This window comes from Noviherbaspirillum sp. FW303-A3 (assembly GCF_058788695.1).
This window is the reverse complement of sequence record NZ_JBYTAZ010000001.1, coordinates 4,651,291-4,760,510: the sequence shown is the minus strand read 5'-3', so window position 1 is coordinate 4,760,510 and position 109,220 is coordinate 4,651,291. Positions and strand designations below refer to the sequence as shown.

The following is a 109,220-nucleotide window of genomic DNA, read 5'->3' as shown; positions in this document are numbered from 1 at the left end:
GCATCTCGCGCCACTCGGCAAGCGTTCCGGCCCGACGCGCCAACAGTGCCAGCAGGATCAGTCCGACCGCTCCCTTGTCGAAATTCGCGTACTGGGTATAGGGCATGGCATCGGCGGAGAATTTGATATTCGCCGCGAGCACCGGGTTATTGAATCCCGGCAGCAAATGCAAGGCAAGCGCCAACGCCAGCAGCACGGTCAATGCGCCAAACAGGAGCCGTTGCAGGCGGTTTTCTTCTGAACGGCCGGCCATATAGGCGACAACGCCCAAAGCGCCGAGCCCGACGAGCGCCGCCCACGACAGATAGCCTTCGACAAGGCCTGCAGCGATGGCGCCGACAAATAGCAACAGCCATGGCGAGACGCTGAACCGCTTCCCGAACCGGACTGGTTCCAGCCATGTAGCGCAAATAGATAGGCCGAGCAGGCCGAATGTGATTAGCATTTATTCTCTCCAACTCATTTCAATGGCTGGCAGCGACGACAGGCTAAGGCTCGATCAGCCCATGCTTGACGGCCAGTCGGGTGATGTCGGCAGCCCGGTGGATGCCGAGCTTCTCCTTCACCGCCTGACTGGTGTTGCTGATGGTTTTCGGCGACAGGCCGAGTCTGTCCGCGATTTCCGCATTGGTCAGTCCTTGGGCCATCAACGTGAAGGTTTCCATCTCGCGCTCATCCAACCGGGATTGAGGCGAGGTGTCTCCCTGTATCGCCAAGTGCACCAAGCGCTCGGCAACTTCGGGCAGAAAATATGCCTCGCCTTCGTGTGCAGCCTTGATGGCGATGGCGAGTTGCTCGGGGCTGCATCCCTTGGTCAGGAATGCGCGCCCTCCAAGCCTGTATGCCTCTTTGATGAGCGTGTCTTGATCGAATTGGCTCAGAAACACGATATTGGCTTTGGGATATTTGTTGAGCACCTCTTTCGCCGCATTCAGTCCAGTCAGCTTTGTGCCGAACCGAATATCCAGGACCAAGACGTCCGGAACGAACTCCTGATATTTCTCCACTGCTTCTTCAGGCGTTCCCGCTTGTCCTACCACCTTCACCCCGTGTTCCGCCAAGGCCATGGCGAACCCGGTCATGATCAAGGGATGATCATCCGCAAGCAGCACGTTTATCGATTTCGTTGTATCCATTTTTTGTCAGCAACAAAACAGACTGTGGCAACCCACTTTTCAGGCATTCCTGCCTGCAGGTAGTGCATGCCTCTGACGACAAAGTGTCATGGAACTGGCAACGCTTCTCAGAAGCAGCACGCTATCGCTTTTTGCATATCAGAATTGTTGAGCTTGCAGGAATCACTGACTTGACAAAGCACAAACTTTTTGCGGTCGATCCAATTACTATTTCATAGCATCAGCTAGTAGCCCTATCGATACTCTTTCATGGCAGTCACTTTGTTAATCCATTTAATTTTTGAGGAGGATCGCTGAGAAATGTAGGCTCAAGCCACACATTTTTTAATCCAATAGCGGTGGGGTAATCAGTACGAACGAGACTCACAGGTTGTAACCAGCGTGTCGACGGCATGGATCGTTACCATGATCTAGCAAAGAAAGTGAATTTTATTTTTACGCTGAGAATGACTTGCTTCATGCCCTGAAAAACCATCCGGTATAGGAACCTTTGCTCGTGGCATTTGCTTTCCAATTGGTTTCACCAAATGTTTTTCATAACGATACTTTTAGGGTGGATAGTCGCAAGCAAAATCCTCTGCCGATAATCGGGGTTGTTCTTCATCGGTGCGTTGCCCGGCTTGCGTAAAACGATCGGATTGCTGTTGGACTTACTGTGAGGAATGGCTATGAGCAATGTTCAATTTTCCGAGGTACAACTTCTTAATCTGTCCGCATTAGTCACCGTACGGGACAGCATTCAGCATGACCTGATTTCTGCCTGCTGCACGTTTGGCTTATCTGCGGATCAAGCGCGCCTCTTCAGCGCGTTGTCGATCGATCGGATCCTATCCATCGTGGTCAATGTCGGCCAGGAGTGCCTGTTCTTGCCACGACCAGATCTCGCGTCGTTAGTCGAACTGCCGGCTCCACTTGCCGGTCCGATTACGTCGGTCCATCCGCCGCATAAAGCGGCGCCTTCAATGCCGCGGCAATCAGTATCCGAACGACAATCGCCGCGTTAAGCGCAAATGACCATGGCGGCCAATACCAACCACGCCGAGCGCCATATCCGTGCATTGGCACTGGCCAAGGAATGCGTCGCACTCGGCGCACGCATCCGTACCGTCGGCTACGTAACCGGCTTGCCGCACGGGCAGCTCACTCATTTGTTTTTCTCTGACTGCACTTTGGCGCAACGCGGCCGCGCTCCGGATTCACCGGAGTGGTATCACAGCGCCAATCTGCTCAACCGGACGGAAGCCTCGATCTTCCTCTCGATCTACCGGCGCATTCGGGAACTCGGCTTTGGTCCGACCGATGCGCTCGTGTCAGGCTACCGGCACTATCTGACGGTGTGCCGCAACCATCCCCGCATTCATTTCGATCGCGCCTTTGACCTGGCTTCGCATATGGATGGATTGTGGACCGTGCGGACGCCGAGCTTCTCGCTCGTCACATGCCCGGTATGCACCAGCCAATACGTCACCGCTGTCAGCGCCCATCCGACGACGAATCACGAGTGCCCGTTTTGCAAATTGGTCAAGCGTTACCGGCGCGATCCGCGGCTCCAGACCTCGTTTCCAGTCAACGCGCTGCCCGACATCACGGCCATTCAATCGAGCGTGCTCGCGCTATCGAAGCAAGTGAAGCCCATGACACAGGACTGATGTTGAAAAGGCCATCGCAAGCGGCCTATTTCTCGTGGACGCCTGATCTGCCCCGCGCAAGAATCGGACATCCCGTCAGGCTCCGGTATACGCATGCGCGGTTTCGATTTCCTTCTGGGCAGCCTCGGTCTGCAGCGCATGGCCGGGCCCGTTGCCAACACCAACCCACCGCCTTCCGCGGATAACCTCGCGCACGCGCGCGTTACCGCTTATCCGCCGGTCGATCCTGGCATTCCGGCTCAGCCAATCGATGAACTGCTCGGCGCGCATCAAGAGCTGATCGACCGTATCAAGGTGTGCTATGGGATGGACCGCGCCAGCTTTGAACAGGACCTGCTTGGCCTGATCCGCCGCTATGCGGCATTCGTTCACCTGCTTCCCGCCACGCCGGATAACTACTTCAATGCGCCCGGTGGACTGCTGCGCATGGGGTTGGAGGTGGCGTTCTTCAGCTTGCAGGGTACGGACGGCCATATCTTTTCCGGCCGCTCCACGATCACGACGTGCCGCCATCTGGAGCCGCGCTGGCGGCATGCCACCTTCATTGCCGGGCTTTGCTGCGAAATCCATCGGACCCTGTGCCACGTCATCGTCACCAATGAGCACGGCGATGAATGGCAGCCCTACCTGCTGCCTCTGTCGAATTGGCTGACCCGGCACCAGGTCGCACGCTATTTCCTGAAGTGGCGGCCCAACGTCCACGAAACCCGCACCGTGGGACTATTCGCATTGCCGCATGTGGTCCCGAGCGAGGTATTGCAGCACCTTGCCACCGGCAATTCCGTCATCGTGCCGCACATGATGGCGAGCATTTCCGGCATGCCGCTCTATCGGGAACACAATATCCTCGACGAGCTGGTACGCCGCTCGGTGGCGCTCGTCATCGATCGCTATCTGCAGGCAAGCGCCGACCGCTACGGCACGCCGCAACTCGGTTCGCATCTGGAGCGCTACCTGGTCGATGCGCTGCGCCGTCTGGTTGCCGGCAACTCGGCCTGGTGCCCCAACGCCGAACGCTCGCGCGTCTGGTTCGGCAGCGACGGCGTGTTCCTGGTCTGGCCGAACGCGGCGGCGGAAATCCGCCAGCTGCTGGAATCCGACCAGTTGCCCGGCATTCCGAAAGCGCCGGAAACGATGCTGGAAATTCTGGTGGCAGCCGGCGTGCTCGAACCGAAAGATGCCGCCCAATCCACATGGCAAATCGTGCCACCCGAAGCCAGGGCAACGATTGAGGCAGTCAAGCTGTCGTCGCCGGCAATCCTGTTCGCCGGTCTCGATCCGGTGCCTCTACCGCTTGCCATCGCGTTATGTCGTCCGCTTGAGCCGGCCAAGCCGCCGCCCGCCAGCAGCCGGAAACCCTCCACGTCGCCACAACTTTCGCTGCCCATCGAACAAAATGCGGAGCCGCAGGCGGAACCCGGTACAGCCGAGCAACCTGCCGCCGCGCCGCCGCCACGTGACGCGGACAACGCCGCAACCCGTGCTCTGCCCGCCAATGACGCTGCACCTGCCCAACTGGCGTTAGCGATACCCGAATTCCGGCTCGATGCCCCCATGCGCCTGAACCCCATCGTGCGCGATGCGCTGATACAAATCGTCGACGCGCTCAATCGAGACGGCGCTGACACCGCTGCCTGCACGGTTTCCGCCGGGCTGTTTATCCCGCTCGTCGAGTTCGAGCGGCGCCACATCGAACCTTCGCTGGCACTGCGCGCGCTGACCGAGGTGAGGATGCTGGTGCGACCTGACGGCATGCAGTCGCACACCATGACCCACGATTTCGGCAGCGAACAGAAGGTCGGCCTGCTACTCCATCCCCGCTTCGTCGCAGGACTCGATCCCGCCGATTTCGACGTGCCAGACGCCGGCGGTGCGACATGCTGATCCGCAAATACGAGATGCCCTGGCGCCGCGCGTACGAATCCTACGCGAGCGCCGCCTGGCTGATCGCCCTGATCGTGTTCGTCATCACCGCGGTCCGGGAGGAATTGCCGTGGCGCTTCACCGGTCCGGTGGCGATGCTGTGCTTGTGGATGGCCGGTCTGCGCATGCACCAGGCATTACGAATCTTGATCGTGCGCGCCTCGCTGTCGGGGCGCGCAATGCAGGTCGTCACCACGAAGCAATTGAACAAGCTGTGCAAGCAGCCCGAGCAGGTTTTTCTGGGATTCGGCTTCGAATGGACCCCGCTCCATTCGCAGCGCCTGTATGAACTTGCCAAGGTCAACTACCGCGACTATGCCGTATCGCCCGCCTTGCTGCGCTGCCTGGGATATGAAGTCAATCCGCAACCCGACAGCGAGATCGGCCTGCCCTACATCCACGGCGTCGAGCCGAGAGAACAGGCCCTTTACCGCCCCTTGCAGAACTTCGAAGGCGGCACGCTCCTGGTCGGGACAACACAATCCGGCAAAGGTGTTGCGCTCGCCAACCTGATCACGCAAGCCGTCCGCCGCGGCGACGTCGTGGTCGTGATCGATCCGAAGAACAGCCGCCGGTTGAAACGCGCGGTCATCCGCGCCTGCGAAGATTACCGGGAATCGCATGCCTTCCTGGAGTTCCATCCGGCGTTTCCGGAAATGGGCGTGCGCCTGGACTTCACGTTCAACTGGCAAAAACCGACCGAGATCGCGTCGCGCATCCAATCGATCATGCCGCCGGACACCGCCGGCGCATTTTCCGCGTTCGGCTGGGACGCGGTCAACGTCGTCGTGCAGGGGCTGATCGAACTGGAGGAGCGGCCGAACCTGATGAAGCTGACCAAGTACATCGAAGGCGGCATCGAACCGGTGCTGGAAACCTCGTTGCGCCGCTACTTCGGCGCAATTATCGGGCCGGACTGGCGCGATCAGCCGGACATGAAGAAGCTGATGAACGACGCGCAACGCGGCAATCTCAAGCGTCCGTCGGAAGCGGCCAGCAATGATCTGCTCGCTTTCGTCGCGTTCTATGAGCACCATCTGCCGCAGAACCAGCGTAGCAAGGTCCTCGATTCGCAAGTGCGCACGTTCCGCCACAACCGCGAGCATTACCAGAAAATCACCGCCAACCTGCTGCCGATCCTGTCGATGCTCACTTCTGGCGATCTGGGCATGAGCCTGTCTCCCGATCCATTCGATGCCGGCGATACGCGCGCGATCATGAATTTCGAGAAGATCGAGCGCGGCGGCCATGTCCTGTACATGTGCCTCGATTCGCTGCCCGATCCTTCGGTGGCGTCGGCCATTGGCGCGCTGTCGCTGGCGGACCTGGCCGCGCGTGCCGGCATGCGCTACAACCTGGGCGGCTACCGGCGCATTTCGCTGTTCGTCGATGAGGTGTCGAACGTCATCAACCAGCCGTTGATCGAAATCCTCAACAAGGGCGCCGAAGGCGGGATCTTCACCACCTGCGCGATGCAAACATTGGCCGACCTGGCTAAGCGGCTCGGCAGTGAAGATGCCGCGCGCATGGCATTGGGCAACCTCAACAACCTGATCGCGCTGCGTTCCAAGGATCGGCCTACGCAGGATTTCATCGTCGAGACCTTCGGCAAAACCGCAATTCACACATTGCGCGTCGGCTTGAACAATGCGTCGGATGCGCATCTCGGGGACTTCACCTCTGCTTACTCGTCGCAGTTGACCGAAAGCATGGAAGAACTGATCCCGGCCGACATCCTTGGCAAGCTGCCGAACCTGCAATACTTCGCATCGGTGTCGGGCGGACGGATCATCAAGGGGCGCTTCCCGATCCTGAATCCCGATTTCGATCGCCTGGCTTCGGGAGCGCAGCCATGATCCGCATCGTATCGACCACGTCACTGGTGGCGCTGCTCGTCCTCGTGCTGTACCTGCCCTCCGCCTACCCGCCGGAACGCTTCATCGATCAATTACGCGCCGAACACGGGTTGACGACCGATTTCTGGGGCAGCGATCATGCTCTACGCATCCTGTCGCGCATGCTCGATTGGCTGGCCATGGCGGAGCGGACCGGCCCCGTTCCCTCCCCGGCCGACGCCTCCGCGCCGAATCCGGTCGATCTCGCGGTGGCGAAGCAGATGGCCGAAGTCAACCACCGGCTGTTCAACAATCCCTACTTACGCTCGATCGACACGCTGCTCACGCTGGCAACCTACCGGCTGTCCGCGTTGATCGAGTGGCTGCCGCCGCTGCTGGTGTTCACGCTGGCGGCCTTGTTTGACGGTTTCCTAGTGCGCATCATCAAGTCCAAGGAGTTTCGACAGCACAATCCCGAAGTGTTTGCCATGCACGCCAGTGCCGCGATCATGACGGCCTGTGCGACGGTTCTCGCATTTGTTCTGCCCGTCACGCTGCACCCGCTGGTGTTATCTGCCGTGCCGATCGCGATCAGCGTCTTCGCCAGCCGGGCGCTCGCCGATTTTCACCGCCGCGACTGATGGATTCTCGTCACTCACTTACCCTGGCAAGGCTCTACTTGTCCAACGCGACTTTCCACCCAAGCCTACAGAAACATCTCGTGCAGTGTTTAGCAGGATGAATAGCTCATGCTGATTGCGCAAGTGCCTTGTCTACTTTCTTAGTTCGATCCAAGGCAATCCCGTTTCGTAGCAACTGGGCGAAGTCTTCTGCTGGTACAGGCTCGCCAAACAAAAATCCCTGCATCTCGTCGCAACTTCTTTCCTGAAGGTAGTTCAGTTGCTCTCTTGTCTCGACACCTTCGGCAACGACTTTAAGTTTCAGACTATGGGCCATAGAAATGACAGTTTTAGCGATCGTTGCATCGCTCGGGTCGCTAGTAATGTTCTGTACAAATGATCGATCGATTTTTAGCCTGTCGATAGCGAAGCGCTTCAAATAGGCTAGTGAGGAATAGCCCGTTCCAAAATCGTCAACTGCGGCAGAAACACCCATCGCTTTACACTCGAGCAAAGTGGGAATCACATTATCAAGTTCTTCCATCGCAAGACTTTCCGTCAGCTCCAACTCAAGCAATTGCCCAGGAAGGCCAGTTTCTGAAAGCGCACGCCGCACGACGTCCGTAAGACTCCGCTCGCGAAACTGACGTGCGGAGAGATTCACTGCGACGCGTATAGGGCAGAGTCCCGCGGAGTGCCACTCTTGGTTCTGGGCACAGGCAGTGAAAAGTACCCACTCTCCGATCGATACTATCAAACCAGTTTCTTCTGCAAGCGGAATGAATCTATTCGGGGCAACCATGCCCAACTCCGGGCTATTCCAACGCAGTAATGCTTCAGCACCGACAATGCGTCCACTAGAGACCTCTACTTGAGGCTGATAATGCAACAGCAATTCCCCATTCCGTAAGGCATGGCGCAACTTGTTTTCCAAGGACAACCGCTCGTTTGCACGCTGATTCAGTTCGCTAGTGAAAAACTGGCATCGATTACGCCCCAACTCCTTGGCACGATGCATGGCTGCATCAGCATGCTTCAGCAATGTCTCAGGATCCGTACCATCCTGCGGATAGATACTGGCACCAATGCTGCAGGTAACGGTCAAATCTTCGCCTTCGACTGCTACAGGAGCTAGCATCTCGTCCTTCACCTGCTGCATAATCCGCTCAATCTCGCTTACCTGCGTGAGTTCGGGAAGTATCACCACGAATTCGTCGCTCCCCATTCGTGCGATGGTGTCGTTTTCGCACAGGCAGGACTTGAGCCTTGCTGCAACGTTCCGCAGTACTTCATCGCCGATGTTGTGGCCCAACCCGTCATTGATGATTTTGAAGCGGTCCAGATCGATATACAGAACCGCGATCTGTGTACGATAGCGTTGCGCGTACTGAATGCCCAGCTGCAAACGGTAGCGCGTCTGATGACGGTTAGCCAGCCCGGTTAGATCATCATGATTTGCCAGATATTCCAGTTGTGCCTCGTATCCCCTACGCTGAGTGATATCACGCACAATGCTTGTGATCAAGAGCCTCTCGCCAACACGCCATGTGGACAAGCTGATTTCCGCGTGAAACTCGCTGCCATCTTTTCGTCGCCCGAAGAGCGTGCGGTCGCGCATCGGCCCTGCCAGCGCACGCTCCCCAAAGTTGTCGCGGTGTGTACGATGTGTTGCGCGAAATCGCTCGGGGATTAGTGCTTCGATCGTCTTCCCGTTTAGCTCGCCACGGTCGTAGCCAAACATTCTCTCCGTGCTCGCGTTCACGTGCTCGATCCGCCCCGTAGCATCACTAATTATGATAGCGTCCACTGCGGACTCGAGTATGCCCAGAAAGCGCGCTTCGCTTTCCTGCAAGGCCTGATTCACTCGGACCAACGAACGTGTAACGAACCAAGCTGCGGCACCAAGCGTGATTACAGTCAAGGTGACCACGAGGGTGATACTGAATCCATTGCGATCGTATCCGGTGCCTTCCCAATGCAACCATAACCAGGCAAACGGCAATACCGGAGTGCCCCACAGAACTAACTTTTGCCCGTAATTGCTAGCAATAATATTCACTCCAGGATCGCGCGTCGCCCCATTACGCCAAGCGACACAAAGCAGGCCGGCGGACACGACAACAACTAATGTAGCCGTGGTAGGGGCGAAGGTGGCGTAGCCTTCAAATGGCCGTGCGGCTTGAACACCAAACAGGTACCCGAGCATGCCAATGGAGCCGACGGCAAGACTGCAAAGCGTGGCAATCACCGCTGCAAGTGCGCGACGACCGAGTAAGAAAAATGCCGTGCCTAGTAGGGCGAACGCGGTCGCCGTCGCATGAGCCATCCGCCCCGGTGGGTGTCCATGTGGATCCCGGGCTAGAAGCTCGTCAATGCCGAGATTAACGTCAAACACATACTCCGCAAGCGTTCCGGCTCCAATTCCAAATAGCACAATCGCATTGAAGGATACGATGGTGCGCCGCATACGTAATTTAGATTCAAGGGCAGCCCACAGCGCCACTGCGGAGATGACGAAGGATAGCGCAGTGTTGGCCTTCATATTGCCCGCAGCAGGTAGTGGGAACGTCACTGCATCGACGTCCATGAACCAACCGAGAATCATTGCCAAGCCAGCAACCAGAGCAATACCAGCCGCGGTTCTCGCAAACACTGCAGGGGAGTCCGCGGATTGGGATTGGACTAACTCGTTCATAAGCACTCTCTCAATAGATGTTAATAGTCGAAAATTGACGCAGTCGCGAACAACTTTGACATTACATCGAGTTCTCTTGCATGCATCGGAGCGCTGGCTTGAGATCGCTAGGCGAATGCGAGATTTCCCCTTCAGGGGAGATATGCAAAAGCTGACGATCGCCACGCCGACTCGAGAATTTCACATTCATGCGCGCGCTTCTTTTACCACGCGAGACGAGGCCACTCCAAGCATCTGTGACAGATCCAGCAGTCAATGCTAATCCTGGAAAGGAGTTCTGTAGACGCGCAAGATCCGGTAGCGCCCGCTCATTACTCAAATCTAATTCGATGGAACCCAATGCGCTGCAGTTACTTGCGCTCAGGATGGAGAGGTTTAGACTTCTTATTTCCGATGTATAAGCCATTTGAACAATGGCGGGCAATTCATCGAGATTTTGTTCGAGCAGAGTGGTTTGCATCATCACTTCAAGCCCGACTGCTCGCGCGGCGGTAATCCCAGCGGATGCACTTCTCCATGCGCCGATACGTCCGCGGAGATGATCGTGAAACTGCGCCGAGCTAGAGTCAAGGCTGATGCTTACGCCTAGCGCACCGGCGAATCGTAGTCGTGCTGCCTGAAACTCGTCTAAGAGCATGCCGTTAGTGTGGATCACGGGGACAAGTCCGGCGTCTGCCAGTGCTGCGACGATACTGGGTAGATCCATACGCAGCAACGGCTCACCGCCTGCTATCACCACTATGGCAGCAGGAACCAGCGATCCTATATCGCGCGCCAACTGTGCAGCCTGGTCTTCGCTCAACTCGTTGCACCACGTGCTTTCACGGTGCACTGCATTCAGCATGCAGTGCTTGCACGCCAGGTTGCACCTATATGTTAGCTTCCACAAAACTGATACGGGCGTCGGCTCATTGGTTACAACTACTGAATTGCACCGTTCATCGAAAACGCCTAGTTCACCGCGATACGCTTGCATTTATATTCTCCGAAATCACTGTCATCGAAATAGCCCATATTTAGCTTCTCGCCACGTCACACACGCGGCGTGCGCAATGATTCACCCTAGTTTCCTTGATCGTGCCAAAGTGCCGTTGGACTAAAATCGGCAACAACTTGAATATCGATAGAAATACCTATATACATTCCAAGATCAGCGGGTGGTGTTCAATTTGTGGCTTTGGCGCGACGTTCCATTTTCACAACGTAGGATTCGTAACCGCTTTCAGACTTGCAGTGACGGGTATGAATTCGCAGGATCGACATAGTGCTCTCGCGTTGGATTGAAGGAGTGCACTGTCAACAACAAGTTGCACGGTGTCAGTCGCAACAACTTTCTGGCTGTACAACCAAGCCCCATTGCACCGCTGATATTAGTGCCGGTACGGCCAAGCATGAGGAGCCAAGGCATCGTTTCCCGCGAGTAAGCGACGAGTTGATCTAAAACAGCCCCGGAAAGAAGCGTGGTCGAGATTTCGACACCTCGACTGCGCGCCAATCGGGCGGCCGTTTCCAGGTTTACCCGGTGAATTTCACTCAAGCCGATATCGGGAACCTCGTCATGCAACATTTTTTGTCCCATAAGGCCCGCATATCGATGAGAGTCGGGGAACAAGCGCTTAATCATCTTGTTTTTCTTACGTTTGTGTTCCCGAGAGTCGCAGACGGCAATCACCTCGACCTGCTCACCGGTTGCCATGCCTAGCTGGATTCCTATCATTAGCGCAGCCCAGGATTGCGGACTACCATCTAACGCCACCACGATATTGCCATCCGCGCGATTCGTACTTTCTCGTACTATCAGGAGATCGCGGTCGATGAGGTGTGCGACTCTATCGCACACGCCAGCACGCCGAGTTGACGCCACTCGCCCTCCGCCGTCCGTCCCCATTACCACCAGATCAGATTCTGAGGACAAGATATCAAGCACCAAGGCTTCATGCGTGGTCCCCTCAAGAGTAACGACGCTATACTGCACACCGGCGGCCTCACATCGCGCAGTAAATGTGGCCAACGGAGAGAAGAGAACGTTCTCTTTTCTCTGATAGGTACGGGTATCACACGAGGCCGCAGCTCCGATCACCCTAATCCCATCACAGATTCGCCAGTCGTCGGTGGCTTGATGCAAAAATACGTCGTCCCCTTGAGATGCGCTGACATGGCTACCCGTAAGCCTGGCACCAGCGCCGCTCATGATTGCCAAGGCGATGGCGAGATCGATGCAGGCCATGGAATGCACGGAATGGTCCAGCGGAAGATAGACTTGGTAGTACACCGTACTACCGCCATCTAGCCGATTTATCTCCCGCTACAAATAAGGAGCGGGCACACCAAGGCATTCGCAAGCCGGAACTGCCTTGCTCGTTGGACTCAAAGCCAGTACTACCCGAATAGAAAGTGATCCGGGGCGCTAAGCGTGGTTGATGCGGAAAAGGCTCAGCTTGTTGTTGTCCTGATCGCCAGCCGTCTATTCGTTCTAGTCGGTGACGCCTCTGCCTTCTGCGCACGCGCTGCCGGACACAGCCCTCGCGAGCAACAGACTGTTCTTGCATGCGAACGGGCGAGTAAAGTTTGCACATGCTTGTCTCAATAAGATTTTAGACTTGCACTGCAGTAATCGTGCCATGCCTTTGGCTCATCGGAATGGCATTCGAGAAAAATGAACGATCATTCGACAGACAGCACCTTTGTTATTGGGCAATGTCTATGAAAAGCGTGTAGAACGAGCCCACCACGCTCTGCATGTTCAGATAGAGCCTCCTCGAAGACCTTACTCCTTGCGATCAAAAATTAGCCACGTCGATCAATAAACTACCGGCAAGAAATATGGCTTAACGACGGACACGGCCCAGTCAAATTCGATGAACGCGAGTCGAGACGCGATTCATTGAACTCAGTCCGACAGTCATTGAAATGTTCCCCGCTCAAGACAATCCGATCAGCAAGATCCTGCAAAGACACACTGTAAAGATGCTCAATAATCATTTCTTCTAAGCTGACCCAAAGCTTCTCAGTGATCCAGCTGACATTCTCACTATGTCGGCCGTCATCACCCCCGTTCTTGGCTTCGTCTCGCCCCTTAGCGCGCGGCTGCTCAGTAGCGATCACAATATCGCCGACGCTGATTTGATCAGCAGGGCGTGCGAGGCAATAACCGCCGTCCGCTCCCCGAATCGAATCAACAAGTCCCTTCCTCCGCAGCTGCGAAAAAATATGCTCCAAGTAAGACAAGGAGATATCAAGACGTCGACTAATCCGAGGAAGTGAAACGACGCCCATTTTCTTGTGAATCACGATGTCAAGTAGCGCAACGACCGCGAACTGAACTTTATTGCTAAAGCGCATAATACGTCGATGCTCGAGGTGGGGCATCTCAGGCTGAGAATTATGTGGCAACGTAGCATCACTGCAACGGCATGCACGTAACACAATGTTCAGAACTTCGTCGATTTGATCACTCGTCATCCAGCCTTTATCAAAACAGATGGTTGCAAGTAATCGAACGTCATTCCCGCGCTCCTTTTCTTCGCGTTGAATCTTTAACGCCTCCTTTAATTGTCCCGCACCAACGCGACCGGCCTCAACCGCCGCGACACCGAACAAAGAACAATACCTATTAAACATGCTATTCAATAAACAACCTGCATTGTTTGCGCCCATATTGTTTCATCTTGTCGAACTCGCCACTGGAACAAAAGGAGTCAACAAACCTCGGCGTAGAAGTTACATGCGGCAGCGAGCAAGAAATGCGCCTGAAAAAAACGCAGTGAATTGGCGCCAGCTGAAGGGCGAACAATCGCAGCGAACTGGAGTGGCCGAAAAAGACTTAGCGCAAGCGGTGGCAAGCATTTAGCCGGCATGGCAAATTACTGACCGCAACCCCAATCCGTCGACATCAGTAGATAACAACTGGATATTGTTTCGATGCGTTTCTATAGGATAATTGCGCACTACTTACAGCATATTCGGCGCCAATGAAATCTGTCCGAGCGTTTAAGCGGCTCTCGACCAAAATCTATACGGCATTCTTACTTGCTGCATGCGTGCCTTTAATCACGGCAGGAGTAATTGGCATTTACCTGTCTCTCAACAGCTTGCGTCATGAAACACTGCAACATCTGGAGCAGGAAGTGGGGAGTCGAGCTGCGGGGATGAGTCACTTTTTCGATCAGCTCTCAAGCGAACTGCTGTACCTGTCGAGTTCTTCTGTTCTGCTTCAAGCAATCGACACGATGCAAGACGGAAGATTGAATGACAGATTACGTCGCAGCCTTGAGCGAGACTATGCGTCATTCGCCCGGACCTATCCGTACATCTACCAGATTCGCTTGCTCGATACTAATGGCAAGGAACTCGTGCGTGTTGACCGGCGCGGTGACGAGGTCCTCACGCTTGCGGACAGTGAATTGCAGGACAAGTCGGACCGTTACTACGTTCGAGAAGGATTAGCGCGCGCACCAGGCCAGGTCTACGTATCTGCATTGGATCTGAATATGGAACATGGCAAGGCCGAGTCGCCGGAGCGCCCTGTTGTTCGATTCATAACGCCTATTGCTGATGGCAGAGGGAAAATATCTGGACTCCTGATCATCAATCTGCACGCTTCGTACATCCTTCAGCAAGTGCAGGAAATGGCGAGCGGTCGCGGCGGGATTGCGTACCTGTTCGATCGGTCCGGCTACTACCTGTCGCGCTCTGCCAACGTTGACGTTCCGGGCCTATTCAGCATGAAGCCGATAGAAACCCTGGCCCCCCTGTTTCCGTCTCAGCTACTATCCCGGATGACCGGTACGGCGCGAGGAACGGATGCACTTCGAGAGTCGATTGTCGCGTACGCCCCCATCCCTATCGGACAATCTCTCCCTGTGCGTCAAGAAGATACGACGGCATGGTCGGTAGCATTGTCACTTCCTCAAAATCGACTCTTCGATTCAATTTTTAATCTGTATCTGCTGTACGGCGTGCTGGCGCTTTCTCTGCTTGTCGCTGCAGCGGGCGGATTCATGCTTTCCCGTCTTATGCTCCGCCCACTCATGATGTTGCGTGCCGAGACGGAGGAAATTGCCAAAGGAAACTTCTCTCGTCGGGCCGAGATTAAAGGCGACGACGAGATTGCCGACCTTGCTACAAGCTTCAACAGCATGGCGGCAGAATTGGAAAAATCGTACCAAGTTTTAGAGAACCGCAGAACTGAACTCGAGAGCGAAGTGAAAAAGCAAACTGCCGATCTGGAGCGCGAACGCAGCCAGTTGGCGGCCATTATCGCCAATACGGTAGATGGAATTATCTCCGTCTCTCCCACCGGGGTATTTGAATTAGTGAATGGTGCTGCGCGTCGCTATCTTGCTGGCCCTGACGGAACCCTGGTAGGTCGCTCAGTTAGGGAGTTCTGGGCCGGATGGGATGACTAAAGTGGACCCATCCGTCAAGACAGTTTTTTTCGAAGTTTAAGCTGCATCCATGACTTCACTTGCAGCGGAACAGCGCTGCCCTGTTTCTGCGCGGGAGGAATCCCTTGCGCAGCGTAGCGGAGCAAGGGATTCCTCCCGCGCGCCGCCGAATTTGTCCACGATCTTCGCACCACCGCCCCGGCCGCTCCGGTACACGCTGCCCGGCGTCGCATAGCCCAGCGACTGATGCGGCCGCGTCTCGTTGTAGAACGCGAAGTACTGCGCCAGCCCGACCGTCAACTCGCCCATCGTGGCGTAGCCCTTCAGGTACACGTCTTCGTGCTTGACGTTGCGCCACAACCGTTCGACGAAGATGTTGTCCAGCGCCCGCCCGCGACCGTCCATGCTGATTGCCACACCTTCCCGCTTGAGCACGCCCGTGAAGGCATGGCTCGTGAACTGCGCGCCCTGGTCGCTGTTGAACACTTCCGGCTTGCCGTGCTCGCGCAGCGCGTCCTCCAGACAGTCCACGCAGAACGACGCGTCCATGCTGTTGCTGATGCGCCAGGACAGCACCTTGCGGCTATACCAGTCGATGATCGCCACCAAGTAGGCAAAACCGCGCGCCAGCCGGATGTACGTCACGTCGGTCGACCACACGTGGTTCGGCCGCACCACTTCCACCCCGCGCAGCAGGTACGGGTACACCTTGTGCCGCGGATGCTTGCCGCTCGTGTCCGGCCCCGGCGCCATCCCCGCCAGCCCCATCGTGCGCATGAGCCGCTGCACGCGCTTGCGGTTCACCACGTGCCCCAACCCGCGCAGGAACACCACCATGCGCCGGCTGCCGTAAAACGGCCGGCTCGTGTATTCCTCGTCGATCAGCTGGCACAGCAGCAGATCGTCGTCCCGCAGCGCGTCGGCGTTGCACGCCGCCATGGCCCGCCGCTGGTACACCGTGGCGCGCGGCACTTCGGCCAGGGCGCACTGCCGGCTCAAGGGCAACTCGTCCGCGCCGTCGATCCAGCCGATCCTGGCGTCCCGGCTCACTCCCCCAACTTTTTTTTGAGCCAGTCCACTTCCATCTTCAGCCGCCCGATCTCGCCGTAAAGACGCTCCTCGCCGCTCTTGTCGTCGACCGCTAGCTTCGGGCCACGCCTGGTCTCGAACAGCGCCCCAGCATGCTCCAGAATCTCTTTCTTCCACTGCCCGACCAGCACCGGATGCACGCCATACGCCTGCGCGATCTCGCTGATCGTTTTCACCCCGCGCACCGCTTCCAACCCAACCTTGGCCTTGAATTCCGCCGTGTGCACTTTGCGCTTCTTGCCTTCACTCATTCGCCATCATCCTTTCAGGGACGACAGCTTAAACTACCGCCGGCAACTGTCTCAAATTCGGGATCCACTATAGACTACGCAACAGCGACCGACAGTGGTATTGCCGCGATAAACTTTGACTTAACGCTGCTTGAAAAAACGTTATCTTTCAGTCTCGCTCCGGTTTTGTCCGCATCGGTTGTGGTCGGCTTTATTATGGTGGTGCGAGACGTAACGGATGAACGCCGCTTGCAGGAAGAGCGCCGCGAATTGGATCGCCAGATCTTTCAAGTAGAAAAGCTTTCCACCCTGGGCGAGATTGCGATGGGATTGGCTCATGAAATCGGCAATCCACTCGCTGGGATAAAGGCGGTCGTTCAGTTGCTACTGGAGGAGGACATGGCCGAACAACAGTATGCGTACCTTCGACGCGCAGAAAACGAAATTAATCGCCTGACAGAATTTCTTAGGACATTTCACGGCTTTTCTGCCCCGCAGGAAATGCATCCAGTTGCGTGTCGCCTTGAAGACGTTCTCGAAGACGTGTTGCTATGGACGCGAAAGGAAGCGAAGAGCAATGGCGTGACGATCAGCTACGCTCCTTGCTGTGACGGCGTTCCCGATCTCTGGGCCGATCCATCGCATCTCAAGCAATTGCTGCTCAATCTCATCATTAATGCAATACACGCGATGCCGAGCGGCGGGAAGATCCAAGTTGGAATGTGTACGGGCTTTGCTCGTCACGATGAAGGGGGTGTAGAAGTTCCATGTATGCGATTCTGCGTTCGTGACAATGGAGTCGGTATCCCGCCGGAATTACAAGCACGCATTTTTGACCCATTTTTTACTACTCGCAGAAGCGGGTCGGGCCTAGGTCTCGCTGTAGTGAAGAAGATTGCGGTCCAGCATGGGGCTGAGATCACTGTCAGGAGTACCGTTGGGCATGAAACCTGCTTTGAATTGCTTTGGCCCATCGCCCGTCCTGAACGCTAACTGTCTGCGGCCATAGACACTGGAGCAAGAAAGCAATGCCTGCACGCATTCTCATCATCGAGGATGACGCGACGATTCGCATCACCCTAACCGCTGCACTGGAAAAACAAGGCTATCAGGTTGACTTGGCTGAAGACGGCACTAATGGCCTGGCACTGTTTCATCGCCACAGCTATGAACTGATGATACTCGACCTTCACCTGCCGGATATGCATGGCTTAGAAGTATTGAAGGCTATGCGGGAGTCCGACCCAGAAGCTCTTATTGTCGTCATGACGGCATATCCTGAAGTACGCACTGCGGTTACTTGTGTGAAGGTCGGAGCTTACGATTACATCAACAAGCCATTCGAACTTGATGAATTAAAGGATGTCGTTCGACGTGCACTGGAGACTCGGAACTTAAGGCTTGAGGTCGAAAGGCTTCGTATAAAGGCTCCAGCACCCGCTACACTTGCTGGGATGATCGGCGACGGACCGCAGTTCAAGTCTCTCATCGAGATCACTCGGCGCATTGCATCGGCGTCACGTATCCCTGTCCTGATTCATGGAGAATCCGGTACGGGGAAGGAGCTTATTGCGCAAGCCATACATAGCATGTCCTCGCGGGCAGCAGGTCCGTGGGTGTCACTTAACTGCTCAGCATTAGCGGAAGGGCTGCTTGAGTCCGAAATGTTTGGACATGAAAAGGGGGCATTCACTGACGCCAAGCAAGCAAAACGTGGATTGCTAGAACTGGCTGACGGCGGTACGTTGTTTCTGGATGAAATAGGAGATCTTTCGCTTGCCTTGCAGCCGAAGCTGTTACGTGCAATCGAAACTCAAACGTTTCGACGCGTCGGTAGCCAGAAAGAGCTGCGAGTCGATGTAAGATTTGTCGCCGCCACCAATCGAGATCTTCAGGCAATGGTTAAGGCTGGCACATTTCGAGAAGATTTATATTATCGACTCAATGTAGGCATCATCGAAATGCCCCCACTCCGGACCCGCCCAGAAGATATACGGCATTTAGCTGTGCACTTTCTTACCAATGCCGCTCAAGTCATGAAGCAGCCGGTCGCGGTTCTAGACCAATCGGCCTGTGAGCTTCTCGAAAAGTATGACTGGCCCGGAAATATCCGCGAATTGCGGAACGTACTTGAACGGGCACTCATACTTAGCGCGAACGGCATTATTCTCCCAATCCATCTCCCCAAGGAAATCAGCGCTGTCGAAAGCGTGACACCAGAACTGGCAGACGAAGAATTGGTTTCGCTGTCAAAGATTGAAGAGCGCCACATCCGCCGCATACTGAATGCGAGTGCCGGCAACAAAACGCGTGCAGCCAAGATTCTCGGGATCTCTCGCCTCACCTTGCGTACCAAAATCGCCGAATATGGCTGGAACGACCAACCTGAGAAGAAAGATGCGGAGGTAATCCCCCCGGAAATTAAGCGGCTTTGAAAGTAGAATTTTCTCAATATTGATTCGAGGAAGTTTTACATGAAGAAGTCACGGTTTTCGGAAAGTCAAATCATCGCCATTCTCAAGCAGGCGAACGCCGGCACACCGGTTCCTGAGCTGTGCCGAGAGCACGGCATGAGTTCAGCGCTGTTTTACCGCTGGCGCAGCAAGTTCGGCGGCATGGACGCCTCCATGATGGCGCGGCTCAAGGAACTCGAAGAAGAGAACCGTCGCCTGAAGAAGATGTATGCCGAAGAGCGCCTGAAGGCTGAGATCGTCGCTGAGGCGCTGCAAAAAAAGTGGTAGCGCCATCTCAGCGACGCGAGATGGCGCAATGGGCAGTGCAAGACAAGGCTGTCACCATTCACGTGGCATGCCAGGCGTTTGGCATTAGCCAGACCTGCTATCGGTATCAAGCAAAGCTGTCTTCAGAGAACAGCGAGATTGCAGACTGGCTGATTCGCCTGACGGCGAACCAGCGCAACTGGGGCTTCGGCCTGTGCTTTCTGTACCTGCGCAACGTCAAAGGCTATGGCTGGAATCACAAGCGTGTGTACCGGATTTATCGGGCGCTGGAACTGAACCTGCGCATCAAGCCGAAGAAGCGCCTGGTACGCGAAAAACCCGAGCCGCTGTCCGAACCGACGGCACTCAATCAGGTGTGGTCGATGGACTTCATGCACGACCAGTTATCCGACGGCCGCAGCATTCGGTTGTTCAATGTGATCGATGACTTCAACCGTGAAGGCTTGGACATTGAAGTGGATTTCTCCCTTCCATCCGAGCGCGTAATCCGTTCACTGGAGCGCATCATTGAATGGCGCGGCAGGCCGGATAGGATACGTTGTGACAATGGCCCGGAATACGTCAGCGCCGCGTTGATGGCGTGGGCAAGTCGGCGTGGCATTCATGTCGAGTTCATTCAACCCGGCAAGCCGCAGCAGAATGCCTACATCGAGCGCTACAACCGGACAGTGCGTTACGACTGGCTGGCGCACTACCTGTTCGACAGCATCGAGGAAGTGCAGGAATTCGCAACCCGTTGGCTATGGACCTATAATCACGAGCGCCCCAACATGGCCATCGGCGGCATCACGCCGAAACAGAAACTGGCCTTGGTCGCATAGTCTCTACTCTCAGGCCGCTTCAAAAATGGGGGGATTACCCGGACACTGAGGCCGAATGGTAAATATTTGACCGCGACACTGGTCACAAATTCGTCGTGGTGCACGCATTCCTCGCGCTGAGGTGCTCAAGTATGACTTTTGACGCCAAGAAAAAAAAATATGTCAACCTCGCACTTACCTTGAAGTCTCCGTGTCCCTCCGAAGGAACTGTGCCCGTGGTATTGGGGTATAGGTGCGAAACCACGCTCGCGCCCAACTAACCACAGGGGTCCGATTTAATAGGGGCGACTCCAGTCGAACAAATATTCGATTCAATCTCTACAGAGTGCTCACTCCTATTACGCGATTCCTGGAGGCACGGTGACGCGAGGCCACAGTCCGACAAATTTTTACCACATGGCGGACACATCTTTGCCGTTACGGACGCCTGAGTTGTAAAAATTCGGATGCGGCATCTTTACAGAATGTCAGACCACCACGTTCCCTTGTTTACCTGATGTTATTTAGAGGGAAGTGTTTCCAATCGCCCCTGGAACATAAGACATTTTCATTGCCATGGCGCAATATTTGCTAATAGAAGCTACGCGGCTTCAATTCGACTACATTGTCGCAAATTCAAAGGACTCTAAGGATGAATTTGGCACAGCCATCAGTTGGAGAAGCTGTTACGCGCACTTAATCAAATTTACAGGGCGATGTTTATATGTTGCATATAAGGCTATGGTAATTATTTCTTCTCTACTTGAATCATCTTCCAACTTTGAATATCTCGCCTACAAGTTGGGCTACGAAGAATATGGCGTCAACATCTTGAAAGTTCAAGAAATACGCGGCTACGAACAGCCCACACAAATTGCAAATGCACCTAGCTACATTAAGGGTGTAATCAACCTTCGCGGCGCTATCGTTCCGATCATCGATATGCGAATTAAATTTGGCTTTGAACAAGTCTCTTATGATCAGTTTACGGTGGTCATTATCCTCAATGTAGGCCGCCGTGAGATTGGCATGGTGGTGGATGGCGTATCTGATGTCATTACATTATCTCAGCAACAGATCAAGCCGGCACCCGAAATGGGATCCACGGTCAGGACGGAATATCTGACGGGAATTGGCACGATTGAGGAACGTATGCTGATACTGGTCGATATCGACAAGCTGATGTCGTCCGACGATCTCGGCCTTGTCGAGTGCATCACTGCTTGAACGGAAAATGCGGACGAATGCAGCATTCACCATCCATCCTAAGAAAGAAAAAAGCATGAAGCAAGTTAAGATAAGCACCCGTCTGACTGCGGGTTTTCTGGTGTTGATAGTAATGGGCGCCATCGTAGCCGGTATTGGCATATTCAATATGGGACGTATGGATGAGGCTGCCAAGCGTCTGTATGAGAAGGAACTACTGGGTGTATCCCACATTAAGGACGCGAACGTCAATATGATCGCGTTCGGACGCGCGATCCGAAGTGCCATGTTGGCATCCTCCGACGAGGAGCGCACCAAACATCTGAATGCCATGGATAAGTCGCTCAATGGCATTGACAGAAACTTGGCTCAGGCCCGCGATCTGCTCCACTCGGACGAGGAAAAAAAGACAATTGCAGAACTGGATGCGCTCCGAAGCAAATTCGGTAATCTGGCCTCAATGGCGGGTGAAAAGATTAGAGCGGAAAACCTTGACACCGAAAGTGAGTCGGTCAAATTTATGTCGACTCAATTGCGTCCTGTCGCCGATGCATTTAGCGATAAAATAACCGAACTCTCCGAAATAAAGATTGCGACTGCCAAGGTCGCTTCCGAGGAAGCGAGCAATCTATACAACGAGAGTCGCAGCATGATGATTGCGCTGGTCATTCTCAGCGTCCTTGCAGGTACTGCCATTGGCGTACTCATCACTCGTAGTCTTGCAAGGCAACTGGGTGGTGAGCCAGCATACGCAGCTGAAATCGCTGAAAAAATCGCGAATGGCGATTTGACTGTCGAGGTGACATTGCAGCGTGGCGACCGGGCGAGCATGGTATACGCGATGCAACGCATGCGCGACAGTTTGGCCAAGGTTGTTTCAGAAGTGCGTATTGGCACGGATTCGATGGCATCGGCATCTGGCCAGATTGCGACCGGAAACATGGACTTATCTGCTCGTACAGAGCGGCAGGCAAGTTCGTTGGAAGAAACTGCCTCTTCCATGGAAGAATTGACTTCGACTGCCAAACAGAACGCCGACAATGCACGGCAGGCCAAACAGCTTGCCACGTCAGCATCTGATGTGGCAAGCAAGGGCGGCGTAGTTGTCACTCAAGTGATTGAAACAATGGGCTCCATCAACGAATCTTCCAAGAAAATTGTTGACATTATCTCCGTCATCGACAGCATCGCCTTTCAGACCAACATCTTGGCGCTAAATGCGGCCGTTGAGGCTGCACGCGCCGGCGAGCAGGGGCGCGGTTTTGCGGTAGTGGCTTCTGAAGTGCGCAACCTCGCCCAACGATCAGCATCGGCTGCCAAGGAAATCAAGGCGTTGATCGATAGCTCTGTAGAAAAAGTCGATGCTGGTGCAATCCTAGTTGATCAAGCTGGCGAAACCATGAATGAAATTGTCGAGAGCATCAAACGCGTGACCGATATCATGGCAGAGATTACTGCCGCTAGTAATGAACAAACGGCCGGCATTGAACAGGTCAATCAGGCGATCTCCCAAATGGATGAGGTCACGCAGCAAAACGCATCACTAGTGGAAGAAGCCGCAGCTGCCTCAGGTGCGCTTCAGGAGCAGGCCAACAAGCTGTCCGATCTCGTCGGGGTCTTTGTAATTCCAGACCATTTGACTTCTAGCGCATTGCGCAAAGAGCCATCGACGCAATCTATAGCGGCTATTCCCACTCTGAAAGCCATGACGCCAACTTCGTCAAGTCAACATCTCGTGAGCCATGGGCATAGAACAGGTGCACTTGCAAAGGCTCCTGTCGCAACGGTCTCTGACGGTTGGGAAGAGTTTTAATTCATTGCAACTATGCCGTGTCAGTTGAATTGACTTATATCGACTCGGGAACGTTTTATTTAGAGAGCTCGCGCTTTATGCAAATCCAGATCATGGCCTTGTTAGGCAAGTAGGAAGAAGCTGTCACCTACCGGAGAAGCGCCGATAGGTGACACGATCCGGTCCTAATTGTTTATATATAAGCAGTCCATGACGCTTTCAATTACCTAAAACTTCTAGGGCCACCATAAACCCGAGCTCAATAACGGTGAGGCGCGAATCCACGCCATATCACAGTGTTGCCCGGCGGCGGATGTCGTGAGCCCGCGAGGTAACCGCCCGGACATGCCAGTTTGAGCAGGTAATGCGATAGTTCTGCTATTGGCGGCCCGGTTGCAGGCACATGTCGCGCAACGTGATCGAGCAATGCCTGCTCGGTCGCGGTGAAGGCGACGGATGCGGCGGCTGTGTCGGCGGCGCGCTGCATCATAGTCATCCAGAAGATACGCCAGGCGAGGATGCAATAGACTGCGATTAGATTATCCAGGCGATCGGCCGTGCGCAATTTCGACTGTTCCACCTTGCATCCGGATTTCAGAATCTTGTGGAAGGTTTCGATTTTCCATCGCAATGCATACCAGTGCTGGAGCTCGATCGCTTGCACACGCGTGGTCACGGGCAGATCGGTGAGCAATTTCCAGTCGATCGGCTCGAGCCCCTTCAGCTCGCCGGATTCGCGTGGATGGAGCACAGTCAGCGTCAGCTCGGGATACCGCGCTTGCTTGCCGATTGGCGGCAAGACAGCGCGCGCTTGAAGCGAATCTCGAATACTGCCGTCGAGACGTTACCGCGTCGATCACGCACCTCGGCACGATGCTTGCCTTTGACGCGCACCTCCTCCATTTCATCGGCGATAGTATGGCCGCCGTCACCGGCCAGAAGCCGGTCAACACAAGTGCGCACCAGGAAATGTGTGCCAAGGTGGTGTGCCAGGCAAAGCAGTTCGTAGATATCTGCTTCCCCGGTCGCCGATATGGATGCAGCGCGCCAGTGCATGGAGCAAGGCAGTAGGCTGCGCAGGTTGTCCAGCCAGCGAATGCTTTCCTTGGCTTCGATGGGCACCTGGGTTGGATTGACATGACGCTTGAGCGCTGAAGAGCCCCTAGAGCGGTTCGCGATTTAATGTAAGGTATAGCCGCAATGCTTGAACCAGCCGGAGGCATCGGCTGCGGTAATTTCTTCAATGCTCTGTTTCAATGCGTCATCGAGAGCATCGCGGGTGCGAGCCTTGACCTTGCGCAGAATGGCTTTAAGCTTCGACCAGCAATTTTCGATGGGAGAGAAGTCGGGCGAATATGGAGGCAAGTACAGCAGTGTGGCACCGGTCGCCTCAATGGCTTCGTTGATCCCTGCGACTTTATGGTCGCTCAGGTTGTCCATGATGACGATGTCATCCGGCGCCAGCGTCGGCACCAGAACTTGTGTGATGTACGCCTGAAACACGGTCGTGTCGGTGGCTCCGTCCACGGTCATCACCGCATCCAATCCCTGGCATGACAGGGCACCGAGGATTGTGACATTCCGTCCGAAATTTTTCGGCACCGCATCATGCACCCGGGCGCCGTGCCGTGCCCGGCCATAGCGTCGGGTCATTGCAATATTGCAGCCGGATTCGTCGATGAATTTCAGGCGACGGTAGGGACAGGCGGCAAGCTGGCGGCGGTAGTGCTGGCGTGCCAGTAGTACCTGCGGTGAGTCGCGTTCGTTTGCATGGACAGTCTTTTTTTTCGACGCAGATCCAAGCGGCGTAATAACCGCCACACGCAACTCGGACTGACGTGCAGACCGCATTGTGTTTGCAACCGGTCGGCCAACTCCGCCAAAGTCAAATCCGATTGTTCTTGCAACCAATGCTGAAGTTGTTCGCTGGCACCAGCATCGATCAGTCGATGACGTCCAGGACGTTTGCGGACCGGTTCGAGTGCCCCGCTTTGCCGATATTGCCGAAGCAATTTCTCCACAAAGGCAAGGCTGACACCAAAGATCTCGGCAATTTCCACCTGCGACCGCGCGCCACGCTCATACGCCTGCACAATCTTTCGCCTCAGATCCAAAGAATACGCAGCAGCCATCATTGCAACATCACCGTCTGAACAGAGTTCTTTAGACGGTGTCCGATTACAAAAATCTCAGCCCCTACCCCCGTTGGCCGGTCAAAATCCCCCACTTCTGGCCACCCCAAAATCCCCCACCTGAGGCCCGCGTAACGGCACTGTAGAGGCCGTTTCTGGCGCCCGGGAGGCATCCCGCTGGCAGGACGTAACCTTCCCCCTCCGCATGTCGAGGGGAATCCGGAGTGAACGTCTTGAAGCCACATCTGCAAACCACCGTGACCACGCTGCTGGCGGCCGGCAAGAGCCAGCGCGAGATCGAGCGCATCACTGGCGTCGATCGCAAGACCATCCGCCGCCTGGCCCTGCGCCTTGCACCCCAGTCGGCAAATTCCCCCGGGGCGGCCACCGGGCCGGCAGCGCAAATTCCCCCACCCCGGCCACCGGCTCAGGCCATGCCGTCGGCCTGCGAGCCGTTCCGCGCCTTCATCGAGTCGCAGTTGCGCCTGCGCCGCAACTACACCGCGATCTACCAGGACCTGGTCGATCAGTTCGGCTTTACCGGCGGCTACAACAGCGTCAAGCGATTCGCCGGCAAGATCGTGCAGCACGAACCGGAACAGTTCGACCGGCTCGAATTCGCCCCCGGCGAGGAAGTCCAGGTCGATTACGGCGAAGGCGCGCTCACGCGCGTGCCCGGCAGCGACCGCTACCGCCGTCCGCGCCTGTTCGTCATGACGCTGCGCTATTCGCGCCGCTGCTTCCGGCGCGTGGTCTGGAACTCCAGCAAGGAGACCTGGGCGCAATTGCACGAGCAGGCCTGGCGCTACTTCGGCGGTGCCGCCAGTTACGTCGTGCTCGACAATCTCAAAGAAGGCGTCATCAAGCCCGACCTGTACGAGCCGGAATTGAACCCGGTCTACAGCGCGGTGCTGGCGCATTACGGCGTGGTCGCCGACCCGGCGCGCGTGCGCGATCCGAACCGCAAGGGCAGCGTCGAGAACGCCATCCAGCATACGCAGAACACCGCGCTCAAGGGCCGGCGCTTCGAATCGATCGAGGAGCAGAATGCCTTCCTCGAACACTGGGAAACGCGCTGGGCCGCGCAGCGCGTGCACGGTGCCACCCGGCGTCAGGTGGAGGCCATGTTCCAGGAGGAACGCGCGCACCTCAAGCCGCTGCCGCTGTCGGGCTTTGCGTACTTCACCGAGTGCGAACGCACCGTCGACGACGCCACCTGCGTGCGCATCGACCATAGCAGCTATGCAGCACGCCCGGCGGCCATCGGCAGCCGCGTTCTGGTGCGCGTGTTCGAGCGCCACATCGAGATCCGCGACCGTACCACGCAGGCCCTGCTGCGCACGCACCCGCGCGCGCAACGGCCCGGCAGCGTGCTACTGCCGGAAGAGGAGCGGCCGTACAACCCGTCACGCGAGACGAAGAGCATCCTGGCGCAGGCCGAACACATCGGACCAGCCACGCTCGCCCTATGCCGGCAATGGTTCGAGCGCGACGGCCGCATCGGTCACCGCCGCTTGCGCGGCGTGGTCGGCCTGGCCCGGCGCTATCCGCGCCGTCTCATCGAGCAGGCGTGCGAACAGGCCCTGCGCGATGGCGTGCAGCACTACAAGTCGATCCAGGCACTGACCGAGCGCCTCCTGCAGGAGGCGCTGGCCGCCCTCGATGCGCCAATCCAGCACGAACTGGACCTGACCCAGCAGCATCCCCTGATCCGGGACGGCGACGAGTACGCCGACCTGTTCACCCTCGGCGCGCAGGCTGCCGCCACCCTTTGACCCACCAAGGAGAACCATCACGATGAGCATGACCATGAACGAAATCGAGCGTGCCTTGCGCGCGCTGCGCCTGTCCGGCATCCGCGCCACGCTGGAAACGCGCATCCTGCAGGCCCAGGCCACGCAGGAGCCCTTCCTGGAGACCTTCTCGCTGATCCTGCAGGATGAACTGGACCGGCGCCGCTCACGCCTGATGGAACGGCGCTACCAGCAAAGCGGGCTGGACGAGCGGGCCCTGCTTGCCGACTTCGACTGGCGCTTCAACCCCAAGCTGCCGCGTGCGGCGTGCTTCGAGCTGCACACCCTGAAGTTCATCGCCGAAGGGCAGAATGCCCTGATCGTCGGCAAGCCCGGCACCGGCAAGAGCCATGTCGCCAAGGCCGTCGCTTACCAGGCCACGCTGGCCGGCCATGCGGTGCGCTACCTGGAGGCTGACAGCGCATTCGCGCAGTACGCCATGGGCAGCGAGGTCGAGCAGCGGCAGCAGATGCGCGCGCTGGTCGAGGCCGACCTGCTGGTGCTCGACGATCTGTTCCTGGCGCGCCGCATCGGCGAGACCGCGGGTGAACTGCTGCAGGCGCTGGTGCATCAGCGTTACAAGCTCAAACGCAGTATCGTCGTGACTTCCAACCGGGTGGTGCAGGACTGGGGGAAATACCTGGGCGACATGACCATGGCGACCACGATCCTGGACCGGCTCATGCACCGCGCGCATCTGCTGGAGTTCGAGGGACGCAGCTACCGGCTGAAAGAGGCAGCCAGCCGCTTGACGCAGTCGACGGCAACCGAGACAAAGGCAGGCTGACCAACTCGGGCCATCATCGGCAACGGCCAAATTCGTCAATGCGACGCCGATTGCCCTACAATCCGCATGTCCTGCCATGGGGGAGTTTGACCCGGCCAAAGGTGGGGGAATTTAACCTGGCCAACGGGGCTACGTTATTTCGTGAACCGCTCTAGAATTTCTTCCAGCGCCAGAACTTGACAACAACCAGCCCCAGGGGCAAGTCTTCAAGGGTGACGGCCAGGCTGGAATGCATCAGAATGCCGCAGACGGTCCGATGTTGCTGGCGCCCCTGCTTGTCCTTTCGGCCATGCGTCTTGTGCGTGATCCCGATCGGCTGCGGGTCGTCGCGCTGAAGCGAGAAGGTGGTGGCGTCATGCAAGACCAGAACCGCGTCGGTCGTTGCATGAAACCGTTCATTTGTGGAATGGAAGTGCCCATCCTGAATCGTCCCTTCGCTGACGTGATCGTTGGCAAAGAAGCGATACGCCGCCTTGGTGTTAGCCCAGTCTTGGCAAGCCAACGGAATGCTCTGGCCGAGATTGTCCCAGAGCTGCGCCGCCAATTTGCAGAAGCATCGTGCCAGCCGCGCGTCATGGAACCGGAAGCCATCCAACTTCTGCGTCAGCCACGCCGACAGCGGCCTGTTATCCAAGCATTGTGCTGTTCGATAGCGAACTCCTGTTCGGGCAGAACAGATCCCTGCAGCCTAGGAAACGCAGCGGCTTCTGTCAAAAAATGTGGGTAATTGAAAGCCGGTGATCCCGTCTTGAATCGGCGATAGTATGGTCGCCATCACCGGCCAGCCGGTCAACGCAAGTGCGCACGAGGAAATGCGTGTCGAGTCGGTGTGCCAGGCAAAACAGTTCGCAGATATGACGATTGGCTTGTCAAATAGCGATGTAGGCTTCGTAGCCGTCGCTCATCAGCGCCGCGCCTTTGGCAATGCCAGCAGATAAGTTGGTGGTTCCGTTGGCGCCGCGTCCGGGCGCCTAACCGAATAACCGGACCGGGGGGCCGGTGCCGCACCTCTGCGCCCACAAATAACTCCTGGTCAGCACCGCTCGCCCCGATTCCTTGAGCACCCGCAGGGTAGTTTCATCGCGATACACCAAATCCGATTCCAGCAAGTTCTTCTCGCTAGAAGTTTTCTTGCGTGTAAGTGAGAAGCCTGCCAAGAACCTTGCAGACTGCTTCCCGCGCCCTATTGCAACTCGTTGCCGATGCTCCTGTCGTCTGTCAAAATAAAGTAAGTCACTGACTTCCTCTTATTCGTGTTATCTGAAATCTTACCTCGGCGAGAGCGTCTAGGACGCCGGTTGGTGTCCGTGGCACGCTCTGGTGCGACCCGGTCAAGCCCCTTAAAACTCTTCCCACTCGCCTGGAGCGTTTGGTCGCGCGTTGGAGACCTGATTGTACTGCCCCTTCACTTCGTCACGCGTCGCTGGAGGAACTGACGCTTTCGCTCTCTGCGGCAAAGTCGCAATCGCGGGCGCGTGCGTTTTCGAAGCACGGTGTTCCGTGTACGACACATCGTTGTGGCGGTGGAACCCAGATTCATTTATCTTGAACACGGACACTGCCCGCGCCAGGCTGTGCGCCTTGTCTTCCAGCGAAGCAGCGGCTGCGGCAGATTCTTCGACCAACGCAGCGTTCCGCTGGGTCACCTGATCCATCTGGCTAATGGCTTGATTGATTTGTCCAATGCCAGCCGTCTGCTCATGGCTGGCCGCAGCAATTTCACTCATGATGTCGGTCACGCGGCGCACGCTCACCACAATTTCATCCATCGTGCCGCCTGCCTGCTCGACCAGTCGACAGCCCGCATCTACCTTAGTCACAGAATCACTAATGAGCGACTTTATTTCTTTGGCCGCTGCGGCCGATCGTTGCGCCAGAACTCGGACCTCGGAGGCTACGACCGCAAATCCGCGTCCCTGCTCGCCTGCGCGCGCCGCTTCGACTGCCGCATTTAATGCCAAGATGTTGGTCTGGAACGCAATTCCGTCGATGACGCCGATGATGTCCGCAATTTTCTTCGCTGACTCGTTGATCGAGTCCATAGTCCGAACCACTTCGGCCACCACCGCGCCGCCTTTAACAGCAACCTCCGATGCAGATGACGCCAGTTGATTTGCCTGAAGCGCATTGTCAGCGTTCTGCTTGACCGTCGACGTCAACTCTTCCATAGAGGCCGCGGTTTCTTCGAGCGAGCCGGCCTGCTCTTCGGTGCGCGATGACAAGTCAGAATTGCCCGCAGCGATTTGTGCCGATGCTGTCGCAATGGCATCAGTGCCACTACGCACATCACCGACGCTCTGCACCAGCCTGTCGCGCATTTCGGCTATTGAATACAACAGGCTCGACTGATCGCCGGGTTTGGTTGCCATGGCAACGGTCAAGTCACCGTCCGCAATTTTCCCGACTATCTCGGCAACATAGGCGGGTTCGCCACCGAGTTGCCGAGAGAGTGCGCGGTACGTTACATAAAGCAGGAAAACAATTGTGCAAGCAATAACGCCGAACATTGCAATTACGGCACCTAGACTGGAAGTTACAATTGCGGCCTGCATTCTGCTAGCGTGCTCTGAATATTCCCGATTGGCCTCGTTGATTACTTTGATAGCCGCCAAAGCGGGGCCGTCATCCACTTTCAAGGTCTTATCGATTTCCGATATCGCCAAGCCGTTTTGCCACAACTCGTATGCCTTGCCTGCGCCTGCCCTATATTGTTCAATGGTAGCAATCAGGGTAGCCAGCGCCGCCTTTTCCTTGTCTGTCACGTCCGCTTGGGCAGAAAACTGCTCGGTCAGTTTCACGAGGGTATCGTGATTCTCATAAAATTTTGCCTTTAACTCCGGTGTGCCCCGAATCACGATGTTTTTGAAACGATGAATCATGCCTCCATAACCCAGCTGGCCGTTTATACTGGCTAGGAGTTCTTGGCGAGCCATGACACTTGACTCGTATCGTTCCACAGACCTCATATCTGCGGCCAATTTCATATAGGTGATTAACGACGCTGCCAGAACGCCGAAAACGGCAATGGCGGCGATTAACATGAGCCTAGTACGGACCTTCATATTTCGAATTGACATCAGTGGATATTTTTATTCGTCAAGGTTAGATGCGAGAGACGTGAATTTTTTTCCGGTCGCTCGCTGAGGCAGCGGCTCGGTACGACTCCAGTTGGCGAAGTTCTGGTTAATATCGACTCCATGCCAATCCTGGAACGCAGTCTCGAAACCACCAGTGCGTTTATTGATCCCGGAGAGAAGTCTGTTTAATTAACCTCCGGTGCGCGACATGAAGCGCACTGCCTGGTAAGCCTGTTTGTTACCGAAGTCGTGCCCTGTCGGTTTACTGCCAATGGCGCGGAGAATGGCTTCACGTACCCGTGTCGGATCAAAAGCGTCCCCGCGTAGCAGGGGTAGCAAAGGAAAGGTGCTATTGCTCGCAAGGCAGGTATAGAGATCACCTGTGGCTGCGACACGCAAGCGGTTGCAGGTATCGCAAAAATTGTGTGAATGCGGGCTGATGAAACCGATGCGCGTTTCCGTCCCCGGTATGCGGTGATAGCGCGCGGGGCCTCCACTGGACTCCAGTGTCTGCACGAGCGGAAATACCTGCTCAACCAGTGTTTTGACCTCTGCTGAAGACATGAAGCTGCCAGCCCGATCTCTGGTAGCATCTCCAAATGGCATTTCCTCGATAAAGGATATGTTGAAGCCGTGTTCGATGGCGAACTCGACTAGCGGCACCAGTTCGTGGTCGTTGACGCCACGCATGGCGACAACATTCAGCTTGATGCCTTCCAGCCCGGCCCATTTGGCGGCAAAAAGCCCATCTAGCACTTGCTCAAGCCGCCCACTATGGGTGATCCGCTTGAAGTTTTCGCTGTCCAGGGAGTCGAGCGATACATTGACCCGAGACAGCCCCGCGTCCACCAGCCCGCCAATCTGTTTTCCAAGTTGAGAGCCATTGGTCGTCAATACGACGTCTGGTGCCTGCGGCAAGGACTTAATGCCACGTATGAGCCAGGACAAGTCCTTGCGCACCAGTGGTTCTCCACCAGTCAGGCGTACCTTGCGTACGCCCATCTCCGCAAACACCCGTACCAGTGCCAAATTCTCTTCCAGCGTCATCACCTGCTCGCGTGGGAGAAAGCGCGCGGAAACCGGCATGCAATAGCTGCAGCGGAAATCACAGCGGTCCGTGACCGACAGGCGTAGATAGGAAATGGCGCGACCGGAGCGGTCTGTCAAAGCGGCTTCGTCAGGGCGACTCATGTTTGGGCCTGTACGTAATAATCTAGTGGCTGTCCTGTTGGCGGGTCCTTGGCGGAGATCACGCCGGCCAACCAACCACGCCTCTCGGAGTACCGGCGCCGCATGCACGGCGCCGGCATTGTGACGAGAATGCGAAGGTAGTACGTTACTTCAGCGTCAGGATGTACTGCACGACTGTCTTGATGTCGGCTTCCTTGACAGTAGCATTAGGCGGCATGGGCATCGAGCCCCATGTCCCCTTCGTGCCCTTCTTGACCTTCGTAATCAAATCCGCTTCTGCACCAGAAACTCCGGCATATTTCGCACCAATATCCTTGAACGCCGGACCAACAAGCTTCTTGTCAACCGCGTGGCAGGCCATGCAGTTGCTCTTCTTGGCGATTTCCAGCGCCGCCGCTTCATCGGCAGCCAGTGCCGGAGCGGAAAGCGCAACCAGGCCGGCGAGTACAAACAGTTTTTTCATCATTGCTTCTCCAAAAATGAGCGGATCCTGCCGGATCCGCCCGTTACTAAAGGCGTGGCCCAATATTTAAACGATATGGCGCGGCTTCAGGCTCATCTGCGTGAAATCATGCTTGTACGGCGATTCACCCACCTTGTTCAACACGCCCCGTCCCAGCTTGTAGCGATAGTTGTTGGTCATCGGATCAGCGACGGCCGACACCACGGCATTGGCGGGCGACTTCGGGAAATTGAAGTTGGTCATGGAGACACCAGGCCGCACTTCGTCCGAGACGATCGCAACTGCCTTGAAGCGTCCTTCGGTGGTCATGATGTGGCCGTCCTTCATGAGCTGGTTAAAGTTCAGGTCGGCATCCAGCACGCCTTGCGGCTGTCCGGTCTGGACATACACCGTGTCGTTGACTACCTCGACATAATCGCCGGACTCAATGCCCCTCCTCTTTGCGTCTTCCGGATTGACATAGATGAAGGAATCCGGCCACCGCTTGGACAGGTAAGGCTTGCGCTGGTCGTCGAAACCGGACTGCCAAAGTTCGTTGACACGCCCATTGGTGACCCAAATTTCTCCTTTTTCCACCCGCGGCTTGATCGCGTCGTAGAACTGGATCCAGCCGGCGTATTTCCACGGCGTCTTCAGCAGGATGGCCTTGCCGCTGTGGGTATTGAAGGCGTACAGAGCCAGAAGCTGGAATTCGGCCTGCTCGATTTCACCCCAGTTATTGTTGGGATCATGCAAGCGCTGCGTGCCGACCAGCTTGCCGTCTCGCACACGGATCGGCGTCTGGATGCCGGTTGTACCCAGGGTCCGCAACAGTTCCTGGGCCTTGATGCCCTTTTCCTTCGCCTGCGTTGCGAGCGGATGGTAATTCAGCACGCCGCCGCGCGAGAAGCGTGCCCCCTCCTCGAAGACATCATTCGAATCCTTCCACTGGTAGCCGCCATCGTTCGCATAGCCCATTTTCTGCGCGAATTTCTGCACGATCCACCAGTCCGCCTTGGCTTCGCCCGGCGCATCGTAGAACTTGCTGTACAGGCGCAGCCGCCGCTCGGAGTTACAGCGGGTGAAGTTATCCTCGCCCCAGGTTGCCGCCGGCAGCACGATGTCGGCGAGTTCGGTGCCGACCGGGATCACCGGATAAATGTCGGAGTTGGCCATCACCATTCCGCCCGAATCCACGCGCCGCTTCAGGGTTTCAAAGATCGCGGCACGATCCAAGCTGGTGATCTGGTGCGGATTACCAATGGTCAGCTCGCGCATCTTCTTTTCGAGCGCACTGGAACCCATCATCGCTGCGATCCAGGTAGTGCCAATGACCCACGAGAAGCGGATATTGCCCTGCATCATCCAGGTATCGAGGTTAAAGTCTTTCTTGCGGCGTCCCGGATGCTTTTCCGGCGACAGCCAGCCGGAACCGCCACCCGCCGACAAGCCGCCGCGCTGGTGGCCGCCGCCCCGGGAGATCATGCGGCCGGGCCGGTTACCGGCGCCGCAGATCAGGCCAAGCGACGCAAACGACGCCGTGTTCATGTAGTTGTTCGTCCAGTAATTCCCTTTCTCGCACATGAACGATGTCTTCGGGTGGGATCCGTCGGCCTTGGGCTTGGCGACCCATTCGGCAGCCTTCCTGATGTCCTCCGGGTTCAGGCCGGTGATCTTCGCCGCGACGTCCAGCTTCGCTTCTTCCTGCGACAGGATGAATTTCTTGAAGTCGGGCCAGTCCGACTGCCAGGTGCCCCAGGTGGTACGCCACTGCCAGCCGGTATTGCGGGTGCCGCGGCCATAGCCGGCATCCACTTCCCACGAGTTGGCGACCCACTTGTCGATGAACGCCTGGTCCTGCCAGTTGTTCTCGACGATGATGCGCGCCATCGCTAGATGAAGCACGGTGTCGGTACCAGGGGTAATCGGCAGCCATAAGCCGCGCCCTTCCTTGACCGACCATGCGACGCCCATCGTCTTGTGCGGCGTGACGAAGATGAGCTTCTTATCGCCCGGCATCATCCACTGGGTAAACAGCGTGGTTTTGGTTTCGTACGGATCGACGCCGGACAGGAACGCGACTTCGCAGTCGGCCCAGTCCTGGTAGCTGGAAGCGAACGAGTCGATGCCAGCATCATCCAGCCCGGTCGCATCGTTGGTGTTCGCGTTCTTGTCGTGCCATGCAAAGGCCGGTGTACCGACCGAGGTCATCGCGAGCTTGGTGATCGCATACACGTTCTCGAAATACTGGTACGAGAAGCTCTTTACCGCCCATGCGTGCTCGCCGTACTTGGCGATGATGTATTTCGAGATGTCGGCCATGACTTCGGTGGCGAGGTCCCAACTGACTGGCGTCAGCTTGCCGTTCACCCGAATCATCGGGTGCAGCAGACGTTCCCGGGTGCGGTTTTCGGGGTTGTAGCACTTCTGCGCCAGCGTGCCGCCACGAATCGAATGGTTGCCGCCGGGGTTGACCACGGTCGCGTCCTTGTCCGGCATCACGACCACATGATGCGGCTTGCCCTTGTGACTGACCACATTGTGCATCGCCGGGCTGACCCACGCACCCATCATGCTTTGGTGCGGGAAGTCCGCCTTCAGTGCATTTTGCGAGGCCTTGGCGCCGCCTTCCTTGCCGACGGGCCAGCGGTACACCTTGTAGCCGCAGGCAACCGTGCAGTAGTCACAGGCGGTTGTCAGGATATCTGCGTCCTTGGGGGGCAGCGGAACGGCGTCCGTAAATTTCTCTTGCTTGCTCATGCTTTTCTCCTTACGCGTTGCGCTTGGCGGCCATGTTGCTGTAGCCATAAACGAGGCCCATCACACCGACCGCGTAGATGTCGTCTCCCTGCACTTCCAGGACGATCTGGGGCAAGGCTTCGGTGGCATGCCCGGAAATCACCATGCCGTGACGGGTCAGGTCGAATGTGGTCAGGTGCAGCGGGCACGGCCCAAGCGCCTGGTACTCGTCCTTGTAAGTGCCATGCAGCGGGCCGCCCATATGCGTGCATTGCTGGTTGAAGGCAACGATGTCCTTCTCCGGACCAACACCGGCGCCGGCTTCGGTACCCAGCTTGACCAGCATGTTGCTCACATCCGGGAACGGGTACGCAAATTCAACCGGTTTGCCTTTCTGTAGCGCCGACAACGAAGCAATCTTGACCCGCGGGTACGTTTTCTTTACTGCTTGCAGCGGCGCGGCGGAAGCGATGCCGGGGATACCGCCGACTGCGGCCAGCGTCACCATTGCGCCACCGGCAAGCAGGAAGCTGCGGCGGCTCATGCAGGCGCGTTCGCCGTCATGATAATGATCGTGGGGGTGTTCCTGTTTGATTTGTATGGTCTTGTTGCTCATGATCTTTTCCTTATTGGGCTGGAGCAGGCAGCGGCCGGTAATCGCCCGGCAGCGTCGGCGCGTCGTGCAACAGCGGTTTGTCCATCGACAGGGCTTCGAGGAAGGCCACCAAGTCGCGTTTCTCCTGGTCTGTGAGCTTTAATGGCTTCAGCAGCGGGGTCTTGTTCACTGCGGTCCCGCCACCCTTGTCATAAAAGTCGACCACGTCCTTCAGCGTCGCCAGCGAGCCGTTGTGCATGTACGGCGCCACATACTTCAGTTCACGCAACGAAGGCACGCGCCACTTGCCGATGTCCTTCGGGTTCTTGGTCACGAAATAGAGGCCGGCATCGTCCATCGCACCGCGATAGTCCTTCTCCGGGATGCCTTTCTGATACCACTGCCAGCGGTGCGTGACCTGCGAGATCGGATCGTCCTTGAAAGCCGGATGATCAGGCACGCCGGTCGCGTAGAACTGTTGGTTGGACGCCAGCGGCCCATTGTGGCAGGCGATGCAGTTGGCCTTGCCGTTGTACAGCGCCATGCCGCGCTTCTGCGACGCGTCGAGCGCATTCTTGTCGCCCATCGCGTAACGGTCAAACGGCACCTGCTTGGCGTCGGTAATGATGGTGCGCTGGTAGGCTGCGAGCGCACGGTAGGCGTCGTTCATGCGCGGCCATTCGGCGCCGAACACCTGCTTGAACTCGGCGACATATTCCGGCAAGAAGCGCAGGCGCATTTCCATCATCGCCGTATCGCCGTTCCCAGCCACAGAGCCTTCCGCTGCAGAGGCCGCCTGGGCTTCCAGGCTCGTCACGGAACCATCGAGGAACAGCTTGTTGTAATACGCGGAGTTCAGGACGGTCTGCGAATTGCGCCAGTGCTTGGTGCCCGGATAGCCGCGCGACAGCTGGCCGCCATCGCCCCAACCAAGTTGCGGCAGATGGCAGGAGACGCAAGGCATGGAACCATCGCCCGACAGGCGGTTGTCCCAGAACAGCTTCTTGCCAAGCGCAATCTTTTCAGGGGTGTTCGGGTTGTCCTTCGGGATGGGTGGTGGCGGCAACGGCGCGAGCGGTGCCGGCTTGGCGCCGGCCGCATGCGCGGACAATGCGATGCTCAATGTGCTGACGACCGCAACGCCGAGTTTGATCATGGATTTCATGGTGGTTTCCTCAGTTCTTGCCATAGGTGGTGCGGGTCTGCATGTCCGGTTGACCCGGGTCCTTCACAACGATCGGGTCGCCCGACAGCGTCAGCAGGAATGCCTTTAGCGCCTGCTTCTCCGCTGCCGACAGCCTCAGTTGCTTGAGCAACGACGCATTGCCGCCACCGCGGTCGTAGAAGTCGATCACTTCGTCCAGCGTGGCGAACACACCGTTGTGCATATACGGCGCGGTGTACTTCAGGTCGCGCAGCTGCGCGGTCTGGAACTTGCCGATGTCGTCCGGCTTCTTCGTGATCGCATAAGCGCCGACGTCGGTGCGCGCATTCATGTAGTTCGGCATGCCCGAGGTTGCGTAATGGCGCAGCATCGTGATCGAGCGCAGCGGGTTTTTCAGCACATCGGGATGCTCGGGCACGCCCGTCTTGTACAGCTTGCCATCGGAGCCGATCGGACCGTTGTGGCAGGAGGCGCAATTGGCCTTGCCCTTGAAGAGCGCATAACCGGCCTTGGCTTCGTCGCTGATCGCGGTCGCGTCACCCTTGATGAACTTGTCGAACGGTGCGTTGGTCGTCTCCAGGCTGCGAATGAACTCGCCGATGACGTTGAACACGCGCATGCCGTTGATGTCATCGTTGCGCCACTTCTTCCATAGCGCGTCGTACTCGGGAACCTGTTTCAGGCGCTCCTGCACCAAGCGTCCGTCGGCATTCATGGTGTGGGCTTCGGTAATCATGTCTCGTACCAGGGTCCCTGCATCAGTACCGTCGAGACGACCATCCCACATGAAGCGGGCGCGGTGCTTGCTGTTGAGTACAGTCGGCGCATTGCGGAAATACTCTGTCGATGGGTAGCCGGCGGACAGCGCCTGTCCGTCGCCCCAGCCCTTGTCCGGAGCATGACAAGAGGCGCAGGACACCCCCCAATTGCCAGACAAGCGGTTATCGAAAAAGAAGAACTTGCCAAGCTCGATCATCGCGGCATTTCCCGGCTTTACTTCGGGCATGGGCGCCAAGTCCGGTGCGCTTTGCGCATTTACCATCCCTGAGCCAAGCACCAGCGTCGTCGCCATCACCAGATCCCTGAAACCGGGTGCGGCGTGTTTAATACGTGTGTTTTTCATATTCCTTCCTTCATGGGTAGGAGCCCCTGTAGGAACAGCCCTACGGTACATACCGTTTTGCATGTTTCATGCCAGTAACCAGAATTGAGAAAACAAGTGAAAACTGACTGCGCGTCGCCAAAGTGCGGCCATTTATTTGCCGCGTGGTCGGAAACTTACCGGTCAAACCATGACTGGGTGGGTAGCGAGGGCGAGGGAATTGGCGAACGCGCAAGCGCGACGCAAACAAGCGGACTCTATTAGAAGAGGTTATTGAGAAAGCGCCGGAAGCCTGTCAGTGCAACTGAAGGCTCCGCTCGAATAGATGACTGCCGCTTAAAAGCAGCGATTGCATCGAATACAGCTGGACTTTGCTGAGGTGGCAGGAATACTAACAGCAGAAGTGCTGCCTCTGATTGGCGACCCGCTCAGCGAGCCCGACGCGCGACAGCGGATATTTTTAGTGATTAACTTAACTGTCCGATTCCTCTAGCTCGTCAGACTCGCGCAATTTGTTGCGCAGTGTAAAACGGTTAATACCTAGAAGTTCGGCTGCACGAGTTTTGTTGCCTCCGCAATGAAACAGCACCGTTTTAATATAGTCCGTTTCAATTTCGCTCAGAGTTTTAATTTTTTCGCGTGGAACCCCTCGCTCCATCGTATCCGTCAATGCCTGCCGCCCAGACAGCTCTCGTGGGAGATGGTCCAGCGTAACCTGCTCGCCGCCGCTTAATATGGCAGCTCGTTCCATGACGTTACGCAACTCGCGAATATTGCCCGGCCAATGATATGCCGTCAGATACGGCACGGTACATTGGGCGAGATCGCCGATGGACGCCCCGAACGATGCCCCGGTTCGGGCCAGGAAATACCGTGCGAGTGACAGGATATCGTCCTTGCGTTCGCGTAGCGGAGGCACATCAATCGTGCCGACGTTCAGGCGGTAATACAGATCTTCTCGGAACGCCCCGCGCTTAACCATCTCGGGCAAGTTACGGTGTGTTGCCGCGACAAATCGCACATCAACCCGTATTTCCTTCTGCCCACCGAGGCGGCGGAAGGTCTGCGTCTCCAATACTCTCAGCAGTTTGGGTTGCAGCGTCTGTGACATGTCGCCGATCTCGTCGAGAAACAGCGTCCCGCCGTCTGCCAATTCCAGCAATCCGCGTTTGGCCTGCTTCGCATCAGTGAACGCGCCGCGCTCATGGCCGAAGATCTCCGATTCCAGCAATCCTTCCGGGAGTGCGGAACAATTAAGCGTAACCCACGGACCGGAGGCGCGCGACGAACGGTTGTGAACCGTCTGCGCGACATGCTCCTTTCCAGAGCCCGACTCCCCCTGGATTAGAACCGGAACGCGACCGGCCGCCGCGATTTTATGTGTCATCTCGATCATTGACTGGAACGCAGGGCTGGTGCCAATCATGTCGCCAGAATCGTTACTCGCAGTCTGCGCGCGGCGCCACTCTACCTCGCGACGCAACCGGTGAGTCTCCAGCGCCCGGCGAATCTGTTCCAGCAAGTCTTCCAGATCAAACGGTTTGTGGATGTAGTCATAGGCGCCTGCCTTCAGTGCAGCTACGGCCGTGCGGACCTCCGGAAACGCAGTCATGATCACTACTAATGTTTGATCGTCTGACTCTCGCAGCTTTGCCAGCACATCTAATCCACCGATGTCCGGCAAGCGCAGATCGAGCAACACAAGGCGAAAGGTTTGCTGTTTTAACAGTCCCAGCGCCGTTGCACCGTCTTCTGCAACACTGATGTCGTAACCTCGTTTTGCAAGGAACTTGCCTACTGTAATGCGGATGGTTGCATCATCTTCGACGATTAAAATGGGGTCAGACATGGTGGTTCCCAAAAAGCGGCCAATCCAAAGTAAAGCACGTTCCGTGCCCTGAATCACTCCTCACTTCGATGCGTGCGCCATGCTGCTCAGCTATTTTGCGTACGATTGCTAAGCCTAGCCCCGTACCTTCACTCCGTGTGGTGAAAAATGGATCGAAGATCTGCGACAGCACCTCCGGTGCAATGCCGATGCCAGTGTCGCGCACCTCGATGAGCGCCCGGTGACCGTCAACCCGTGCCGCCACCGTGAGGTTCCCCCCCTTCGGCATCGCATGCACCGCATTGATCACCAAGTTCAGCAAGGTTTGCTTGAATTGGTTGGGGTCGGCCCATAATGGGGGCAAAGTGGCGGTCCCGTGCAACTCGACTGTAACCCTCTTGCTTCGCGCGTCCTTCCCTGTCCAGAACAAAACATCGTCAAGGACGTCGTCAAGTCTGCATGCCTCAACCTGGAGCCGTTGCGGCGCAGCATAGCCGTGAAAACTTCGCAGAAAGCCGGACAGCCGATCGATCTCGCTCTCCAACCGCGTAAGTGGCTCGATTAATCCTTCAGGCACCTCGTCTTCGTACTGCATCGCCTGCACGACCGCTTTCATGCCGGCTAGGGGATTGCCAATTTCGTGCGCCAGTCCCATTGCCAATTCGCCAAGCGTCGTCAACTTCTCCATCTGGAACATCTGCCGATCCAGCATACGACGCTCGTCCAGGAAACGGCGTTCCTGGCTGACATCGCGGGCGACAACGATGTAGCCGGCCGCTGTTGGCGCTACCGTTAAGGAGAGGATTAATTCACGGACATGCAAATCGCAGCGCAAAGCGCTGCCTGCGGCGTCCCTCACAATTTGCGACCACTGCGGCCAAAAATCCCCAAGGGGTGCCCCCAGTGCATGCTCGTTCCCGATGAGGCGCATTCCAGCTGCATTAACGAGACGCAGTTTTCCGTTCTTGCTGACTTCCAAAATACCGTCGGCGGTATGTTCGATCACGGCTTCTAACGCAGCGCGTTCCTGTTCCAAGTCAAGCGTACGATCGCGCACCTGCTGCTCGAGTTGCTCGCGGTGTGCGTTAACTTCGCTTGCGGATGCCTGAAGACGCTCGGCCATCAGATTGAATTTTTTTGCGAGTGCCGTGATTTCATCATTTCCGCTAACGGAAACACGGCGCGTAAAGTCTCCGTTGGCGATCGCGGTCGTTTCCGCCGACATGTCGCTGATTGGACGCAACAGCCGACGCGATAGCAAATATCCTGCGATCGCGCTCATAAGCAGTGCCACAAGCAGCGCCCCATAAACAATATATAAATTAAATACCGCGAAGAATAACTCGCGTTCTGGAAACGCAAGTGCGATGCGCCACTTTCCCTGAGCGCTAGCTGGTAGCTCCTGCCTTGAAAAGTCAATTGATGCCTGCGCCATGATCCATCCGTCGTCACGATTTGGGGAAAGTTCGCCTTTTATCAGATTGGCTCCGATCGATTCGGGCATGAGTGTCATAAGCTTATCGACCGGCTGCATTGCGAATCGAGCATGCTCGCCGCCAGCGGAACGACTTAAATATTGTCCCGAGTCATCAAGAAGGTATGCGTTTCCTTTATGTAAGTCGGCCATCTGCTGAACCTGCTCAAGCAAGAGGTCCGCATGAAGATTGATGATCAACACGCCCAGCTTACTTCCATCGCGGCCTGCGACCGGTGTGCCGACGCGGATAACCGGGCGCTCCGGTTGCTCAACGATGCCGAATTCCACATTCAAATCGAGAGGCGAGACATATAGTTGTCCCGGTTGAAGTGCACTGGCTTCGAGAAAATAGTAGCGGTCCCCCTTGAACTGCAGGTCCTGTGGCGACGCAACAACCACGTCCCCGGAGCGGCGATCGACACGGATCCACTCCTGCCCGTCCATTCCTATTAAGCGGATCTGATAAACGTATTTCGAAAAGCGCGCCAAGGCTGCGTAGTCCCTCTCTAGCCAGGATCCTGCAGCCTCGATGCGAGCGAGATCGTCAGCCTCCTTCGCGGCTGCGAATTGGCGAATTGCGCCCATACTTGCCATTGAGAGCACTTGCGCAGACAGTTGATCAAAAAAGCGGCCGAGCCCTTGCGACCTGACGGTGACTTCCTGATTCAGGTTGCGCAGAGTTTCATGTTGCAGCGCCTGCAGCGAAAAATAGGCTCCGATCGCGCTGGCAACCACCGTCGGAATGATCGTTGTTACCAGAAAGGCTACATAGATCTTGAGCGATAGGCCGGAGAAGGAATGAGGGCGGGGAAAAAACATGCTAAATTCTAGCAGGTGCTGCCATCGCACCGAATCCTGGGAATGCGTTGTCTTCAGCCTGCTCGCTTCCTAGGCGCATGCCCTACGCAAGTCCGACCGTTTCCGACACACGCATTGCCAGAAGATTGTCGTCAACCTACATATACGATTTGGATTCAGCCGGTCGCCGAATCCATTCGATATCGCCGGTGTCGAGCGACGAGTGCGGCTTGACCGGCGCAGCGATACTCAGTGATCAATGCCGCATCACTGCGCCCGCAGTCAAGCAACCTTGTACGCTGCAAATCGCTCGTCCACTGCGGTCGCGAACGCGTGATTACTGAAGTTGCTCAGTGTCTTGACTGCGATGGCGAGCACGATATAGAGCAGATCGCGTTCCTGATATCCGGCATTCAAGAACGCGCTCACTGTCTCCGGGCTAGGCCGGCCGTGGCTTCGGACCATTTCCACGGTCGTCGCATGCAAAATCGCCAGCCTTGCATCGGGAATGGGCTTCCGCTCACGAATCGCCTGTAGCACGTCCTTCGGCACGCCGGACATCTTGTCGGCGATCATGCTGTGCGCCGCCGTACAGTAATCGCAGCCATTGACTTGGCTGACGGCAAGAAACACCACTTCCTGTTCGGCCGGCTTCAATCCGGATTCGCTGCGGAACAATCCGTAGCCGTGTAAATAGGTGCTCAGCACGGCCGGCGCGTTCGCCATGTTGGCATACATGTTCGGGATAAACCCGAGCTTCGCGAGCGCGAGGTCCAGCACGTCCTTTTGCGGCCCCTGGGCGTTCGCATGATCGACTGGCCGCAGGTTCTTGATGAATGGGGTGGCAGACATGGGCGGATTCTCCTGACAGAAAACGCAAATACATCCTGCCTGGGAAGAATTCCCTGGCGCTGTATTGCTGAGGACCATTCTATTCAGCGAGAACATTCAGCAGTGATCCACGCGTCTCGTTTGCATGACCGGATGTTTCGGGCTCCGGCAATTCATGCATCTGTTGTGCTCCCTTCAGCCATTCGGTCGGTGAACAGCCGAGCTTTCTGATAAACGCCCGCGTCAATGCGCTGGCGCTGCCGTAACCGACATCATAGGCGACATGTTTGAGTTGAACACCCTGCTTCAGCAAACGCTGTGCGACCATGATGCGCCACGATGCAAGATAGTCCGCCGGCGTCTCTCCGGTAACCTCGCGGAAGCGGACGGCAAAACGCGCGCGCGACATGCCGGCAAGGGCTGCCATGTCGGACAGTTCCCACGGGCGCGCCGGATCTTCCTGGATGGCGAGCAGTGCCTTGGACAAGCGCTTGTCGGCAAGCCCCGCAAGGGTGCCGCCTTGCGTCAACCCGTGGTCAATGCAGTAGCGCAGCAGGCGGATCATCAGCACTTCGCACAAACGGTCCAGCGCGGCCTGGCGTCCGCACTGCTCCGAAAACGCTTCCTCAAACATGAGGCTCAGCAATGCATCCACGCCGGGCAGCGCGGCCAGCTCGACCAGGACCACGGCCGGCAGCGAATCGGTGATGGGATTCCTTCCGCCCCCGCCAAACTGCACCGTCCCGCAGACCACATCCGCACCGGCCTTGTCATCGGCTACCAGGCGGTGCACATCCGGGCGTGGCAGGAACAGGATGGTCGGCTCGGTGATATCGATCGTCGCATTGCGTGCGCCAATCACGCGCACGGGTCCGCGTTTGACCAGATGAAGATGTCCGCGCAACGGATCTTCGTCGAAATGATGGATCCCGCAGATATTCCCGGTATGGAAAACTCCGGCGCGCAGAGAGAAGTGGGCCAGCAGCGTTGTCAGTCTATCCATGGGCTCAAACCGATACGAATGGTAATCCATATGATACATAAAATTACCATTCGTATCGCCACATCGCTACAGTATGAGGCGTCGATGACGACCGCCAAGACCGGCTGCATCGATTTCTTTCTTACCTATTTGGAGATTGCCATGAGCATGCACAACCGTTCCTCGCGCCGTCTGTTCCTCGCGTCGGCCGCCGTGGTCACGCTGACCGCCCTGACCGCCGTCACCTTGCCCCGGTCCGCGCACGCCTACGACGAACATTCGAGCAGTTCCGTTAACGTCGACGCCAACGGCCTCGCGCTGAAGGGCTACGATCCGGTTTCGTATCACTCGGCCACCGGGCCGATGAAGGGCAATGCGAACCTCTCGGAAAAACACGATGGTACGACCTACTGGTTTGCCAACGCCGCCAACCGTGACGCTTTCAAGGCCGACCCGGCCAAGTATGCGCCAGCCTACGGCGGCTTTTGCGCCATGGGTGTGGCGCTGGAAAAGAAGCTCGATGTCGATCCCTTGCTGTGGAAAGTCGTGGATGGCAAGCTGTATCTGAATGTTCACAAGGAGGCGCAGGCCCGCTGGTTGGAAGACGTGAAGGGCAATCTCGCGCAGGCGGAGAAGAATTGGCCCCGCATCAAGGACAAGGCACCCAAATCGCTTTGACCCCCAATTGCGCCGTTCGCTTACCCGGACCGTACCGGACCTCTATCGGCTCGGGAGCGTTCCGAACAAGCGGAATTTACGTTTTTTTAGGAGCAAAGCCATGCCAACCGTCACCATGTACAGCGTGCAAGGATGCCGCTATTGCCAAAGCGCCGAGCAACTCCTCAAACGCTGCGGTGTCGACCGCCTGACCAAGATACCGGTGGACGTCGAGCCGGGCCAACTGGAGCGCATGATCGCCACGACCGGGCGCCGGACCGTCCCGCAAATCTTCATCGGCAGCACGCATATCGGCGGATTCGATGACCTCGCCGCACTGGAGAGATCGGGGCGCCTGGACGAATTGTTGCGTATCTGACACTACCGTGCATCGGCCTGTTCGCAAAAAATGCCGCATCCGACTGTAAGGAATGGACGGGCGTTACGTCTATAGGGGCAGCAAGGTACGCAAACCGCGCGCCGAGCATCCCCTATATTCCACCTGTCAGAGGAGAATCCAATGAAGCAGACCCCTACCGCCCGCTACGCCTCCACCGCAGCCCTGGCCTTGGCGCTGGGTGCAGCCGCGACCCTCGCCGCCGCACCGGTTGCCGCCCAGACGGCTGACAAGGAAAAATGTTTCGGTGTTGCCCTCAAGGGCAAGAATGACTGCGCGGCCGGTCCAGGCACCACGTGCGCCGGCACCTCGAAGATCGACTACCAGGGCAATGCCTGGAAATTCGTTCCGAAGGGGACTTGCGAGAAGACCGCATCGCCCACCTCCGCCAGCGGATTCGGGCAATTGCAGGCATTCAAGGAAAAGAAAGCCTGATCGACCACACCAGCGCGGAGCGCCGCCGATGACTACATCTGTCCATCCTTTACCGCAGCATCGCGGCGCCTCCGCTTGCGTCCAACCCCACCGCCTGCCGCCGTGTGCCGGCGTGGGGCTCAAGCCCGCGCATTTCCGCCAGATCGTCGAAACCTGGCCTGACTTGGGATTTTTCGAGATCCATGCCGAGAACTACATGGTCGACGGCGGCCCCTTTCACCATTACCTGACGCGCATCCGCGAGCGCTATCCCTTGTCCATCCACGGCGTCGGCTTGTCGATCGGCGGCGAATCGCCGCTCAATCCCGTCCACCTCGACAAGCTGGCCGCATTGATCGACCGCTACGCGCCGCAATCGTTTTCCGAGCACCTGGCCTGGTCCAGCCATGGCGACGTGTTCCTCAACGATCTGCTGCCGCTGCCCTATACGCTGCAGACGCTGCACCGGGTCTGCGACCACATCGACCAGGTACAGACGCGCCTCAAACGCCAGATGTTGCTGGAAAACCCGGCGACCTATGTCGAATTCGCGGAATCCACAATGGAGGAAACCGACTTCATCGGCGAAGTGCTGGACCGCACCGGTTGCGGCCTGCTGCTCGACGTGAACAACGTCTACGTCTCCTGCGTCAACCATAACCGCGATCCCTACGCCACCGTGCGCGCCCTCACGAATCACCATGTCGAAGAAATTCACCTGGCCGGCTTCGCACGCGACCATGACGCTGGCGGCTTCCCATTGCTGATCGACAGCCACGGCTCGCCGGTCGCGCAGGCGGTCTGGCATCTGTACGAGTACGCGCTGGCGCAGGTCGGCCCGGTGGCTACCCTGATCGAACGGGACAATGACATCCCGTCTTTCGACGTGCTGTTCGCCGAAGCCGAGCAGGCCGAGCGCCTGCTGCGCGCGCAGCAGGAACCATGCGCCCGGGAGATCGGCGCATGAACGGGCAACAGGCATTCGTCGACGCCCTGCTCGATCCCGAACAGCCGCCGCCGGCACGACTCGCCACCTGGAACGGCTCCGACCCGGCCACCCGTTTCGCCGTGTACCGCAACAACGTGATGGTGTCACTAGTCGATGCGCTCGCCGACACCTTTCCTGTCACGCTGGAACTCGTCGGGGAGGAGTTCTTCCGCGCGATGGCACAGCTTTTCGTGTGCGCCCAGCCGCCGCGTTCACGGCTGCTTGCCTTCTATGGCGAGTCGTTCCCGGCGTTCATCGAGCAATTTCCGCCGGCCGCATCGGTGCCCTATCTCGCGGATGTCGCGCGGCTTGAAATGATGCGCGTGCATGCCTATCACGCGTCCGACGCGGCAGGGCTAACCGCCGATGCGGTCGCGCAGGTGTTGGTCGATGCCGATCAGTTGCCCGGCCTCTTGCTCGGGCTCCATCCTTCAGCTCGGCTCCTGCGTTCCCACTATGCGGCCGTGTCGCTATGGGCGGCGCACCAGGGACTCGCCGACATTTCGTCCGTCGATCCCTATCACCCCGAAAACGCGCTGGTCATCCGTTCGGAGCTCGATGTCGAGGTGATTCCCCTGGATGCCAGCGCCAGCGAGTTTGTCACCTGCCTGATGCAAGGCGCCAGCCTGGGCGACGCAGTCGAACAGGCCGGACTATTCGATCCAGAGTTCGATCTTGCGGACATCGTGAGCCTGCTGATCCGCAAGCAGGCCATTTCATCCATCACAACAACAAGGAGGATACAGCCATGAACTCAAGCCACGACGCAGCAAGCTCAGGCGCAACCATTGCACCGCAAGCCATAAGGCACATTCAGCGGCTGATCGCAATGCTCGGACGCATCCCGGACTCCTTCATCGCAGCCGTCGGCCGGTTTTCGATCGCGGCGGTATTCTGGAAATCGGGGCAGACCAAGATCGAAGGACTGGCCATCGATCTCATCAACGGCGAATTCCAGCTCGGCCTGCCGCGCTTGTCGGATTCGGTGGTTGACCTATTCCGGGAAGAGTATCGCCTGCCTCTGATCCCGCCGGAACTGGCGGCGCCGATGGCAGCCTTCGCCGAGCATTTGTTCCCGTTCTTGCTGCTGATCGGACTGGCGACGCGCTTCTCCGCGCTGGCCTTGCTGGTCATGACCTTGACGATCCAGATCTTCGTCTATCCGGATGCGTACCCGACGCATGGCACCTGGGCAGCCGTGCTGCTCTATCTGGTGGCAAAGGGGCCCGGCAAGCTATCGCTGGATCATTGGATCGCGCGCCGTTGCCGGGCGCCGGCCTGACATCCTGCTGCAAGCCACGGCGATGGGACTGGCACTCAATTGGCTGGGAAAACGTCTGGCACGTTTTCTTGCGCGGGAAACGCACGTGCATGGCACAGGTCCGGCGACACGCCCGGATCGGCTGCTCGCCTGCCTCCAACCCGGCGACGTGCTGCTGGTCGAGGGCAATAGCCGCATCAGTACCGCGATCAAGTACCTGACGCAGTCGACCTGGTCGCATGCGGCACTTTACGTCGGGACGCATCTGGCGGAAGCGGGCGGCAATCCCGATCACTGTTTCATCGAGGCGGATCTCGTGGATGGCGTGCGCAGCGTCGGCGTCGACGAATTCGCCGGTTTGCATACGCGGATTTGCCGTCCGGCCGGCTTGAGCGAGTCGGATTGCCGGAAGGTCACGGCGTTCGCGATCGCGCGTCTCGGCAATCAGTACGATCTGCGCAATGTCATCGATCTGGCGCGCTATCTGCTGCCAACCCCGCCCGTCCCTTTACGGTTCCGCCGCCGCATGCTCGCGCTCGGCAGCGGCGATCCGACCCGTGCCATCTGCTCGACGCTGATCGCACAGGCGTTTCAATCGATTCGTTACCCTATCCTGCCCATCACGAACACCCGCAACGCCGATCGTCCCGATTGCCCCGGCTGTGTCGAGGAAATTCTCCGGGTCCGCCACCACAGTCTGTTCGCACCGCGCGATTTCGACGTCTCGCCGTATTTCCAAGTCGTCAAACCTACCCTCGTTGCCCAGTTCGACTTCAATACGCTGCGCTGGGAAGACGGGCCCGTTGCCGAGCCTGCCGGAGCGCCGGCCGTGGCGGCAGCCGCACGACACTGATGCGTCGCGCAAGCACACGCGCCCGGCCGGCCTCACCTGCCGCAATCGGCCCTTCACGCGTCGGTTTCGCGCGGCGCGCATGACAACTCCGCTTATGCACTTGCCGTCAGCTTATCCGCCACGTCGAGCAAATCGGCGCCGACGATATCGGGCGCCTCCGCCAGCGGAAACAGTTGCTGGCCGTTCCGTTCGACAAATGCGGTACGCAGACCGGCCCATTTGGCCCCGGCGACGTCCCAGCCATGGGCGGCGATCAGCATGCACTGATCCGGTTCGACCTGCATTTCCGCTGCCGCCCAGCGGCAAACCGCCAAGCTCGGCTTGTATTGGCGGGTATTTTCCACACTCAATTGGCGTTCGAAGCAGTCCGCCAGTCCCGCATACGCGAGCTGCGCGGCGACACCGGACGCGGACGAGTTGGTCAGCGTTGCCAGCCGAAATCCGGCTTGGCGCAGCCTGTCGAGCGCCGCGCGCACATCCGGGTGCGGCGGCAAGGACAGCATGGGGCGCAAAGCGTTTTTCGCGTCTTCATCGCGCAGCACGATTTGGCGGTTCTTCGCCAGCATCTGGAGAGTCGCGGCGCCGACCTCGGGAAGCGGCGCCCAGCGGTCGGCGAGCGTCATGACGAGCGAATAGTGCAGCATGGTCGTAAACCACAGCGTGGCTCCGTTCGGGTCCAGCAATGCGGCGTTGATACTCTTTTGCAGCGGCGCCAGGTCGAGGAGTGTCTCGTTGACATCGAATAACAGGACTGCGGGAATGTCTTGTCTGGTGCTGGACATAAGTTCTCCTTGGTTAAAGGGCTTCGCAGGTGGCAATCGCACGTTGGACGAAACAATAACGAGAAAGATTAATTATTTGATAACCATCCAGATCACACGCGGTGGAATGGGCGATTTCAGCTAGACGAGATATGAAGCAATCCTTACGACGTCCTTGTCGCGACTGCCATCCGGTGGCTCCCGTGATGCGCACCGTCGGCGAAACACAGTCAAAACGATCGCTCCTGTCAATGTACGATATATGCAAACCGCGGGTGAAGCGTTATGCTCGCAGTGCGATTCTTTTTACGCATTACCGAATCGGCGATGCGGAAATAATGACAAGTACCCACATTTAGGCCGATAAACCATCCATGAACTCCGTGATTTCAGACACTGCTTCCGGCCGCAACGATGCGCCTTTGTGGAATGACGCCATGTTGGCGCAACTGCGCAAGGAGTTGCTGCGCTTTGCCGTCTTGCAACTCAGAAACCGCGACCTCGCCGAGGATGTGGTGCAGGATGCACTTGCCGCTGCGTTTGCGGCGCGCGAGCAATTCCAGGAGCGCGCGTCAGTCAAGACCTGGATGTTTACCATCCTGAAGAACAAGATCATCGACCTCTTGCGCGACCGCTGGAACAAGAACCGGGTCGACCTGATCGATGCGGCCGGCGATGAATCGGATTTCGATGTCCTGTTCCAGACAAACGACCGCTGGCAACGCAGCGAAATGCCATCCACCTGGGGCGATCCGGAAAAGAGCTTCGAGAACCAGGAGTTCTGGCTCATCTTCGAGCTGTGCATGACGAAACTGCCGGACACGACGGCACGCGTGTTCTCGATGCGGGAGTTCCTGGGGCTGGAAGTGGAGGAGATTTGTAAGGAATTGGCGATCACCACGTCCAACTGTTGGGTGATCCTGCATCGCGCGCGCATGCACCTTCGGCTGTGTCTGCAGCAGCGCTGGTTTGAAAGGGACAAGGAAAAATGATGTCATGTAAAAAGGCGACGCACCTGATGTCGCAACAGCTGGACCGCAAACTTTCGGCGCGCGAGACCGTCGCCCTGAAATTCCATTTGATGATGTGCACCGGCTGCACCAATTTCAAGGGCAACATGAGCTTCCTGCGCAAGGCCTGCGAGCGGGTGCTGACCGACGCCAAGCTGAAATGAGAAAGTTGTAAGGATTCCGGGCCGGCTGCGTTTAATCAGGGAACCCATGCAAGAACCCTGTTTGAACAAGAAAAGGAATCCATATGCTCGCAATCATCGGCGGAACCGGGGTCTACCAGTTGGATGGACTTGACCTCCTGCAGACGATAGACGTGGCCACGCCGTTCGGCGCGCCCTCCTCTCCCATCCTGAAAGGGAAAATGGGCGGCCAGGAAATCCTGTTCCTGGCCCGGCATGGAAATCAGCACCAGTTCCTGCCGCATGAAGTCAATTACCGCGCCAATATCTACGCGCTCAAGTCACTGGGCGCCACCCAGATCATCGGCATCTCCGCTGTCGGCAGCCTGCGGGAAGAGATCGCACCGGGCGACCTGGCCGTGCCGGCGCAGTATTTCGACTGGACCAAGGGACGCCGCGCGTCGACCTTCTTCGGCGACGGCATCGCCGCCCACGTCTCCACTGCCATGCCGGTGAGCGCGAACCTCGCCCAATGGATACGCGAACATGCCGGCATGCTCGACATCCGCCTGCATGCCGGGGTCACCTATGCCTGCGTGGAGGGTCCGCGCCTGGGCACGCGCGCCGAGAGCCATTTCCTGCGTCAGGCCGGATGCGATGTGGTCGGCATGACCAATGTGCCGGAAGTGTTTCTCGCCCGCGAAGCGCAAATCTGCTATGCGACGATCGGCATCGCGACCGATTACGACTGCTGGATGGAAGACCCGTCCAGGCATGTCACGGTCAGCGCGATCTTCACGCTGTATCGGCAAAGCCTGGAGAAAACACAGCGCCTGCTGCGGGTGCTGTTGAGCGATGCGCGCCCGCCCGAGGAGCCTGAGATCCGCGGCGCGCTGGCGCAGGCGATGCTGACGCCGGAAAGCGCGTTGAGCGCCGCACAGAAGGAGTGGCTCGCCGTGCTCCGGCGCTGACGCGCCCCGGATCGGCGAACGGCGCCTTTCCCTTCATTTGACGGCCGCGTCGATCAAGCCACCGATTCCCATGATCGGTTTCATGGCTTCATCCGGCAGCTTGAAGCGCTCCTTGAAGTAGGCCGGATCGTTGTAGCTGAGCCAGGTCTTTCCTTCGGCATCTTCCCAGGCCAGCGCTTTCAGCGGCAAGTCGATGCCGGACACCGGCACCGCTTGCATGATCGGCGTGCCGGCCTTGGGATTGCCGAACACCAGCAGCTGCGCCGGACGCATCTTGAGTCCCGCCTTTTCCGCTTCGCCGGCGTGGTCGATCCTGGCAAAGATCGTGATCCCCTTGCTCTTCAACACCGTTTCAAGGCGGCTGATCGTTTCTGGCACGGAATAAGGGCTGGACCGGGAGACGATGCCGCCGTCCGCCCCTGCGCTCGTCGCCGATGCGACTAGGAAAAGGAACGCGCACAAGATCTTCTTCATGGGAACCCTGACAATGGAAGTTGCCGACATTTGATTGTAAGGAAGCGGAACCCATTCCGTTTAATACATCAACACCGCTCATTGAGACACATCATGCATGCCACTTTTCCTTTGTTGCGTCAGACGGATTTCCCCGCGATTCGACGTAAAACGCTGGATACCTTGCAAGTCAATCTCGGCTACAAGTGCAACCAGACCTGCCAGCACTGCCATGTGAACGCCGGACCAACCCGCACGGAAATGATGGATGAAGGCACGATCGAGCTCGTGCTGCAGGTGCTCAAGGCGCGATGCCTGACGACGCTGGATCTCACCGGCGGCGCGCCGGAACTGAATATCCACTTCCGGCGCCTGGTGCACGAAGCGCGAAAGCTGGACGTGCGCGTGATCGACCGCTGCAACCTCACCATCCTGTCCGAGCCGGGCCATGAAGATCTGGCGCAGTTCCTGGCCGAGCAGCACGTGGAAGTTACCGCATCGCTGCCCTGCTATTCACAGGAACGGGTCGATAGGCAGCGTGGCGGCGGTGTGTTCGAGCGCAGCATCCGTGGCCTGCAGACCTTGAATGCGCTTGGCTACGGTCGCGCGGGCAGCGGTTTGAGCTTGAATCTGGTGTACAACCCGCAAGGTCCCGCCCTTCCCCCGGACCAGCAGAAACTGGAAGCGGACTACAAGCGCGAGCTGGCCGGGCATTTCGGCATCGTATTCAATCAGCTTTATGCGCTTGCGAACATGCCGATCCAGCGTTTCGGCAGCATGCTGATCTCGAAAGGCCAGTTTGCCGATTACATGCATCTGCTGAAGGACAACTTCAGCGCGGGCAATCTGGATGCGGTGATGTGCAAAACGCTCATCAGCGTCGACTGGCAAGGCTATCTGTACGACTGCGACTTCAACCAGATGCTGCATCTGCCGCTCAGGATGAGCGGTACGGCGCGTCCGCACCTGCGCGATCTGCTGGGCAATGACGTCGAAGGCCAGGCAATCACCGTCGCCGACCACTGCTACGGCTGCACCGCCGGTCAGGGAAGCAGTTGCGGCGGCGCGCTGGCTGCCTGATCGCGTCCAGGCCAAATAAAGGGGTGCACAATAATGCAACGAAACAAGATCGTCGTCCTGGTTCTGCTGGCGGCCGCCGTCGCGGCTTACGTCACCTTCGATCTCGGCCAATATGCGAACCTGGCGTTTCTCAAGGCCAGCCAACAGTCGTTGCAGGCTTACTATCAGGCCCATCCGGCGCAAACGGTGGCGTTGTACGCGGGGCTCTACGTTCTGGCGGCGGCGTTGTCGCTGCCCGGCGCCGCGGTGATGACGCTGGCCGGCGGCGCCTTGTTCGGCTTCTGGATTGGTACAGTACTGGTATCGTTCGCCTCGGCCATCGGCGCCACGCTGGCCTTTCTCGCGTCGCGCCATCTGCTGCGCGGCTGGGTCAGGAACCGTTTTCAGCAAAGGCTTGAGGCGATCGACCGGGGCATCGAACGCGACGGCGCGTTTTACCTGTTCACGCTGCGCCTGGTGCCGGTGTTTCCGTTCTTCGTGATCAACCTCTTGATGGGACTGACCGGGATCCGCACCCGGACGTTCTACTGGGTCAGCCAGGCCGGCATGCTGGCAGGGACCGCCGTGTACGTCAACGCCGGCACGCAACTGGCGCAGATCGACAGCGTACAAGGCATCCTGTCGCCGGCCGTGCTCGGCGCCTTCGTGCTGCTCGGCCTGTTTCCGCTTGCCGCCAGAAAGCTCCTTGCCGCAACCAAGGCACGACAGGTCTACAAACAGTGGAAAAAGCCGGCCCGTTTCGACCGCAACCTGATCGTGATCGGCGGCGGCGCCGCCGGGCTCGTGACCTCGTACATCGCGGCCGCCGTAAAAGCGAAAGTCACGCTCATCGAAGGCCACAAGATGGGCGGCGACTGCCTCAATTTCGGCTGCGTGCCATCCAAGGCGCTGATCCGCTCGGCCAAGTTCGTGAGGCAAGCCAGGAATGCCGCGTCGCTCGGCATTTCCACTACCCGCGTCGAGTTCGACTTTGCCGATGTCATGGCGCGCATCCACCGCGTGATCCGCACGGTCGAGCCGCACGACTCCGTTGAGCGCTATACCAAGCTGGGCGTGGATGTCGTGCAAGGCCGGGCGAAGATCGTCTCGCCCTGGGAAGTCGAGGTGGACGGCAAACGCCTGACCACGCGCGCGATCGTGATCGCCGCCGGCGCGCGGCCGCTGGTGCCGCCCATCCCCGGACTCGATACGGTCGATTACGTCACCTCCGACACCTTGTGGTCCTTGACGGAATTGCCGAAGCGGCTGCTCGTGCTGGGCGGCGGCCCGATCGGCTGCGAGTTGGCCCAGGCATTCGCGCGCTTCGGTTCGCAAGTCACCCAGGTGGAAATGGCCGCGCGACTGGTGGTCCGCGAAGACCCGGAAGTGTCGGCACTGGTCGCGCAGGCACTGGCCGCCGACGGCGTGACAGTGCTGGCCGGTCATCAAGCAGTACGCTGCGAGCGCGACGGCAATAGCCAGCGTCTGATCGTCAAGAAAAGCGGCGACAGCGCCGAGACTGCCGTCGAATTCGATCTCTTGCTCTGCGCGGTGGGCCGTGTCGCCCGCACCGAGGGCTATGGACTGGAAGAACTCGGCATTCCGCTCACGGAGCGCAAGACCATCGAAACCGATGCCTACCTGCAGACGCTCTACCCCAACATCTTTGCCTGCGGCGACGTCGCCGGGCCGTACCAGTTCACGCATACGGCCGCGCATCAAGCCTGGTACGCGGCGGTCAATGCCTTGTTCGGCCAGTTCAAGCGCTTCCGTGCCGACTACAGCGTGATCCCGTGGTGCACCTTCACCGCGCCGGAGGTCGCTCGCGTCGGCCTGTCGGAGCAGGAAGCGGCGGAGCGCAAGATCGCGGTGGAAGTCACGCGCTTCGACCTCGCCGAGCTGGACCGCGCGATCGCCGATGAAACGGCGCAGGGCTTCGTCAAGGTGCTCACCGTGCCGGGCAAGGACAGGATTCTCGGCGTGACCATCGTCGGCGAACATGCGGGCGACCTGCTTGCCGAGTATGTGCTGGCGATGAAGCACGGCCTCGGCCTGAACAAGATACTGGGCACCATCCACACCTATCCGACGCTGGCGGAAGCGAACAAGTACGCGGCCGGCGAGTGGAAACGCGCGCATGCGCCCGAACGGCTTCTGGCCTGGGCAGCGCGCTACCACGCCTGGCGTCTCGGTTAATTCAACAGGGAGAAAATCATGACCATCGAACGCAAAGTCCTGCTGGCAAGGCCGCACGCCTTCATCGTGGCCGACATGAAGCCGCTGCTGGCACAGGCCGGCTTCTCGGCCGCACCATTGGCGGCGCTGGAAGAAGTCGCCGATGGCGCGTCGCGCTCTGCGCGCGGCGCGGTGATCTCGATCGCGCTGTCTTCGTCCATGCCGGAAAGCGCCGAAACCGTTTTTGCCACGCTGCGCCAGCACGCGCCACGCATCCCCGTCCTGTTTGCGGGCCTGACGGATTTCGAAATAGCGCGCCGGACAGTGGAACGAATCGTGCAGCCCGTCACCCCGAACGCGACGATTCTCGCGGTCGACGCCGGCAGCGAACACCACGGCGGCCTGGGCCGGCCGGACGTCGTTCTGTACCTGCAAAAGGACACGCTGAAGACCCCGGCCGGCGCCGCGCTGGCCGAGCGCATGCTGCGGCGTCATTTCAAATGATCGGCGATAACGTTGGACACCGCCGTAACCGCCGCCAAGGAGAACGACGCCATGACGAACGAGAACCCTATTCTTCCAAGCTTGCTGGTGATGGCCTGGATGGTCGAAGCCCGCGATCCGTACACCGGTGGGCACTTGTGGCGGGTGTCGCGCTTTGCCCGCCTGCTGGCGACGGTCGTCGGCCTGGACGAAGCGCGGGTGGCGCGCATCACCCTGGGTGGTTTCCTGCACGATCTGGGGAAAATCGGCGTCCCGGATGCGATCCTGCGCAAGCCCGGCCGTCTGACCGAAGAGGAAACAGCAGTCATCCGTACGCATCCGGAGATCGGCGTGCGGACGCTCGCGATCCACCCTTTGGCCCATCTGGTGCACGATGCGATCCTGTCGCACCATGAAACGCCCGATGGCACCGGTTACCCGAACGGGCTGGCGAGCAATATGGTGCCCCTCGATGCGCGCATCGTCGGCATCTGCGATGCGTTCGACGCAATGACCAGTTCCCGGCCGTACCGGCACGCCATGCCGATCGAAGACGCACTGACGATCATCGAACAAAACCTGGGACGGCAGTTCGACGCAGGGCTCGGACGGCAGTTCATTACCATGGGCCGGAACGGCTTGCTGAATCATATCGTCGGCCACAGCGACGACGGCATTCCTCTGCGGCGATGCCCGATGTGCGGCCCGACACTGGTCATGCGGCGCGGCCAGCTTGCCGGTTCACATCTCTATTGCGGCAACTGCGGGGGCGAATTCGTTGCCAGACCGGATGCCGGCGGCTTGTTGCATGCCGTGCCGACCGGCGGAAAAGGTTCGCCGCGCGATCTGGAGCCGGAAGCGGATATTCCACTGATCACGCAGATCGTCGATGAGTTGGCCGCCGCGATCGCCTCCGCCGACATTCCCCAGCCGGCGGAGGCGTAAATGCAGAAGATGACGCAACCGTCCGGTTTCCTTGTGCGCTGCCGCGCCTTGCTTTGTGTCGCCGCAACGCCCCGCATCATCGCGCCGTCCGCGCGGGTAGCACTGGTCGTGGGCTTGATGCTGAACGCGATCAATCAGGGGAGCGACCTGCTGGATGGAAAGGCGCTGCACGTCGGCCATTTCCTGATGAACTTCCTCGTCCCCTTCTGCGTATCGAGCTATAGCGCAGCAAGAAACGAACTCAACCAACGACGATAACCTGGCATGCGCTTGTCCGTGATCATTCCCGTATTGAACGAAGCGGCTCAGATCGAGGCCGTGCTGCGCGCGCTGCAGCCTTTGCGTGCCGGCGGCGGCGAGCTCATCGTCGTCGACGGCGGCAGTACCGACGATACCGCGCGCCTTGCGGGGCCGCTGGCGGACAGTCTCATCCACGCCGAGCGCGGGCGCGCCAGCCAGATGAATGCCGGCGCGGCGCTGTCCCGCGGAGGGACGCTGCTTTTCCTGCACGCCGATACGCTGCTGCCGGACAATCCCGCCGACTTGATCCTTGACGGCCTCGCAAAGTCGAACCATGTGTGGGGGCGCTTCGACGTGCGCATCGCGGGCCGCCCCGCCATGCTCAAGCTGATCGCATCGATGATGAACTGGCGTTCGCGCCTGACCGGCATCGCCACCGGCGATCAGGCGATATTCGTGAAGCGCGAGGATTTTTTTGCCGTTGGCGGTTTTCCGGCACAACCGCTGATGGAAGACATCGAATTGTCGCGCCGATTGAAACAACGTTCGGCGCCGCTGTGCCTGTGCGCGCAAGTGACGACGTCCGGACGGCGCTGGGAAACGCGCGGCGTGTGGCGCACCATCGTCCTGATGTGGAGCTTGCGCACGCGTTATTGGTTCGGCACGCCGGCGGAACAACTGGCAAAGGAGTATCGATGAAATCCGGTTGCGCATTGATCGTATTTGCGAAGGCGCCAGTGCCCGGCTACGCGAAGACCCGCCTGGCCCGTGTGCTGGGCGATGAAGCCGCGGCGCGTCTGGCGGTACGCATGTTGAGCGACACGCTGGCGAAAGCAATCGACGCAGGCATTGGTCCGGTCGAACTGTGCTGCGCGCCGGACGATACGCACCCGGCGTTCCGGCAGGCCGCCGCCGATCTCGACGTCCGCCTGACGCTGCAAGGCGACGGTGACCTGGGTGCACGCATGCATCGCGCCCTGGTGCGGAACCTGGCGCATTACCGTAGCGCCGTGCTGATTGGGACCGATGCGCCTGGACTCGGTCCCGTGCCGCTGCGCGAAGCCGCGCAATTGCTCAAATCCCAGCCGGCAGTATTCGCGCCGGCCACGGATGGCGGATATGTCCTGGTCGGCGTCTCGCAGTCCATGCAGCCCATGCCTTGCCTGTTCGAAGGCATCCCATGGAGCACCGATCAGGTGATGACTCGAACCCGCGCGCGCCTCAAGCAGCGCGGCCTGCTGTGCGCCGAGCTGCAAACGTTTGCCGACGTGGACGAATCCGAAGATCTTGAACATGTTCCCAAGGAGTGGCTTGAATGAGGGCGATGCGTATTGCAGCCGTATGCGGTTTGTTTATTTGCCTCGCGGGCGGCGCCGTAGCGGCGCCGGAGGTGGCTGCATTCTCGGCAATGCGTCCCGGCGGCCAGGTGACCGGATGGCAGGCCCTCAAGCCGGCACCCAAGGCCAATGACACGCGTTACAGCCTGGTCCCGGATTCCGGCCGGACGGTGCTCAAGGCCGAGGCCGAGCAAGCAATGTCGGGCCTCATCCATGCGGTGCGCGTCGATGTGCGGGAAACCCCGTTGCTGCGCTGGCGCTGGAAAATCGCAGCGCCGCTGAAACGCGCGGACATGACGCAAAAGGCCGGCGACGACTACGCGGCACGTGTTTACGTGATGTTCGACTATCCGGCGGAAAAGCTGTCGTTCGGCACGCGCGCCAAGCTGGCGCTGGCCGAAACATTGTACGGCCAGAAAATTCCGACTGCGGCGCTCAATTACGTTTGGGACAATCGCCAGCCGGTCGGCACCATTCAACCCAACGCCTACACCGACCGCGCCCGCATGATCGTGCTGCGCAGCGGCGCCGCGCATGCCGGTCAATGGGTAACGGAAACGCGCGACCTGGCGGCGGATTTCCGCGCCGCGTTCGGCGAGGATCCGCCGGAAGTTGTGGCGATCGGCGTGGCGACCGATACCGACAATACCGGCGAAAGTGCGGTTGCCTGGTATGGCGACATCGAATTTCTGCCCCCGCCGCCACGGCTTTCGGAGAAGTCTGGCGACATTGGCTCGGCACCTCGAAATTAGAGGGTGTCATGAATGAGCACGCCTTCGATCGGATCCACTTCGTTCGTCCACGGCTTTTGCCGCACGACGGCCATGGCATCCTCGTAACCGGCCTTCCGGCGCGCAGCAATGCCGGCACGCGTGAAGTCGATATCCTTGGTATGGTCTTCGCCCGGCAGATGCGGCGCGTCGAGCTTGATCACGTGCATCGTCGTGCCGCATCCCCATGCAGCCAGTTCGCGGATTTCAGGCGAGCGCTGCAATTTGGGCGGAAGATGCCGCGACAGTTCACGGATCACGTGGCGAAGGTGATGCAACTGGCGCTGCCGCTCGATATGGCAGGTGCGGCTCGCATACTGGATATCCTTCTGCCGGCCCATCACCTGCCACAGGCTCTCGGGCTCCGTTCCTTCCGGATTCCACATCTGCACCGAAAAAATCACGGAGTCGCGGCGCGGATTGTCGTCCAGCACGGCTTCGATCGGCGTATTGGAATAGATGCCGCCGTCCCAGTACGGCTGGCCGTCAATGCGCACGGCGGGAAAGGCGGGCGGCAACGCGCCGGATGCCATCACATGCTCGGCGCCGAGCGTTTCGTCGCGGCTGTCGAAATAGCGCATGCGGCCGGTGTTGGCGTTCACGGCGCCGACCGTCAGGCGCGTGCGGCGTTCCTTGAGGCAGTCGAAGTCGACCAGATCCCGCAGCGTCTTCCGCAGCGGATCGGTGCGGTAGTACGACGCATGTTCGACGCCGACCGCCGTGCACAATCCGCTCCAGGAGGCCGGATTCGGACTGAAGAATCCGCGGATGCCTTGCGTGACGGTCGCGAAATTCGGCAGCATGTTACCGAACAGCGGAAATCCGTGAGGCTGCTCCAGACGGGACCAGAATTCGCGCAGGCGCTCCAGGCGGTGTTCCACCCGGTTGCCGGCGATGATCGCGCCGTTGATGGCGCCGATCAAGGTGCCGATCACCCAATCCGGCTCGATGCCGGCCTCGTGCAAGGCTTCGTAGACGCCGGCCTGGTAGGCGCCGAGCGCGCCGCCGCCCTGGAAGACGAGCACGACCTGCCCCGGCAAGCCAACCGGATGCCGTGTTTGCGTGACAGCGCATGCCGAAGGATTACGCGCCATGGCGCGCCTCCGTCGCGTCCTGTTGTCCGGTTTTGGATTTCATCATCGATGCTCCCGTATCATTGGACGGTCACCAGCGCTGCTTTACCCTTCAACATGAGCGCTCCTTTGTTTGTACGGCGGTGATGGATAAGGCCTTGGACGGTCTGCCGCGCAATTTCTTACATGGCCGGTGTAAGAAATTCCACAATATCAGCGTCCAAGCATTGAGACGTCCGTTTCCATTGGGCACGAAGGGAAAACGACCATGAAAAATCTGCAGCAATACGTCGGCCATATCGTTCATCTGCGGTCGGCGCGCTTCAAGGCACTTTGGGAGCGCGCCAACCGCCGAGGCCAGTCGCCCGAGAACCTGTTCATAGTCAGTGCGGTCATCCAGAAAGGGAAGAAACTCGTCTGCTACGGCGCCGACATTCGCGTCATCGTTTCCCCTGCCGACGTCGTGCTCGCTTGACCGGCGACGCCTGTTCTCATCACCGAACCACGCGCCCCGACAAACTCCCGTCGACGGTTTCACTGCCCGCGAATGTCCGTGCGCTTTTGCAGATACTCTTCACGCGTAATCTCGCCCCTGGCATAGGCTTCGTTCAGGTAGTCCATCGCCGTCTTGCCGCTCTCGGCGCCAGGCCGGTCGCGCGTGTCGGCGCGCAGGTATTTGAGTGCGCCGAGCACCAGCAAGACGATCAATAGCCAAAAGAGAACCATCCCGATACCACCGAGCCAGTGCCATCCCCATGTGCCATCCCACATCATCATTCACCTCCGAAGGGTAGATCCGGGTTGCCCTCTCTTGTCGTTTCTACCTAGTCCGTGACACGAAAGCCTTGAGCCAAGTCAAATCAAGGTAACGGCAAACGTTTTGAAAACACCACGTACGGCGACGCCTTCGCATGGTCCCGTGCCTGGGTGATCAATCGCCGACTTTCCGCGCTATCCGAGTTCTCCAGCAGCGCGAGGTAGAACTCCAGGTAGAACGCGTCGGGCTGTACCTCCACTTCGAACTTCAGCGCAGCGGCGGCATCATGGCGCGCGACGCGGTAATCGAACACGGCTTCGTGATCGGGGGCGATGCGGGTATCGGCGATCTCACGACTAAGGTCGAGACTAATCTGGCGGCCGATCACGTATTCCTGCGCCGTTCCTGCAAGCATGCGTCCGGAAGCATCTTCCTGCCAGGCGCGCAGCACGACCTTGGGCGTGACATAGGTCGGGAAATAGTGGCCGACGCCGGTATTGGCGACGCGCATGCGGGCGGCCAATTTACGTCCCTGCATGGCGGCCTCGCCGACGCGAATATCGATGCCCTGTTTCACCATCTCGGGGTCGTGGATGCCGCGCCAGAGATGGCGCCGATCCGGCATGTGGCAGGACTGGCACGCCCTGCCCTCCCGCGCAAAGCGGCTGTCCTGCCATTCGCGATAGGTGTTTTCGAGCAGCTTGCCGTTCAACGCGAATTCATCGTCCTTGAATTGATGGCAGGCGGCGCAGAACTGCGAGCGTTCGAATGCCGTATTGGCTTTCCAGCCGCCGTGAGGAAAAGCCTGCGGATCGCCGCTCAGGCGGCTGCCGTCACGGCGCGGCGGGCCGTGCCACTCATAATTGCGCACATGGCAGGCCGCGCAGACCAGCCCTTGCTCATGCAGCGACTTGACCGATCGCGCCGTCGGCGGCCGGCGTGCTCCCTCGCCCAACGACGCCGCAAGACTGTCGGCCTGCTCGGCCAGTGGCGCGTGGCAGCGGATGCAGTTCTGATGCTCGTCTTTCGCATGCGCCGGCATCGTCACCAACTGCCCCAAGATGCCGGGTCCCATCGCGCGACTGTGCAAGCTGGTGCGCCAATCCTCGAACTGCTGCGCATGACAGGTCGCACAGCTTTCCGGTGCAAGCGTGACTCCCTGTGCCTTCAGCGATGGCGGTGCGCTTCCCTGCGGCGGCAGCGGACGCGCCCAGTGTTGTTCGAGGAATCGCAGTTCCTCCTGCGTGGCCTCTGGTACCGGCGGCGCCTTCGCCGCAGGAGCGGATGGGGCTGGCCGTTCGCACCCGCCCAGCACGAACGCCAACAGGACAAATGACAGCGCCGACCGGTACCGACGGAGAGAAGGCGCCGGCTTGAACCTGGTCCGTGCTGTCATTCTTCGCATCACGTGCCGCTTACTGCTTGGGCGCGCAAGGGTTCTTGGCGGCGCACGGGTTGGACGCTTTCGGTGCGCACGGATTGGAGGACATCTTCTTCGCCTTTTTCTTTTGCTTGCCCATGTCGGCCTTGCCCGCGCACGGGCTGGATGCCTTTGGCGCGCACGGATTGCAGGGATTGGCCTTGGCATCGGCTGCATACGCCGGCGCCGCGCCGGCAAGGACGAAGGCGCAACCGGTGGCCAGCGTGGCGATCAATTTTTTGGTGTTCATGACAGGTTCTCCTTGAAGTTGGTAGAAATGCAAGGCAAGACATCCCCGGCAGAGCCTTGGATACGATTAACGCGCTGCCGTCACTTGCGCGGGGCGCACGGATTGGACGGAGTGCAAGGATTTTTTGCCGCACACGGATTGGCCGCGGCCGGTTTGAAATGCTTTTGCACCTGTCCGGAATAAGCCGTCAATGCGGCCAGTTCGCGCGAATCCCAAGGCAGCGGTTTGGCGGCCATCGGCGCGAGCATGCAGAACTGGACCATTTCGTCGAGCGCGATTTTCTTCAGGCCGGAACGCTCCCGTACCATTTCGACGGCGTGCGGATAAGGTTTGGCGAAACTCGCATTGAAGGCGCCATTGTTCTGGTGGCAGGTCGCGCACGCCATGCCATTGGTGCTGAGCGCCTTGCTATTCCAGAGTTTTTCGCCTTCCTTGACCAGATCCGACGCGTTGCCGGTGGCGAGCTTGGTGCCGGCCGGGCGCGTCACCAGCCTGGAATCGATGCGATTGCCGCCGGCGCATGGATTGCAGGGGTTCTTGTGCTTGGCCGCGCACGGGTTCGCCGCCTTTGGAGCACATGGATTACAAGGATTTCCCGCCGCCGCCCACGACATCGAGAGCAAGAGCGACGCCGCCAACATACCGTTCCGCAACATGTTCGATTGCATTTTCCGCCTCCATTCTTGTTTGGATATCCGGTTTCGCACGCGTCGCTGCCCGGCCACCGTTGCGCCCCGGCGACGCCTGTTTTCATCACCGAACCACGCACCCCCGGCGAACGGCTGGCAACAGCCGCATTCACTGAGACGGCAAAGTTTCTTCAAACTTACAACTACTTTGGCAGGCCGGCGCAGGCTTTCCGATTTAATTGATTCAAGTCAATTTTTGATATCAGCCTGCACTGAAGGTCTGTCGTCGCTCCACGGATATGGCGCCATTCGTCGCACGCCCAAATTGTTGTAAGGAATCGGCATTCCGTCCGTCCAAGTCCTTGTCTCGATCAACCACCTTGGAGCCGACTCATGCGACACCTGATTTCCCTGATTGCCGCCCTGTGCGGATCCCTGCTCATCGCCATGCCGGCCCATGCGGACACGCTTCCCTTTAATCAGGCGGATTTCGACAAGGCGGTCCGCTCGGGCCAGCCCGTGGTGGTCGACTTCCATGCGGCCTGGTGTTCGACCTGCCGGATGCAGCAGACGGCAATCGAAGCGTTGCAGACCGATCGGCAACTGAAGGACATCAAGGTCTTTTTCGCCGACTTCGATACGGAGCGCGAGCTCAAGCGCCGACTGAAAGTCACCGCGCAGTCAACCCTGGTGGTGTTCAAGGATGGCAAGGAAGTCGCGCGCTCGATGGGGCAAACCCGGCGCGACGACATTGACGCTCTATTCCGGAAAGCGCTCTGAGCGAGGCGGATATGGTATTGGGTGCAGGCAGCTATGCGCTGGCGTGGCTTTCCGGCGTGCTGTCGATCCTGTCGCCATGCGTCTTGCCGATCGTGCCGATTCTGTTGACGACGGCGGCAAATGTCCACAGGCGCGGGGCATGGCTGCTGGCGCTCGGGTTGTCGCTCTCCTTCGCGGGCGTCGGTCTGTTCCTGGCGACCGTCGGCGCCGCAATCGGCCTGGAGGGGACGCAATTGCGCGATGCCGGCGCGATTCTGATGATCGCGTTTGCCATCGTGCTGCTGTCGGCGCCGCTCCAGCGGCGATTCGCGACGGCCGCGTCGGGCGTGAGCAACAGTGGCATGCAGTTGATGGACCGCTTGAGTCCTCAAGGCTTGCGGGGCCAGTTCATGGTGGGCCTGTTGCTCGGTGTGGTATGGAGTCCATGCGTCGGGCCAACGCTGGGCGCCGCCGCCACGCTGGCAGCGCAAGGGCAGCAATTGCCGCAGGTGGTGCTGGTGATGGCGCTGTTCGGCTTCGGCGCCGGATTGCCCTTGATCCTGCTGGGAAGCCTGTCGCGCGCGGCGATCATTCGGACGCGCCAGCGTTTGCTACAGGCTGGCACGCTTGGAAAGACTGTCCTTGGCATCGTCTTCCTTGCCGTCGGCCTATCCATCGTCTCGGGCCTCGACAAGTCGCTCGAAGCATTCATCGTGGCGCATAGCCCGGCGTGGCTCGTCGATCTCACGACAAGGTTTTGAAGGCAATCACGCGCAGGAACATCGGTTTTCCTGCACGCATCACTGTAAGAAACCGCCTCATGGTGCGTCTATTGTTAAACGGTTCGACATCATGACCAAATAAAGGGAGACCCATTGCCATGCATGACATTGTCCAGGATTATTACGGTCGCCAGCTGCAACACTCGGGTGACCTCAAGACCAGCGCCTGCTGCGACATCAGCCAGGTACCGGATTGGCTCAAGCCGCTGCTGGCGCGCATCCATCCGGAAGTCCTGTCGCGCTATTACGGCTGTGGCCTCGTTTGTCCGCCGTTACTGGAAGGTTGCCGCGTACTCGACCTCGGTTGCGGCTCGGGACGCGACGTCTATGCATTGGCGCAATTGGTCGGCCCCACAGGCGAAGTGATCGGCGTCGACATGACCGAGGAACAGCTCGCCGTTGCCGAGCGCCACCGGCCGTTCCATCGCGACGCGTTCGGCTTCGACAACGTGCGCTTCCTTCATGGCTACATCGAACAGCTCGACGAACTTGGCCTCGATGCCGCCAGCTTCGACGTGATCGTGTCCAATTGCGTGGTCAACCTGTCGCCGGACAAGGATGCGGTGCTTGCCGGCGTGCATCGCCTGCTCAAGGACGGCGGCGAATTCTATTTTTCCGACGTCTATGCCGACCGGCGCGTCCCGCAAGCGGTGCGTAACGACCCGGTGCTGTATGGCGAATGCCTTGGCGGCGCGTTGTACTGGAACGACTTCCTGCGCCTGGCGCAACGCCAAGGCTTCGCCGATCCGCGCCTGGTCGCCGACCGGCCGCTCGCGATTACCGATCCCGTGCTGGCTGCCCGCACCGGCAATATCCGCTTCTTCTCCGCCACCTACCGCCTGTTCAAGCTCGATGGGCTGGAGAGCGCCTGCGAAGACTATGGGCAAGCGGTGATCTATCGCGGCGGCATTCCCGAGCATGCGCACCGCTTCGTACTCGACAAGCATCACGACATCGAGGCCGGGCGGGTATTTCCGGTCTGCGGCAATACCTGGCGCATGTTCCACGACACCCGCTTTCGCGAGCATTTCGACTTCGTCGGCGATTTCAGCCGGCACTACGGCTTGTTCGCGGGTTGCGGCGGCGGACTGCCATTCGACGAGAATGAGTACAACAACACCGGCAGCGCTTGCTGCTGATCATCTTCCAGTCAATCAGGAGCAAGCATGGAATATCTGTTGATCCCGGTCACGCTGTTCCTGGCGTTCGGCAATGGCGCAAACGACAACTTCAAGGGGTTTGCCACGGTATGGGGCTCGGAGACGCTGAGCTACCGCAGCGCGTTGTTGCTGGCGACGGTAGCAACGCTGGCCGGCAGCCTGCTGTCGCTGTTTCTGGCCAACGGCCTGGTTCAGCAATTTTCGGGCAAGGGCTTGCTGCCGCAGGTGATTGTCGACACGCCGCAGTTCATCGCGAGCGTCGGAATCGGCGCGGCGCTGACAGTCATCATCGCGACGCGCGCCGGCCTGCCGATCTCCACGACACACGCCCTGATCGGCGGCCTCGTCGGGGCCGGTTGGGCGGCCAGCCCCGGCGAAGTACAGTTCGCCAGGCTATGGAGCAGCTTCCTGCTGCCGATGCTATCCAGCCCGGTGGCGGCGGCATTGCTGGGCTACGTCACGTATCGTTTGCTGCGCTTGCGGCCGGTTGAAAGAGATTGCGCATGCATCATGCAGCCCGCGCCGGCGCTCACGTCCCTACCGGACGGCGCCACGTTGCGCATCGCCGCGCCGCAACTGCTGATCGCCGAGGATGCAGCATGCGACAGACTGGCGCAGCCGGCCGCACGCTTTTCGATCGCACGCGTTCTCGACCGCCTGCACACCGGCTCCGCCGCTCTGATCTGTTTCGCGCGCGCCGTCAACGACACGCCCAAGCTGGCCGCGCTCCTGGTTGCGACACATATGCTGCATGCCGGCGTATCGCTCGTGCTGATCACCCTGGTGATGGCGGCCGGCGGCCTGGTGTTCGCACGGCGCGTGGCCGAAACGATGAGCCGGCGCGTGGCCCGCATGGATCACACGCAGGGGGTGGCCGCCAACCTGATCACAGCAACATTGGTGCTTGGCGCGAGCCAGTTCGGCTTGCCGGTTTCCACCACCCATGTATCGGTAGGGTCGATCGCCGGCGTGGGCGCAAGCGCCAGCACCTTGAATCGAGGCGCGCTGCGCAACGTGCTGCTATCGTGGATCGCCACCTTGCCGATGGCTGCAGGCATTGCCTGGGTTACCTTGAAGGTTCTATAGACCATGCGTCACGGCAACCACGCGTGCATCGCGGCGGAAACCTTGAAACTGTAAGGATCGGCCGCGAATTGCGTCTGTAGTTTTCCGTACCGTGCGCCACCTGCGGGTGCGCACACCTTCATTGCCAAGGAGAACAGTCATGTTGCCAGTCATTCCCCGCCGGCCGGTGCCGCCGCTGTTCATACTCACGCTCGATTGAGAACGATTACCCGGCGCGCAGCGAAGCCTGATTGAATTTTATTAAAGGCAACCATGATGCCTGTCATTACGACACCGGAATCCCATCGCTATCCCTGGTATGTCCGTCTGTTTTTCTGGAACCAGAAGCGCCGCTACGGCGCGGTGCTGGAACCGGCCCGCCTATGGGGACGGACACCCAAGGTCTTCGCTACCCTCGCGCTGTTGTACGGCGCGCTGGACCGGCGTTCATCGCCGATCGAACCGGCGCTGCGTACCTTGGTCACCGTGCGCGTTTCGCAGATCAACTGGTGCAGCTTCTGCGTCGACGTGAATGCGTCGACTGCGCTTAAGCGCGGCATCAGCGAAGAAAAATTGCTGGCGATCGCAACTTTCCGCGACAGTACGCTGTTCTCGGCACGCGAGAAGACGGCGCTGGATTATGCGGAAACCGTGACGCGCACCGGACAGCAGTTCCGCCAGGAGCAATTCGCGGCGCTGCGCGAGCACTTCGATGACGACGCGCTCATTGAACTGACCGCGCTGATCGCCTTCCAGAATCTGTCGAGCAAATTCAATGCCGCCCTGCAAGTGCCGGCACAGGGATTCTGTCCAATGATGCCGCCGCCTGCTCATGAAGCCGAACAGGAGCAACATCCACCCGTCGCGTGACGATGGTGGATTTCAAGAAGGAGGTCACATGCCGAAAGCTGTCTGGAATGGTGCCGTCATTGCGGAAGCCCCGGAAAGCGAGGTCAAGATCGTCGACGGAAATGTCTATTTTCCGGCGGATGCAGTACGTCAGGAATATCTTTGGCCAAGCGATAAACTCACCCGATGCCACTGGAAGGGTTTCGCCAATTACTACGATGTGGTGGTCGACGGCGAAACGAACCGGGATGCGGCGTGGACATACCGCGAGCCACTCGCGGCCGCCCGGAAGATCGCGAACCACATCGCCTTCTGGCGTGGCGTCAAGATTGAAAAGTGAGCTCTCTGACCCTACTGCCTTTTCTCGGCGATGTTCCCGCTTAACGGCCGTTCATCCTTGCCGCTACAGTGCGCAAGTACGGAAGCCGACAAAGATGTCGTTGCGCTGCGGCGCATAGAAATTCCGGAACTTAGTCGAACGGAGGCGCGCCGGCGTGGTGAACGAAGCGCCGCGCAGCGTCTGATGCGTGATGAAGTAAGGCGCCGAATATTCGCGATACGCGTCCGCAGAAAAACCTGCGTAAGGCTCGAAGCGCGAACTTGTCCACTCCCACAAATCGCCCCAACGAAACCCCGTATGTCCAGACTGCGCAGCATGAACCCATTCGACTTCGCTTGGCAAGCGCCTGCCGGCCCAGTTGCAATAGGCCCGAGCCTCGTGCAGGCTGACATGCCGCACCGGCTCCATGGGAGGCAGGGCGATCTGCTTGTCGAAGCGCCGGCACAGCCATGCGTTGCCGTCGCGCCGCCACGCAATGGGCGTTCCGCAGTCCTGTTGCCCGAGCCACTCCTGTCCTGCCGGGGTCCAGAAACGCATGTCGCAATAGCCGCCGTCGTCAATGAATGCGCAGTACTGCACATTCGTTACCAGGGATGCATCGATGCTGAAGGGAGGAAGGTCACAGGCATGTGCCCACTTCTCATTATCGAACACGAAGCCATCTTCGGGACCGCTGCCCAGTTCGACAGTGCCGCCCGCAAAATCGATGGCGCCCGTCACCGATGGCGGCACGTCGTTCTGCGGCAATTGCGGAGGCGGCGCGACGGCCAGGGTCTGCAGGGTGTAGGCAAAGGCCTCTCCGTGCATGTCTTCATGTGCCAGGATCAAACGGTATGGATAGAGTGCCCCGTCGCTGTTGCCTACATGCCTCAGTTTCGTCAGCACGCCGTCCAGCACTTCGCTGCAATAGGATTGGATGCGACCGGTTGCCGGCAGGTCCAGTGTCCAGCGCGTGTCGTGGGCCACCGTATTGGAATCGAACCAGGTGTCCGCACCGGCGAGCAGCGAAGGCCGTTTTGCCGCGCCGGGTGCGCTCGATTCCGCTTCGCGCAGGATGTACCACTCGGCGAACCAGGCGATGTGCCCCAATTCCCAGAGTGGCGGATTTACAATGGGAAGCAGCGGTACCTTGGCAAGGTCGTCCAGGCCGGCCGACGCAAAACAATCGAATAGTGCGAGCGTATGATCGCGCGCATCATTCAATGCAGCCGCCAGCGCGTCCGGCGCAGCCGTTCGAAAAGAGGAATTCATCGGAAACCACCCAGGAATCGAGATTGACGAAACCGCACATCGTTATTATCAGCCCTGCCTCGGCGAAAGCCAACAACGGCAACTGGCAGACCGCCAGCCGCTGGGCGCGCTTCCTGCGACAGAAGTACCGTGTTACCGTTCTTGGTGAATGGGACGGCGTCGCCTGCGATGCGTTCGTTGCGCTGCATGCGCGCCGTTCGGCGCCATCGATCGCCGCCGTGGCCGACGCCCTTCCCGACCGCCCCTGCGTGGTCGTCCTGACCGGAACCGACCTGTATCGCGACATCCGGACCGATGCCGGCGCGCAGCGCTCGCTGGCGCTGGCGACCCGCCTAGTGGTGCTGCAGGAAGCGGGATTGCAGGAACTGAGCGCGGAGCAGCGCGCCAAGGCCTGCGTCATCCATCAATCCGCGCCTGCGCTCAAGCCTGCCGTTCGCACCACCCGTGCCCGGCATGTCGACATCGCGATGGTCGGGCACCTGCGCGACGAAAAGGACCCGCTGACCTTCATGCGCGCCGCCGCCCTGGTCACGTCGCCGGGCGTGCGGCTGACGCATATCGGCGGTGCGCTCGATCCCGCCTTGGGCGAGCAGGCGCTGGCGACGCAGCATGCGGTTCCGCGTTACCGCTGGCTTGGGGACCTGCCGCGTGCCAAAACGAGGCAATATCTGAAGCGCGCGCACCTGATGGCGCTCACATCGAAAATGGAAGGCGGCGCCAACGTCATCATCGAAGCAGTCGCGAGTGGCGTGCCGGTGCTGGCGAGCGACATATCTGGCAATCGCGGCATGCTCGGCGATGACTATGCCGGATACTTTCCAGTCGGAGACAGCCGGGCGCTGGCATGCCTGATCGACCGCGCCGCCGCCGAGCCCGCGTTTCATGCGCATCTGCGAAAGCAATGCGAGGCGCGCGCGCCGCTGTTTTTGCCACATCGTGAACAAGCGGCGCTGCTGCAACTGATGAATAATCTATTGACCAATCCCGCATGACATGAAGGAGTCTCGACCATGACCACGCCGGCCGATCCTGGCATCAAACTCACTTCCTTTTCCCACGGTGGCGGCTGCGGCTGCAAGATTGCGCCCGGCGTGCTGGCCGACATCCTGAAGCGCTCGAGCGGCTTTCCGGTTCCGAAGGAGCTGCTGGTTGGCATCGAAACCGCCGATGACGCGGCCGTCTACAAACTGAACGATGAGCAGGCGCTGATGGGTGCGGCCTGAATCAAATACGCTCCATCCTTAGCGATCGACGGCAGGGGCGCCATACTGATCCAGCTTGCGCCAGAACTGCTCCCAGCGGGTTGGTGTCAGCAGTAAGGCGCGCAAACTCAGGATGGCTTGGGCGCCGTCTTCTTTCCAGCGCATTCCGGAGCAGCACAGGCGTTGCTTGACCAGGGTTTTGCAGGCTGCCTCGGTCACACCCGAACCGATCGGCCACCCCATGTCGAGGTAGCGCTTGTAATGCATTTGATGCACATGGTTGGTGAAGTAGCGCATGCTGTCTTCCAGCATCCTGCGCCGCTCCCGTTCCCATCGCGCCGTATCGATCTCGCTCCATTCCGCCAGCAGCTTCTTCGCGCCGTCCCAGTCATGCTTGAGCGTCGAGCAGCGGCTCTCCAGCCAGTCCTGGCGCTCCCATGCCGCATGGCCGGCGAAGATCGCGTCTGCCGCCTGCGTCACATATTCGCTGGCATGATAGAAATCGAGAACCTGCTCATCTACATGCGGCCCCAGGAAATCCCAGTTGCTGCGGGCGCCATCGGCAATGCCGATCACGCGCACCTGCGGATACAACGCCTTGACATGAGCAATCTCGCGCTCCATGCGCTCGTGGAAGGCGGCTTTGCCATGTTCGGGCGCCGCCCCGACATAAATCGAATGCTGCCGTTCGCCACGCCGGTCGTACAGCGAAATACTGCCCGTCATCGCTTCGCGCCATTGACCTTCGCACATCAGCAGGCAGGTGCCGTCCGTGCCGATACCCACCGCCGTAATCTCGGCGTCCACTTGCGGCGTCGCGTAGGTCCAGGTTTCTTCCTTCGCTTGCACCACCGCGCTGGCGTACGCACCCAACTCCTGCACCAGCAGTTTCGACACCGGCCGGCCGTGGTTCTCGTCCAAATCGCGCTGCACATCGGCTGCCGCGTTTTGTGCCAACTTGTGCGCCACCATCTTCACAAATCGCGGCGTCGCGTTGCGCAGAATCCGCGCCCCTTGCTCCAGCGGACAGATCGTCTTGCCGCCACCCGCCTTCTGGTATGCATATCGCGCCAGCAGCACTTCGCCGTACGGCGTCTGGTAATACTTTTCCTTTGGCCGCTTGGCCGTCCATTTCTGCCCGCCAATCATGAGCGGTTCGCCGTCCGCGTCGAATTGCTTCAACGCTTCCACCGTCGCGGCCATGCCCACTTCGTTCACCGCCGCCGCAATTGCTTCTTCTGCCCTCAGGATCGGCCCGCCCACTTCGATCGTGGTTTCCACCGTGATCGTCGATCCGTTGCACTTCGTCACCCGCGTGCTCATCGCTGGCTCCTTCTCCAAGGCCACTACTGCCTTGGACAGTGCAACTCCTTTAGATATTCAATTCAGGTCGCACCCGGCGCTGATCGCCACGACCGACTTTTTCATGCCGATCGTGGACGATCCCTTCGATTTCGGCAGGATTGCGGCAACCAATGCGATCTCCGATGTGTATGCAATGGGCGGCACGCCGATCATGGCGCTGGCGCTGGTCGCGATGCCGATCAATCAACTCCCGGTCGAGGTGATCGGAAAAATCATCCAGGGCGGTGAGGCCGTCTGTGCGGAAGCAGGCATTCCGATCGCCGGCGGCCATACCATCGATTCGGTGGAGCCGATCTACGGCCTGGTCGTGATGGGTCTGGTGCATCCGGACAAGGTCAAGCGCAACGCCGATGCGCGGCCCGGCGACAAGCTCATCCTCGGCAAGCCGCTGGGTGTCGGCGTGCTGTCGGCGGCCTTGAAGAAGAATGCGCTCGATGCCGCCGGGTACCAGGCGATGATCGAGAACACCACGAAACTCAACAAACCCGGCAAGTCACTGTCGGCGATGGCGGGCGTGCATGCCTTGACCGATGTCACCGGTTTCGGACTGCTCGGGCATACGCTGGAACTCGCGCGCGGCGCTGGCTTGGGAGCCGTGCTGGACATGGCGCAGATTCCGTTGCTGCCGCAGGTGCAGGAATTCGCCGGACAAGGTTACGTCACCGGGGCATCGGGCCGAAACTGGGCCGGTTATGGACACGACGTCGTACTCGCGGAAGGCATTACGCCGGTGCAGCAGATGCTCCTGACCGATCCGCAAACCTCGGGCGGATTGCTGGTATCGTGCGATGCCGATACGGTGGATGAGGTGCTGGCGCTGTTTGCGCGCGAAGGCTTCGCGCATGCGGCAGTGATCGGCGAAATGAAGGCGGGCCCGGCAAAAGTGGAAGTGCGTCCCTGACCCTGGCAGATGACCCAACTGATTGCGGTAGAGGTTGAGTTGACGAAGGAAACCCAACATTGACGGTTGCCAGTGGGTCTACGATGTTGGCTTTCATTGAACTCAATCCAACCTACAAACCTGTCAGATTTATTTGAACGTTCTATCCGGCATATGCGTGGCACACCATGAACCAGCCCCGCGCATCGGTCCAGGTCCGGCGCGCGTGGAACCCGGCCTGTTCAAGGAGCGCCGCAAAGGCTTCCTGGGTGTACTTGTAGCTGTTCTCGGTGTGGATGCGCTCCCCTTCCGCGAAATGCCGACTGCCACCTTGCCACACGACCGTCAATCCCCGTCTGGCTTCCAGATGCATTTCGATGCGGCTTTCCTGGGTGTTGAAAAAAGCGCGGTGACGCCAGTCGCGCACATTAAAGTCCGCTTGCAGTAACCGGTTCAGGTGTAGCAACAGGTTCAGGTTGAACGAAGCCGTGACGCCCAATGCATCGTCATATGCGGCTTCCAAGATGTCCTTGCCCTTAACCAGATCGACACCGATCAACAGGCCACCGTCGGCATCGCAGGCGCCGCGCAGGTTGCGCAGGAACGCCACCGCCAGTTCGGGAGAGAAATTACCGATCGACGAGCCGGGGTAAAAGAACAGGCGTCGCTCGTGCCGCACGGCTTCCAGCAACACCAATCCGCCGGAAAAATCCTGTGCAACGGTGACGATATCGAGAGCCGGGAAGCGTTCCCGCACCCGTGCCACGGCCTCGCGCATGAATTCTTCGGAAATATCGACCGGCACGTACTGATCCGGCCGCAATGCCGGAAGCAGCCGTTCCGCCTTCGCACAATTGCCCGCGCCGAGATCGATCAGGGTCGTGTGCCGGCCGGCCGCGTGCGCAAACTCGGCCAGGTGCGCGTCGAAAATCGCAGCCTCGGTGCGGGTCAGGTAATACTCGGGCAACTCGCATATCGCCTCGAACAGCCTGGAGCCGAGCGCGTCGTAGAAGAACTTGGGTGAGACCGATGCCGCAGGCGCCAGCAGGCCTTCGCTCAATTCGCGGCGGATTGCATCGGTATCGGATTGCATTGAAGTCGGTGTCGGCATGAATAGGAATGCAGGTGTCGCGGCAGCTTTCCAAGTGTCTTGCTATGATACGCGATCATGCGAATTCGCTGACATCATGACATTCGATTTACGCGGCGTCTCGGTACGTCATCCATCTGTCACCGGCGCCGGCGCGCATGCCCTGTCCGGAGTGACAATCTCGGTTGCGCAGGGCGAGCAGCTCGCACTGATCGGCCCATCCGGTGCCGGCAAGACGACCTTGCTGCACGTCATGGCCTGCGCGCACCGGCCGGCCGCAGGCAGCTTCTCCCTGTTCGGGATCGATCCCTGGACGATCCGCGACGCGCAGCGCCATGCCTTGCGCCACCGCCTTTTCCTGGCTCCGCAAACACCGCCGCTGCCGCCGCGCCAGCGGGTAGTCACCGCCGTTTTGGCGGGGCGCCTGCCGCAATGGAGCCTGTCGCAGGCGTTCTCCTCCCTGATCCGCCCGGCCGATCCGCAGGCGGCATTCGATGCGCTGGCGCGTTTCAAGCTGGAGGACAAACTGTATGAGCGCGTCGACCGCCTGTCATGCGGCGAACGGCAGCGCTGTGCCATCGCGCGGCGGCTGCTCTCGCAGGCACGGGCATTCCTGGTCGATGAACCGCTTTCGGCACTTGATCCCGTGCTCGCGAGGCACACACTGACGGTACTGCAGCAGGAAGCCGCCGCACGCGACGCAACGCTGGTATGCAGTCTGCACCAAGTCGACCTGGCACGCGCGCAGCGGTGAGCGACGCAATGGTGGCTGCCTTGTACCGGCATGCGGATGGCATCGTGGCCGTGCCAGAGGTAGACATGTCCGACGCATCCCCGGCCCGCCCCACGGTCATGCGGCGCTGTTTCTAGACACCCGATCCTATGCCCGCAAGATACGCGTTGCGCTCGCTTCGCGCCCAATGCTACCAGCGCAACAGGTGCGGCCCCAGGAAGGCGCCTATCACCGTTGGGAGCAGCATCCCGAGCATGTTCCAGACCGCGAAGAAAGGCACCTGCGCTTCCGTACAGTGGAGAGCATAGATGATTGCCGCGACCGCGCCCGCAAACAGCCCGCCGCTCGCCCCGGCATATGCCAGCCGGGTCGGCGCTAGGCCCTTCATCGCCCAAATCACTGCCGCGAACAGCGGGATCGACAAGATCGAGATGGCGGCCACGCAGACCGCCCAGGAGTCGCCAAGAATCAGTCGCGCGCGTGTTCCCGGCACCGCATCCAGTAGTGCATATGCGCTGTATCCCCAAAGCGCCAATACACCTGCGGCGAGGGCAAGAGGCGCCCGGCCGACGGGCATCCCCGGGCGCGACAAGCGTGCCGCCGCACGGAGGGCGACGACGGCGATACACAATGGCGCACCGAGCTTCATCCAGAATATGAACTGTCCCGACGCCTGGGCGATATCCGGGCGCACGCCCAGAACCGTCCACATTATCAACGTGCTGACGGCGGCACCAGAGACCGCTGCGATGCCGAAGCGGCGCAAGCTTGCGAAGCGCGGGACGGGGCGCAGATCGGCCACAAGCAATTCGATCAGTTCATCGGTTCTCATGTTCGGCCTCGCATTTTCTTGCCAAGCAACTTCAGGCCGCGGTGTACCGCGACTTTCACCGCCGATTCCGACATGCCGCTTCGCCGGGCGGCTTCGGCGACCGACAACCCGTCTAGCTTGACGTATTGAATCGGCAATCGCTGCCGATCAGGCAACTGTTCGAGCAGCCTCTTTACATCGCAATGCGCCTGTATCGATTCCTCGTTGCACTCGGCCGACAATTCACTGTCCTCCTCCAAAGGATCGTTCAATGCATCATGTCTATGGCGGCGGCGCAGCAAATCCACCAGCTTGTAATGGGCAATTGCACGGACCCAGTTGATCAATGGCATATTCTGGTCATAGGTGTGGCGCCGATCGTGTACCGCCAGCAGCGTCTCCTGTACCAGATCCTCTACCTCGTCCGGCAAGCGGCCAAGCCGTTTCCGGAAGTACGCGTGCAAGTATCTCCCGAGCCCCATCAGAAGTGCCCGATACGCAGGACCGTCCCCGGCCGTGGCCCGCACCATCAGTTGGCGTAAGTGATCCTCGTCTGCGGACATGCTGTGGTCTATTGATGTATTCGTTATGGACGTGCAATGGGTTACACCAATGCATGGAAAAATTTTATGCGCGGCCTGTAACCGCCGGCAGAGAACAAGCGAACATAAAAGGAAGGACAGTGTCCCGCACTTTCCTCGGTTGGAGAGACGGCAGTTCTCGTCAGATGCTTCCGCATTGACAACGGGAATCGCTTCATCCCCTATCGTGGGAGCACTACTCAATGCGCGCCGCAAACTACGTAGACGTGCAAGCCGTCAGGGCCTTACACGCGACATGGGAAATATCGCCGGAACGATCGCGTGAGGCCGTTCTTCGAATACCTTACGCGAACGACAATTGTCCGATGTCGTGAAACCGCTTTTGTTCAACCGTCGAAATGGAGGATGTCATGGCAAGAATGATGACTTCTGAATGGCTGAGAGAGTCTTACCAGCAGGATAGAACCGACTGGCGCGCCGCCGTATGGGCAGGCATCATCGCCGGGCTTGTGTTCTTGATCGTGGAGATGGTGATGGTCATGCTGTTCATGGGCGAAAGTCCGTGGGCGCCGCCGCGCATGATCGCAGCGATGGTCCTTGGAAAGGAAGTGCTGCCCCCCCCGCCGATTTCGACCTCGGCATCGTAATGACAGCAATGATGGTCCATTTTCCACTGTCCATCATTTACGGTCTGAAGACAGGCTGGATCGTGCACCGCCTCAACGGCACCAACGTCTTGCTCATCGGCGGCGCGTTCAGTTTGGCGATTTACCTCATCAACTTCTACCTGTTCGCGCCCGCAATCTTCCCATGGTTCATGGAAGCACGGAACTGGATCAGCATCGTGGCCCACCTGATCTATGGCCTGGTGCTGGGCGGGACCTATGCCAGCCTGCGCCAGCATAGGCCAGCGACGCAACGCTGAAATCAGCCGTCTTGACCTGCGTCCGCACGGCATGAACGAATCCGCCTCATTTCCGAAAGGCGCCCACATCGAGCGCATCGCACTGGTTCTGCAAGGCGGAGGCGCGCTCGGCGCCTACCAGGCCGGCGTATACCAGGCGTTACATGAAAAGGGCTTCGCGCCGGATTGGGTCGCCGGCACCTCGATCGGCGCGATCAATGCTGCACTGATCGCCGGCAACGTCTTCGAAAATCGCGTTCCCCGCTTGCACGACTTCTGGCAAACCGTGGCGCGCACCGATCCGCTGGATGTGTCGTCGCTGCCGGAGCAATGGCGGCGCGCCTACGATGCCGCCGGCGTCACCACGACGATCCTGTGCGGACAGCCCGGCATGTTCGCGCCGCGCCTCGCGATCCCTTCCCTCCCATTCGTTTCCGCGACGCCGCAGCAGGCAAGCTACTACGACACGTCGCCGCTGCGCGAGACCCTGTCGCGGCTGGTCGATTTCGATTGCATCAACCAGCATTACATCCGCCTCAGCCTGGGCGCGGCGCATGTCAAGACCGGCCAGTCGCGCTATTTCGACAGCCTGTTCCAGCACATCGGCCCCGAGCACGTGATGGCCAGCGGTGCGCTACCGCCCGGCTTTCCGCCGGTGGAAGTCGACGGCGAGCTGTACTGGGACGGCGGCATCGTATCTAACACACCGCTGGAAGTCGTGCTCGACGACGTGCCGCGCGTAAACACGCTGTGCTTCATGGTCGACCTGTTCAACCCGGAAGGCCCAGAACCGGCGTCGCTGGCCGAGGTGTACGCGCGGCACAAGGACATCGCGTATGCCAACCGCTCGGCGCGCGGCCTCCGCGAGTATCAGGAAAAGCACAACCTGCGACGCGCGGTCGGCGCGCTCTACAAGTCGCTGCCGAAAGACAAGCGCGACGATCCGCGGCTGAAGGCGCTCGCTGCACTGGGATGCCGCACGACGATGGAAATCGTCCATCTGAACTACACAGGCAAGCCGTGGGAAACGGCGACCCGCGACGCCGATTTTTCGGCGGCGGCGATTCGCGAGCGCTGGGACCAGGGATATCGGGACGCGGCGCAGGTGATCGAAGAAGCCGCATGGCTGGGGCCGGTACCGATCGATGCCGGTGTGGTGGTGTACGAACAAAAACGAGAGGCGGCCGGGCACGTTGAAGCAACGGTCTTACCTGCGCGAGCGCAACCTCCGACCGAACGCAATCCTCAAACACACATCAAAAATTTTAGGCGCCTCCTGTAACCGCAAGAGGAGGAATAACGAAGTAACAAGGAGGCCGCTCGATTCCTGCATTTCCCATCGCAAGAAGGCTGCTTTCTTGAAACACGGCAGCGGGTTGAAGGGCAAACCCTTTGATGGAGATTCACCATGAAGACGATTTCAATCATTTTCATCCTGAGCTTGCTGACCGGTTGCGCGAACATGCAGCCGACGGGTAGCGGCGGTACCGGTAGCGGCGCGGGAGGCAACGGATTTCCGGACCCGACCGAGGATATTTACTTCGGCGGTTGAAAGAACCGCGCGAAAACTATTCGTCAAGCTCTCCGCAGCTTTCCATAAAGGAGAACGCAACGTATCAAAAATGCGGGTGGCCGTCATCTTGAGACCGCCCTGCACAACCGGGAAAGGAGAATGTCATGGCACGAATGATGTCTACTGAATGGTTTAGAGAGTCCTACCAGCAGGACAAAACGGACTGGCGAGCCGCCGGATGGGCGGGTGTGATCGCCGGGATCGTGTTCCTGATCGTGGAGATGCTGATGGTCATGGTATTCATGGGTCAGAGCCCATGGGGACCGCCACGCATGATGGCGGCGATAGTCCTTGGAAAGGATGTCTTGCCGCCGCCCGCCACTTTCGACTTCGGCATCGTGATGGCCGCGATGCTGGTCCACTTCGTGCTGTCCACCATTTACGGCTATGCCGCGGGGTGGATCGTGCACCGTCTCAGCGGCACCAATGTCTTGCTCATTGGTGCCGTGTTCGGCCTGGCGATCTACTTCATCAATTTCTATCTGATCGCTCCCGCGGCCTTTCCCTGGTTCATGGAAGCGCGGAACTGGATCGGCGTGGTAGCCCACCTGATCTTCGGCCTGGTATTGGGGATTTCCTACGCGGGTCTGCGACGGCACAAGCCGGCGCAGCGATGATGAAGGTTGATCGAGCTTGTTCGCCCTCCCCGGGCCTTGCGCAGACATAACCGGTGCAAGGCCGGCGGACCTAGAGGGCGTTATCGAAGGAGCCGCTTTCATGCGTACCCCATCGATATCAAGCATTGCACGCGAGTGCACGATCCTTGCCGGACTGGCGCTTGCCATGGCTGCGGAGGCGAAACCTCCGACGCAAGCAACAACACTGCCGCTGCCCTATGCACTTGAACGATTGGCGGATGCCGCGATCTCCGGCGGGGTCCCGAAAGACGGCATCCCGGCTATCGACCGGCCGCGGTTCGAGACGGCCGCGCAAGCAAACGATTTCTTGCGGCCCGATGACGTGGTCTTCGGCGTAGTGATCAACGGAGAAGCCAGGGCTTATCCGCGTCGGGTGCTGGTCTGGCATGAAATCGTCAACGATGTCGTCGGCGGCGAAAGCCTGAGCGTGACTTACTGTCCGCTCACGGGCACGGCCATTGGCTTCAAGCGGGGAGACACCACGTTTGGCGTGTCGGGCAGTCTGGTAAACAGCAATCTGATCATGTACGACCGGGCAACCGGCAGCCACTGGCCGCAAATGCTGGGCGCCGCCATCTCCGGCCCGCTCAACGGCCAATCGCTGCAGACATTCCCGGTGGTGTGGACAAGCTGGCGCCAGTGGCAGGCGCACTATCCGGACACGCGTGTCCTGTCGCGACGCACCGGCTATGCCCGCAACTATCACCGCGATCCATACGGCAGCGGCTATAACCCGCCTACCGGTTATTACGCGCAAGGCGGACCGACTTTTCCGACGCTCAGTAGTGACCGCCGTCTAGAACCGAAAGAAATTGTGACGGGCGCTCGTACCGCAGAAGGCGCAGCGGCTTTCCGCAAGTCCACGCTGCGCGTCGCCGGTGTCGCGAACAAGACGCTGAATGGAACCACGCTGACCGCATTCCATGACCCGGCGCTGGATACGGTACACGTCTATCGCAATCCGGAACAACGCGAGTTCAGCGCCCGTGACGGTCGCTACAGCGACAAGCATGGCACTTGGCGTGCCGGCCAAATGCCGTTGGAGCCGGTACACGCCTACGATGCCATGTGGTTCGCCTGGGCCGCGTTCTTTCCAAAAACCGCACTCCATGAATAGTCCTGCCATCCGTAAAACCCGGCAAATGTTGCCGCTGTTGCGGCGATTTCCGCCGACACGGCGTTTGATCTACTGGTGCACGCCAATTTATGCGGTGCTCTACCTGTGGGCAATCGGCGATTTGAATTTTCATGGCTGGCGACCGGATATTTCGCTGTTCTGGGCGCACGCGCCGATGGAGATGCTTTTCAAGCAACGCAATCTGTTTTATTTCGAGGGCATTGCCATCGTCAATCTGGGCCTGGCAACCTACTTGTTCTCCCCCGTGAATTTGTTCATTGCCTTATTGCTTGGCTGGCTGGTGGGACTCAATCTCGCATTCACCTTTTTGGCGATCAGGCATTCCAAGGCGTATCAAGGCCGCAGTGCCGTCAACCTGCTGGCTTCCCTGCCGGCACTGCTGGCTGGAGTGACATGTTCGGCGCCAGTGATTCTGGTGTTGCTCGGCATCCAGGCCTCGGCTGCCGTGCTCGCCTTTTTCAGCGTGTTAGTAGCAATCGCCGTGCTGCTGTTGCTAAGTGCGCTGTTGTTCAATGCGGCCCATAGCAACGAAGAGGTCTTGCGACGTATTGGTTGAACCGCACCGAAACCCTTTTCTCAAAAAATGGAGTTGGTTGTTGACGACGCTGCTCAATGGAAAGGAGAACATACATGCCTATGCAAGACAAGGTTGCGATCGTGACCGGTGCGGCGAGCGGTATCGGCAAGGAAATCGCCGTCCGGTTCGCTCGTGAAGGCGCCCGAGTGTGCATTGCGGATCTGAAACTGGACGCGGCCACGGCAGTCGCCGATGAAATCAAGCGCAACGGCGGCGACGCGATCGCCGTGGCGATGGACGTCGCCGACGAGAAACAGGTCAATGCCGGGGTGGAGGAAACGGTGCGCCGCTACGGCGGCGTCGATGTCCTGGTAAGCAATGCCGGCATCCAGCATATCGCGGCGCTGGCAGATCTGGCGTACGCGGACTGGCGCCGTGTGGTGGCGATCCATCTGGACGGCGCGTTCCTGACCACTAAAGCCTGCCTGCGTCACATGATCGAAAGCGGCAAGGGCGGCAGCGTGATCTACATGGGTTCCATCCATTCCAAGGAAGCATCCCCGTTGAAAGCGCCTTATGTATCGGCCAAGCACGCGTTGCTGGGCCTGGCGCAAACGCTGGCGGAAGAAGGCGCGAAACACAACATACGCTCGAATGTGATTTGTCCGAGCTATGTCAAAACCCCGCTGGTGGAAAAGCAGATTCCGGAGCAAGCCAGGGATTTGAACATGAGCGAGGAAGACGTGGTCAGGAAAGTGATGCTGCAGCACACGGTCGACCAGGAATTCACCAGCGCGGAAGACATCGCGGAACTGGCTGTCTTTCTCGCCACCTTCCCGTCGAAGGCGCTTACGGGGCAGTCGGTGAATATCAGTCACGGGTGGCGGATGGATTGATTCGCTTCGGCTGCAGTTGCGCAGCGCGCCGTAAGGCGCCTTCCCCCTTTTAGGGGAATGAATGCGGGGTTTCGCAAAGCATGCTGCCGCTGTTGCCGGGGTCCGGAATCAAGATATCGGCAGCCGAACGCATCTCCGGCAGTCGGACAAGACAGCCTGTGGCACGAAACCCGCAGAATTGCGGATGCCGGATCCGGTTAACGTGTTGTTCGCGCCGGCTGGATCGACGGCGATCGCGACCCATACAGCTTGTCAACCTGCTGTGCCGGCGGTCCGAGTTTTTCCCGCAGCTGCATACGTGACGGCGCGTCCCGCCACGGCATATCGCCGACCACGAGCTTCGGCACATTGATGAATATCTCGCCGCCGGCGCTATGGACAATGGCATCGAGCGGTATGTAGACATCGTGGCTCAGTATACCGCGTCGCACCAGCATGTAGCCCTCAGCCACCTGCGTCGGTTGCGCCACCTCGGCCACGGTGCCGATCTCGCCGTGGTCCGACCCTCTGACGGTTGCGCCCGGCGCAATGTCGAGGGGCAGGTTGTGCGGTTCGTCCAGCGCCCGCAGAAACTCGTCGACGGTCATCACGGCATTGGCGAGCAAAGGATAATTGACGTGAAGCGATGCCTCGTACGCCACCAGGTTTTCGGCGCCGATGGCATCGGACAGGTAGGTGACGTCATATCCCCGTTCGACGGCATGGCGGCCGGTCGATTCGCAGCACAGATTGGCCGTCATGCCGGCAATGACAAGATGGGTTGCTCCCAACCGCTCCAGATGCACGGGCAGATCGGTTTCGAACACATCCGTCCCCTTGTGCGGCAGCAAGACGATTTCATCGTCAAGTGGCCGCAAGTCAGGATGAAAATCCGCGCCCCAGCTACCCGCCAGAAACATGCGCTTCTCGAACATGATCCGGTTGATGCCGCAGCGGCATTGCAGCCTTCCGTCCGCGTAGTCTTCCTCGGTATAGGCCATCGGGCCGAACAACACGGGGATGCCGCGTTGCCTCGCCCCTTCGATCGCTTGTTTCAGATGGCTGACGACGTCGTTCAGCTTCACCGTGCTCTTGGTCATTTCCCATCCTGCTCCGCCTTCGGAAAGGAAGTCGTTCACCGGGTCGATGACCAATAGCGCGGTTCGGTCTGCCGGAAAGTCGAGCCCGACCTGGGACTTTGCCCGATACACCTGCGCGCCGGGAGATGCCCCTGCGGAGATGGTGGAGGTGAAAGAGTTACTGGAAGATGGCAACATATGCACTCCTCTCATCGATAACTGTCAAGTTGGAACCAGGCGTGCAAACGGTGGTTCCGCTGCCAGGGAACGCGGCCGGGCGCTTGCTGCTGCACGCATAGTCGCGATTTCCTGCCTGACGAGTTGATTTCATGCAGTCCGCGCACCAGCGACTTGTCCGGCACCTGCAGTCCGCTTGCCGCATGGTCGATCAGGAGCAATCCTCGCTCAGTCGTTCTTGCCGGCGAAGCATTGCGCCTGAACCGTCACGTTGCCTCAACCACCCGGCCGGTAGATGTCATTGGCAGGATTTGAAGGGGCGACGCCATTACCGGAAGACGTCTCCAGACCGGCACAGCCGGCGATCAATAGTGCCAGGAATATGGCAGAAAGCGTTTTCATTGCAACTCTCCATCAACATGAACAATTCGTTTCTCCACTGGACATCTGCACAGTGAACCGGGCCGGAGCATCGGCACTGACATGCCCAATCTCGATGCTCTGTCATTTAGTGAAGAAGCATGGGCTGCATATCTCACTCAGCGCATGCGCTCCGTAAGACGGTATTCGTCAATGCCGCCGCATCCGGTTACAGCCGCAAGAAAAAAGCGTGGAATGTTTGAGCGTTCCAAGCATGCATGTGAGATTGAGGTTGACTTCCTGATTTATTCGATCGTGGTCAACAAGGGAAGAAACCGCATAAAAAGCGGACGTGCAAGGCTGGACGCCTTGCCATGATGCATCGTCGGATAAAGATGCGTGCAGAGAACTCCGGGCGTCCCGCGCTGGATCAGTTGTCGTCGAATGTTTTACTTTGCGTGAAAAACCTCGGTATCGTTGTGGAACGCGTACCATGCAAACCAGAATGCGATGATGCTCGGGATCTCCTTCCCGGCGGCGTCATACACGTTCCCGGTGCGGTGTTCGGGATCGAAACGCACGACGATCTTCTTGCCGCCGACGGTGTCCGTAATCTCGCCGCGGCGCTTGCTCAGTTCGACGAACGGATAAGCCTTGAATTTTCCGTACACTTCGACACCGATCACCTGCTCCTTGGGATGGTATCGCGCGCTCTGCCCCTTTACCGGGAACATGATGAGCGGATTCTGCGCATACCCCTCATACGGATCGCGCGCATAGTCGCGTGCAAAGCCGGTCTCGGTGGACAGCACGAGCGTATCGGAATGGCGCTTTTTCCAGTCGGACCAGGTGGTATGCGTGAGCGGCACAGAGGTCAGCCGCGTGCCTTTCAACGGCCCGCTCACCGCCTGCGACAGGAGCTGGGACCACAGCGAATCGGTCTGGCGGTCGTAGAGCAGGACGTCGCTGTTGTAGAGCAGGCCCGACACGCCGAAACTCAGCGGCTTACCGTTTGCATCGGAAAGATAGGCCATGCCGGTGCCGCAGAGCGGGCAGAAGGTCACGACCACGCGCTCGGCGCCGAACCTGTCGTTGACGATTTCGTGCCAATTCAGGATGCGCACCGGGTATGCTTTCGCGACGCCGCTACGCTCCACACCGAGCACGCGATCGGCATCATTGAGATAGCGCGCCTGTTCGGCCTTGAGAAACTTCGGCTGGTCGATCGCCGGAATGCCGTCCTTGGCCGGACCGCCATGCATGATGTCGTCCGGTGGCACCAAGGCATCGGAAAGATTGAAGCCGTTTTTCTGGATCGCAAATGCCGCTGCGGCGGCCACCAGCAACAGGCACGCAAGCACAAGCTTCTTGAGCGGTTTCATCATCGCCTCCACTGTCAACCAATATAAATAGACGCCCCATCCCCCGCCTTTCTTACATGCCTGCCGAATAAATATCGGCTGAACTTCACTGATTCATGCTTCTCCAAAATGCATGGATCACGACTCATTGCCGCCGGATATCGGCATTGCCGGACAACATGCGCGGTGTGACGAATCACAAGGAGCAAGGACATGAAAGCGTTTGATGTAGCGGTCATTGGCGCCGGGCAAGCCGGCCCAACGCTGGCGAAATCGCTTGCGAAAGCCGGACGGCGCGTCGCTCTCGTCGAGCGCAAGCAGGTGGGCGGATCCTGTGTGAATTTCGGCTGTACCCCAACCAAGGCGGCACTCGCGTCCGCACGCGTCATCCACCTCGCGCGCCGCGCCGGCGATTTCGGGATACGCGTGACCGCTATCCAGCCCGATTTCCCGGCGGTCCTGGCACGTGCAGCGGATATCGCACAGCGCATGCGCGACGCGCTGCAGAAAAGCTTTGCCGGGCGCGACAACCCTGTCCTGATCGCGGGGCATGCCCGATTCCTGGGTCGCGAAGGGGAACGCTTCCGTCTGACGACCGGACATGAGGAAATCCTCGCCACGCACGTTGTGCTCGACACCGGCACGCGCAGCGCGGTACCTCCTATCGACGGCTTGCAGGATATCGACTACCTCACCGCGGAGAACTGGCTGGAGCAGCGTGAGTTGCCGCAGCGCCTGGCGCTGGTCGGCGGCGGCTATATCGGCCTGGAGATGGCGCAGTTTTACCGCCGCATGGGCGCCGAGGTGACCGTGATCGAAAGCGGCGCGCAAGTCGCCGCACAGGAAGACCCCGACGTCGCGGGCGCTCTGCAGCAGATGCTCGAAGGGGAAGGCATCCGCTTTCGCATGAATGCCAAGGCGACACGCTGCCAGAAGACCGCTGACGGTGTCGCACTCACGATCGAGGACAACGGCAAAACGGAAGAAGTCAGCGCGACTCGGATTTTCATCGCATTGGGACGCAAGCCGAACACCGACGATCTGGGACTGGAGAACATCGGTCTGCATCCGACTGCGAAAGGGACGCTGGAAGTGGACGAACGACTCGGCACCGGCATCCCTGGCGTGTGGGCGGTCGGCGATATTCGCGGCGGCCCGATGTTCACCCATACCGCCTGGGACGATTACCGCATCGTCGAATCGCAATTATTGGGAGACGGCTCCCGCACCACCGATCGTATCGTGCCGTATGCGATGTTTACCGATCCCTCGCTGGGCCGCGTCGGCCTAACGGAAACGCAGGCACGCAAAGCCGGCAAGAATATCAAGGTCGGCCGCTTCGACATGGCGAGTAACGGCAAGGCAAAAGAGCTCGGCGAAATCGATGGCTTCATCAAGATCGTGGCGGATGCGGACAACCGGCAGATTCTCGGTGCGGCGGTGCTTGCCAGCGAAGGCGCCGAACTCGTGCACATCTATATCGCGTTAATGAATGCCGGCGCGCCCTATTCCGTTCTGGAAGACGCGATTCAAATCCATCCGACGCTGGCCGAGGCCGTGCAGAGCGCCGTCTCGTCCTTGCACTAGAAGATGGAGTTCCTGACCTGGAGCGAAGTCGATTTCGCCGGCGTGGTCCTGGCCGGCCTGGTGGCCGGCTATGTCATGGCGATCGCCGGTTTGTGGGCGGGCCAGATTCCCGGCCTGGTGGCCATCGACATCGCCGATTACGGCCGGCGCTACATGGTTTCCGACCGTGTCAGCGCCTGGTTGCTGGGCTTTGCTTCGCACCTGGTCAAGAGCGTGATTCTGGTCCTGCTGTGGGCGACCGTGATCCTGCCCAACCTGGACTGGCCGCAGCCGCTTGCGGGTTTGCTGTGGGGTGAGGTGCTCGCATTTACGCTGGCCGGCGCCTTTGTCGCGCCGCTGTCGGGTCTCGGCTTCATGGGCCGCAAGTCCGGATCATGGCGCTACGCGCTGACTTCCATCGTGCTGCATGCGATCTGGGGCCTCATTGTCGGGTTCATCTACGCGTGATGGATACGGTGCGCATCTTCAGTCCGACCGTAGTGCTGCATGGCGCGGGCGTCGCGCTGGTCTCCGATCTCGCCGGACAGATCCACGCCGAGGAACCATACGGCCTGTTCGCCGGCGACACCCGCGTGCTCTCGACATATAAATTCCAGATCAACGACTGTGCCTGGGAGTTGCTTGGCCGTACCCGTTCCGGCCATGGCAGCGCGCAGTGGCACTTTCAGAATCCCTCCCTGCGCGATGAACAAGGCGTGCTGGAGGCTGGAACCGTGGTGTTGACGCTCACCCGGCGGGTAGACGGCGCACTGCATGACGACTTCGAGCTTTCCACCTACGCCGGCAGGACAGTGCAACTGCGCCTGACCCTGCAACTCGATGCGGATTTCGCTGACCTGTTCCAGGTGAAGAATCAGTCGATTCCTGCGCGCCTGCACACATTGCGCGCGGTGCACGGCAACGTATTTACCTTGTGCTATGAGCATGCCGGTTTTCGCCGTGGGCTGCAGGTGCACTTTGGCGCGAACCCGTCTCCGGCAATCGCCGGCTCCCGCCTTGTGTTCAGTCTGGCGCTGTGCCATGGCGAGTGCTGGCATTGCTGCCTGGAGGCGCAGCCCGAGATCGATCGCCGCGTGTTGCGCATGGCGAATGACCCGCATCGCCCGGAGCCAGATCCGGTTAACCAGGCCAACCGCGTGGCGCTGCGCGCCGAATCGCTGCTGGCGCATCCCTTCGAATGCGGCCGGCAAGACTTGCACGCGCTGGCCATGCGGCAGGATGACAGTCCGCCCTACGTTGCCGCCGGCATCCCGTGGTTTCTCACGCTGTTCGGACGCGATTCGCTGTTTCCGGCCCTCATGGGAGGAATCGACGGCAGTTGGATGGCGGAAGGCGCGCTGGCCGCGCTCGCGCAGCACCAGGCGAGCACGCGCGATGACTATCGCGACGCCGAACCCGGCAAGCTGCCGCATGAGCTGCGGCACGACGAATTGACCCAGCGCGGCGAGCTGCCCTACTCGCCCTATTACGGCACGCACGATGCGCCGTCGCTCTATTGCCTCACGCTGTGGAATGCATGGCGCTGGACCGGAAAACAATCCTTGATCGACCGGCATTTCGACACGGCGCTGCGCGCGTTGCGCTGGTGCGAATCCCGCGGCGACGGTGACGGCGACGGATTGCAGGAGTACCTGCCGCACAGCCCGAAAGGCTATCGCAACCAGGGATGGAAGGACGCCGGCGACGCGCTCGTCTACGCGGATGGCAGGCAGGCGCAACCGCCGCTGGCGACCATCGAACTGCAAGGCTATCTGTACGCGGCACGCCTTGCTATGGCGGAGCTCATGGATGCACGCGGCGAGGCAGCACAGGCACGGCATCAGCACGAACAGGCGGCGGCCCTGCGCCGGCGCGTCGAGGAAGCTTACTGGATGGAACATGCTCGCTTCTATGCGTTCGCGCTTGATGGCGAGAAGCGGCAGGTCGATGCCATTGCGTCCAATCCGGCACACCTCCTGTGGTGCGGGCTGCCGGATCCGGAGCGCGCGGCAGCCATCGCACAACGCCTGCTGGCGCCCGACATGCTCACCGGCTGGGGACTGCGCACGCTGTCTTCGGACAATCCTGCGTACAACCCGATTTCCTACCAATGCGGGTCGGTCTGGCCGTTCGATACGATGATCGCGGCCGCCGGCTTGTGGCGTTATGGCGAGAGGACGCGGGCATTCGCGCTGATCAAGGCCATCCTCGATGCCGCCGAAAGTTTCGAATCCTGCCGGCTGCCGGAGTTGTTCGGCGGCTTCGACCGTTCGTACGGGGCGCCGGTCCCCTACCGGAAGGCGAACGTTCCGCAAGCGTGGTCGGCGGCGGCGCCGCTTCTTGCCGTGCAACTGATGCTCGGCATTGTTCCGGACGCACCGCATCGACGTTGCTACGTACAGCCGCTGCTGCCGGACTGGCTTCCGCGGCTGGCGTTGGCGAACATCAAGATCGGCGCAGGCCGGTTCGAGATTGTGGTGCGCCGCGATGGCGAACACACGGTCGTCGAACATCTGAAGGCGGAAGGCGTTGAAATTGTCGACACGAGTCCGCCGGCGCCGCTCTGGGGAGCGCCGTAGCTCGCTCATTCCGACTTGGCGGCAGGCGGTGTTTGCGGCCGGTAAAAGTCGCCGACGCGCCCTTCGCGCCGTTCCCGCGCGATGTTTTCGTCCGCATCGAACGGATGGCCGCCGAACCCATGTCGCATCATGATGATGGCGCGTGCCCAGTTCCTAGCCTGGTCGCGGGAACCGAAGAGTTGCATGACCGATTGCGCGATCACCGGCACCGCTACCTCCATGCGCAGCGCGTCGGCGAGCAGCCAGTTCACTTCGCCGGTATCCTCGATATAGGTGGAAGCCTGCTTCAAGCCGGGATCGGCCTTGCACGCGTCGGCGAGCAGATCGACAAGCCACGAGCGGACCACCGAGCCCTTGCGCCAGCATTCGAGGATGGCGCCGGTGTCGAGCTGTTCATGGTAATGCGTGAGAAGGTCGAAACCTTCGGCGATCGCCTGCATCATGCCGAACTCGATGCCGTTGTGGACGAGCTTCACGAAATGACCGGCACCGGGCGGCCCGGCATGCACATAGCCGCGGCCGGCGGCGAGCCTGAGCAACAAGGGTTCGATGGTCGCGACCTCCTCGCGCTCCCCGCCCGCCATGAAACACGCGCCGTGTCGCGCGCCTTCGAGTCCGCCGCTCGTTCCCAGATCGACGAATTGAATACCGCGCTCGCGCAGCCGCTGCTGGCGGCGGATGGAATCGCCCCAGTAGGAATTGCCACCGTCGGCGACGACATCGCCCGGATCAAGGGATTTGCCGAGTTCCTCCAGCACCGCGTCAACTGCCGTACCCGCCGGGACATACAGGAATATCACCCGTGGCGGACGCAATAGCGTGGCAAATCCGCTGAGCTCCCGGGTCTCGACCAGCCCTGTTGCCAGCAATTCGCGTGGCGCTCCGCTGCGGCTCGCGCCGACGACACGGATGCCGTTCTCCAACGCATGGCGGGCAATGCCGCCGCCCATCTTGCCCAAGCCGACCAGGCCGAATTCCTCGATCACCCTGTCTCGGCCAGTTTCGGGTTGCGCGTCGGTCATCGATACCTCCCGGTTCTCGGCAATGCAATGTTGCTTTGATTGCATCGACTCCTGCGGGTTCCGGCGCAATGGCATTTCTCATCCGGTGCGATGCGGACCTGGGTGTTCTTCTTCGCAAATCACGCCACGGTCGGTGACGGCCAATCCGCCATCCCCATGGCGATTCATTCCATGCGCTGGCGCCGGAAAGGCAGCGCGATCAGGTCTGGCAACCGAAGATCTTGCGCTGAGCGGTACGCGGACAAGCCGATTGTGATTCGAGCCTGGGGGACACCGGTTTTCCTCGTGCGATGCACGCTGTCCCAGACCGCCAAGCCGCTGGAAAAGTTGCTATGCCTTTCGTCCGGATTGGCGGAGTGATGAATGCCGTGCAGCCGCGGCGTCACGACCAGTCGGCTTAGCGGCTTTTCGACGCGCATCGGCAAGCGTACGTTGGAATGATGGAACAGGACCTCGATGAACGTCAGCCGTTGCCAGAGCGCCAAGACCGATGGGCGGATGCCGAGGATCGCCACCTGGGCAAGCCGCCACGGGACGGAAGCAAGAAACTCCAGCCAATGAAAGCGCAGGGCCGTGGTCGTATCGAGCGTCAGGTCCGTGTGATGCACCATGTGCGCGCGCCAGAGCCACGGCACCCGGTGCAGCAAGACGTGCCACCAGTAAAGGGTGTAGTCCAGCAAGACGATCCCGAGCAATTTTTCCGGCAATGGCCGTAATCCAAGCCGCAGAAGCAGGCCGATACGCTGATTTTCCACCCGCTCTGCGACCGGCTTGACCAGCGGCTGCTCGCAGCGACTGATCACCACTGCCGTGATCGCCGCCACCATGAGATTGCGCGCCACCCTGTTGCGGTCCGGCTCGGGGCCGGCATGGCGCAGCGGATAACGCCGCTCCAGCCAGAACAATGCGGCCAGGATGCCGCCGGCGGCGAGTGCGCCGGTCCATGCGCGCGTCCCCGCCGCATTTGTGGTACGTGAAGTATCCGGCACCCGATCCATGCCGTCTGCGCTCAAACTGGCCGGCATGTTTCAGCGCTTCCTCGGATTGACATCCTCCGGCGGCATGTCGCTCCCCACGTATTTGCCGTCGGCACCGATATCGTCCGGGTGGATCGGTTCCCGCCGGCCGTCCTCCCACGTTTGTCGGCCCGGCTCCGCCGGCCGCGGAATCGCCGAGGACTCCTGCTTTCCCTTGTTCCGGTCGGGGGTTTGGCGGATATTGTCGTTCCTCATGGTGGCCTCCTTCTGTTCCTTCCATGGTTCAGGCCACAGGTTCCCGGTATGGTTCCGACATCATTCGCGGACACATGGCCGGCCGCTATCCCGCGCAACAGGAAAGCTGCTTCACGTTCCTGGAAAAGGTTTGAGCAGCAAGCTTCAACCCTTCCACCATGGTCAGATACGGGAACAACTGTTCGGCAAGCTCATGCACCGTCATGCGCGCCCGAATGGCAAGTGCCGCCGTCTGGATCAGTTCGCCCGCTTCCGGCGCCACCGCTTGCACACCGATCAAGCGTCCGCTGCCGGCTTCGGCAACCAGCTTGATGAAGCCGCGGGTATCGAAGTTGGCGAGTGCGCGCGGTACGTTATCCAGCGTGAGCAGGCGGCTGTCGGTCGTCATCCCGGCTTGGCGCGCTGCGGCCTCGCTGTAGCCGACGGTAGCGACCTGCGGGTCCGCAAACACCACGGCCGGCACGACGGACAGATCAAGGGTGGCGTCGCCTCCGGTCATGTTGATCGCGGCCCTGGTGCCGGCCGCTGCGGCCACATAGACGAATTGCGGCTGGTCGGTGCAGTCGCCGGCGGCATAGATATGCGTGTTGCTCGTTCGCATGGTATTGTCGATGACGATGGCGCCGCGTGCATTAACCGCGATACCTGCGTCGTCGAGAGCCAGGCCGCGCGTATTGGGCGACCGGCCGGCGGCGACCAGCAGCTTGTCGGCGCGCACCTCGCCACCTCCGGTCGTGAGCGCGAACTCGCCATCCGCATGAACGATGCGGCTTGCCTCGGTATGCTCCAGCACGGCTATCCCTTCGGCACGAAACGCCGCCGCGATCGTCTCGCCGACCGCAGGGTCTTCGCGCAGGAGCAGCGTGCGGCGTGCCAGGATGGTCACCCTGCTCCCGAGCCTGGCGAAAGCCTGTGCCAGCTCTAGCGCCACCGCGGACGAGCCGATCACGGCCAGGCGCGCCGGGATCGTGTCGCTGAACAGCGCTTCGGCGGACGTCCAGTACGGTGTGTCTGTCAACCCTGGAATGGGAGGAATGGCGGGACGCGCGCCCGTGGCGACCAGGCAGCGGTCGAATGCGACTTCACGTTCGCCGCCTTCGTTGAGCCGCACGATCAGGCTGTTCCCATCCCGGAAGCGGGCTGCGCCGCGCAGCACGGTGATCGCAGGGATATCCGCCAGAATGCGCTCGTATTTCGCCTCCCGCATTGCATCGACGCGCGCCTGTTGCTGGGCCAGCAAGCGTTCGCGCGCGATCGCCGGCGAGGCAGCAGCTATGCCGCCGTCGAACGGGCTGGTACAGCGCAGGTGGGCGACGTGAGCCGCGCGGATCATGATCTTGGACGGCACGCAGCCGGTATTGACGCAGGTGCCGCCGATGGTGCCGCGCTCGATCAGCGTTACGCGCGCACCCCGTTCGACCGCCTGCAGCGCCGCGGCCACGGCCGCGCCGCCGCTGCCGATCACGGCGATGTGCAAGCTGCCTGGCGCGCCGGACTGTCCGGCGATGCGCATGATCTGTCCCATGCTAGCGTTTGACGTTGGAAGGGTAACCGGCATTGGCGGTCGCCTTCAGGATTGTCTGGACATCGACTTTGCCATCGTCGAAGGTGACGACAGCCTCGCGCTTCTCGTAACTCACCTCGGCCTTGCTCACGCCATCGACCTTGCCCAAGGCTTTCTTGACCGTGAACGGACAGGCGGGGCAAGTCATGCCGGGCACGGCAAGCGTGACGCTCTGCGTGGCGGCCCAGACCGGCGCGACCGCGGCGGCAAGCGCGAGTGTTGCGAACAACTTCTTCATGGAATTCTCCCGATCAATAGAACAAGGGCAGGACGTAGGGAAAAGCGAGCCCAACCAGAACCAGCGCGGCCACGCCCCAGAACATCAGCTTGTAGGCGGCACGCACCTGCGGGACTGCGCAAACTTCGCCGGGCAGGCACGCGTGCGCCGGACGGAAAATGCGCCGCCCGGCCAGGAACATGGCCAGCAGCGCCGCACCAATGAAGATCGGACGATACGGCTCCAGCGCCGTCAGGTTGCCGATCCATGCCCCGCTGAAACCCAACGTCACCAGCACCAGCGGTCCCAGGCAGCATGCCGACGCAAGTATTGCCGCCAGTCCCCCGGTCAACAGGGCCATGCGCCCTTGTGGCGGTTCCGTCATGTGTTCTCCTTTCGTGCGTTTCATGAATGACTTAAGATTACCTCCGTACTCAAGTACGGAGTCAAGTCTCATGAGGAACGATCGGGATAACCTGACGATCGGCGCCTTCGCCAAGGCCGCCGGCGTGAATGTCGAGACGATCCGCTTTTATCAGCGCAAGGGCTTGCTGCACGAGCCGGACAGGCCGTACGGCGGCATCCGCCGCTATGGCGCGCGGGATGTGGCGCGGGTGAAGTTCGTTAAATCGGCGCAGCGGCTCGGCTTCAGTCTGGACGAAGTGGCCGGATTGCTGACGCTGGACGACGGCGCACACTGCGACGAAGCGCGCGTGCTCGCGGAGCAGAAGCTCAGGGATGTACGAGAGCGACTGGCGGACCTGAGACGCATCGAATCGGTTCTGGAAGGTCTAGTCCGTGATTGCTGCGCGCACCGCGGCACGGTCTCCTGTCCGATGATCGTCGCGCTGCACCGCAACGAAGAGGCGAGCGGCGCCTAACCTGTCCGGCAATGAAATTTTTTCTGCGCAGCCTGTAAGGTTTTGTCCGCCTCATCCGTCTTCCTTCACGCAACCGGGGCGTTTGCGCCTTCGGTGCCGGCCCTCTGCCATTTGGCGGCGGCTGATGTTCCCCGTTTTATTTCGAATCCAATGGAGAAATCATGTTGAAGAAGACTCTCGCCGCCTTGTCGATCGGCGCATTGACCGCTGGGATTGCCGCAATGCCTGCTGCAGCCGCCGATGAAAAGGTACCGGAAATGGCAAGCAAGGAAATGAAAAAGTGCGGAGCGAAATGCTCGGCAAAATGCGGTGCCAAATGTGGCGCCAAGTGTGGAACCAAGTCCGACGCAAAGTGCAAAGCCAAATGCGGCGCAAAATCCAAGCCAAAGTGCGGCGCCAAGTGCGCGGCCGCAAAATAGCGTCATTCATGCTGCCGGTTCCATGCAATCTATATGAATCAGGATCGCTCGATGGAACTGACAGCACGATTTCAAGGGTCTTCGGCAATGCACGAAATGTTGGCGGCTAACGCGCGACAGGATTTGTCGCCCGGCTCGGATGACGCATCCTTGCACCGGGCGACACCGGAAATGCTGGCTGCCATGGAACAGGCGGCGTACGAATTCGTCGCCTGTTACCAACTGTTGGCGGACCGCCGGCGCAACCTGTTGCAGGAGGTGGTTGGAGATGCACGGTGTATCGAATGGGAACACTACCCGGCGAATGATCTGATCGATCACCGGGGCTATTGCCTATCGTATTACCACGCGCATTCGCAAGAGGATGGGCGCGGCGGCGAGCATGGTCATTTTCATGTGTTCGCCCGCTTGCAACCGCTACGCCGGCGGCCCAAGCCATGGCGCGAACGCGGCGTGTCGGTGCCGTGGCGCGACGGCGGGAACGCTAGCGGAGAACCTCCGGACGCACTGGTTCACCTGATAGCAATTTCGGTGGATACCAAGGGCGTGCCGTTCCAGCTCTTTACCACCAACCAGTGGGTGACCAATGAAACCTGGTGCGCCGCGGACGATGTGATCGCATTGTTGCGTCGCGTCTGCGCGCATCGCGATGAAAATCCGGTCTTCATCAGCTGTTGGCTCGACGCGCAGCTGCGTTTGTTCCAGCCGCAGATCGAATCGCTCCTGCGCGAACGCGATGCGGTGATCCTCCAGTGGGCAAGGCGTCATCGAGGCCGCGTCGCCGCCATTCATGACCGACGGCTGGAAGTGCTGTCCCATCGGCGCATCTCGCCCGACGAACAGATTCAGGCGATCGCCACGATGCAGACACGCAAGGCGTGATCCTCGACGCGAACGCTTAGCAAGCCTCGTGATGCGCAAGGGTCGAAACGAGTTCGGTTGCCGCATCCACAGGCAACGGCCGCCCGCAGTAATAGCCCTGGATTTCGTCGCAGCCCCAGCGCCGCAGGCATTCCAATTGATCCGCCGTTTCGACGCCTTCCGCGATGACTGTCGTAAGCGATCCATCGTCGGCATCTTGAATCGCGGAGTCTGAGTAGTCAGGATATGTCCACCTATATGGAGGTGGACACCTATGACAGAGCATGACTCAGAGCTTTTGCAGCGACTGGTCGTCGGTAGCAAGCGGGATGGGCGCCGACGGTATGACAAACAGGCGAAGGCCGAGCTGGTCCAGGCCTGCCTGAAACCGGGCGTGTCAGTAGCGCGCGTGGCGCTTGAGCATGGCGTCAACGCGAACCTGCTGCGCAAGTGGATCACCCTTCACTTGCAGAAGCAGGAACGATCCGCTGTTGCGCCTTCATCGCCTCCATTCGTACCGGTAGTGTCGGCGGGTTCCTGCGGCAAACGGACAGAGCCTGGGTTACGAGTACGGCTGCCAAACGGCATCGAGATTTCTCTGAGTGGACATGACGAAGATGCGCTGTCGTCCTTGTTGCGCCTGCTGTGCACCCTGCCATGTTCCGTCTCGACCCGGCTCTGAAGGTGTTCCTGCACCGCGAACCGGTAGACGGCCGCAAGAACATCAACGGCCTGGCTGCACTGGTCGAACAGGGCCTCGGGCTCGATCCCTTCGCCGGAGCGGTCTACGTCTTTGCCAACAAGCGGCGCGACCGCATCAAGCTCCTGCTGTGGGATCGCACGGGATTCTGGCTGCTGTTCAAGCGCCTGGAAGCGGACCGGTTCATCTGGCCGAAAGCGTCGGCCGTGGTCGAGCTCAGTATCGAGCAGCTGCAATGGCTGCTCGATGGGATTGATCTGGAAGCCATGCGCGGCCATCCCGTACGCGAATATCGTCGCACGGCGTGAACCGGGGCGGCCGCGCATTGTCAAAAAATTCATGCAAAACGTCATGATCACTGCCGAGGAACTGGAAGCGTTGCGCCAGGCCGCGCAGGAGCGTGACGCGTTGCGCGGCGAGCTGCGGATCGTGACGGTCGAGCGGGACCTGCTCAAGGAGCGCGTGCAGGCGTATCTGCACAAGCTGTATGCTGCACGCAGTGAAGCGCGCAGTGCCGGGCAAAAGGATCTGTTCTTCAACGAGGCCGAAGCCCTGGCGCCGACTACATCTACCGAGCCTGCCAAGGAAGATGAACCCGGCGTGGAAGTGGCGAGCCATCGGCGCAAAAAGAGAGGTGGCCGCAAACCACTCGATCCCGCGCTGCCGCGCGACGTCGTGCGGCACGAGCTGCCCGAATCCGAGCGCATTTGCCCGCATGACGGCAGCGTGCTGGTCGAGATCGGCGCCCAGATCAGCGAACAACTCGACATCATTCCGCAGCAGGTACGGGTGATCCAGCATCAGCGCATCAAGTATGCATGCCCATGCTGTGATGGCGGCATCAAGGTCGCGCCTGCCGCAGCGCGCATCATCCCCAAGGGCCTGCTGACCGAAGCGGCGCTGGCGTGGATCGTGACGGCGAAGTATCAGGACGGCTTGCCCCTGTATCGGCAGGCGGCCTTGCTGCGCCGCTTCGGCGGCGACCTGTCGCGCAATACGCTGGCGGCGAGCATGGTGCGCATCGGCTGTGCTGTGCAGCCCGTCATCAACCTCATGCGCGATATCCTGCTCGAGTCCGCGCTGGTGTATGGCGACGAAACGGAACTGCAGGTGCTCAAGGAACCAGGCCGGGCGCCGCAGACCAAAAGCTATCTGTGGGCGCAGATGAATGGCACAGGTCCGCCGGTACGCTTGTTCGGCTACTCGCCCGGTCGTGGGACCGGCCATGCGCTCAAGCTCTACGTCGGCATTGCCAAAGGCGCTGTGTTGATGACGGATGGCTACGACGTGTACAACGCCATCGCCGCGACCAATGGTTTGGTGCACCTCGGATGCTGGGTGCACTGTCGACGCTACTTCATCGAGGCCGAGGACGTGCTGCCGAAAGAGGCCCGCACACCGGACCAGACGGCCACGCAATTCATTGCTGCCATCGGCAAGCTCTATGCCGCCGAGGCCAGAGCCAGGGATGCCGACGCAACATACCGCCAGCGGCTGCGCGCCCGCTACAGCGCCCGTGTGCTCAAGCACATCGAGAGCCTGCTGCTGACATATCAGCCCATCGTCACGCCCAACAGCAAGCTCGGCCGTGCGCTTGCCTATCTGCGCGGCCAGTGGCCCAAGCTGACACGCTACGTCGACAACGGCAACTGGCCGATCGATAACAACCCGTGCGAAAACGCGATCCGTCCCTTCGTGATCGGACGCAAGGGATGGCTCTTCGCGGATACCGTCGGCGGTGCCATCGCCAGCGCCAATCTGTATTCCATCATCGAGACCTGCAAGGCCAATAACGTCAATCCGTACGACTATCTGGTCGAACTGTTGCGCGCACTGCCGTTGGCAACTACGGCTGACGACTACGAGGCACTGTTGCCCTGGAAAATCTCCCTCCCAGCTACCCGGGAGCAATCGCGCTAACCACACGTGAGACTGTCCGACAAGGGACGGCCATCATGGATCGCTTACTGACTGTCAATCCGATGCTATGCCCGAGGCTGATCGTGGCCCGGACGATGGCGGCATCGCCTGAATGGGAACCAAGGTGGCGGACAAACGACTGGTCGATCTTGAGCTTGTCGAGAGGGAAACGTTTTAGATAGGCAAGACTGGAATAGCCGGTCCCGAAGTCGTCGATGGAGAGTTTCAGGCCGAGCCGGCGCAGCTCTTCCAGAATCTCGATCGCCCGTTCCACATCCTGCATGACGATGCTTTCGGTAATTTCCAGCTCGATATGCGACGGCTCGACTCCGCTGCGGCGCAATGTCTGTGTGACGGTCTGCAGGAAATCGGGATGCTGAAACTGCCGTGCGGAGATATTGACCGCCACGATGAGCCCGCCGCCGCGATCACGATTCCACTCCCTGGCCTGTCGGCATGCTTCCTCCAGCACCCAGGCACCGATCGGCACGATCAGTCCCGACTCTTCGGCGATCGGGATGAACTCGGCCGGCGACACCAGCATCCCGTCGCGCCGCCATCGCAGGAGTGCTTCGAAGCCGACCACGCGGCCTTGGCCGATACTCTGTTGCGGCTGGTAGTACAAAACGAGTTCCCGCCGCTCCAGCGCATGGCCTAATTGCGCTTCCAGCGACAGACGCTCCAGCGCTTTCGCATTCAGCGCAAGCGAATAAATAACGCAGCCGCCACCGCCGGCCCGGCGCGCCGCCTGCAAGGCCGCATCGGCATTGCGCAACAGGCTGATCGGCTCGGCGCCATCGTCGGGATATCCGGCGATCCCCATGCTGAGGCTGGCGAACACTTCGTTCTTGTCCTGTTCGAACGGCAAACGTATTTCTGCCTGGACATCCGACAGTATCTCGCCCATCGCCATGCTTCGCGCATCGATGGGCAGAGCAGTCCGAAGCCCGCTCCGTCCAGATAAAACACGCGGCTGCCGCTGCGCTCGGCCGCCTTCCTGATGCGCGCGGCGATCTGCGCCATCAGCCGGTCCCCTGCCTCATGCCCGAGCCCGCCGATCACGCGCTCATACCGGTCTATCGCGGCCAGGATGAGCATGTGCCGCCGGCCGTTCAGCGTCTGCAGGCATCGTCCGAACGCGCGGCGATTTTCCAGGCCGGTCACCAGGTCGTGGGTCGCCTGATAGGCCAGTTCCCTTTCCGTGCGCAACCTGGCGCGGATATGGTGTACGACGAACAGGACAGTCAACAGGGTCGCGAAGCTGTATAGGTAAACCAGCCACGACATGCGATCCACGCCAGCGCTGGTCATGTTGCCAGCCTCATAGACGATCTCCTCGGTGATATGCTTGAGTCGGTCGAGCCGTCCCCGCATCTCGCCGATATCGATGCTCAATTCGACCAGAGTGGCGCGCGCCTCGTCCCAGTCGACCTGTTCTGCGGTCATCAGTGCGTCGAGTCGGGGTCCCAGCGCGACCGAATTCCTGTAGGTTCCTTGAATCGCATCGAGCACAGGCGATGCCCCGAATCCCTCCTTGAGCCGCGCAAACTGGGCGTCGATTTCCTGCCGGTTGGCCCGCTCAGCTTCAAGGAAGTGCGCGCGGTTGATCGAATACGCAAAATACTGGTTCAACGTCAATTGATAGCGCAACAACGCGCTCTCGAGCTGCGACACGTGATTAAGCAGCGGAATCTTTTCATGCAGCAGCGGTGTCGCGTCGGCATGAATCTGCTGCCCGGTACGGGCGATGACGACGGACAGGGCAATGCCCAGCGCCACGACCAGGCCAAGCAAGCCAAAGATCCCCCAGCGATAGCGTCGGTCGGCGTCCCGCATCGTCTGCCTCCAGGTCTGTTCACGGCACCCACCCGTCCCATTGAGCAACGGCATGCCGGAATGCGATGTTCGAGGAAAAAGAACCCATGCATGGGTGAGACGCAAAAGACGCGTCAACCTTACAGCCGGTTGAACGGCTATGAAACGGCGGAAGCGGATTGAAAAAACGTGTGTAAGAACAACTGTGCTTTGCCGTCTATTCGGCAACAGACCTGCTGCGCACGAACGGGATGCACAAGCGAAGGGTCTGTGACGGCATCGCGTTGCAATGCGGGCGATGCCGGTTGGTGTCCGGACATGGACACTGGAACTCACTCACGGAGATCATCATGAAAATCACCCGCATCATCGCGACCTTCACCATCCTTGCCGCAGCCGGCTCCGCCATGGCGGGCGATGTCACCGCCGGCGAATGGGTTGACCACAGCGGCTTCGCCTCGACCACGACACGCGCCCAGGTGCGCGCAGAATACGAGCAGGCGCGTGCCCAGGGCCTGTTGAACCGAAGCGAATACGTGACGTTCGACACACCGGAAATCGGCGCGCGCGGCCCGGCCGGAGCGCGTCCTTCGGTGACCGGAAAAACCCGCGCCCAGGTCCGCGCCGAACTCGAACAGGCGCGCGCGCAAGGCCTGCTCAATCAGAAGGAATACACCGGCCGGTGAGCGGTGTTCTAGGTCGAGGTGGATTCGCCGTCCAAGCGGCGGCCGACGATCAATCGGCCGCCCGCACTTGTCGTGCGACATGACGGCTTCTCACGATGCCTTTCGCGGCGGTATCATGCATTGACGTGCAGGAAAGATACCGTACCGGGTTCGTAGAGGGATGCCATGAGATTGGTCGCCATGCTCGTGTCGATTGCGATGTCCGTCTTGACGGCACACGCCGCGCGCGCCGCGGATGTCAAGTCCTGGCCAGCCGGCGCGGCCTCAGACAAAAACCGGCGGGTCACAATTCGCGTTGCCGATGACGGCTGGGGTGCCGTCCAATCGACCGAGATCGAAACGCTGCTCTACATGGTGGCAGATGAATTGTTGCGGCATTTCCCGGAACGGCATATCGGCCCCATTCTCGTCTCCCCTTCGCAGGATGGTCCTGTCGTCCTTTACAGGAAAGGGCCGGCCAATGAATACCTGGTTCGCCTGGCGGCGAAGGAGCAGCGCTGGGCGGAATATGTTTACGAGTTCTCGCACGAGTTGCTGCATATTCTGGTCAATTACCAATACCATGCGCCGCCGCGACGCGCCTCTCATCAATGGTTCGAGGAAGCGCTATGCGAAACCGTCTCGCTCCATACCTTGAAGAGTCTGGCCGGGCGCTGGGAGCGGCTCGGGGCCGATTCGGCGTGGCGGCAATACGCGGCTGCCCTGAACGAATATGTCGACATCGTGACCGGCGAGCCACACCGGCGGCTGCCGGAAAACGTGTCGCTCGCGGTCTGGTTCAGGCAGAACGCGTTGCGCTTGCACGGCAATGCCTACCTGCGGGACAAGAATGAGCTGGTCGCCAATCAATTCCTGCCACTGTTCGAGCAATACCCGGATTGGCAAGGATTGGCCCATCTGAACGGCCCGGAAGCGCATACCGACTTCGAAAGCCACCTTGTTCATTGGTATCGCCGCACACCCGCCCCGCACCGCGAATTCGTTCGGCAGGTGCTCGCCCTGTTCGACTTCGAAAACCTTGATTGACGGACAACCTCGATAGCGGAAATCGTGCTTGACCTTCGCCTTGACTATAAGGTTTACACTGATTTTGGATTGAAATTCCTGCGCCATGCTTACTATCGGTAAAGTCGCCACCCTGGCGGAAGTCAGCACGAATGCCCTGCGCTACTACGAACGCGAAGGTCTGATCCGGCCCGCGTCCAAGAGCAGCAGCGGGTACCGCCTGTACGACGAGGACATCGTGGCACGGCTGCGTTTCATCAAGCAGGCGCAGCACTGCGGATTCAGCCTGACGGAGATCGCCGAACTGTTGGCGTTGCGTACGAAGGATTCCGCTTGCTGCAGCGATGTGCGCCGTCTGGCCATCGAAAAGAAGCTGCAGATCGAAGCCCGTATCAAGACGATGAAAACCATGTCCCAGGCGCTCGACATCCTGATCGCCGAATGCCCCGACCAAGGCCGCCCATTGGACGACTGCCCGATATTGGGTGCACTGGACCAGGCAAACGGAGCGAAGACAACATGAAGGTAGAACTTTTTAATACGCCAGGCTGCCAGAAATGCGCGGCCTCCCTGGCGAGCCTGAAGGCGGCGGCCGAACACGCGCTCCCGGATCTGGAATGGCGGGAAATCAATCCTGTCGACGAGATCGATTACGCGGTCGCGCTTGGTGTATTGACGCTGCCTGCTGTCGCCATCAATGGCGAACTGGTGTTTTCCTCGCTACCGGCTGCCACGGAATTATGTGAGGCACTGCGGCAACGATCCAGGGAGGCGAGGAATGGACGCTGAGGCGCTGCGGTTGGCGGTAGAGCAGGCAACGTTCGCGTCCATCGGGATAGGATTTCTTGCCGGTCTGCTGTTCAGCATCAATCCAGTCGCCATCGCAGCGATTCCGGTATCGCTCGCCTATGTCACGCGCGCTCGCGACAGGCGGACGGCAGCCCTGTTCGCGGGGATGTTCATCCTCGGCATGATCGTCACTCATGTATTGCTGGGACTGGCCGCCGGCCTCGGCGGGCGCTGGGTCGATGGCATGCTTGGGCGCTATTGGGGCACCATCCTCGGACCGCTATTGATCGTGATGGGCTTGCTGTGGCCGGGCTGGCTACGCCTGCCGCTGCCAGCGCTGGCATTTCGCGCCAGGCGCGTGACCGGCATGTGGAGTGCATTCGCGCTCGGTGCGTCGTTCTCGGTGGCAATTTGCCCGGTATGCACACCGGCGCTGATTGCCCTGTTGGGAGTGGTGGCCGGCATCGGTTCACCTCTGCTGGGCGCCACCGTCCTGATGGCGTTCGCGCTCGGCCGGACAATCCCGATCGGGCTGGGCGCCTGGACGATTGGCTGGTTGGAACACTTGAAACCATTTGCCCGCTACCAGAGAGCGTTCGATATTACGGGCGGCATCGCCTTGGTGCTGGCGGGGCTCTACATGCTCAACGCGTACTTCATCGTGGTGCCGGCGTTGGCGGGCTGACGTGACGGCTTGCAGGAGGGACTCGGCCATGACCATTCAACGCAGTTTAGAAGACGATGTCTCGGCCGCGTTCGAACGCGCCTTGCGCGAACACGATCTGCTGGTCGCCGAGCATCTACTGCAAGCGCTCGAAGCGATCGCGAGACGCGACGGTAACGACTTACCGGTCCGGATTGCCTATCGTGAATTGGCACAATCACTACCGAATCGGTTGCCGTTCAGGCACAAGCAAAGGAGATGGAATCCAAGTTGATCTGCCAAGCTGGAACCTAACTACTAACGCTTGTGCTTTTCGATCTTGCAGCGCACCTTCGTATATTCAACGCGGATGCCGACCATTTCCCCAGGTGTTCGCGTTGCTTGGATATCTGCAATCCGACAGTAGCGCTTGGCCAGCGCCTCAATCCCCGGCTCAAAACCGCCAGCGGGAACGATACCGCCACCGATCAGGATTTGACCATTCTTGCAACGCGTCTCAATGAATTCGTAGCCCTCCATCGGTGGCCGCCCGCGTTGCTCCGTTTGCCCGACGTCACACACCGAATCATCGGTCTCACCGCCCGTGCGTGACACCGCCCATGCCGGCTGCAAGGCCTCAAGCACAACCAGCGCCACTATTCCGTATAGCGCTTTCCACTTGCTTATCATGTGCTGCTCTCTTTCATTGGTTTACTGAGCCACTATTGTTGCGTAAGCGTGGATAACCCCAAAGGCCATCCTAATTTCAGTGGCGAAAAACATAGGAAGAAGCATTGTGCCAGACTCGGTGCCGATGACGAAATACCCATCACAACGGCGCCATTCCTTGCAGACTTCCCTTCGTCTCAACGGTAATCTTCTCTCATCAGCCGTGCTCACCACGGCACACAACGACTGAAGGAAGAGGATGCCTATGCACGCCGCCACCCTGACCCAGCAGCAGGCTGGGTCGATGATGCCCCGGTTCGCTGCCGAGCGCACGCAAGACACAATCGAAACCCGCCTGTGGCTCGAAGAGCACGATTGGTTGTATGCATTGTTGAAGAGCGAGCGCAACGCCTCGCCGACATTTCGCTGCCCCGATCTGATCAGCGCCTGCGTGTCACTGGTTTTTGCCAACGACGACGCTCCGGCGCGCATCTTCGGATTCCTCGGCACGGAGCTGATATTTCGTCCGCCGCATAGCCCGCGCCGCCGCGAGTCGATGTGGATGCCGCAATACGAGCTGCTGCTGGCGGTGCAGCGGTCCCCCGCAAACCGCCACCCGAATCCGAAGTTTCAGCTCGACCAGTTGACCACCGCCTGCGTGGCGCTCAGTTGCAAGGCCGATTCATCGGGCACGCAGGTCCTGGCGCAAGCACGGATCAACATGGCAAACCGGATGGCAAAAACGCAGGGACTGCATGCGACCGGTTGAATCCGGGAAAGACCAGACCTGCATCAACAGGACGTAGCGTCCTGACCCGCTGAATTACCCGCAGTACCCCCCCCGCCGAGGCAATCGCTGCCAAGGCTCACCCGAACCCGACCGTGGCCGGACATTCCGGTCGCAACACCGATGTCGCGCATGGTGCGCGGCGCAATGGTCCTCGCTGGGGTGAGTCATGCGGCATTTTCAAATCGCCGGACTGCTTGTTCTGCTCTGTGCTCCCGTCTGCGCGCAGGCCTGCTGGGAACAGGCCGCGCAGCGCTACGGCGTGTCCGCCGAACTGCTCTATGCAATCGCCCGGATCGAGTCACGCCTGAATCCGCAAGCGGTCAACCTCTCGCACCGCCAGCGGACCAGCTCATACGACATCGGGCTGATGCAAATCAACAGCTCGAACCTGCGTACGCTTGCACGGTACGGCATCCACGAACGCGATCTCTATCAACCGTGCACCAGTATCCATGTCGGCGCCTGGCTGCTTGCGCACAGCTTTGCGCGCCACGGCGCCACGTGGGAAGGGGTCGGGGCCTACAACGCTGCGTGCAATCGACTCAAAGGAGCGGCCTGCCAGAAGGCCCGCGCCAAATATGCGTGGCTTGTCTATCGCCAGCTCCCGTCGCAACAAGCATCACCAAGGCAAGCGGCATCATCGAAGGTTGCGCATTCTCGGATTGCGTCCCAGGGCGCGCAGCCGTTCGCCTTTTCCGTGCGGGTGTCGCCATGATGTCGCAGGCGATCCGGCTCCTCTCAGCGTTCAGCATGGCAACGGGAACCGCACTGCTCGCGACGGCGTGCAGCCTGCCTCTGCAGCGGCAGATCGAACAAGGCGATCTCACCAAGCCGGGCCAATTTCACCCTTCCCGGAAAATCACGCAGCTCCATTTCGGCCGCGACGCGTCGTTTGCGGTTTGCATCGAACCGGCCTGCCCCGCCGTCACCCGCAAAACGTTGCCCATACGACCGGTGGCCGCCACCAATGCCGCCCCGCCATCTGTCGATATCGCGACGACATTGGATCCCGGCGAAGTAGTGTTGAAGACCAGCGCGACACCGGCAAGCCAGCAGTCTCGCCAGCCGAGAACCATCGCGTGCCGGTCATCGTGTATTTCGCCTCCGGCAGCGCAACGCTCTCGAATGCCGCCCGCGCTGCGCTCGACCAAGCCGCTTCCAGCGCGCGCGCAAGCGACCGCATCGTCGTCATCGGCCGCACCGACAACGTCGGTAGCAAGCGCGCCAACCAAGCCCTTGCGCTGGCGCGTGCTCGCACGGTGCGCGATTACCTGCGCGCCAGACTGCCCTCTCATCCCACCCGCGCCTTCACGCTCGACGCGCAAGGCGCTTGCTGCTTCACCGCATCCAACGACACGTCCGAGGGCCGACGGCAGAACCGCCGTGTCGAAGTCGTCTTCAGCGCTTCCGGGCAGGTGGCGCCATGACGTTTGATTTCCAGCCTGCTCGCCCGTCACGCCAACGCATATCCCCTTTCACTTTTTTGGAGAAATTCATGAACACCACACTAATCACTGTCTCCCCAATCCGCCGTTCCCCGAACCGCAAACCACTGGCGGCCGCGTCCCTGATCCTCTTGCTCCTGGCCGGTCTGTGCGTCGCCTTTCCGGGCTATGCGCTCGACCTGGTGGCCTTCACCGGCATCACCGGTCCGCTGACGTCGGCATTGACTCAGATTTCCGCGCTGGGGCCGGGCATCAAGGCGCTGGTCGGGTTCGTCGGCTTCGTCGTCGCCCTGATTTCGCTGTCCGCATTGCGCAACTTCGGTCCCGTGCTGTTCTACGTCGGCCTGGCGATCTTCGCGGCGGTCGGCCTCGTGATCGCGGGCGCGATCATGGGCGCGGTTCTCTGAGCATCGGCCCTCTGTCACCAGCGGGAGCGTGCCATGCAAGCGGACACCTACATTCCCCGGCGCCTCGACGACCAGTGGAAGATCGGATTCTGGGACATCGATGTCGCCGCCCCGGTGCTGTTCTTCTTTTTCGTGGGCTATATCGCCGGCACCAAGGCTTCGTTCGCCGCCTGCATGGCGATCGGTATTTTCCTCTCCCGCTGGCTCTCCCGCATCAAGGCGGACAAGCACCCGGCCTTCGCCATGCACTGGGTCTATTGGTGCCTGCCGCCCAACCCGCTCACGGCGATGCGGGTCACGCCGCCTTCCCATTTGCGCCGCATGGTCGGCTGAAGCGCACAGGAGCCTGCTATGGACTTTGCCAAGCTCGATAACGATCTGAAGGAGATGCGCAAGCGCAACCGGAGCCTGGGCCTGACCGTCAGCAGCCTGATTTTCGCATTGCTGCTCTGCCTGGTGATCATCCTCAACATGATTGGCACGGAGCGCACGATCGTCGTGCCGCCGTCGATCGAGAAGACTTTCTGGGTTACCAAGGACCGCGTCAGCCGCGAGTACCTGGAGCAGATGGGCAGCTTCGTCGCCTGGCTGATCCTGGATGTGTCACCGGCGTCGATCGACTGGAAGAAAGACATCCTGCTCAATTACGTCGCCCCTGAAGAGCATGGCGCGATGAAGTCACGCCAGGAAATCGAAGCGGAGCGGCTCAAGCGCATCAATGCCAGCACTTCCTTTCTGCCGCAGCAGCTCGTCCCGCACGAAGACCAGCAGACCGTCGTCATCCGCGGTCGCCTCCGCACGCAGGTGAACGGCCAGGACACGGCCACGGAAACCAAGGCCTACCTCGCCGAGTTCCGGTACGCCGGCGGCCGCATGCACTTGAAAGCCTTCAAGGAGACATCCCAATGAACAAGCCATGGCTTATGCCGCTGCTGGCGGCGCCGTTCGCGCTCGCCAGCCTCCCTTCCCGTGCGCTGCAGGTGGTCGAGGCGCGCGATGGCGTCGCTGTCGAAGCGGTGGTCTCGGCGAAGGAGCCGACCCGCATCCGCATCGAGAACACGCCGATTACCGACGTGTTCGGGAATATCCATTCGAGCAATTGCGGCCAATCTGCCTCCGCGGCAGGGACAGGCGTTGCCCCATCTCCGGCGCCCGCCGTCAATCCGGCCGGTGAAATCGTGCTGGAATGCGACCGGGACAAGGGCGAGATTTACGTGCGCCCCGTCGGCGCCTCGGCCAAACCGGTCAACTTGTTCGTCTCGTCGGCGAACGCCACCTACACGCTGCTGCTGCGGCGCTCGGACACGCCGTCCGACACCATCGTCATTCGCGACCGGAGCGCGCAAGCCGATCTGTCCGCCTCCCGCAGAGGTCCGCTCGGTCCGTCGGCCAACCATATCCGCTCTATGAAAGCGCTGCTGGTGGCCATGGCGACCGACCGCGCCGCGCCCGACATGCGCATGGAAGACATCAACCGGCCGATCCCGCTCTGGAGCGAGGCCAAGTTCTCGCTAATGCGGATCGTCGAAGGGTGCGATCTGGTCGGCGAAAAGTACCTGCTGACCAATGTCAGCGATCAAACGATGGTGCTGGCGGAACAGGAATTCGATCGGGTCGATGGCGGTGTCATCGGCGTCGCCATCGAGAACCTGAATCTGCGCCCCGGTGAGTCCACCAGCGTCTATGTCATCCGGCTGGGGATCTGATCATGGCCGCATTCGACACATCGCAAGTCAAGGGCATGGTCGAACGCCTGACGCCGAAACAACGGCAGTTCGCGACCTTCGCGGCGATCATGGCCGGCGGCGTCGGCGCCTTGTGGGCCGTGTTTGCCTTCACCGATAGCGGGACGAAGATTCCCCATTCGCCGCAGTCCGCCTCCACCGGCGCTGCCGCCCCGACCAACATCGGCGTGATGGCACCGGGTCAGCAGCTCAATCCGGTCGACCAATGGGTCGGCACCGCCGGCCGCAAGCTCGCGCAATACGAGCATGAGCGCGAGGAGCAATCCCGCATCAACCGGGAGCGCAAGGAATTCGAAGACAAGACCATGCAGCGCTTCGGCGAACTGGAGCAACGGCTAACCGCTGCAGGAAAGGCTCCACCGGAAGCGGCGAAGCCGCAGCCGGCACCTGCCGCGCCCCCTGCACCGCAACCAGCGCCGACACAGTATCCGCCTTCCAGCGCGCTGCCTGGCAACCTACCACCGCCGCCCGGTCGCCCCGGCACGGCAGGAGCTATTCCTGCCGGTGCGAGCATGGAAACAATGGCCTCGGGATTGGTGCACGTATCCATGGCCGCACCCGGCAAAACCAGGCAATCCCCAAGTTCTTCCTCAGAACCTGCGCCGGATAGTGGCGGTCGTCCCGACACGATCGCCAGCTACCTGCCGGTCAGCTTTACCCGCGGCGTTTTGCTGGGCGGATTGGACGCGCCGACCGGCGGCCAGTCGCAATCGAATCCGCACCCGGTGCTGATCCGGCTGTCCGATAACGCCGTGCTGCCCAACAAGTTCCGCGGCGAATACCGGGAGTGTTTTGTGATCGCCGCCGGCTACGGCGATATCGGCTCCGAGCGCGCGTATCTGCGCACCGAAAACCTGTCCTGCGTGCGCGACGATGGTTCCCCCCTCGAAGTCAAGATCCAGGGCAGCGTGTACGGCGAAGACGGCAAGGTCGGCCTGCGCGGCCGCCTGGTCACCAAGCAGGGACAAATGCTGGCCAACGCCCTGCTGTCCGGTATCGCCAGCGGCATCGGCCAAGGCTTGTCGACGTCCTCCACCGACTACAGCACGTCGGCGCTCGGCACCGTCGCCCATACCTCGGGCGGCGACGCCTATCGCTCCGGGCTTGGCAGCGGTGTCGGCCGCGCGCTGGACCGCCTGGCCCAGTACTACATCAAGCTCGCCGAACAGACCTTTCCGGTGGTCGAGATCGACGCCGGACGCGAGATCGACGTCGTCATCACCAAGGGCGTGCGCATCGACGGCCCTGCCCCATCCCGTCGGACAACGAATGTCGCTTCGCAGCGCCCTTCGCCCGAAGAACGTTATCTGAAAGGACTCAACGATGAAGACTATTGAACGTGCGCTGCTTGTCGCCGCTTTTGCCTGCACGGGTGCCGCGGGTGTCTGTTTCGACGCTGCGGCTTCCCCGGCCACAACCGACGAAACGCGCTTGCTGGCAGAACTGAAGAAAGCCCATCCCGGCACGCAATTCACCAGCGTTTCCCGCACCCCCATCCCGGAATTGTATGAGGCATGGATGGGCTCCAATATGGCGCTCGTCTCCAGAAAGAACCTGCGCTACCTGGTCTTCGGCCGCGTATTCGATACGAAGACCATGACCGATCTGACCGGGCCGAAACTCGCGGAAGCGGAACGTGTGCGCGCGGAGACAGAAGAAAGGGAAAACGCCGCGCTAGCCATCCCGATTGAGCGGCTGCCGCTGGCCGACGCCATCAAAACCGTGCGCGGCAACGGCGAGCGCCTCC

The 109,220-nt window shown here is 59.9% G+C and carries 122 protein-coding genes and 4 pseudogenes (2 of these 126 only partly in view); 75 read left to right on the top strand and 51 right to left on the bottom strand.

Annotated elements, in window-relative coordinates:
* Together AC3WOY_RS22880 and AC3WOY_RS22875 are read right to left on the bottom strand one after the other, a co-directional pair.
* On the bottom strand, positions 1-349 hold the beginning of the coding sequence (locus tag AC3WOY_RS22880) for a CPBP family intramembrane glutamic endopeptidase (protein WP_492427976.1). Its footprint begins 422 nt before the window's first position; only the first 349 of its 771 coding nucleotides appear in the window; it begins with the start codon at positions 347-349; the stop codon falls past the left edge of the window.
* Positions 350-488: 139 nt separating this feature from the next.
* The gene (locus AC3WOY_RS22875) at positions 489-1,136 is read right to left on the bottom strand and encodes a response regulator (RefSeq protein WP_492427974.1); all 648 of its coding nucleotides are present in this window, start codon (positions 1,134-1,136) and stop codon (positions 489-491) included.
* A gap of 668 nt (positions 1,137-1,804) precedes the next feature.
* Here AC3WOY_RS22875 and AC3WOY_RS22870 point away from each other — a divergent pair.
* The 5 genes from AC3WOY_RS22870 (at position 1,805) to AC3WOY_RS22850 (ending at position 7,184) form a co-directional block, all read left to right on the top strand.
* The gene (locus tag AC3WOY_RS22870; RefSeq protein ID WP_492427972.1) at positions 1,805-2,140 is read left to right on the top strand and encodes a hypothetical protein; all 336 of its coding nucleotides are present in this window, start codon (positions 1,805-1,807) and stop codon (positions 2,138-2,140) included.
* A gap of 12 nt (positions 2,141-2,152) precedes the next feature.
* A complete protein-coding gene (locus tag AC3WOY_RS22865; protein ID WP_492427970.1) occupies positions 2,153-2,785 on the top strand; it encodes a FlhC family transcriptional regulator in 633 nt (210 codons plus the stop codon).
* A gap of 93 nt (positions 2,786-2,878) precedes the next feature.
* Complete coding sequence (gene mobH, locus AC3WOY_RS22860; protein ID WP_492427968.1) at positions 2,879-4,669, top strand: MobH family relaxase; 1,791 nt, start codon at positions 2,879-2,881, stop codon at positions 4,667-4,669.
* A complete protein-coding gene (traD, locus tag AC3WOY_RS22855; RefSeq protein WP_492427966.1) occupies positions 4,663-6,564 on the top strand; it encodes a conjugative transfer system coupling protein TraD in 1,902 nt (633 codons plus the stop codon). The genes mobH and traD overlap by 7 nt, the downstream gene beginning before the upstream one ends.
* Positions 6,561-7,184, top strand: coding sequence for an IncC plasmid conjugative DNA transfer DtrJ family protein (locus tag AC3WOY_RS22850; RefSeq protein WP_492427964.1), 624 nt, complete (start codon positions 6,561-6,563; stop codon positions 7,182-7,184). The genes traD and AC3WOY_RS22850 overlap by 4 nt, the downstream gene beginning before the upstream one ends.
* Before the next feature lie 106 nt (positions 7,185-7,290).
* Here the strand turns inward: AC3WOY_RS22850 and AC3WOY_RS22845 are convergent, their stop codons facing one another.
* The 4 genes from AC3WOY_RS22845 to AC3WOY_RS22830 form a co-directional block, all read right to left on the bottom strand.
* Positions 7,291-9,858, bottom strand: a complete 2,568-nt coding sequence (locus tag AC3WOY_RS22845) for a putative bifunctional diguanylate cyclase/phosphodiesterase (RefSeq protein WP_492427962.1) — start codon at positions 9,856-9,858, stop codon at positions 7,291-7,293.
* A 61-nt stretch (positions 9,859-9,919) separates the two neighbouring features.
* Complete coding sequence (locus tag AC3WOY_RS22840) at positions 9,920-10,834, bottom strand: radical SAM protein (protein ID WP_492427960.1); 915 nt, start codon at positions 10,832-10,834, stop codon at positions 9,920-9,922.
* 246 nt (positions 10,835-11,080) lie between these two features.
* Positions 11,081-12,130, bottom strand: a complete 1,050-nt coding sequence (locus AC3WOY_RS22835) for a universal stress protein (RefSeq protein ID WP_492427958.1) — start codon at positions 12,128-12,130, stop codon at positions 11,081-11,083.
* Positions 12,131-12,666: 536 nt separating this feature from the next.
* Entirely contained in the window at positions 12,667-13,515 is an 849-nt protein-coding gene (locus AC3WOY_RS22830; protein ID WP_492427956.1) for an Rrf2 family transcriptional regulator, read from the bottom strand.
* Between the two features lie 314 nt (positions 13,516-13,829).
* Here AC3WOY_RS22830 and AC3WOY_RS22825 point away from each other — a divergent pair, with 314 nt between their 5' ends.
* Positions 13,830-15,266, top strand: coding sequence for a cache domain-containing protein (locus tag AC3WOY_RS22825; protein ID WP_492427953.1), 1,437 nt, complete (start codon positions 13,830-13,832; stop codon positions 15,264-15,266).
* Positions 15,267-15,302: 36 nt separating this feature from the next.
* On the opposite strand, the gene AC3WOY_RS22820 is transcribed toward AC3WOY_RS22825, so the two are convergent.
* Positions 15,303-16,451: an IS3 family transposase gene (locus tag AC3WOY_RS22820; protein ID WP_492427951.1), complete on the bottom strand. Its 1,149-nt coding sequence runs from the start codon at positions 16,449-16,451 to the stop codon at positions 15,303-15,305.
* 104 nt (positions 16,452-16,555) lie between these two features.
* Here AC3WOY_RS22820 and AC3WOY_RS22815 point away from each other — a divergent pair, with 104 nt between their 5' ends.
* The 5 genes from AC3WOY_RS22815 (at position 16,556) to AC3WOY_RS22795 (ending at position 23,124) form a co-directional block, all read left to right on the top strand.
* On the top strand, positions 16,556-17,557 hold the full coding sequence (locus AC3WOY_RS22815; protein WP_492429389.1) for a two-component system sensor histidine kinase NtrB: 1,002 nt from the start codon (positions 16,556-16,558) through the stop codon (positions 17,555-17,557).
* Between the two features lie 35 nt (positions 17,558-17,592).
* Positions 17,593-18,999, top strand: a complete 1,407-nt coding sequence (locus tag AC3WOY_RS22810; protein WP_492427949.1) for a sigma-54-dependent transcriptional regulator — start codon at positions 17,593-17,595, stop codon at positions 18,997-18,999.
* Positions 19,000-19,038: 39 nt separating this feature from the next.
* Positions 19,039-20,126 (top strand): IS3 family transposase gene (locus AC3WOY_RS22805; protein WP_492427947.1). Its coding sequence is split into 2 segments (ribosomal slippage): positions 19,039-19,288 and positions 19,288-20,126, totalling 1,089 coding nucleotides; the frame shifts between segments, so codons are not numbered across the junction.
* Positions 20,127-20,846: 720 nt separating this feature from the next.
* Entirely contained in the window at positions 20,847-21,332 is a 486-nt protein-coding gene (locus tag AC3WOY_RS22800; protein WP_492427945.1) for a chemotaxis protein CheW, read from the top strand.
* Between the two features lie 55 nt (positions 21,333-21,387).
* Positions 21,388-23,124 (top strand): methyl-accepting chemotaxis protein, encoded by a 1,737-nt coding sequence (locus AC3WOY_RS22795; RefSeq protein ID WP_492427943.1) that lies wholly within the window; start codon positions 21,388-21,390, stop codon positions 23,122-23,124.
* Positions 23,125-23,362: 238 nt separating this feature from the next.
* Here the strand turns inward: AC3WOY_RS22795 and AC3WOY_RS22790 are convergent, their stop codons facing one another.
* The 4 genes from AC3WOY_RS22790 to AC3WOY_RS22775 are packed head-to-tail and all read right to left on the bottom strand — an operon-like array spanning position 23,363 to position 25,238.
* Positions 23,363-23,902, bottom strand: a complete 540-nt coding sequence (locus AC3WOY_RS22790; RefSeq protein ID WP_492427941.1) for a transposase — start codon at positions 23,900-23,902, stop codon at positions 23,363-23,365.
* Complete coding sequence (locus tag AC3WOY_RS22785; protein ID WP_492427939.1) at positions 23,863-24,225, bottom strand: hypothetical protein; 363 nt, start codon at positions 24,223-24,225, stop codon at positions 23,863-23,865. Before AC3WOY_RS22785 ends, AC3WOY_RS22790 begins: the two co-directional genes overlap by 40 nt.
* A 57-nt stretch (positions 24,226-24,282) precedes the next feature.
* Positions 24,283-24,756, bottom strand: coding sequence for an IS630 family transposase (locus AC3WOY_RS22780; RefSeq protein ID WP_492427937.1), 474 nt, complete (start codon positions 24,754-24,756; stop codon positions 24,283-24,285).
* 32 nt (positions 24,757-24,788) lie between these two features.
* Positions 24,789-25,238 (bottom strand): helix-turn-helix domain-containing protein, encoded by a 450-nt coding sequence (locus AC3WOY_RS22775; protein WP_492427935.1) that lies wholly within the window; start codon positions 25,236-25,238, stop codon positions 24,789-24,791.
* Between the two features lie 221 nt (positions 25,239-25,459).
* Between AC3WOY_RS22775 and istA the strand changes: the two genes are divergently transcribed.
* Positions 25,460-27,010: an IS21 family transposase gene (gene istA, locus AC3WOY_RS22770; RefSeq protein ID WP_492424244.1), complete on the top strand. Its 1,551-nt coding sequence runs from the start codon at positions 25,460-25,462 to the stop codon at positions 27,008-27,010.
* A 22-nt stretch (positions 27,011-27,032) separates the two neighbouring features.
* The gene (istB, locus tag AC3WOY_RS22765) at positions 27,033-27,815 is read left to right on the top strand and encodes an IS21-like element helper ATPase IstB (RefSeq protein ID WP_492424242.1); all 783 of its coding nucleotides are present in this window, start codon (positions 27,033-27,035) and stop codon (positions 27,813-27,815) included.
* A gap of 151 nt (positions 27,816-27,966) precedes the next feature.
* Here the strand turns inward: istB and AC3WOY_RS22760 are convergent, their stop codons facing one another.
* Positions 27,967-28,449: an IS4/Tn5 family transposase DNA-binding protein gene (locus AC3WOY_RS22760; protein ID WP_492427933.1), complete on the bottom strand. Its 483-nt coding sequence runs from the start codon at positions 28,447-28,449 to the stop codon at positions 27,967-27,969.
* A 130-nt stretch (positions 28,450-28,579) separates the two neighbouring features.
* On the opposite strand from AC3WOY_RS22760, the gene AC3WOY_RS22755 reads away from it, so the two are divergent.
* A complete protein-coding gene (locus tag AC3WOY_RS22755) occupies positions 28,580-28,753 on the top strand; it encodes a hypothetical protein (protein WP_492427931.1) in 174 nt (57 codons plus the stop codon).
* Positions 28,754-28,786: 33 nt separating this feature from the next.
* On the opposite strand, the gene AC3WOY_RS22750 is transcribed toward AC3WOY_RS22755, so the two are convergent.
* The 12 genes from AC3WOY_RS22750 to AC3WOY_RS22695 form a co-directional block, all read right to left on the bottom strand.
* Complete coding sequence (locus AC3WOY_RS22750) at positions 28,787-28,972, bottom strand: IS66 family transposase (RefSeq protein WP_492427929.1); 186 nt, start codon at positions 28,970-28,972, stop codon at positions 28,787-28,789.
* 183 nt (positions 28,973-29,155) lie between these two features.
* Complete coding sequence (locus AC3WOY_RS22745) at positions 29,156-30,856, bottom strand: methyl-accepting chemotaxis protein (protein WP_492427927.1); 1,701 nt, start codon at positions 30,854-30,856, stop codon at positions 29,156-29,158.
* 225 nt (positions 30,857-31,081) lie between these two features.
* Positions 31,082-32,083, bottom strand: a complete 1,002-nt coding sequence (gene moaA / locus AC3WOY_RS22740; RefSeq protein ID WP_492427925.1) for a GTP 3',8-cyclase MoaA — start codon at positions 32,081-32,083, stop codon at positions 31,082-31,084.
* 145 nt (positions 32,084-32,228) lie between these two features.
* Complete coding sequence (locus AC3WOY_RS22735; RefSeq protein WP_492429388.1) at positions 32,229-32,546, bottom strand: c-type cytochrome; 318 nt, start codon at positions 32,544-32,546, stop codon at positions 32,229-32,231.
* A gap of 66 nt (positions 32,547-32,612) precedes the next feature.
* Positions 32,613-35,285, bottom strand: coding sequence for an arsenate reductase (azurin) large subunit (locus AC3WOY_RS22730; RefSeq protein WP_492427923.1), 2,673 nt, complete (start codon positions 35,283-35,285; stop codon positions 32,613-32,615).
* Between the two features lie 10 nt (positions 35,286-35,295).
* Positions 35,296-35,880 carry an arsenate reductase (azurin) small subunit gene (locus AC3WOY_RS22725; RefSeq protein ID WP_492427921.1) on the bottom strand — a complete coding sequence of 195 codons (585 nt, stop codon included), beginning with the start codon at positions 35,878-35,880 and terminating at the stop codon, positions 35,296-35,298.
* A gap of 10 nt (positions 35,881-35,890) precedes the next feature.
* Positions 35,891-37,024 carry a cytochrome-c peroxidase gene (locus AC3WOY_RS22720; protein ID WP_492427919.1) on the bottom strand — a complete coding sequence of 378 codons (1,134 nt, stop codon included), beginning with the start codon at positions 37,022-37,024 and terminating at the stop codon, positions 35,891-35,893.
* A 10-nt stretch (positions 37,025-37,034) separates the two neighbouring features.
* The gene (locus tag AC3WOY_RS22715; RefSeq protein ID WP_492427917.1) at positions 37,035-38,147 is read right to left on the bottom strand and encodes a cytochrome-c peroxidase; all 1,113 of its coding nucleotides are present in this window, start codon (positions 38,145-38,147) and stop codon (positions 37,035-37,037) included.
* A gap of 451 nt (positions 38,148-38,598) precedes the next feature.
* Positions 38,599-39,975, bottom strand: a complete 1,377-nt coding sequence (locus AC3WOY_RS22710) for a sigma-54-dependent transcriptional regulator (RefSeq protein WP_492427915.1) — start codon at positions 39,973-39,975, stop codon at positions 38,599-38,601.
* Positions 39,968-42,250 carry an ATP-binding protein gene (locus tag AC3WOY_RS22705; protein ID WP_492427913.1) on the bottom strand — a complete coding sequence of 761 codons (2,283 nt, stop codon included), beginning with the start codon at positions 42,248-42,250 and terminating at the stop codon, positions 39,968-39,970. Before AC3WOY_RS22705 ends, AC3WOY_RS22710 begins: the two co-directional genes overlap by 8 nt.
* Positions 42,251-42,511: 261 nt before the next feature.
* The gene (locus tag AC3WOY_RS22700) at positions 42,512-43,081 is read right to left on the bottom strand and encodes a carboxymuconolactone decarboxylase family protein (protein ID WP_492427911.1); all 570 of its coding nucleotides are present in this window, start codon (positions 43,079-43,081) and stop codon (positions 42,512-42,514) included.
* Positions 43,082-43,160: 79 nt separating this feature from the next.
* Positions 43,161-44,063, bottom strand: a complete 903-nt coding sequence (locus tag AC3WOY_RS22695) for an AraC family transcriptional regulator (protein WP_492427908.1) — start codon at positions 44,061-44,063, stop codon at positions 43,161-43,163.
* 84 nt (positions 44,064-44,147) lie between these two features.
* Between AC3WOY_RS22695 and AC3WOY_RS22690 the strand changes: the two genes are divergently transcribed.
* The 7 genes from AC3WOY_RS22690 (at position 44,148) to AC3WOY_RS22660 (ending at position 48,612) form a co-directional block, all read left to right on the top strand.
* Complete coding sequence (locus tag AC3WOY_RS22690; RefSeq protein WP_492427906.1) at positions 44,148-44,720, top strand: YHS domain-containing (seleno)protein; 573 nt, start codon at positions 44,148-44,150, stop codon at positions 44,718-44,720.
* Between the two features lie 100 nt (positions 44,721-44,820).
* The gene (gene grxC / locus AC3WOY_RS22685; protein WP_492427904.1) at positions 44,821-45,078 is read left to right on the top strand and encodes a glutaredoxin 3; all 258 of its coding nucleotides are present in this window, start codon (positions 44,821-44,823) and stop codon (positions 45,076-45,078) included.
* Positions 45,079-45,219: 141 nt separating this feature from the next.
* Positions 45,220-45,531 (top strand): BufA1 family periplasmic bufferin-type metallophore, encoded by a 312-nt coding sequence (locus tag AC3WOY_RS22680; protein ID WP_492427902.1) that lies wholly within the window; start codon positions 45,220-45,222, stop codon positions 45,529-45,531.
* Between the two features lie 28 nt (positions 45,532-45,559).
* Positions 45,560-46,477 (top strand): MNIO family bufferin maturase, encoded by a 918-nt coding sequence (gene bufB / locus AC3WOY_RS22675; protein ID WP_492427900.1) that lies wholly within the window; start codon positions 45,560-45,562, stop codon positions 46,475-46,477.
* A complete protein-coding gene (locus tag AC3WOY_RS22670; protein ID WP_492427898.1) occupies positions 46,474-47,250 on the top strand; it encodes an HvfC/BufC family peptide modification chaperone in 777 nt (258 codons plus the stop codon). The genes bufB and AC3WOY_RS22670 overlap by 4 nt, the downstream gene beginning before the upstream one ends.
* Positions 47,251-47,327: 77 nt before the next feature.
* A complete protein-coding gene (locus AC3WOY_RS22665; protein WP_492429387.1) occupies positions 47,328-47,780 on the top strand; it encodes a DoxX family protein in 453 nt (150 codons plus the stop codon).
* Between the two features lie 22 nt (positions 47,781-47,802).
* On the top strand, positions 47,803-48,612 hold the full coding sequence (locus AC3WOY_RS22660; protein ID WP_492427896.1) for a YiiX/YebB-like N1pC/P60 family cysteine hydrolase: 810 nt from the start codon (positions 47,803-47,805) through the stop codon (positions 48,610-48,612).
* 92 nt (positions 48,613-48,704) lie between these two features.
* Here the strand turns inward: AC3WOY_RS22660 and AC3WOY_RS22655 are convergent, their stop codons facing one another.
* The gene (locus AC3WOY_RS22655) at positions 48,705-49,394 is read right to left on the bottom strand and encodes a haloacid dehalogenase type II (protein WP_492427894.1); all 690 of its coding nucleotides are present in this window, start codon (positions 49,392-49,394) and stop codon (positions 48,705-48,707) included.
* 416 nt (positions 49,395-49,810) lie between these two features.
* Between AC3WOY_RS22655 and AC3WOY_RS22650 the strand changes: the two genes are divergently transcribed.
* The 3 genes from AC3WOY_RS22650 to mtnP all read left to right on the top strand — a co-directional run bounded on the left by AC3WOY_RS22650 (position 49,811) and on the right by mtnP (position 51,476).
* Positions 49,811-50,365, top strand: a complete 555-nt coding sequence (locus AC3WOY_RS22650; protein WP_492427892.1) for a sigma-70 family RNA polymerase sigma factor — start codon at positions 49,811-49,813, stop codon at positions 50,363-50,365.
* On the top strand, positions 50,362-50,547 hold the full coding sequence (locus tag AC3WOY_RS22645; protein ID WP_492427890.1) for a zf-HC2 domain-containing protein: 186 nt from the start codon (positions 50,362-50,364) through the stop codon (positions 50,545-50,547). Before AC3WOY_RS22650 ends, AC3WOY_RS22645 begins: the two co-directional genes overlap by 4 nt.
* An 83-nt stretch (positions 50,548-50,630) precedes the next feature.
* Positions 50,631-51,476 (top strand): S-methyl-5'-thioadenosine phosphorylase, encoded by an 846-nt coding sequence (gene mtnP / locus AC3WOY_RS22640; protein ID WP_492427888.1) that lies wholly within the window; start codon positions 50,631-50,633, stop codon positions 51,474-51,476.
* Positions 51,477-51,509: 33 nt separating this feature from the next.
* On the opposite strand, the gene AC3WOY_RS22635 is transcribed toward mtnP, so the two are convergent.
* Positions 51,510-51,950 (bottom strand): DUF302 domain-containing protein, encoded by a 441-nt coding sequence (locus AC3WOY_RS22635; RefSeq protein ID WP_492427886.1) that lies wholly within the window; start codon positions 51,948-51,950, stop codon positions 51,510-51,512.
* A gap of 93 nt (positions 51,951-52,043) precedes the next feature.
* Here AC3WOY_RS22635 and arsS point away from each other — a divergent pair, with 93 nt between their 5' ends.
* Genes arsS through AC3WOY_RS22595 form a run of 8 tightly spaced genes read left to right on the top strand, consistent with a single transcriptional unit; the run spans position 52,044 to position 58,920 of the window.
* Entirely contained in the window at positions 52,044-53,009 is a 966-nt protein-coding gene (gene arsS, locus AC3WOY_RS22630; RefSeq protein ID WP_492427884.1) for an arsenosugar biosynthesis radical SAM (seleno)protein ArsS, read from the top strand.
* Positions 53,010-53,042: 33 nt separating this feature from the next.
* Complete coding sequence (locus AC3WOY_RS22625) at positions 53,043-55,184, top strand: dihydrolipoyl dehydrogenase family protein (RefSeq protein ID WP_492427882.1); 2,142 nt, start codon at positions 53,043-53,045, stop codon at positions 55,182-55,184.
* An 18-nt stretch (positions 55,185-55,202) separates the two neighbouring features.
* Positions 55,203-55,667: a hypothetical protein gene (locus tag AC3WOY_RS22620; RefSeq protein ID WP_492427880.1), complete on the top strand. Its 465-nt coding sequence runs from the start codon at positions 55,203-55,205 to the stop codon at positions 55,665-55,667.
* Between the two features lie 51 nt (positions 55,668-55,718).
* Entirely contained in the window at positions 55,719-56,591 is an 873-nt protein-coding gene (locus tag AC3WOY_RS22615) for an HD-GYP domain-containing protein (RefSeq protein WP_492427878.1), read from the top strand.
* A complete protein-coding gene (locus AC3WOY_RS22610) occupies positions 56,592-56,849 on the top strand; it encodes a nitrate/nitrite transporter NrtS (RefSeq protein WP_492427876.1) in 258 nt (85 codons plus the stop codon).
* Positions 56,850-56,855: 6 nt separating this feature from the next.
* Positions 56,856-57,530 (top strand): TIGR04283 family arsenosugar biosynthesis glycosyltransferase, encoded by a 675-nt coding sequence (locus AC3WOY_RS22605; RefSeq protein WP_492427874.1) that lies wholly within the window; start codon positions 56,856-56,858, stop codon positions 57,528-57,530.
* Complete coding sequence (locus AC3WOY_RS22600; RefSeq protein ID WP_492427872.1) at positions 57,527-58,150, top strand: TIGR04282 family arsenosugar biosynthesis glycosyltransferase; 624 nt, start codon at positions 57,527-57,529, stop codon at positions 58,148-58,150. The genes AC3WOY_RS22605 and AC3WOY_RS22600 overlap by 4 nt, the downstream gene beginning before the upstream one ends.
* The gene (locus tag AC3WOY_RS22595; RefSeq protein ID WP_492427870.1) at positions 58,147-58,920 is read left to right on the top strand and encodes a DUF3047 domain-containing protein; all 774 of its coding nucleotides are present in this window, start codon (positions 58,147-58,149) and stop codon (positions 58,918-58,920) included. The genes AC3WOY_RS22600 and AC3WOY_RS22595 overlap by 4 nt, the downstream gene beginning before the upstream one ends.
* Here AC3WOY_RS22595 and AC3WOY_RS22590 read toward each other — a convergent pair.
* Positions 58,917-60,032: a patatin-like phospholipase family protein gene (locus AC3WOY_RS22590; RefSeq protein ID WP_492427868.1), complete on the bottom strand. Its 1,116-nt coding sequence runs from the start codon at positions 60,030-60,032 to the stop codon at positions 58,917-58,919. The genes AC3WOY_RS22595 and AC3WOY_RS22590 overlap by 4 nt on opposite strands.
* 247 nt (positions 60,033-60,279) lie before the next feature.
* Between AC3WOY_RS22590 and AC3WOY_RS22585 the strand changes: the two genes are divergently transcribed.
* Positions 60,280-60,486, top strand: coding sequence for a hypothetical protein (locus AC3WOY_RS22585; RefSeq protein ID WP_492427866.1), 207 nt, complete (start codon positions 60,280-60,282; stop codon positions 60,484-60,486).
* A 59-nt stretch (positions 60,487-60,545) separates the two neighbouring features.
* On the opposite strand, the gene AC3WOY_RS22580 is transcribed toward AC3WOY_RS22585, so the two are convergent.
* The 4 genes from AC3WOY_RS22580 to AC3WOY_RS22565 all read right to left on the bottom strand — a co-directional run bounded on the left by AC3WOY_RS22580 (position 60,546) and on the right by AC3WOY_RS22565 (position 63,106).
* A complete protein-coding gene (locus AC3WOY_RS22580) occupies positions 60,546-60,788 on the bottom strand; it encodes an SHOCT domain-containing protein (protein ID WP_492427864.1) in 243 nt (80 codons plus the stop codon).
* An 83-nt stretch (positions 60,789-60,871) separates the two neighbouring features.
* Positions 60,872-62,164: a multiheme c-type cytochrome gene (locus AC3WOY_RS22575; RefSeq protein ID WP_492427862.1), complete on the bottom strand. Its 1,293-nt coding sequence runs from the start codon at positions 62,162-62,164 to the stop codon at positions 60,872-60,874.
* Between the two features lie 19 nt (positions 62,165-62,183).
* Positions 62,184-62,438: a hypothetical protein gene (locus tag AC3WOY_RS22570; protein WP_492427860.1), complete on the bottom strand. Its 255-nt coding sequence runs from the start codon at positions 62,436-62,438 to the stop codon at positions 62,184-62,186.
* A gap of 80 nt (positions 62,439-62,518) precedes the next feature.
* A complete protein-coding gene (locus AC3WOY_RS22565) occupies positions 62,519-63,106 on the bottom strand; it encodes a c-type cytochrome (RefSeq protein WP_492427858.1) in 588 nt (195 codons plus the stop codon).
* A gap of 354 nt (positions 63,107-63,460) precedes the next feature.
* Between AC3WOY_RS22565 and AC3WOY_RS22560 the strand changes: the two genes are divergently transcribed.
* The 6 genes from AC3WOY_RS22560 (at position 63,461) to AC3WOY_RS22535 (ending at position 68,022) form a co-directional block, all read left to right on the top strand.
* On the top strand, positions 63,461-63,847 hold the full coding sequence (locus AC3WOY_RS22560) for a thioredoxin family protein (protein WP_492427856.1): 387 nt from the start codon (positions 63,461-63,463) through the stop codon (positions 63,845-63,847).
* An 11-nt stretch (positions 63,848-63,858) separates the two neighbouring features.
* Complete coding sequence (locus AC3WOY_RS22555) at positions 63,859-64,587, top strand: cytochrome c biogenesis CcdA family protein (RefSeq protein ID WP_492427854.1); 729 nt, start codon at positions 63,859-63,861, stop codon at positions 64,585-64,587.
* Positions 64,588-64,706: 119 nt separating this feature from the next.
* Positions 64,707-65,747 (top strand): methyltransferase domain-containing protein, encoded by a 1,041-nt coding sequence (locus AC3WOY_RS22550; protein ID WP_492427852.1) that lies wholly within the window; start codon positions 64,707-64,709, stop codon positions 65,745-65,747.
* A gap of 27 nt (positions 65,748-65,774) precedes the next feature.
* Positions 65,775-66,854 (top strand): inorganic phosphate transporter, encoded by a 1,080-nt coding sequence (locus AC3WOY_RS22545; protein WP_492427850.1) that lies wholly within the window; start codon positions 65,775-65,777, stop codon positions 66,852-66,854.
* 252 nt (positions 66,855-67,106) lie between these two features.
* The gene (locus tag AC3WOY_RS22540; protein ID WP_492427848.1) at positions 67,107-67,703 is read left to right on the top strand and encodes a carboxymuconolactone decarboxylase family protein; all 597 of its coding nucleotides are present in this window, start codon (positions 67,107-67,109) and stop codon (positions 67,701-67,703) included.
* A gap of 28 nt (positions 67,704-67,731) precedes the next feature.
* A complete protein-coding gene (locus AC3WOY_RS22535) occupies positions 67,732-68,022 on the top strand; it encodes a DUF427 domain-containing protein (RefSeq protein ID WP_492427846.1) in 291 nt (96 codons plus the stop codon).
* Positions 68,023-68,085: 63 nt separating this feature from the next.
* Here AC3WOY_RS22535 and senA read toward each other — a convergent pair whose 3' ends face one another.
* A complete protein-coding gene (senA, locus tag AC3WOY_RS22530; protein WP_492427844.1) occupies positions 68,086-69,273 on the bottom strand; it encodes a selenoneine synthase SenA in 1,188 nt (395 codons plus the stop codon).
* 23 nt (positions 69,274-69,296) lie between these two features.
* On the opposite strand from senA, the gene senB reads away from it, so the two are divergent.
* Positions 69,297-70,265, top strand: a complete 969-nt coding sequence (gene senB / locus AC3WOY_RS22525; protein ID WP_492427842.1) for a selenoneine biosynthesis selenosugar synthase SenB — start codon at positions 69,297-69,299, stop codon at positions 70,263-70,265.
* 18 nt (positions 70,266-70,283) lie between these two features.
* Positions 70,284-70,484 (top strand): annotated as a pseudogene (locus AC3WOY_RS22520) (selenide, water dikinase SelD); the annotation flags it as partial.
* A gap of 30 nt (positions 70,485-70,514) precedes the next feature.
* Here the strand turns inward: AC3WOY_RS22520 and AC3WOY_RS22515 are convergent.
* Positions 70,515-71,798 (bottom strand): ISKra4 family transposase, encoded by a 1,284-nt coding sequence (locus AC3WOY_RS22515; protein ID WP_492427840.1) that lies wholly within the window; start codon positions 71,796-71,798, stop codon positions 70,515-70,517.
* A gap of 76 nt (positions 71,799-71,874) precedes the next feature.
* Between AC3WOY_RS22515 and selD the strand changes: the two are divergent.
* A pseudogene (gene selD, locus AC3WOY_RS22510) lies at positions 71,875-72,741 on the top strand (selenide, water dikinase SelD); the annotation flags it as partial.
* Positions 72,742-72,883: 142 nt separating this feature from the next.
* On the opposite strand, the gene egtD reads toward selD, so the two are convergent.
* The gene (gene egtD / locus AC3WOY_RS22505; RefSeq protein ID WP_492427838.1) at positions 72,884-73,813 is read right to left on the bottom strand and encodes an L-histidine N(alpha)-methyltransferase; all 930 of its coding nucleotides are present in this window, start codon (positions 73,811-73,813) and stop codon (positions 72,884-72,886) included.
* 94 nt (positions 73,814-73,907) lie between these two features.
* On the opposite strand from egtD, the gene AC3WOY_RS22500 reads away from it, so the two are divergent.
* Entirely contained in the window at positions 73,908-74,564 is a 657-nt protein-coding gene (locus AC3WOY_RS22500) for a phosphonate ABC transporter ATP-binding protein (RefSeq protein ID WP_492427836.1), read from the top strand.
* A gap of 169 nt (positions 74,565-74,733) precedes the next feature.
* Here AC3WOY_RS22500 and AC3WOY_RS22495 read toward each other — a convergent pair whose 3' ends face one another.
* Both AC3WOY_RS22495 and AC3WOY_RS22490 read right to left on the bottom strand, forming a co-directional pair.
* Entirely contained in the window at positions 74,734-75,375 is a 642-nt protein-coding gene (locus tag AC3WOY_RS22495; protein ID WP_492427834.1) for an NrsF family protein, read from the bottom strand.
* Entirely contained in the window at positions 75,372-75,917 is a 546-nt protein-coding gene (locus AC3WOY_RS22490; protein WP_492427832.1) for a sigma-70 family RNA polymerase sigma factor, read from the bottom strand. Before AC3WOY_RS22490 ends, AC3WOY_RS22495 begins: the two co-directional genes overlap by 4 nt.
* 389 nt (positions 75,918-76,306) lie before the next feature.
* Here AC3WOY_RS22490 and AC3WOY_RS22485 point away from each other — a divergent pair, with 389 nt between their 5' ends.
* The 8 genes from AC3WOY_RS22485 to AC3WOY_RS22450 all read left to right on the top strand — a co-directional run bounded on the left by AC3WOY_RS22485 (position 76,307) and on the right by AC3WOY_RS22450 (position 81,562).
* Entirely contained in the window at positions 76,307-76,543 is a 237-nt protein-coding gene (locus AC3WOY_RS22485) for a hypothetical protein (RefSeq protein WP_492427830.1), read from the top strand.
* Positions 76,543-76,821 (top strand): hypothetical protein, encoded by a 279-nt coding sequence (locus AC3WOY_RS22480; protein WP_492427828.1) that lies wholly within the window; start codon positions 76,543-76,545, stop codon positions 76,819-76,821. The genes AC3WOY_RS22485 and AC3WOY_RS22480 overlap by 1 nt, the downstream gene beginning before the upstream one ends.
* A gap of 31 nt (positions 76,822-76,852) precedes the next feature.
* Positions 76,853-78,082, top strand: coding sequence for a patatin-like phospholipase family protein (locus AC3WOY_RS22475; RefSeq protein WP_492427826.1), 1,230 nt, complete (start codon positions 76,853-76,855; stop codon positions 78,080-78,082).
* Between the two features lie 126 nt (positions 78,083-78,208).
* Complete coding sequence (locus AC3WOY_RS22470) at positions 78,209-78,352, top strand: hypothetical protein (RefSeq protein ID WP_492427824.1); 144 nt, start codon at positions 78,209-78,211, stop codon at positions 78,350-78,352.
* A gap of 125 nt (positions 78,353-78,477) precedes the next feature.
* Positions 78,478-78,990 (top strand): hypothetical protein, encoded by a 513-nt coding sequence (locus AC3WOY_RS22465; protein WP_492427822.1) that lies wholly within the window; start codon positions 78,478-78,480, stop codon positions 78,988-78,990.
* Positions 78,991-79,090: 100 nt separating this feature from the next.
* Entirely contained in the window at positions 79,091-80,128 is a 1,038-nt protein-coding gene (locus AC3WOY_RS22460; RefSeq protein WP_492427820.1) for a DUF3179 domain-containing protein, read from the top strand.
* Positions 80,121-80,705: a hypothetical protein gene (locus tag AC3WOY_RS22455; RefSeq protein ID WP_492427818.1), complete on the top strand. Its 585-nt coding sequence runs from the start codon at positions 80,121-80,123 to the stop codon at positions 80,703-80,705. The genes AC3WOY_RS22460 and AC3WOY_RS22455 overlap by 8 nt, the downstream gene beginning before the upstream one ends.
* Before the next feature lie 74 nt (positions 80,706-80,779).
* Positions 80,780-81,562: a 3-hydroxybutyrate dehydrogenase gene (locus tag AC3WOY_RS22450; protein WP_492427816.1), complete on the top strand. Its 783-nt coding sequence runs from the start codon at positions 80,780-80,782 to the stop codon at positions 81,560-81,562.
* A 197-nt stretch (positions 81,563-81,759) separates the two neighbouring features.
* Here AC3WOY_RS22450 and AC3WOY_RS22445 read toward each other — a convergent pair whose 3' ends face one another.
* The gene (locus AC3WOY_RS22445) at positions 81,760-82,818 is read right to left on the bottom strand and encodes a cysteine hydrolase family protein (protein WP_492427814.1); all 1,059 of its coding nucleotides are present in this window, start codon (positions 82,816-82,818) and stop codon (positions 81,760-81,762) included.
* Between the two features lie 255 nt (positions 82,819-83,073).
* Positions 83,074-83,199, bottom strand: a complete 126-nt coding sequence (locus AC3WOY_RS22440) for a hypothetical protein (protein WP_492427812.1) — start codon at positions 83,197-83,199, stop codon at positions 83,074-83,076.
* 81 nt (positions 83,200-83,280) lie between these two features.
* On the opposite strand from AC3WOY_RS22440, the gene AC3WOY_RS22435 reads away from it, so the two are divergent.
* On the top strand, positions 83,281-83,535 hold the full coding sequence (locus AC3WOY_RS22435) for a hypothetical protein (RefSeq protein WP_492427810.1): 255 nt from the start codon (positions 83,281-83,283) through the stop codon (positions 83,533-83,535).
* A 71-nt stretch (positions 83,536-83,606) separates the two neighbouring features.
* On the opposite strand, the gene AC3WOY_RS22430 is transcribed toward AC3WOY_RS22435, so the two are convergent.
* Complete coding sequence (locus AC3WOY_RS22430) at positions 83,607-84,542, bottom strand: DUF3179 domain-containing protein (RefSeq protein ID WP_492427808.1); 936 nt, start codon at positions 84,540-84,542, stop codon at positions 83,607-83,609.
* A 189-nt stretch (positions 84,543-84,731) separates the two neighbouring features.
* Here AC3WOY_RS22430 and AC3WOY_RS22425 point away from each other — a divergent pair, with 189 nt between their 5' ends.
* Genes AC3WOY_RS22425 through AC3WOY_RS22415 form a run of 3 tightly spaced genes read left to right on the top strand, consistent with a single transcriptional unit; the run spans position 84,732 to position 88,663 of the window.
* Entirely contained in the window at positions 84,732-86,105 is a 1,374-nt protein-coding gene (locus tag AC3WOY_RS22425) for a mercuric reductase (RefSeq protein ID WP_492427806.1), read from the top strand.
* 3 nt (positions 86,106-86,108) lie between these two features.
* Positions 86,109-86,552, top strand: coding sequence for a hypothetical protein (locus AC3WOY_RS22420; RefSeq protein ID WP_492427804.1), 444 nt, complete (start codon positions 86,109-86,111; stop codon positions 86,550-86,552).
* Complete coding sequence (locus AC3WOY_RS22415; protein WP_492429386.1) at positions 86,552-88,663, top strand: amylo-alpha-1,6-glucosidase; 2,112 nt, start codon at positions 86,552-86,554, stop codon at positions 88,661-88,663. The genes AC3WOY_RS22420 and AC3WOY_RS22415 overlap by 1 nt, the downstream gene beginning before the upstream one ends.
* 5 nt (positions 88,664-88,668) lie before the next feature.
* Here the strand turns inward: AC3WOY_RS22415 and AC3WOY_RS22410 are convergent, their stop codons facing one another.
* From AC3WOY_RS22410 to merT, 6 genes and pseudogenes are all read right to left on the bottom strand, one after another.
* Entirely contained in the window at positions 88,669-89,730 is a 1,062-nt protein-coding gene (locus AC3WOY_RS22410) for an NADP-dependent phosphogluconate dehydrogenase (protein ID WP_492427802.1), read from the bottom strand.
* A gap of 119 nt (positions 89,731-89,849) precedes the next feature.
* Positions 89,850-90,710: a sterol desaturase family protein gene (locus AC3WOY_RS22405; protein ID WP_492427800.1), complete on the bottom strand. Its 861-nt coding sequence runs from the start codon at positions 90,708-90,710 to the stop codon at positions 89,850-89,852.
* A 3-nt stretch (positions 90,711-90,713) separates the two neighbouring features.
* Positions 90,714-90,917 (bottom strand): hypothetical protein, encoded by a 204-nt coding sequence (locus AC3WOY_RS22400; RefSeq protein ID WP_492427798.1) that lies wholly within the window; start codon positions 90,915-90,917, stop codon positions 90,714-90,716.
* Between the two features lie 85 nt (positions 90,918-91,002).
* Positions 91,003-92,394: pseudogene (gene merA / locus AC3WOY_RS22395) on the bottom strand (mercury(II) reductase); the annotation flags it as partial.
* A 49-nt stretch (positions 92,395-92,443) separates the two neighbouring features.
* The gene (gene merP / locus AC3WOY_RS22390) at positions 92,444-92,719 is read right to left on the bottom strand and encodes a mercury resistance system periplasmic binding protein MerP (RefSeq protein ID WP_492427796.1); all 276 of its coding nucleotides are present in this window, start codon (positions 92,717-92,719) and stop codon (positions 92,444-92,446) included.
* Positions 92,720-92,732: 13 nt separating this feature from the next.
* Complete coding sequence (merT, locus tag AC3WOY_RS22385; RefSeq protein ID WP_492427794.1) at positions 92,733-93,083, bottom strand: mercuric ion transporter MerT; 351 nt, start codon at positions 93,081-93,083, stop codon at positions 92,733-92,735.
* A gap of 70 nt (positions 93,084-93,153) precedes the next feature.
* Between merT and merR the strand changes: the two genes are divergently transcribed.
* Complete coding sequence (gene merR, locus AC3WOY_RS22380) at positions 93,154-93,579, top strand: mercury resistance transcriptional regulator MerR (RefSeq protein WP_492427792.1); 426 nt, start codon at positions 93,154-93,156, stop codon at positions 93,577-93,579.
* A 136-nt stretch (positions 93,580-93,715) separates the two neighbouring features.
* Here merR and AC3WOY_RS22375 read toward each other — a convergent pair whose 3' ends face one another.
* Positions 93,716-93,979, bottom strand: coding sequence for a hypothetical protein (locus tag AC3WOY_RS22375; protein ID WP_492427790.1), 264 nt, complete (start codon positions 93,977-93,979; stop codon positions 93,716-93,718).
* A 106-nt stretch (positions 93,980-94,085) separates the two neighbouring features.
* On the opposite strand from AC3WOY_RS22375, the gene AC3WOY_RS22370 reads away from it, so the two are divergent.
* A complete protein-coding gene (locus tag AC3WOY_RS22370) occupies positions 94,086-94,880 on the top strand; it encodes a DUF6969 family protein (protein ID WP_492427788.1) in 795 nt (264 codons plus the stop codon).
* A gap of 16 nt (positions 94,881-94,896) precedes the next feature.
* Here AC3WOY_RS22370 and AC3WOY_RS22365 read toward each other — a convergent pair whose 3' ends face one another.
* Positions 94,897-95,145 (bottom strand): EAL domain-containing protein, encoded by a 249-nt coding sequence (locus tag AC3WOY_RS22365; protein ID WP_492427786.1) that lies wholly within the window; start codon positions 95,143-95,145, stop codon positions 94,897-94,899.
* Between AC3WOY_RS22365 and tnpA the strand changes: the two genes are divergently transcribed.
* Genes tnpA through tnpC form a run of 3 tightly spaced genes read left to right on the top strand, consistent with a single transcriptional unit; the run spans position 95,134 to position 97,479 of the window.
* Positions 95,134-95,541: an IS66-like element accessory protein TnpA gene (gene tnpA / locus AC3WOY_RS22360; RefSeq protein WP_492427784.1), complete on the top strand. Its 408-nt coding sequence runs from the start codon at positions 95,134-95,136 to the stop codon at positions 95,539-95,541. The genes AC3WOY_RS22365 and tnpA overlap by 12 nt on opposite strands.
* The gene (gene tnpB, locus AC3WOY_RS22355; protein WP_492427782.1) at positions 95,517-95,867 is read left to right on the top strand and encodes an IS66 family insertion sequence element accessory protein TnpB; all 351 of its coding nucleotides are present in this window, start codon (positions 95,517-95,519) and stop codon (positions 95,865-95,867) included. The genes tnpA and tnpB overlap by 25 nt, the downstream gene beginning before the upstream one ends.
* Before the next feature lie 31 nt (positions 95,868-95,898).
* The gene (gene tnpC / locus AC3WOY_RS22350) at positions 95,899-97,479 is read left to right on the top strand and encodes an IS66 family transposase (RefSeq protein WP_492427780.1); all 1,581 of its coding nucleotides are present in this window, start codon (positions 95,899-95,901) and stop codon (positions 97,477-97,479) included.
* On the opposite strand, the gene AC3WOY_RS22345 is transcribed toward tnpC, so the two are convergent.
* Both AC3WOY_RS22345 and AC3WOY_RS22340 read right to left on the bottom strand, forming a co-directional pair.
* Positions 97,457-98,233 carry a putative bifunctional diguanylate cyclase/phosphodiesterase gene (locus AC3WOY_RS22345; RefSeq protein WP_492429385.1) on the bottom strand — a complete coding sequence of 259 codons (777 nt, stop codon included), beginning with the start codon at positions 98,231-98,233 and terminating at the stop codon, positions 97,457-97,459. The genes tnpC and AC3WOY_RS22345 overlap by 23 nt on opposite strands.
* Positions 98,234-98,269: 36 nt before the next feature.
* Positions 98,270-98,766, bottom strand: a pseudogene (locus tag AC3WOY_RS22340) (GGDEF domain-containing protein); the annotation flags it as partial.
* Between the two features lie 878 nt (positions 98,767-99,644).
* Between AC3WOY_RS22340 and AC3WOY_RS22335 the strand changes: the two are divergent.
* The 6 genes from AC3WOY_RS22335 to AC3WOY_RS22310 all read left to right on the top strand — a co-directional run bounded on the left by AC3WOY_RS22335 (position 99,645) and on the right by AC3WOY_RS22310 (position 102,712).
* Positions 99,645-99,980: a DUF4148 domain-containing protein gene (locus tag AC3WOY_RS22335; protein ID WP_492427778.1), complete on the top strand. Its 336-nt coding sequence runs from the start codon at positions 99,645-99,647 to the stop codon at positions 99,978-99,980.
* Positions 99,981-100,145: 165 nt separating this feature from the next.
* Positions 100,146-101,006 carry a hypothetical protein gene (locus AC3WOY_RS22330; RefSeq protein WP_492427776.1) on the top strand — a complete coding sequence of 287 codons (861 nt, stop codon included), beginning with the start codon at positions 100,146-100,148 and terminating at the stop codon, positions 101,004-101,006.
* A gap of 85 nt (positions 101,007-101,091) precedes the next feature.
* Positions 101,092-101,508, top strand: coding sequence for a heavy metal-responsive transcriptional regulator (locus AC3WOY_RS22325; RefSeq protein WP_492427774.1), 417 nt, complete (start codon positions 101,092-101,094; stop codon positions 101,506-101,508).
* Positions 101,505-101,774 (top strand): thioredoxin family protein, encoded by a 270-nt coding sequence (locus AC3WOY_RS22320; RefSeq protein WP_492427772.1) that lies wholly within the window; start codon positions 101,505-101,507, stop codon positions 101,772-101,774. Before AC3WOY_RS22325 ends, AC3WOY_RS22320 begins: the two co-directional genes overlap by 4 nt.
* Positions 101,764-102,459 carry a cytochrome c biogenesis CcdA family protein gene (locus tag AC3WOY_RS22315; protein WP_492427770.1) on the top strand — a complete coding sequence of 232 codons (696 nt, stop codon included), beginning with the start codon at positions 101,764-101,766 and terminating at the stop codon, positions 102,457-102,459. Before AC3WOY_RS22320 ends, AC3WOY_RS22315 begins: the two co-directional genes overlap by 11 nt.
* Positions 102,460-102,487: 28 nt before the next feature.
* Complete coding sequence (locus tag AC3WOY_RS22310) at positions 102,488-102,712, top strand: hypothetical protein (protein WP_492427768.1); 225 nt, start codon at positions 102,488-102,490, stop codon at positions 102,710-102,712.
* 23 nt (positions 102,713-102,735) lie between these two features.
* Here AC3WOY_RS22310 and AC3WOY_RS22305 read toward each other — a convergent pair whose 3' ends face one another.
* Entirely contained in the window at positions 102,736-103,107 is a 372-nt protein-coding gene (locus tag AC3WOY_RS22305) for a hypothetical protein (protein ID WP_492427766.1), read from the bottom strand.
* Between the two features lie 244 nt (positions 103,108-103,351).
* On the opposite strand from AC3WOY_RS22305, the gene AC3WOY_RS22300 reads away from it, so the two are divergent.
* Together AC3WOY_RS22300 and AC3WOY_RS22295 are read left to right on the top strand one after the other, a co-directional pair.
* On the top strand, positions 103,352-103,855 hold the full coding sequence (locus AC3WOY_RS22300; protein WP_492427764.1) for a hypothetical protein: 504 nt from the start codon (positions 103,352-103,354) through the stop codon (positions 103,853-103,855).
* Between the two features lie 187 nt (positions 103,856-104,042).
* Positions 104,043-104,591, top strand: a complete 549-nt coding sequence (locus tag AC3WOY_RS22295) for a lytic transglycosylase domain-containing protein (RefSeq protein WP_492427762.1) — start codon at positions 104,043-104,045, stop codon at positions 104,589-104,591.
* Positions 104,592-104,718: 127 nt separating this feature from the next.
* Here AC3WOY_RS22295 and AC3WOY_RS22290 read toward each other — a convergent pair whose 3' ends face one another.
* On the bottom strand, positions 104,719-104,952 hold the full coding sequence (locus AC3WOY_RS22290; protein ID WP_492427760.1) for a hypothetical protein: 234 nt from the start codon (positions 104,950-104,952) through the stop codon (positions 104,719-104,721).
* A gap of 3 nt (positions 104,953-104,955) precedes the next feature.
* On the opposite strand from AC3WOY_RS22290, the gene AC3WOY_RS22285 reads away from it, so the two are divergent.
* The 7 genes from AC3WOY_RS22285 to AC3WOY_RS22255 form a co-directional block, all read left to right on the top strand.
* Positions 104,956-105,303, top strand: coding sequence for an OmpA family protein (locus tag AC3WOY_RS22285; protein ID WP_492427758.1), 348 nt, complete (start codon positions 104,956-104,958; stop codon positions 105,301-105,303).
* A gap of 68 nt (positions 105,304-105,371) precedes the next feature.
* Positions 105,372-105,728, top strand: coding sequence for a hypothetical protein (locus tag AC3WOY_RS22280; RefSeq protein ID WP_492427756.1), 357 nt, complete (start codon positions 105,372-105,374; stop codon positions 105,726-105,728).
* A gap of 33 nt (positions 105,729-105,761) precedes the next feature.
* Positions 105,762-106,061: a type IV conjugative transfer system protein TraL gene (gene traL, locus AC3WOY_RS22275; RefSeq protein WP_492427754.1), complete on the top strand. Its 300-nt coding sequence runs from the start codon at positions 105,762-105,764 to the stop codon at positions 106,059-106,061.
* 18 nt (positions 106,062-106,079) lie between these two features.
* The gene (gene traE, locus AC3WOY_RS22270) at positions 106,080-106,637 is read left to right on the top strand and encodes a type IV conjugative transfer system protein TraE (protein WP_492427752.1); all 558 of its coding nucleotides are present in this window, start codon (positions 106,080-106,082) and stop codon (positions 106,635-106,637) included.
* A complete protein-coding gene (locus tag AC3WOY_RS22265) occupies positions 106,634-107,434 on the top strand; it encodes a type-F conjugative transfer system secretin TraK (RefSeq protein WP_492427750.1) in 801 nt (266 codons plus the stop codon). The genes traE and AC3WOY_RS22265 overlap by 4 nt, the downstream gene beginning before the upstream one ends.
* A gap of 2 nt (positions 107,435-107,436) precedes the next feature.
* Positions 107,437-108,810: a TraB/VirB10 family protein gene (locus AC3WOY_RS22260; protein ID WP_492427748.1), complete on the top strand. Its 1,374-nt coding sequence runs from the start codon at positions 107,437-107,439 to the stop codon at positions 108,808-108,810.
* On the top strand, positions 108,797-109,220 hold the 5' portion of the coding sequence (locus AC3WOY_RS22255; RefSeq protein ID WP_492427746.1) for a DsbC family protein. The gene runs 416 nt beyond the window's last position; the window shows 424 of its 840 coding nt (coding positions 1-424); its start codon is at positions 108,797-108,799; its stop codon lies beyond the right edge, outside the window. Before AC3WOY_RS22260 ends, AC3WOY_RS22255 begins: the two co-directional genes overlap by 14 nt.

Excerpts from the sequence above, each read along its gene's own strand:
- AC3WOY_RS22300 (WP_492427764.1), top strand. The coding sequence starts at position 103,352 with ATGCACGCCGCCACCCTGACCCAGCAGCAGGCTGGGTCGATGATGCCC.
- AC3WOY_RS22635 (WP_492427886.1), bottom strand. The coding sequence starts at position 51,950 with ATGAAGAAGATCTTGTGCGCGTTCCTTTTCCTAGTCGCATCGGCGACG.
- AC3WOY_RS22515 (WP_492427840.1), bottom strand. The coding sequence starts at position 71,798 with ATGAGCACGCGGGTGACGAAGTGCAACGGATCGACGATCACGGTGGAA.
- AC3WOY_RS22410 (WP_492427802.1), bottom strand. The coding sequence starts at position 89,730 with ATGCAATCAAAGCAACATTGCATTGCCGAGAACCGGGAGGTATCGATG.
- AC3WOY_RS22420 (WP_492427804.1), top strand. The coding sequence starts at position 86,109 with ATGGAGTTCCTGACCTGGAGCGAAGTCGATTTCGCCGGCGTGGTCCTG.
- AC3WOY_RS22780 (WP_492427937.1), bottom strand. The coding sequence starts at position 24,756 with ATGACCCGACGCTATGGCCGGGCACGGCACGGCGCCCGGGTGCATGAT.
- AC3WOY_RS22310 (WP_492427768.1), top strand. The coding sequence starts at position 102,488 with ATGACCATTCAACGCAGTTTAGAAGACGATGTCTCGGCCGCGTTCGAA.
- AC3WOY_RS22290 (WP_492427760.1), bottom strand. The coding sequence starts at position 104,952 with ATGGTTCTCGGCTGGCGAGACTGCTGGCTTGCCGGTGTCGCGCTGGTC.
- AC3WOY_RS22260 (WP_492427748.1), top strand. The coding sequence starts at position 107,437 with ATGGCCGCATTCGACACATCGCAAGTCAAGGGCATGGTCGAACGCCTG.
- tnpA (WP_492427784.1), top strand. The coding sequence starts at position 95,134 with ATGACAGAGCATGACTCAGAGCTTTTGCAGCGACTGGTCGTCGGTAGC.
- istB (WP_492424242.1), top strand. The coding sequence starts at position 27,033 with ATGAGCATGACCATGAACGAAATCGAGCGTGCCTTGCGCGCGCTGCGC.
- mtnP (WP_492427888.1), top strand. The coding sequence starts at position 50,631 with ATGCTCGCAATCATCGGCGGAACCGGGGTCTACCAGTTGGATGGACTT.
- AC3WOY_RS22440 (WP_492427812.1), bottom strand. The coding sequence starts at position 83,199 with ATGAAAACGCTTTCTGCCATATTCCTGGCACTATTGATCGCCGGCTGT.
- AC3WOY_RS22550 (WP_492427852.1), top strand. The coding sequence starts at position 64,707 with ATGCATGACATTGTCCAGGATTATTACGGTCGCCAGCTGCAACACTCG.
- merP (WP_492427796.1), bottom strand. The coding sequence starts at position 92,719 with ATGAAGAAGTTGTTCGCAACACTCGCGCTTGCCGCCGCGGTCGCGCCG.
- AC3WOY_RS22445 (WP_492427814.1), bottom strand. The coding sequence starts at position 82,818 with ATGTTGCCATCTTCCAGTAACTCTTTCACCTCCACCATCTCCGCAGGG.
- AC3WOY_RS22605 (WP_492427874.1), top strand. The coding sequence starts at position 56,856 with ATGCGCTTGTCCGTGATCATTCCCGTATTGAACGAAGCGGCTCAGATC.
- mobH (WP_492427968.1), top strand. The coding sequence starts at position 2,879 with ATGCGCGGTTTCGATTTCCTTCTGGGCAGCCTCGGTCTGCAGCGCATG.
- AC3WOY_RS22580 (WP_492427864.1), bottom strand. The coding sequence starts at position 60,788 with ATGATGATGTGGGATGGCACATGGGGATGGCACTGGCTCGGTGGTATC.
- AC3WOY_RS22320 (WP_492427772.1), top strand. The coding sequence starts at position 101,505 with ATGAAGGTAGAACTTTTTAATACGCCAGGCTGCCAGAAATGCGCGGCC.
- AC3WOY_RS22265 (WP_492427750.1), top strand. The coding sequence starts at position 106,634 with ATGAACAAGCCATGGCTTATGCCGCTGCTGGCGGCGCCGTTCGCGCTC.
- egtD (WP_492427838.1), bottom strand. The coding sequence starts at position 73,813 with ATGCAATCCGATACCGATGCAATCCGCCGCGAATTGAGCGAAGGCCTG.
- AC3WOY_RS22485 (WP_492427830.1), top strand. The coding sequence starts at position 76,307 with ATGGCAAGAATGATGACTTCTGAATGGCTGAGAGAGTCTTACCAGCAG.
- AC3WOY_RS22475 (WP_492427826.1), top strand. The coding sequence starts at position 76,853 with ATGAACGAATCCGCCTCATTTCCGAAAGGCGCCCACATCGAGCGCATC.
- AC3WOY_RS22585 (WP_492427866.1), top strand. The coding sequence starts at position 60,280 with ATGAAAAATCTGCAGCAATACGTCGGCCATATCGTTCATCTGCGGTCG.
- AC3WOY_RS22565 (WP_492427858.1), bottom strand. The coding sequence starts at position 63,106 with ATGCAATCGAACATGTTGCGGAACGGTATGTTGGCGGCGTCGCTCTTG.
- AC3WOY_RS22430 (WP_492427808.1), bottom strand. The coding sequence starts at position 84,542 with ATGATGAAACCGCTCAAGAAGCTTGTGCTTGCGTGCCTGTTGCTGGTG.
- AC3WOY_RS22705 (WP_492427913.1), bottom strand. The coding sequence starts at position 42,250 with ATGTTTTTTCCCCGCCCTCATTCCTTCTCCGGCCTATCGCTCAAGATC.
- AC3WOY_RS22315 (WP_492427770.1), top strand. The coding sequence starts at position 101,764 with ATGGACGCTGAGGCGCTGCGGTTGGCGGTAGAGCAGGCAACGTTCGCG.
- AC3WOY_RS22480 (WP_492427828.1), top strand. The coding sequence starts at position 76,543 with ATGACAGCAATGATGGTCCATTTTCCACTGTCCATCATTTACGGTCTG.
- AC3WOY_RS22495 (WP_492427834.1), bottom strand. The coding sequence starts at position 75,375 with ATGAGAACCGATGAACTGATCGAATTGCTTGTGGCCGATCTGCGCCCC.
- AC3WOY_RS22670 (WP_492427898.1), top strand. The coding sequence starts at position 46,474 with ATGAACGGGCAACAGGCATTCGTCGACGCCCTGCTCGATCCCGAACAG.
- AC3WOY_RS22365 (WP_492427786.1), bottom strand. The coding sequence starts at position 95,145 with ATGCTCTGTCATAGGTGTCCACCTCCATATAGGTGGACATATCCTGAC.
- AC3WOY_RS22650 (WP_492427892.1), top strand. The coding sequence starts at position 49,811 with ATGTTGGCGCAACTGCGCAAGGAGTTGCTGCGCTTTGCCGTCTTGCAA.
- AC3WOY_RS22555 (WP_492427854.1), top strand. The coding sequence starts at position 63,859 with ATGGTATTGGGTGCAGGCAGCTATGCGCTGGCGTGGCTTTCCGGCGTG.
- AC3WOY_RS22460 (WP_492427820.1), top strand. The coding sequence starts at position 79,091 with ATGCGTACCCCATCGATATCAAGCATTGCACGCGAGTGCACGATCCTT.
- AC3WOY_RS22400 (WP_492427798.1), bottom strand. The coding sequence starts at position 90,917 with ATGAGGAACGACAATATCCGCCAAACCCCCGACCGGAACAAGGGAAAG.
- AC3WOY_RS22335 (WP_492427778.1), top strand. The coding sequence starts at position 99,645 with ATGAAAATCACCCGCATCATCGCGACCTTCACCATCCTTGCCGCAGCC.
- AC3WOY_RS22470 (WP_492427824.1), top strand. The coding sequence starts at position 78,209 with ATGAAGACGATTTCAATCATTTTCATCCTGAGCTTGCTGACCGGTTGC.
- AC3WOY_RS22755 (WP_492427931.1), top strand. The coding sequence starts at position 28,580 with ATGGTCGCCATCACCGGCCAGCCGGTCAACGCAAGTGCGCACGAGGAA.
- AC3WOY_RS22830 (WP_492427956.1), bottom strand. The coding sequence starts at position 13,515 with ATGGGCGCAAACAATGCAGGTTGTTTATTGAATAGCATGTTTAATAGG.
- AC3WOY_RS22450 (WP_492427816.1), top strand. The coding sequence starts at position 80,780 with ATGCCTATGCAAGACAAGGTTGCGATCGTGACCGGTGCGGCGAGCGGT.
- AC3WOY_RS22570 (WP_492427860.1), bottom strand. The coding sequence starts at position 62,438 with ATGAACACCAAAAAATTGATCGCCACGCTGGCCACCGGTTGCGCCTTC.
- AC3WOY_RS22615 (WP_492427878.1), top strand. The coding sequence starts at position 55,719 with ATGACGAACGAGAACCCTATTCTTCCAAGCTTGCTGGTGATGGCCTGG.
- traE (WP_492427752.1), top strand. The coding sequence starts at position 106,080 with ATGGACTTTGCCAAGCTCGATAACGATCTGAAGGAGATGCGCAAGCGC.
- AC3WOY_RS22655 (WP_492427894.1), bottom strand. The coding sequence starts at position 49,394 with ATGTCCAGCACCAGACAAGACATTCCCGCAGTCCTGTTATTCGATGTC.
- AC3WOY_RS22405 (WP_492427800.1), bottom strand. The coding sequence starts at position 90,710 with ATGCCGGCCAGTTTGAGCGCAGACGGCATGGATCGGGTGCCGGATACT.
- AC3WOY_RS22710 (WP_492427915.1), bottom strand. The coding sequence starts at position 39,975 with ATGTCTGACCCCATTTTAATCGTCGAAGATGATGCAACCATCCGCATT.
- AC3WOY_RS22800 (WP_492427945.1), top strand. The coding sequence starts at position 20,847 with ATGGTAATTATTTCTTCTCTACTTGAATCATCTTCCAACTTTGAATAT.
- AC3WOY_RS22325 (WP_492427774.1), top strand. The coding sequence starts at position 101,092 with ATGCTTACTATCGGTAAAGTCGCCACCCTGGCGGAAGTCAGCACGAAT.
- AC3WOY_RS22730 (WP_492427923.1), bottom strand. The coding sequence starts at position 35,285 with ATGAGCAAGCAAGAGAAATTTACGGACGCCGTTCCGCTGCCCCCCAAG.
- AC3WOY_RS22490 (WP_492427832.1), bottom strand. The coding sequence starts at position 75,917 with ATGTCCGCAGACGAGGATCACTTACGCCAACTGATGGTGCGGGCCACG.
- AC3WOY_RS22590 (WP_492427868.1), bottom strand. The coding sequence starts at position 60,032 with ATGGCGCGTAATCCTTCGGCATGCGCTGTCACGCAAACACGGCATCCG.
- AC3WOY_RS22715 (WP_492427917.1), bottom strand. The coding sequence starts at position 38,147 with ATGAAAAACACACGTATTAAACACGCCGCACCCGGTTTCAGGGATCTG.
- AC3WOY_RS22825 (WP_492427953.1), top strand. The coding sequence starts at position 13,830 with ATGAAATCTGTCCGAGCGTTTAAGCGGCTCTCGACCAAAATCTATACG.
- AC3WOY_RS22595 (WP_492427870.1), top strand. The coding sequence starts at position 58,147 with ATGAGGGCGATGCGTATTGCAGCCGTATGCGGTTTGTTTATTTGCCTC.
- arsS (WP_492427884.1), top strand. The coding sequence starts at position 52,044 with ATGCATGCCACTTTTCCTTTGTTGCGTCAGACGGATTTCCCCGCGATT.
- AC3WOY_RS22745 (WP_492427927.1), bottom strand. The coding sequence starts at position 30,856 with ATGTTAATCGCCGCCATTGCCGTTTTCGGCGTTCTGGCAGCGTCGTTA.
- AC3WOY_RS22665 (WP_492429387.1), top strand. The coding sequence starts at position 47,328 with ATGCTCGGACGCATCCCGGACTCCTTCATCGCAGCCGTCGGCCGGTTT.
- AC3WOY_RS22660 (WP_492427896.1), top strand. The coding sequence starts at position 47,803 with ATGGGACTGGCACTCAATTGGCTGGGAAAACGTCTGGCACGTTTTCTT.
- AC3WOY_RS22465 (WP_492427822.1), top strand. The coding sequence starts at position 78,478 with ATGGCACGAATGATGTCTACTGAATGGTTTAGAGAGTCCTACCAGCAG.
- moaA (WP_492427925.1), bottom strand. The coding sequence starts at position 32,083 with ATGAGTCGCCCTGACGAAGCCGCTTTGACAGACCGCTCCGGTCGCGCC.
- tnpB (WP_492427782.1), top strand. The coding sequence starts at position 95,517 with ATGTTCCGTCTCGACCCGGCTCTGAAGGTGTTCCTGCACCGCGAACCG.
- AC3WOY_RS22625 (WP_492427882.1), top strand. The coding sequence starts at position 53,043 with ATGCAACGAAACAAGATCGTCGTCCTGGTTCTGCTGGCGGCCGCCGTC.
- AC3WOY_RS22535 (WP_492427846.1), top strand. The coding sequence starts at position 67,732 with ATGCCGAAAGCTGTCTGGAATGGTGCCGTCATTGCGGAAGCCCCGGAA.
- senA (WP_492427844.1), bottom strand. The coding sequence starts at position 69,273 with ATGAATTCCTCTTTTCGAACGGCTGCGCCGGACGCGCTGGCGGCTGCA.
- AC3WOY_RS22575 (WP_492427862.1), bottom strand. The coding sequence starts at position 62,164 with ATGACAGCACGGACCAGGTTCAAGCCGGCGCCTTCTCTCCGTCGGTAC.
- AC3WOY_RS22600 (WP_492427872.1), top strand. The coding sequence starts at position 57,527 with ATGAAATCCGGTTGCGCATTGATCGTATTTGCGAAGGCGCCAGTGCCC.
- AC3WOY_RS22865 (WP_492427970.1), top strand. The coding sequence starts at position 2,153 with ATGGCGGCCAATACCAACCACGCCGAGCGCCATATCCGTGCATTGGCA.
- AC3WOY_RS22775 (WP_492427935.1), bottom strand. The coding sequence starts at position 25,238 with ATGATGGCTGCTGCGTATTCTTTGGATCTGAGGCGAAAGATTGTGCAG.
- AC3WOY_RS22545 (WP_492427850.1), top strand. The coding sequence starts at position 65,775 with ATGGAATATCTGTTGATCCCGGTCACGCTGTTCCTGGCGTTCGGCAAT.
- AC3WOY_RS22795 (WP_492427943.1), top strand. The coding sequence starts at position 21,388 with ATGAAGCAAGTTAAGATAAGCACCCGTCTGACTGCGGGTTTTCTGGTG.
- AC3WOY_RS22305 (WP_492427766.1), bottom strand. The coding sequence starts at position 103,107 with ATGATAAGCAAGTGGAAAGCGCTATACGGAATAGTGGCGCTGGTTGTG.
- bufB (WP_492427900.1), top strand. The coding sequence starts at position 45,560 with ATGACTACATCTGTCCATCCTTTACCGCAGCATCGCGGCGCCTCCGCT.
- AC3WOY_RS22845 (WP_492427962.1), bottom strand. The coding sequence starts at position 9,858 with ATGAACGAGTTAGTCCAATCCCAATCCGCGGACTCCCCTGCAGTGTTT.
- AC3WOY_RS22435 (WP_492427810.1), top strand. The coding sequence starts at position 83,281 with ATGCCCAATCTCGATGCTCTGTCATTTAGTGAAGAAGCATGGGCTGCA.
- AC3WOY_RS22415 (WP_492429386.1), top strand. The coding sequence starts at position 86,552 with ATGGATACGGTGCGCATCTTCAGTCCGACCGTAGTGCTGCATGGCGCG.
- AC3WOY_RS22370 (WP_492427788.1), top strand. The coding sequence starts at position 94,086 with ATGCACGAAATGTTGGCGGCTAACGCGCGACAGGATTTGTCGCCCGGC.
- AC3WOY_RS22840 (WP_492427960.1), bottom strand. The coding sequence starts at position 10,834 with ATGCAAGCGTATCGCGGTGAACTAGGCGTTTTCGATGAACGGTGCAAT.
- AC3WOY_RS22540 (WP_492427848.1), top strand. The coding sequence starts at position 67,107 with ATGATGCCTGTCATTACGACACCGGAATCCCATCGCTATCCCTGGTAT.
- AC3WOY_RS22810 (WP_492427949.1), top strand. The coding sequence starts at position 17,593 with ATGCCTGCACGCATTCTCATCATCGAGGATGACGCGACGATTCGCATC.
- AC3WOY_RS22680 (WP_492427902.1), top strand. The coding sequence starts at position 45,220 with ATGAAGCAGACCCCTACCGCCCGCTACGCCTCCACCGCAGCCCTGGCC.
- merT (WP_492427794.1), bottom strand. The coding sequence starts at position 93,083 with ATGACGGAACCGCCACAAGGGCGCATGGCCCTGTTGACCGGGGGACTG.
- AC3WOY_RS22330 (WP_492427776.1), top strand. The coding sequence starts at position 100,146 with ATGAGATTGGTCGCCATGCTCGTGTCGATTGCGATGTCCGTCTTGACG.
- merR (WP_492427792.1), top strand. The coding sequence starts at position 93,154 with ATGAGGAACGATCGGGATAACCTGACGATCGGCGCCTTCGCCAAGGCC.
- AC3WOY_RS22645 (WP_492427890.1), top strand. The coding sequence starts at position 50,362 with ATGATGTCATGTAAAAAGGCGACGCACCTGATGTCGCAACAGCTGGAC.
- grxC (WP_492427904.1), top strand. The coding sequence starts at position 44,821 with ATGCCAACCGTCACCATGTACAGCGTGCAAGGATGCCGCTATTGCCAA.
- traL (WP_492427754.1), top strand. The coding sequence starts at position 105,762 with ATGCAAGCGGACACCTACATTCCCCGGCGCCTCGACGACCAGTGGAAG.
- AC3WOY_RS22500 (WP_492427836.1), top strand. The coding sequence starts at position 73,908 with ATGACATTCGATTTACGCGGCGTCTCGGTACGTCATCCATCTGTCACC.
- AC3WOY_RS22690 (WP_492427906.1), top strand. The coding sequence starts at position 44,148 with ATGACGACCGCCAAGACCGGCTGCATCGATTTCTTTCTTACCTATTTG.
- AC3WOY_RS22720 (WP_492427919.1), bottom strand. The coding sequence starts at position 37,024 with ATGAAATCCATGATCAAACTCGGCGTTGCGGTCGTCAGCACATTGAGC.
- AC3WOY_RS22735 (WP_492429388.1), bottom strand. The coding sequence starts at position 32,546 with ATGAAAAAACTGTTTGTACTCGCCGGCCTGGTTGCGCTTTCCGCTCCG.
- AC3WOY_RS22620 (WP_492427880.1), top strand. The coding sequence starts at position 55,203 with ATGACCATCGAACGCAAAGTCCTGCTGGCAAGGCCGCACGCCTTCATC.
- AC3WOY_RS22870 (WP_492427972.1), top strand. The coding sequence starts at position 1,805 with ATGAGCAATGTTCAATTTTCCGAGGTACAACTTCTTAATCTGTCCGCA.
- AC3WOY_RS22850 (WP_492427964.1), top strand. The coding sequence starts at position 6,561 with ATGATCCGCATCGTATCGACCACGTCACTGGTGGCGCTGCTCGTCCTC.
- AC3WOY_RS22280 (WP_492427756.1), top strand. The coding sequence starts at position 105,372 with ATGAACACCACACTAATCACTGTCTCCCCAATCCGCCGTTCCCCGAAC.
- AC3WOY_RS22560 (WP_492427856.1), top strand. The coding sequence starts at position 63,461 with ATGCGACACCTGATTTCCCTGATTGCCGCCCTGTGCGGATCCCTGCTC.
- AC3WOY_RS22610 (WP_492427876.1), top strand. The coding sequence starts at position 56,592 with ATGCAGAAGATGACGCAACCGTCCGGTTTCCTTGTGCGCTGCCGCGCC.
- AC3WOY_RS22455 (WP_492427818.1), top strand. The coding sequence starts at position 80,121 with ATGAATAGTCCTGCCATCCGTAAAACCCGGCAAATGTTGCCGCTGTTG.
- AC3WOY_RS22725 (WP_492427921.1), bottom strand. The coding sequence starts at position 35,880 with ATGAGCAACAAGACCATACAAATCAAACAGGAACACCCCCACGATCAT.
- traD (WP_492427966.1), top strand. The coding sequence starts at position 4,663 with ATGCTGATCCGCAAATACGAGATGCCCTGGCGCCGCGCGTACGAATCC.
- AC3WOY_RS22425 (WP_492427806.1), top strand. The coding sequence starts at position 84,732 with ATGAAAGCGTTTGATGTAGCGGTCATTGGCGCCGGGCAAGCCGGCCCA.
- AC3WOY_RS22695 (WP_492427908.1), bottom strand. The coding sequence starts at position 44,063 with ATGGATAGACTGACAACGCTGCTGGCCCACTTCTCTCTGCGCGCCGGA.
- AC3WOY_RS22700 (WP_492427911.1), bottom strand. The coding sequence starts at position 43,081 with ATGTCTGCCACCCCATTCATCAAGAACCTGCGGCCAGTCGATCATGCG.
- AC3WOY_RS22295 (WP_492427762.1), top strand. The coding sequence starts at position 104,043 with ATGCGGCATTTTCAAATCGCCGGACTGCTTGTTCTGCTCTGTGCTCCC.
- AC3WOY_RS22875 (WP_492427974.1), bottom strand. The coding sequence starts at position 1,136 with ATGGATACAACGAAATCGATAAACGTGCTGCTTGCGGATGATCATCCC.
- tnpC (WP_492427780.1), top strand. The coding sequence starts at position 95,899 with ATGCAAAACGTCATGATCACTGCCGAGGAACTGGAAGCGTTGCGCCAG.